Origin of the sequence: Candidatus Chloroploca sp. Khr17 (assembly GCF_004138165.1) — a bacterium.
GTDB lineage: Bacteria > Chloroflexota > Chloroflexia > Chloroflexales > Chloroflexaceae > Chloroploca.
The window spans coordinates 1-115343 of the sequence record NZ_RYFF01000004.1; the positions used below are offsets into that span (position 1 = coordinate 1).

At 57.1% G+C, this 115343-nt stretch carries 77 protein-coding genes and 1 pseudogene (1 of these 78 running past the window's edge); 47 read left to right on the forward strand and 31 right to left on the reverse strand.

Translation table 11 applies throughout. The features are described 5' to 3' along the window. The first annotated feature begins 346 nt into the window (after positions 1-346). Together EKD05_RS03555 and EKD05_RS03560 are read left to right on the forward strand one after the other, a co-directional pair. Positions 347-1108 (forward strand): SpoIIE family protein phosphatase, encoded by a 762-nt coding sequence (locus EKD05_RS03555; RefSeq protein WP_165360572.1) that lies wholly within the window; start codon positions 347-349, stop codon positions 1106-1108. A 3-nt stretch (positions 1109-1111) separates the two neighbouring features. Then, entirely contained in the window at positions 1112-2521 is a 1410-nt protein-coding gene (locus tag EKD05_RS03560; RefSeq protein ID WP_129670985.1) for an LCP family protein, read from the forward strand. Positions 2522-2801: 280 nt separating this feature from the next. Here EKD05_RS03560 and treZ read toward each other — a convergent pair whose 3' ends face one another. The 6 genes from treZ to EKD05_RS03590 all read right to left on the reverse strand — a co-directional run bounded on the left by treZ (position 2802) and on the right by EKD05_RS03590 (position 15153). Next, complete coding sequence (gene treZ / locus EKD05_RS03565) at positions 2802-4628, reverse strand: malto-oligosyltrehalose trehalohydrolase (protein WP_129670986.1); 1827 nt, start codon at positions 4626-4628, stop codon at positions 2802-2804. A 95-nt stretch (positions 4629-4723) separates the two neighbouring features. Further along, positions 4724-5794 carry a GNAT family N-acetyltransferase gene (locus tag EKD05_RS03570; protein WP_165360573.1) on the reverse strand — a complete coding sequence of 357 codons (1071 nt, stop codon included), beginning with the start codon at positions 5792-5794 and terminating at the stop codon, positions 4724-4726. Between the two features lie 162 nt (positions 5795-5956). Beyond that, positions 5957-7201: a phosphoribosylamine--glycine ligase gene (gene purD / locus EKD05_RS03575; protein ID WP_129670989.1), complete on the reverse strand. Its 1245-nt coding sequence runs from the start codon at positions 7199-7201 to the stop codon at positions 5957-5959. A 15-nt stretch (positions 7202-7216) separates the two neighbouring features. Beyond that, on the reverse strand, positions 7217-10936 hold the full coding sequence (locus EKD05_RS03580; RefSeq protein ID WP_129670991.1) for a CHAT domain-containing protein: 3720 nt from the start codon (positions 10934-10936) through the stop codon (positions 7217-7219). Further along, complete coding sequence (locus tag EKD05_RS03585) at positions 10926-12164, reverse strand: diguanylate cyclase domain-containing protein (protein ID WP_129670993.1); 1239 nt, start codon at positions 12162-12164, stop codon at positions 10926-10928. Before EKD05_RS03585 ends, EKD05_RS03580 begins: the two co-directional genes overlap by 11 nt. Before the next feature lie 235 nt (positions 12165-12399). Beyond that, positions 12400-15153, reverse strand: a complete 2754-nt coding sequence (locus EKD05_RS03590; protein ID WP_129670995.1) for a LuxR C-terminal-related transcriptional regulator — start codon at positions 15151-15153, stop codon at positions 12400-12402. A 335-nt stretch (positions 15154-15488) separates the two neighbouring features. Here EKD05_RS03590 and EKD05_RS03595 point away from each other — a divergent pair, with 335 nt between their 5' ends. From EKD05_RS03595 to EKD05_RS25650, 7 genes are all read left to right on the forward strand, one after another. Further along, entirely contained in the window at positions 15489-17102 is a 1614-nt protein-coding gene (locus EKD05_RS03595; RefSeq protein ID WP_370374874.1) for an MFS transporter, read from the forward strand. A gap of 18 nt (positions 17103-17120) precedes the next feature. Continuing rightward, positions 17121-18503, forward strand: coding sequence for a dipeptidase (locus tag EKD05_RS03600; RefSeq protein ID WP_129670999.1), 1383 nt, complete (start codon positions 17121-17123; stop codon positions 18501-18503). A 12-nt stretch (positions 18504-18515) separates the two neighbouring features. Then, positions 18516-19760: a peptidase T gene (gene pepT / locus EKD05_RS03605; RefSeq protein ID WP_129671001.1), complete on the forward strand. Its 1245-nt coding sequence runs from the start codon at positions 18516-18518 to the stop codon at positions 19758-19760. Between the two features lie 6 nt (positions 19761-19766). Continuing rightward, complete coding sequence (locus EKD05_RS03610) at positions 19767-21233, forward strand: leucyl aminopeptidase (protein ID WP_129671003.1); 1467 nt, start codon at positions 19767-19769, stop codon at positions 21231-21233. Positions 21234-21535: 302 nt separating this feature from the next. Continuing rightward, positions 21536-23200 carry an AbgT family transporter gene (locus EKD05_RS03615; RefSeq protein ID WP_129671005.1) on the forward strand — a complete coding sequence of 555 codons (1665 nt, stop codon included), beginning with the start codon at positions 21536-21538 and terminating at the stop codon, positions 23198-23200. Positions 23201-23257: 57 nt separating this feature from the next. Beyond that, positions 23258-23989, forward strand: a complete 732-nt coding sequence (locus tag EKD05_RS03620; protein WP_129671007.1) for a ZIP family metal transporter — start codon at positions 23258-23260, stop codon at positions 23987-23989. 9 nt (positions 23990-23998) lie between these two features. After that, complete coding sequence (locus EKD05_RS25650; RefSeq protein ID WP_165360574.1) at positions 23999-24163, forward strand: hypothetical protein; 165 nt, start codon at positions 23999-24001, stop codon at positions 24161-24163. 188 nt (positions 24164-24351) lie between these two features. Here the strand turns inward: EKD05_RS25650 and EKD05_RS03625 are convergent, their stop codons facing one another. The 7 genes from EKD05_RS03625 to EKD05_RS03655 form a co-directional block, all read right to left on the reverse strand. After that, positions 24352-25212 (reverse strand): hypothetical protein, encoded by an 861-nt coding sequence (locus EKD05_RS03625; protein WP_129671009.1) that lies wholly within the window; start codon positions 25210-25212, stop codon positions 24352-24354. Positions 25213-25241: 29 nt separating this feature from the next. Next, positions 25242-26036: an HAD-IIA family hydrolase gene (locus EKD05_RS03630; RefSeq protein ID WP_129671011.1), complete on the reverse strand. Its 795-nt coding sequence runs from the start codon at positions 26034-26036 to the stop codon at positions 25242-25244. A 1-nt stretch (position 26037) separates the two neighbouring features. Then, on the reverse strand, positions 26038-27765 hold the full coding sequence (argS, locus tag EKD05_RS03635; protein WP_129671013.1) for an arginine--tRNA ligase: 1728 nt from the start codon (positions 27763-27765) through the stop codon (positions 26038-26040). A gap of 572 nt (positions 27766-28337) precedes the next feature. Next, positions 28338-31301, reverse strand: a complete 2964-nt coding sequence (locus tag EKD05_RS03640) for an ATP-binding protein (protein ID WP_129671015.1) — start codon at positions 31299-31301, stop codon at positions 28338-28340. A gap of 222 nt (positions 31302-31523) precedes the next feature. Further along, a complete protein-coding gene (gene carB / locus EKD05_RS03645; protein WP_129671017.1) occupies positions 31524-34805 on the reverse strand; it encodes a carbamoyl-phosphate synthase large subunit in 3282 nt (1093 codons plus the stop codon). A gap of 183 nt (positions 34806-34988) precedes the next feature. Then, the gene (locus tag EKD05_RS03650; protein ID WP_165360575.1) at positions 34989-37154 is read right to left on the reverse strand and encodes a Gmad2 immunoglobulin-like domain-containing protein; all 2166 of its coding nucleotides are present in this window, start codon (positions 37152-37154) and stop codon (positions 34989-34991) included. A gap of 135 nt (positions 37155-37289) precedes the next feature. Then, a complete protein-coding gene (locus EKD05_RS03655) occupies positions 37290-39635 on the reverse strand; it encodes a prolyl oligopeptidase family serine peptidase (RefSeq protein WP_129671021.1) in 2346 nt (781 codons plus the stop codon). A 139-nt stretch (positions 39636-39774) separates the two neighbouring features. Between EKD05_RS03655 and EKD05_RS03660 the strand changes: the two genes are divergently transcribed. Next, positions 39775-41562: an LCP family protein gene (locus tag EKD05_RS03660; protein ID WP_129671023.1), complete on the forward strand. Its 1788-nt coding sequence runs from the start codon at positions 39775-39777 to the stop codon at positions 41560-41562. 99 nt (positions 41563-41661) lie between these two features. Here EKD05_RS03660 and EKD05_RS03665 read toward each other — a convergent pair whose 3' ends face one another. Further along, positions 41662-42699 (reverse strand): phosphodiester glycosidase family protein, encoded by a 1038-nt coding sequence (locus EKD05_RS03665; RefSeq protein WP_129671025.1) that lies wholly within the window; start codon positions 42697-42699, stop codon positions 41662-41664. Between the two features lie 66 nt (positions 42700-42765). Here EKD05_RS03665 and EKD05_RS03670 point away from each other — a divergent pair, with 66 nt between their 5' ends. The 4 genes from EKD05_RS03670 (at position 42766) to proS (ending at position 49012) form a co-directional block, all read left to right on the forward strand. After that, positions 42766-45006, forward strand: a complete 2241-nt coding sequence (locus EKD05_RS03670; RefSeq protein ID WP_129671027.1) for a CapA family protein — start codon at positions 42766-42768, stop codon at positions 45004-45006. 117 nt (positions 45007-45123) lie between these two features. Further along, entirely contained in the window at positions 45124-46902 is a 1779-nt protein-coding gene (accC, locus tag EKD05_RS03675) for an acetyl-CoA carboxylase biotin carboxylase subunit (protein ID WP_129671029.1), read from the forward strand. 20 nt (positions 46903-46922) lie between these two features. Then, positions 46923-47555: a GNAT family N-acetyltransferase gene (locus EKD05_RS03680; protein ID WP_129671031.1), complete on the forward strand. Its 633-nt coding sequence runs from the start codon at positions 46923-46925 to the stop codon at positions 47553-47555. Between the two features lie 14 nt (positions 47556-47569). Continuing rightward, entirely contained in the window at positions 47570-49012 is a 1443-nt protein-coding gene (proS, locus tag EKD05_RS03685) for a proline--tRNA ligase (protein ID WP_129671033.1), read from the forward strand. A gap of 53 nt (positions 49013-49065) precedes the next feature. Here proS and EKD05_RS03690 read toward each other — a convergent pair whose 3' ends face one another. The 3 genes and pseudogenes from EKD05_RS03690 to EKD05_RS03700 form a co-directional block, all read right to left on the reverse strand. Further along, a complete protein-coding gene (locus EKD05_RS03690; protein WP_165360577.1) occupies positions 49066-50244 on the reverse strand; it encodes a methyltransferase in 1179 nt (392 codons plus the stop codon). After that, positions 50234-50428: pseudogene (locus tag EKD05_RS03695) on the reverse strand (fructosamine kinase family protein); the annotation flags it as partial. The pseudogene EKD05_RS03695 and the gene EKD05_RS03690, both read right to left, overlap by 11 nt. After that, positions 50425-50916 (reverse strand): low molecular weight protein-tyrosine-phosphatase, encoded by a 492-nt coding sequence (locus EKD05_RS03700; RefSeq protein WP_129671037.1) that lies wholly within the window; start codon positions 50914-50916, stop codon positions 50425-50427. The pseudogene EKD05_RS03695 and the gene EKD05_RS03700, both read right to left, overlap by 4 nt. Before the next feature lie 336 nt (positions 50917-51252). On the opposite strand from EKD05_RS03700, the gene EKD05_RS03705 reads away from it, so the two are divergent. From EKD05_RS03705 to treY, 10 genes are all read left to right on the forward strand, one after another. Beyond that, positions 51253-52485, forward strand: a complete 1233-nt coding sequence (locus EKD05_RS03705; protein ID WP_129671039.1) for a 30S ribosomal protein S1 — start codon at positions 51253-51255, stop codon at positions 52483-52485. A 110-nt stretch (positions 52486-52595) separates the two neighbouring features. Continuing rightward, positions 52596-53588 (forward strand): ornithine cyclodeaminase family protein, encoded by a 993-nt coding sequence (locus EKD05_RS03710; protein WP_129671041.1) that lies wholly within the window; start codon positions 52596-52598, stop codon positions 53586-53588. 11 nt (positions 53589-53599) lie between these two features. Beyond that, complete coding sequence (locus EKD05_RS03715; RefSeq protein ID WP_129671043.1) at positions 53600-54946, forward strand: UDP-glucose/GDP-mannose dehydrogenase family protein; 1347 nt, start codon at positions 53600-53602, stop codon at positions 54944-54946. 440 nt (positions 54947-55386) lie between these two features. Beyond that, positions 55387-56235 (forward strand): carboxylating nicotinate-nucleotide diphosphorylase, encoded by an 849-nt coding sequence (gene nadC, locus EKD05_RS03720; protein ID WP_129671045.1) that lies wholly within the window; start codon positions 55387-55389, stop codon positions 56233-56235. Positions 56236-56866: 631 nt separating this feature from the next. After that, positions 56867-57646 (forward strand): hypothetical protein, encoded by a 780-nt coding sequence (locus EKD05_RS03725; protein WP_129671047.1) that lies wholly within the window; start codon positions 56867-56869, stop codon positions 57644-57646. 183 nt (positions 57647-57829) lie between these two features. Further along, positions 57830-59863: an alpha-1,4-glucan--maltose-1-phosphate maltosyltransferase gene (locus EKD05_RS03730; RefSeq protein WP_129671049.1), complete on the forward strand. Its 2034-nt coding sequence runs from the start codon at positions 57830-57832 to the stop codon at positions 59861-59863. Positions 59864-59897: 34 nt separating this feature from the next. Continuing rightward, positions 59898-63278 (forward strand): maltose alpha-D-glucosyltransferase, encoded by a 3381-nt coding sequence (gene treS / locus EKD05_RS03735; RefSeq protein ID WP_129671051.1) that lies wholly within the window; start codon positions 59898-59900, stop codon positions 63276-63278. 254 nt (positions 63279-63532) lie between these two features. Continuing rightward, complete coding sequence (gene glgB / locus EKD05_RS03740) at positions 63533-65470, forward strand: 1,4-alpha-glucan branching protein GlgB (RefSeq protein ID WP_370374875.1); 1938 nt, start codon at positions 63533-63535, stop codon at positions 65468-65470. Positions 65471-65686: 216 nt separating this feature from the next. Further along, the gene (locus EKD05_RS03745; protein WP_129671053.1) at positions 65687-68125 is read left to right on the forward strand and encodes a DUF3536 domain-containing protein; all 2439 of its coding nucleotides are present in this window, start codon (positions 65687-65689) and stop codon (positions 68123-68125) included. Positions 68126-68188: 63 nt separating this feature from the next. Then, the gene (gene treY / locus EKD05_RS03750) at positions 68189-71260 is read left to right on the forward strand and encodes a malto-oligosyltrehalose synthase (protein WP_129671055.1); all 3072 of its coding nucleotides are present in this window, start codon (positions 68189-68191) and stop codon (positions 71258-71260) included. 82 nt (positions 71261-71342) lie between these two features. On the opposite strand, the gene EKD05_RS03755 is transcribed toward treY, so the two are convergent. Further along, on the reverse strand, positions 71343-72791 hold the full coding sequence (locus EKD05_RS03755) for a cyclic nucleotide-binding domain-containing protein (protein WP_129671057.1): 1449 nt from the start codon (positions 72789-72791) through the stop codon (positions 71343-71345). A gap of 238 nt (positions 72792-73029) precedes the next feature. On the opposite strand from EKD05_RS03755, the gene EKD05_RS03760 reads away from it, so the two are divergent. The 7 genes from EKD05_RS03760 (at position 73030) to EKD05_RS03790 (ending at position 90355) form a co-directional block, all read left to right on the forward strand. Next, positions 73030-74838 (forward strand): aldehyde ferredoxin oxidoreductase family protein, encoded by a 1809-nt coding sequence (locus tag EKD05_RS03760; RefSeq protein WP_129671059.1) that lies wholly within the window; start codon positions 73030-73032, stop codon positions 74836-74838. Position 74839: 1 nt separating this feature from the next. Next, positions 74840-75958: a glutamate 5-kinase gene (gene proB / locus EKD05_RS03765; RefSeq protein ID WP_129671061.1), complete on the forward strand. Its 1119-nt coding sequence runs from the start codon at positions 74840-74842 to the stop codon at positions 75956-75958. Next, positions 75955-78696 carry an excinuclease ABC subunit UvrA gene (uvrA, locus tag EKD05_RS03770; RefSeq protein WP_240695617.1) on the forward strand — a complete coding sequence of 914 codons (2742 nt, stop codon included), beginning with the start codon at positions 75955-75957 and terminating at the stop codon, positions 78694-78696. The genes proB and uvrA overlap by 4 nt, the downstream gene beginning before the upstream one ends. A gap of 208 nt (positions 78697-78904) precedes the next feature. Continuing rightward, positions 78905-80545, forward strand: a complete 1641-nt coding sequence (locus EKD05_RS03775; protein WP_129671063.1) for a DapH/DapD/GlmU-related protein — start codon at positions 78905-78907, stop codon at positions 80543-80545. Then, positions 80542-81498 carry a response regulator gene (locus EKD05_RS03780; protein ID WP_129671065.1) on the forward strand — a complete coding sequence of 319 codons (957 nt, stop codon included), beginning with the start codon at positions 80542-80544 and terminating at the stop codon, positions 81496-81498. The genes EKD05_RS03775 and EKD05_RS03780 overlap by 4 nt, the downstream gene beginning before the upstream one ends. Before the next feature lie 92 nt (positions 81499-81590). Beyond that, entirely contained in the window at positions 81591-89522 is a 7932-nt protein-coding gene (locus tag EKD05_RS03785) for a GAF domain-containing protein (RefSeq protein WP_129671067.1), read from the forward strand. After that, the gene (locus EKD05_RS03790) at positions 89519-90355 is read left to right on the forward strand and encodes an alpha/beta fold hydrolase (RefSeq protein ID WP_129671069.1); all 837 of its coding nucleotides are present in this window, start codon (positions 89519-89521) and stop codon (positions 90353-90355) included. Before EKD05_RS03785 ends, EKD05_RS03790 begins: the two co-directional genes overlap by 4 nt. 1 nt (position 90356) lies before the next feature. Here EKD05_RS03790 and EKD05_RS03795 read toward each other — a convergent pair whose 3' ends face one another. From EKD05_RS03795 to tig, 6 genes are all read right to left on the reverse strand, one after another. After that, positions 90357-91469, reverse strand: a complete 1113-nt coding sequence (locus EKD05_RS03795; protein ID WP_129671071.1) for a glycosyltransferase family 4 protein — start codon at positions 91467-91469, stop codon at positions 90357-90359. 14 nt (positions 91470-91483) lie between these two features. Then, positions 91484-92113, reverse strand: coding sequence for a uracil phosphoribosyltransferase (upp, locus tag EKD05_RS03800; protein ID WP_129671073.1), 630 nt, complete (start codon positions 92111-92113; stop codon positions 91484-91486). A gap of 12 nt (positions 92114-92125) precedes the next feature. Further along, on the reverse strand, positions 92126-92860 hold the full coding sequence (locus EKD05_RS03805; protein ID WP_129671075.1) for a response regulator transcription factor: 735 nt from the start codon (positions 92858-92860) through the stop codon (positions 92126-92128). A 15-nt stretch (positions 92861-92875) separates the two neighbouring features. After that, on the reverse strand, positions 92876-94189 hold the full coding sequence (gene clpX, locus EKD05_RS03810; RefSeq protein ID WP_129671077.1) for an ATP-dependent Clp protease ATP-binding subunit ClpX: 1314 nt from the start codon (positions 94187-94189) through the stop codon (positions 92876-92878). 108 nt (positions 94190-94297) lie between these two features. Next, the gene (locus tag EKD05_RS03815; protein WP_129671079.1) at positions 94298-94945 is read right to left on the reverse strand and encodes an ATP-dependent Clp protease proteolytic subunit; all 648 of its coding nucleotides are present in this window, start codon (positions 94943-94945) and stop codon (positions 94298-94300) included. After that, on the reverse strand, positions 94942-96387 hold the full coding sequence (tig, locus tag EKD05_RS03820; RefSeq protein ID WP_129671081.1) for a trigger factor: 1446 nt from the start codon (positions 96385-96387) through the stop codon (positions 94942-94944). The genes EKD05_RS03815 and tig overlap by 4 nt, the downstream gene beginning before the upstream one ends. A gap of 243 nt (positions 96388-96630) precedes the next feature. Here tig and EKD05_RS03825 point away from each other — a divergent pair, with 243 nt between their 5' ends. Next, on the forward strand, positions 96631-97602 hold the full coding sequence (locus EKD05_RS03825) for a hypothetical protein (RefSeq protein WP_240695619.1): 972 nt from the start codon (positions 96631-96633) through the stop codon (positions 97600-97602). A 68-nt stretch (positions 97603-97670) separates the two neighbouring features. Here the strand turns inward: EKD05_RS03825 and EKD05_RS03830 are convergent, their stop codons facing one another. Genes EKD05_RS03830 through EKD05_RS03840 form a run of 3 tightly spaced genes read right to left on the reverse strand, consistent with a single transcriptional unit; the run spans position 97671 to position 101021 of the window. Then, positions 97671-98987: a dihydrolipoamide acetyltransferase family protein gene (locus EKD05_RS03830; RefSeq protein ID WP_129671083.1), complete on the reverse strand. Its 1317-nt coding sequence runs from the start codon at positions 98985-98987 to the stop codon at positions 97671-97673. 24 nt (positions 98988-99011) lie between these two features. After that, on the reverse strand, positions 99012-99995 hold the full coding sequence (locus tag EKD05_RS03835) for an alpha-ketoacid dehydrogenase subunit beta (protein ID WP_129671085.1): 984 nt from the start codon (positions 99993-99995) through the stop codon (positions 99012-99014). 9 nt (positions 99996-100004) lie between these two features. Further along, positions 100005-101021, reverse strand: coding sequence for a thiamine pyrophosphate-dependent dehydrogenase E1 component subunit alpha (locus tag EKD05_RS03840; RefSeq protein WP_129671087.1), 1017 nt, complete (start codon positions 101019-101021; stop codon positions 100005-100007). Positions 101022-101305: 284 nt separating this feature from the next. On the opposite strand from EKD05_RS03840, the gene EKD05_RS03845 reads away from it, so the two are divergent. From EKD05_RS03845 to EKD05_RS03905, 14 genes are all read left to right on the forward strand, one after another. Continuing rightward, a complete protein-coding gene (locus EKD05_RS03845) occupies positions 101306-101509 on the forward strand; it encodes a hypothetical protein (protein WP_129671089.1) in 204 nt (67 codons plus the stop codon). Between the two features lie 27 nt (positions 101510-101536). After that, positions 101537-102244, forward strand: a complete 708-nt coding sequence (locus EKD05_RS03850) for a zinc metallopeptidase (protein WP_129671091.1) — start codon at positions 101537-101539, stop codon at positions 102242-102244. A gap of 3 nt (positions 102245-102247) precedes the next feature. Then, a complete protein-coding gene (locus EKD05_RS27000) occupies positions 102248-102373 on the forward strand; it encodes a hypothetical protein (protein ID WP_255427039.1) in 126 nt (41 codons plus the stop codon). A gap of 30 nt (positions 102374-102403) precedes the next feature. After that, positions 102404-102853, forward strand: coding sequence for a CoA-binding protein (locus EKD05_RS03855; RefSeq protein WP_129671093.1), 450 nt, complete (start codon positions 102404-102406; stop codon positions 102851-102853). 318 nt (positions 102854-103171) lie between these two features. Further along, positions 103172-104119 carry a F0F1 ATP synthase subunit A gene (gene atpB / locus EKD05_RS03860; RefSeq protein WP_129671094.1) on the forward strand — a complete coding sequence of 316 codons (948 nt, stop codon included), beginning with the start codon at positions 103172-103174 and terminating at the stop codon, positions 104117-104119. Between the two features lie 79 nt (positions 104120-104198). Next, positions 104199-104432, forward strand: a complete 234-nt coding sequence (gene atpE, locus EKD05_RS03865; RefSeq protein ID WP_129671096.1) for an ATP synthase F0 subunit C — start codon at positions 104199-104201, stop codon at positions 104430-104432. A 24-nt stretch (positions 104433-104456) separates the two neighbouring features. Continuing rightward, positions 104457-104951, forward strand: coding sequence for a F0F1 ATP synthase subunit B (locus tag EKD05_RS03870; protein ID WP_129671098.1), 495 nt, complete (start codon positions 104457-104459; stop codon positions 104949-104951). Between the two features lie 103 nt (positions 104952-105054). Beyond that, positions 105055-105546, forward strand: a complete 492-nt coding sequence (gene atpH / locus EKD05_RS03875) for an ATP synthase F1 subunit delta (RefSeq protein ID WP_129671100.1) — start codon at positions 105055-105057, stop codon at positions 105544-105546. Positions 105547-105637: 91 nt separating this feature from the next. Continuing rightward, positions 105638-107206: a F0F1 ATP synthase subunit alpha gene (atpA, locus tag EKD05_RS03880; RefSeq protein ID WP_129671102.1), complete on the forward strand. Its 1569-nt coding sequence runs from the start codon at positions 105638-105640 to the stop codon at positions 107204-107206. Between the two features lie 67 nt (positions 107207-107273). Beyond that, the gene (locus EKD05_RS03885; protein WP_129671104.1) at positions 107274-108149 is read left to right on the forward strand and encodes a F0F1 ATP synthase subunit gamma; all 876 of its coding nucleotides are present in this window, start codon (positions 107274-107276) and stop codon (positions 108147-108149) included. 82 nt (positions 108150-108231) lie between these two features. Beyond that, complete coding sequence (gene atpD / locus EKD05_RS03890) at positions 108232-109662, forward strand: F0F1 ATP synthase subunit beta (protein ID WP_129671106.1); 1431 nt, start codon at positions 108232-108234, stop codon at positions 109660-109662. 3 nt (positions 109663-109665) lie between these two features. Continuing rightward, the gene (locus EKD05_RS03895) at positions 109666-110082 is read left to right on the forward strand and encodes a F0F1 ATP synthase subunit epsilon (protein ID WP_129671108.1); all 417 of its coding nucleotides are present in this window, start codon (positions 109666-109668) and stop codon (positions 110080-110082) included. Positions 110083-110299: 217 nt separating this feature from the next. After that, a complete protein-coding gene (locus EKD05_RS03900; protein WP_129671110.1) occupies positions 110300-111310 on the forward strand; it encodes a rod shape-determining protein in 1011 nt (336 codons plus the stop codon). A gap of 54 nt (positions 111311-111364) precedes the next feature. Further along, on the forward strand, positions 111365-112063 hold the full coding sequence (locus EKD05_RS03905) for a methyltransferase domain-containing protein (protein ID WP_129671112.1): 699 nt from the start codon (positions 111365-111367) through the stop codon (positions 112061-112063). Here the strand turns inward: EKD05_RS03905 and EKD05_RS03910 are convergent. Then, a complete protein-coding gene (locus EKD05_RS03910) occupies positions 112054-113136 on the reverse strand; it encodes a cell wall metabolism sensor histidine kinase WalK (RefSeq protein WP_129671114.1) in 1083 nt (360 codons plus the stop codon). The genes EKD05_RS03905 and EKD05_RS03910 overlap by 10 nt on opposite strands. Positions 113137-113144: 8 nt before the next feature. Beyond that, entirely contained in the window at positions 113145-113852 is a 708-nt protein-coding gene (locus EKD05_RS03915; protein ID WP_370374872.1) for a response regulator transcription factor, read from the reverse strand. A gap of 43 nt (positions 113853-113895) precedes the next feature. Here EKD05_RS03915 and EKD05_RS27115 point away from each other — a divergent pair, with 43 nt between their 5' ends. Further along, entirely contained in the window at positions 113896-114066 is a 171-nt protein-coding gene (locus tag EKD05_RS27115; RefSeq protein ID WP_370374876.1) for a hypothetical protein, read from the forward strand. Between the two features lie 162 nt (positions 114067-114228). Here EKD05_RS27115 and EKD05_RS03925 read toward each other — a convergent pair whose 3' ends face one another. After that, a complete protein-coding gene (locus EKD05_RS03925) occupies positions 114229-115215 on the reverse strand; it encodes a DinB family protein (RefSeq protein ID WP_129671118.1) in 987 nt (328 codons plus the stop codon). A 12-nt stretch (positions 115216-115227) separates the two neighbouring features. Then, on the reverse strand, positions 115228-115343 hold the 3' portion of the coding sequence (locus EKD05_RS03930; protein WP_129671120.1) for a VOC family protein. 292 nt of this gene lie beyond the right edge of the window; only the last 116 of its 408 coding nucleotides appear in the window; its start codon lies off the right edge, out of view; its stop codon occupies positions 115228-115230.

The window sequence follows — 115343 nt, forward strand, 5'->3', positions numbered from 1 at the left end:
GCGCACCTTCGATCGTCCGCTGCCGGTATTCTGGTTTGTGTACGTTTGACACCATAAAAAAGTGACACCTGGTGAGGGGCTATACCCCTAGAAGCCCAGGGCTGTTGCAACGTCCGCCGGTAGCGGTGGGGTATGGAGCGGCTTCGCCGCTCCATGAGAGTTTTTGGTTCGTTGTGGCGGCTTCGCCGCCACAACGAACCAAAAACTGAGGTTTGGGGCGCAACCCCAACGACTTTACATCAGCCCTACACAAAGCCCGTATACGCATCAACCCAACGGAAGATGCGGTATACTATGATACATATCTGTGTGTTGCATAACCACAGGCCATGAGTTGAGGATGGTTATGTTTGAGATTGAAGTTGCTGTTGCCAAAGTTGCCCATCACGGCAGTGGTGAGAGTGGCGATACACTAGAGATGATCGAGCGCCCTGGCGGGGGGTTCTCGTTTGTGCTGGTTGATGGTCAAGGGACTGGCCGAGGGGCCAAAACGCTGAGCAATTTGCTCGCGACACGGGCAATCTCCCTCTTGAAAGATGGTGCCCGTGATGGGGCCGCTGCCCGCGCTGTCCACGATTACCTCTATACCTACCGGATGGGGCAAGTCGCCGCAACCTTGAATATTCTTTCGGTCGATTTTCAAAGTGGCAAGATTTTGATGTCCCGCAATAATCCTGCCCCTTTCTTTGTGATTGACCGGCGCGGCTTGCATTCGTATAGTGAACCTTCAACGCCGATTGGCTTGCAGCCAATGACCAAGCCGATTATCTCTGAGTTGCCCGTTGCACCATATACCTACGTCGTTGTCTTTACCGATGGCTTGCTGCGGGCGGGTGAACGCTCGGGCGAAGATGTCGAGATTGGCAATTTCCTCTCGGGGTGGCCGGCTGAACTCGGGCGGAGTGCGCAAGAATTGACTGATACGCTGCTGCGCCGGGCGCTTGAGCTCGATGTCGGTGAGCCGAGTGATGATATGAGCATTGTCACGCTCGCGGTGTTGCCTGCTGCCACAACTCATAGTGTGCGGCGCCTCCGCACGGTCGTTCCCTTTGAGGCACCAACGTGGCCGACCCCCGATCCACGTGGCCTCGACAGCGATGAGTTGTAAGGTATGCGTCCTCCTGTTCCACCACGACCAGCCTATCAAACAGCACGTGAGCGTGTTGCAGTCCGCCGTGGGGTGACCCAGCGCCCTCCACGCCGCCAGCGACACGGGTGTCTCTCGTTGCCAGTTCTTACGCTCGCCGTGCTCGTGGTTGTCAGTGGCCTGCTGGTGCTGGGTGTTGGCCGCTGGGTTACGGGGGCGTTGGGCGGGCTCGAAGGCGATGATCCACGGCGTGCCCAGACAGCCCTGGCCGGCGATGTGCTTCAGTTACCCGCTGACCTGCGCCAACCGTTCAATGTGCTGCTCATTGGCGTTGATCGCCGTGATGATCCCGAAGATGGGGTGCGCTCGGATACGCTGATCCTGACCCACGTCAATCCGGTCGATGGGTGGGCCGGCATGCTCGCGATCCCCCGCGATTCGATGGTGACGATCCCGAACCTTGGTGTGCAAAAGGTCAATACGGCCTATACCTATGGCTTCAACAATGCCACAACGCTCTATGGTGAGGGCACTCGGCCTGAGGATGGGGGCGGGGCGCTCGCGGCGGAAACGGTGGAGGCGTTTCTCAATCTGAGCGTTGACTATATTGCGCAGATCGATTTTCAGGGCTTTGAGTATCTGGTCAAAACGCTTGGTGGCGTGACGATTGATGTCGAGCGGCCACTCCTCGATCCGGCCTATCCAACTGAGGATTATGGCTACGAACGGCTCTTCATTCCTGCCGGGTTACAGATAATGGATGGGCCGACGGCGCTCAAGTATGCCCGTTCACGCCACAGTTCAAGCGATTTCGACCGTTCGGCCCGCCAGCAACAGGTCTTGCGTGCGTTCCTCGCCGAGCTGCGTGGTCGCAATCTGCTTGCCCAGGCCGCCCTGTTGCCCGATCTCGTCCGTGACCTCGAAGCGAGTGTCACGACGACGCTGCCCATCAGCGATCCGGCCACCATCCGCGGTCTGGCTGCCTTCGCACAGGGGCTCGATGGCGGGCGGATCATCAGTTTGAGTATCAACCCGAGTGATGTTACGGTCGTCGCTGAGGATGGCTCGAATATTTACTGGGACCCGGCAGGCGTTGCAACCCAGGTCGCCCGCCTGCTCGCCGGGCCAACCGGTGGCGATGAACTCGCCCGTATCCAGGTGCTCAATGGGGCAGGCGTTCGCGGGCTAGCTGGACGGGTCACGGCGCGTCTGACAAGCCAGGGCTTTGATCTCAACCAGCCGACTGATGCGCCTGCCCCAAGTGCGCAGACAATGCTGATCGATTATACCGGTCGTCCCGAGTCGCTGCGGCGCCTTGCCGAAACCCTCGGGCTTGGGCCTGATCAGGTCTATGCAACACCCCCTGCCAGTGCGCCACCACCGCTCTTTCAAACCGATATTGTGCTGATCCTCGGGGAAGATTTTGTGGAATAGGTTGTCCCCGAGTTGACGCAAAGGCGCAAAGACGCAAAGGTTGGATGCAGCTCTGTCTAACGAGTGTGTAACGTACGTTTTCTGCTCTGCTGCCAAAGGGAGTGCCGGCTTCAGCCGGCTAATGGTCTTCCAGAAATTAATCCGATAGAGCCCACGAAGGTGGGCTTCGCTTCCCATAGCCGAGGGCTTCAGCCCCACGGCATCGGGTTCATAGCGGATCATTTACTGAAAGACCATAAGCCGGCACTCCAGCATACCAGGAAATGTACGTTACACACCCCTAACGCTGAGGCGCATGCAGGATCATCGCCCGCGGCCCGTTGAGGGTGAGGCTCGCGCCAGTGGTGATGGTCACACCGTTACCTCCATAACGGGGGTCTTCGCTGTCCAACAAGAGTTCCCAATTGCCGCGCGGCAGGGCTTCCAGCGTCTGTGGCTTGTCACCGAGGCAGATAATGATCAAGAGATCAGTGCCGTTGGGAGCCCAGCGATGCATAATCAGTGTTGTCAAACCAAAGGGCGTGACGCTATAGGCGTCGCGCCGACGCAAACGGAGTGCCGGATGGCTGTGGCGCAGCGCCAGCAGATCCTGATAGAGGGTCAGGACTTCAGTATGAGGCGACACTGCACGTTCATGCCAGCGGAGCTGTGAGGCCGCAAAGGTTGTCGGATCTTGCGGATCGGGAATCGTTGTGCCACTAAAGGCGGTAAAGGCGGCAAACTCCTTGCGGCGACCTTCCGTCACCATGTGACCCAACTCGGGATGATGATCGGTAAAAAAGAGAAACGGCGTCGAGGCTGCCCACTCCTGGCCCATCCAGAGCAACGGCGTTTGGGGGGCCACCAGCAGCAGCGTCGAAGCAGCCCGATAGGCGGCCAGGCTCACCGTATGGTTGAGCCGCTCACCCAGGGCGCGGTTGCCCACCTGGTCGTGATTCTGGATGCAGTAGACAAAGCTCGGTGGGGTCAGATCACGGGCCGGTGCCCCCCGTGGATGCCCCAGATGGGGCGAGACCTGGCCCTGGTAAAACCAACCCTGCGCCATCGTCGCGGCTAGATCGGTCGCGTTCCCCGTATAATCGCCGTAGTAACCATCCTGCTCACCAGTCAAGGCCACCCGCACTTGATGATGAAAATCATCCGACCAGACCGCATCAAGGTTCCAGCCAGTCGACCGGATCAACGCAGGATCGTTGCCCTCATGCTCGGCAATGAGCAAAAAGTGGCGCTCAGCAGGCAATGATGCACGAACCCGCGCCGACATCTCGGCCATCAAGTGGGTCGGGCTATCATCAATGATCGCGTGGGTTGCATCAAGACGCAGGCCATCAAGGTGAAACTCGTGCGCCCAGTAGAGCACATTGTTCACAAAAAAATCACGCACCGGCTGCGTTCCCGGGCCATCAACATTCACCGCATCCCCCCACGGGGTCTGGTGGCGATCAGTGAAATAGTCACGGCTAAACTCGCGCAGATAGTTGCCATCTGGCCCAAAATGGTTATAGACCACATCAAGCAAGACAGCCAACCCCCGACGGTGCGCCGCATCAACAAGCCGCCGCAGGCCCTCGGGACCGCCATACGCCCGTGACGGCGCATAGAGATTGACGCCATCGTAGCCCCAGTTGTGGGTGCCGGGGAAATCGGCCACGGGCATCAACTCAAGCGCCGTAACCCCGAGCGCTTTGAGCACATCGAGTTTGTCAATCAAGGCGTCAAAGGTACCCTGGGGCGTGGCCGTACCAACGTGCAACTCGTAGATCACCAGATCTTCGAGCGGCAAGCCGCGCCAGTCCGCATCACTCCAAACAAACGCAGCGGGATCAACCACCTCTGACCAACCATGAACCCCCTCGGGCTGGAAGCGCGAGGCCGGATCAGGCCGTGGATCGCCGCCATCAACCCGATAGGCATAACGCATCCCCGGACGGACGTCGGCGACATGGGCCGCAAAATAGCCGTCAGCCTCACGGGTGAGCCTGAACGTCTGCTTGCCCTCGGGGAACGCATCGATCATCACCGCAACCTCGCGTGCCGCTGGTGCCCAGACGCGAAACAGCGTACCCTCTGGATCGGGTGATGCTCCTATCGAAAGTTGCCAATGCATACAAACTCCTTTATCACAACAGAGGCACCAGGAGTACTGGTGCCTCTGCTATGAATTGCAGACATGGAAGAGATCCTGGTGCCGGTGGCGTAATATTACACCACTGGATTGAGAATGTGCGCCTGCACGGATGGGTCAAGCAGAGCACCAGAGGTAGCTGGCGTCAACGGAATGGCGGGGACAACCGAGCGCTCAAGGAGGACAAGGCCAGGCTGTCGTTCGAAGCCATGGCTGAGGTTGATCCTGAGCATCCCGGCATTCGTATTTTCGACCCAGGTAACAATGCGGCGAAAGCCCTGCCGCTGGGCATAGTCAATCGTCAACAACTTCATCACGCGGGCCAGACCCTTGCCACGATACGCAGGCAATGTCCCGGTCAATTCCTGATAGAGCGTATCGGGGGTATCGGCGCGACCTTGGAGAAAACTGAGGCCAACATACTGGTCGCCATCGCGAATGACAAAGAAGGCATCAAAGAGTGCCTGGGGTGCTTCAATCGCAAAGGCCGCGAACTCCTCACGCGTCGTAAAGATTTTTTCAGGGATTGGCACCTCGCGGGTTAAAGCAGCGTGGAGCGCATAGATCTTATCGAGCCAGTCGGGATCTTCGGCCCGACACTCGTCTAGGGTCATAATCCGCAGGCCATGATCGGCCTTCATCCGTTCAAGACGCCGGGCGAGATCGACCGGTGCGGTGTGTGCAACCTCAAGCACAAAGGGGTTGCTGCGCATCTGCTCGGTGAAGCCATGCCGCTCAAAAGCTGCGCTCAATTCAGAGGCTTGTTCAGGTACAAAAATCCAGAGCGCACGCCCGCCAAGTTCCGCCAGGTCTGCCTCCATCTGACGAAGGAGGGCTGTGCCGATACCACGGCGACGCAGGGCGTGATGCACCCGAATCACAAGCCAGTAGGTCCCAGGGTTTTGCAGCCAGGTCACGGGGAAGAAGTGGCCGACGCCGATGGTGGCGCCGCTTGCATCCTGGGCGAGGTAGCGCCACGAATGGGCACCGCTGCGCTCACAGGCGCGGTCGAAGGCGTGCAGATCATCAAGGCTCGGGGCCTCGTTGTCAAAGGGCTGTTCAACACCTGCCAGCCGATAGAGATCGGCAAACGCTTCATAGTCGGCAGGGGTCATCGTTGCACGCCGAATGGTCAAGCCAGGTAACATAGAAGGCCTTTCTCGCTTTGACTGGGCGCGCCAACCGGCAAGCGGGTGAGGGTCGCACTCCCTTCCGCACATCAGTTGACACATCACGGCGACCAGTTCACAGGATAGGTGTGATGTCCACCAATACAGTAGCATGCATACGCACGTCTGGCAAGAGGGTTTTCATCCTGCACCAATATCAGTGCGATAGTATTTGCCGTCAAACTTGATTCGTTCAGCATACTCATACGCACGGTTGCGCGCTCGGGCCAGGGTGGTGCCTACACCGGTGACGCCAAGCACGCGCCCGCCATTGGTGCAAAGCCCGCGCCCACCCAGGGTCGTGCCGGCGTGAAAGATGATGACTTGGTCGTCGTCGATTGCTTCGACCCCGCTGATCTGGTCACCCTTGCGTGGTTTGCCAGGGTAGCCCTGAGCACAGAGCACAACACAGACAGCGTAGCCCCGTCGGCGCTTCAGTTTCTCGGGGTTGAGCCCGCCCACGGCACAATCGTAGAGTACCTCAAGAAAATCGCCTTCAAGCAGCGGCAGGATCGCCTGGGCTTCGGGATCACCAAAACGTGCGTTGAACTCAAGCACCTTTGGACCGGCATCGGTCAGGATCAGGCCACCATAGAGCACGCCGCGGAAGGGGGTTTCACGGGCAGCCAGTTCGTTCACCACCGGCTGCAAGCATTGCTGCACGATCTGATCGAGCAGCGCTGGTGGCACATCATCAACGGGGGCCACCACACCCATCCCCCCCGTATTTGGGCCTGTGTCGCCCTCACCAAAACGCTTGTAGTCACGGGCTGACGGCAGGGGCAAGAGCCGCTGCCCATCACAGAGGGCCATTACCGATACTTCCCGCCCAAACAGGCGCTCTTCGAGCAATAAATGGCTGCCCGCCGGTGTTGCGGCGAGGTGATGGATCGCATCAATTGTTTCGCCAATCGTTTCAGGCACGACGACACCCTTGCCCAGGGCAAGCCCATCAGCCTTGACAACCCAACTTCGCCCGCTCGCGAAGACAAAAGCCTCGGCATCAACAGGGTTGGTAAAGACGTGCGCCGCCGCCGTTGGCACACCGGCTGCCGCCATAATCTCTTTGGCAAACGCCTTGCTACTCTCGATGCGTGCCGCTGCAGCCGTTGGCCCAAAGGCCGGAATGCCCGCAGCAAGGAAACGATCAACAATACCATCGGCAAGCGGATTATCTGGGCCGACAACGAGCAGATCAATGCCTTCGCGTTCGGCAAGATCAACGAGTGCCCCAATGTCGGTCAGTGGAAAGGGGACATTTTTGCCATAGACGCCTGTGCCAGCATTGCCAGGAACACACAGCAGCGTGCGCAGATGTGGTGACTGGGCAATCTTCCAGGCCAGAGCATGTTCGCGCCCCCCCGAACCAATGAGCAAAACCTTCATAGCACAACCTGAGCCCTATAGACGTGAGCCTGACCCAAGTATAACATACTGGCGCTGTTGGATCGTGGCAACGGTCTGATACCAATGTTCGCGTAGTTCGGGCGGCCAGCCAGGTACGCGATGGCCCAGGTCGCGAATGGTCGTCGCATCACCGATCCACGCAAGCGCCTCGATGGCTTTGCGTCGTAAGTAGAGGTCATGGTCGGCACGGTCGGGTCGCCGCGCTGCCACGGTAAAGTTGCCTAGCGCCAGTGGCGGAACAGGCTCGGCAGCAGCAAGGGTCTGGATCAGTTGTTTGAGCGTAGGCCCCTGGCTGCCATCAACCAGCGGCACATGGCGTTCGGCAATGCCAACCCCGATCCAGGCCAGCGATTGCAAGGCTTTCGCTTTGATCACCTCCCCCGGATTGGTGACAAGCAACCGAATCAACCAGTCAACAACCTCGCTGTCGGTTGCCCGTAGACGCCCCGCAAGATAGGCCAGTTGCTGTGCGGCACTGTCGGCAACTGTCGGGTTGTACCGGATCAAGACCCTGAGCAGTCTGATCACATCCTGTGGGTGAAAGAGGGTTAGCGCATCAGCCGCAGCCCACATCGTATCCTGCCAATCTTCGCTGATGACCTGCTCGGCGGTGTCGTCAGGGCTCAGAATAACCCGCAGCAAATGTCGCGCATCAAGCATCCGATACAGGCGGGTATCAATCATGTCGCCCAGCGCAAAGGCCGCCAGCGCCCGTTCCGGGGCCGAGGGCGATGTATGCAGCAAGGTGTGCAATTCTGTGCGACCGGCACTCCCCCGCCGCCAGATCGCCATAAAACGGAGCAAGGTCTGGTCGTCGCGCAACTCGCGCAACGTCGGGGGGCTGACGCCTGCCCCAGGCAAGGCATTGTTGAGCGATCCTGCTACGATTGGCAACCCGGCTGAACGTGGCGCCGCCGGTGCGCCCGCCACGTCGGGCGTTGCCTCGGCCTCATCAGCGAGCGCAGCAAGATAGATGGTGCGCAAGGCGCGTGCGGCGGCAATGCGCACATTCGTGTACTCGTAGCGCGGCCCCGAGGCACTCGGGCGGACCCGTTCAATCACAAGACGATGCAACTCGTGACGTACCTGGGGGTACTGCAAGCGTCCCAGCGCCACCACCAGTTGCTCGCGTCGCTCGGCTGACGGCTCACGCGTGCTGCGTAACCTGAGCACACACGCATCCAGCAACTCAGCGCGCAAGGTCGGATCAAGCCGCGCCTCTTGCTGCGGCACGAGCGCTTCGAGGCAACGTGCCGCCATAAGCGCATGGCCGTCACTGCCCTCACGAATGGCCGAGGCAAGCAACCTGAAGAGTGACGTCGGATCGTTGAGCATCCCGACTAGGGCGTAGATGACCTCTTCCCACCAGAGCATAAGCTCTTGGTTGGCACACATCGCGATGATATCAGCCAGGCGTTCCTGGCGATCCGCACGGCTCGCCAGGGCGACAGCGGCACAGTAGGCTTGCAGGTGACTATTGACAAAGCGGGCAGCACTGTTGCCGACGCCGGTCAACAGACGTGCCGCCCGCAACAGGTCGTACAATTCTTCGAGGCTATAGTCGCGCTGATGGCGCACCTGTGCCAGCGTGCGAAAGATTGTTGCCAGACTCAGGTGCTCGCGATGCTCCCAGCAACTCTGCCAGGCCAGGGCGATCAGGCTCGTGCGGGCAGCGGCCCCCAGGCTAAACCGCCGATCAAGGGTGCCAAGCATGCGATCGAGATAGCTCTGTACCAGTTGATTGCGGGTAAAGCCATCGGGTGTGGCACTCGTCAGTTGCTCGATCAGCAAGGTCAAGAGACTCGGATCACTGGCGAGATTGAGGAGCCGTTTCTCGCGGATCTGGCGATAGAGGAGGTCGGCGGTCGGCGCATCACGCCCCTGCAGGTAGCCAAGGATCTGGCGTTCGCCAAGCGGCTGGATCACCAGCACAGACGCCCTGCTGAGATGGGGGCCAGGATAGCTGTCTTGCGCCGAGGTAACGATAAAGTGTTCGTTGGGCAGCCGTTGGGCCAGGCGCGTCAGTTCGCGGGCGGCTTCGCTGCGCGCTCGTTCGGGGAGCGTATCAAGGTCGTCGAGCAGCAGGACAAACCGTGGTGGGCCTTCGGGTTCGCGGGCCGTGTGAGCGTGACGCATCGTTGTCCCGAGAAACTCGCCGAGGGCAGGCGCGATCACACTCGCCTGCTCGACAATCTGTCGTTCCAGCCGCTGCTGACCGCGCTGCTGATCATAGCCAATCAGCGAAATGAAGATGCCGGGGGGCCGCGTGACATCCTGGGTCACCGCCTCGGCCAGTTGGTAGGCCAGACGGCGCAAGACCGTCGTTTGCCCAGAGTGAGGCGGCCCAATCAACGCGACGAGATTTGTGCCTTGTGACCGGATGGGCCGCCGTTGTGAGCTCAGATGCAAGCCCAGGGCCTGATCAAGTGTCTCGATCGCCCCAATTGCTGCTGGCGCATCTTCGGGTCGCACACGCAACAAATGCCAATCTTGCCCAGCAGCAACCTGCATCACCGCAACGTCAATATAGGCTTCGCCACGCCAACGCGCAAACTCAGGCTCACGCAAAATAGCCGCCACATACTCCAATTGCGCATTGGGCAGAAAGATCTGTCCGGTGGCATAGCGCATATAGAGCACCGGCGTGCTCCACCCGGTTGCCTCGGGGTTGAAGATACGGCGGCGGGCACTATTGACGGCAAGATCAACGATGCCATCACGCAGCAAGGCGTCACTCAGGTGATGGGTAAAACTCCGGGCCAGCACCACCTCGATCAAGCGTTGCATCGCAAGCACAGCAGGAACCCCGCTCTCGATCAACAGACGGGTTGCCAGGCTATGCAATGCCCCCGCAACGGCACTATTGCAGGCGACCATCAAGACCAGTGAAAGCCGATGGCTCACGGGCAAGGCGCGGAGCAGGCTCACCAGCGCATTGCTATCATAAAGCAAGGCACGGCGGTTCTGAGGATCTTCAAGCACGAGCCGGGTGCCCAGTTCAGGATGAAACAGACCGTGCCCATAATAGAGCAGCACATCGTACCCCGTCTCAGCAGCGGGAGCCTCGGCATCGAGGGTTCCACGGAGCAACGCCGTGCGCAGCGCTTCAGGCGTCGCCAAGGGCAAGACATCGCAACGCAACTGACCAGCGGCCATCGCGGCACTAAAGCGCGTCTCAAAATCACGCTGCTCGGCCTCACGATCAAGCTCGGCGAGCTGCCAGCGGGCGAGATCGACGGGTGACGCAAGTACCATCAGCATCCGAATGGGGCGACGGGCCAGGGGGCGACCTTCGTCCAGTTCCGCACTTTCGACATACCGCGAAAAGAGAATGCGTGGATCAACCGCCAGCGGACGTGGAGGTTCCAGGCCGCTGCTATCATCAAAATGCATCAACTCCCAGGGGAGTGCGTGCAACGCGGGGGCTGCCGGATCGAGGGCCAGACGGAGCCGAAGCTGGTCGTTCCGCGCATTGATGGCCGCCCAGGTCTGTTGAAACATCAGCGCCAGCGGCCCACTGAAAAGTTGATGAAAAAGGCGCAGACCGGTCGCAACGAGGGTTTGTGGATCGGATGCATCAGCCACCGTCGCGGGTTCAAGCGTCAGCGTTGTACGCTCACGCCGACCACTAGCAAGCCAGAGATCGATGGAATAGCGTTGCGGCACACCATCGGGATGGCGTTGCACACGGATAAACATATCCTCAATTGCCATGGGCAACTGTCCTTGTGACTAGCATATGTTCGACATGGTTCTTCCCACCTGCTTTGGCCTTGTAGAGCGCGAGATCGGCCAGTTTGACCACATTCGCCAGGGTCTTTTCATCGCCAGTATAAGTTGCAATGCCGATACTAATCGTCACATACGCACTGGCCTCGCTCGCCTTATGGGGAATGCGCAGGGCCTCGACATTTGCGCAGAGCAAGGCACCGATTTGGAGGGCACCTTCGACGCCAGTGTAGGGCAAGAGAATGCCAAACTCCTCACCGCCATACCGGGCCACCAGATCACCAGGGCGTTTCAAGACCTGCTTGAGCACCTGGGCCACCTGTTTCAGACACTCATCGCCTGCGGGATGACCATAGGTATCATTATACGCCTTAAAATTGTCGATATCACAGATCGCAATCGAGAGAGGCACCTTATTGCGTTTGCTATGCAAATATTCGCGCTTGACCTGCTCATCGAAATACCGGCGGTTATGGATACGCGTCAACCCATCGAGATCCGAGAGTTCTTCCAGGATCTTGATACTATGGCCTAATTTTGAGCCAAAGACCATAATCAGGCTGCTTCCTACGACACCAAAAAAGAGATGACTGAGGAGCAGCGCCCACGGCATCGTGAAGGCCACCGGAAACGAGACACTGATCCCGCCACGGATATCACCAACCTGGTAGCCCTGTTTTTCGTGGCACTGCAAACAACTCTCCTGCGTGATCAGGGGGGCCATATACTGAAAGAAGAGCGTGTCGCCATTTTGCGCATAGCCTGTATACTCGGTCTTGACACGCTCTTCAAAGATTCGCAGCGCTTCGGCTTCCCAGGCTTCGGGGGCATTCGCCGGACGAATCGGGTTCAAACTGGTAATATGCAGATTGATATTGTCTTGTTGATTCGCAAGTTCGGCAATCAAGCGGGTCATATAGGCTGGATTGATCAGGGTCAACATCATGCCATCAGTCGTCATCAGATCACGATGGGCAACCTCAAGGTAAGGGTTCGGTTCTACCTGATCTGAGACCGGCATATAGACCCCGCCATGCTGTGAATTCCACGCTCGGGTAGTGACAATCAAGTCAAAGATAACCCGGCCATTTTGTAGATAAATGTCGTGCTGCTTTTGGCGTACCTGGACAATATTCCAGGCAGCCGAGAGGCTGATGAGAACGAGCCACCCGATGACTCCGGCAATGATGTACGGTCTGGCTTTGCTTGTCATAGCGCTGCTCCGTGTGTGCGTGAACGTATGGCTCTGTCCCTGCTACGCAGGGAGGGGAGTTGGAGGCCCTGAGGCCTCAGGAATCTTTCATTCGCTGGAAAAAAGCCAGCGTAGCTGGCTTTTTTCCAGCGAATGAAGCCGGGGTTGAGTGAACCTATTTGTTGGTATCTAGTTAAAATAAGGATAACAACAACGGATTACCACGCTATTACCAGCGCAGGGTGGGTGAAGGAGGTTAGCGCGTGGCAGGCGCCTCCGGCGCAAGCAGGCCCAGTGCGTGGGCCGTCATCACAGCTTCACGGCGACTATGCACGCCAAGTTTGTCGTAGATGGTCGTGGTATGCTTCCGTACAGTATTGGGCGCAATCACAAGGTGCCGGGCAATTTCTTTATCAGACCAGCGCAAGGCGAGCAGACCGAGGATTTCGGCTTCGCGGGTTGTGAGCAACTCGGGGAGACTGCCCCGGGCCAGCACCGGGCTTGCAGGTCTCGTTTCGTCTGGATGGGAGCCATTGGTGGTAAGGAGTTGCTGCAGATAGGGCCGCGCAAGGCTCTGCTCGCGCAGGGCATCGAGGAGAGGCCTGAGGCATGAGCCAAGATCGAGCAGCGTGCGGACAAAGCCAGCGGCGGATGCACGCTGCAGAGCTTGATCGAGCAGGGTCAGGGCCTGCTCGGTCTGGCCCTGGGCATGGCGCACGACGGCTTGCATCGCAAGACCACTGATCTGCAAGCGCGTCTGGGGCACCTGGGCAACCTGAGCCAACCATGACGCCAGGAGCAGATCGGCCTGCCTCAGGTTCACCAGATCACCCGCAGCCACCAATGCCTGAACCTTGCTCAGGCAGGGAATGCTGATCGAAAGCATAAATCCGGGATGCAAATGATCGACATCGATCCCTGCGGCACTGCACAGCGCAGAAGGCACATCACCCCGCGCCAGTGCCACCTGAACCGCACAACTCAGCGCCTGATGGCGCAAAAAGACCCCACCGACTTCATTGGCAAAGACGAGGGCTTCCTGCGCAAAGACTTCAGCTTCGGCGAGCGAGCCACGGGCCAGCGCAATCAGGGCCAACCCGATCACCCCATTGCTATACCCAGGGTAAGACACTTTGTATTTGCGCCTGGCGAGCATCTGAAACTGAGCCTGTGCCGCGGCAAGATCGTTCCGTTCGTAGGCCACCATGCCCAGGCTATACGCCGCATAGCCGAGCCAGAAATCACTTGACTGGTTGGTGACCACAAAATCATATAACTGTTGCGCATAGTCCTGCTGCGCAGCTAGATCGCCGATCAGATGGGCCATCCAGCAGAGCCCGGTCGCACGACAGAGAGGCTGTTGCGGGCGCAAAGCGGCGAGCGTAGCGGGCAGATCGGCCTCCAGCAACGCGACCCCCTCAGCAAAGCGGTCGGCACCTGCATAGGCAAGACCGAGTGCGAGCAGCACCTGTGTACCAAGGGCAGGTGTTGGGCCAAGCTTGAGCGCTACCTCGAACGAACGGATGGCCTCGGTAGCGTCACCCTCCCACAGGGCAAGGATCCCACGTAAGGCAGCAAGATCAGCCTGAAATCGCTCCGTCGAAGACAACGGATCGTGCGTGCCAGGTGGGGCAAGCAATTGATCAATCTGCGCCAGATGCCGCTGGAGTTGCCACATATCGCGTTTAAAGACCGCGAGGCGAGCCGCGATCAGGATCAAGCCTGGACGACGATCGATCACGTGTGATGGCAGGCGTTGCAACCAGTAGTCTGGAGAGGTTGGCAACACATCCTGGCCCATCGTCGGCATCAACAACTGTTCAATCAGCCTGGCGGCCCCATCCTCATTGCCAGCAGCGAGCAAATGACGCAGAGCCTCTTCATTCAACCCGTGGGCATAAAACCAATCGGCAGCACGCTGGTTCAGCAGTGCAAGCTGTGTCTCATCAAACTCAGACTGCGCATAGCGCACGAGGAGATCGCGAAAGAGATGATGAAACCGGTACCACTGGTGGGCCTCATCAAGCGGGATCACAAAGAGATTGGTGCACAGCAACGTCTGAAGACGACCTTCGGCAGCATAGATCGCCTCAGGTTTCCCAAGCAAGGCCGCACACAAACTGGCACAAAAACGCTCAGGGATAGCCAGAACCAGCAAGGTTTGCTGGATCTCGGCAGGTTGCCGCACCAGCACCTCATCGGCCAGATATTCGGCGATCTGGCGTGTGGCAAGGGCAAAAGACTGTGCCGGTGCCATCGAGTCGCGCCAGGCCAGGGCTGCCATCTGTACCGCAAGCGCCCAGCCTTCGGTCTGTTCTTGTAACGCATCAACATAGGTTGATGGTGGTGGCGAACCCTGCAGGTTGGTCAGCAACGCCCTCGTCTCGGCAGGCGTAAAGCGCAACGCATCGGCGCGAAGCTCAACAAGTTGCTGCTCAGCACGCAGACGTGCCAGTGACAGCGGCGGATCAGTGCGCGAGATCACCACCAGACGGCACAAGGCGGGCAGATGGCGCACAAAATAGGCCACGGCCTGATGGATTGGCTCAGACGTAAGCATGTGGTAATCATCAAGCACCAGGGTTACTTGGTCGGTGAGCGCATTCAGATCGACCAGCAGTGCCTGCAAGAGCACATAGGGCGGCGGGAGTTTTGGTGCGGTAAAGAGATCGCGTATGGTCGTAAGGGGTTGCTCGATGGCCTCTTCGATCGCACCGGCAACCAGGGCCAGGAAACGCTCACTCGCTTGATCATATTCATCGAGGGTTACCCAGGCAAACCGTGAACGAGCATGTCCATCCCGTTTTGCCTGCGCTTCCTGGTGGGCAAGCCACTGGGCCACCAGGGTTGACTTGCCAAAACCCGTCGGAGCCACGACCAGCACCAACTTTGCATCAGGTAGGGCTTCCACAGATGGAAACAATCGTGTACGCTCAACCCACACCTCAAGTTTCTGCGGAGGGCGCAGTTTTGTGGGCACGACAAGCCCGAATGGATTGACAGCCAGCATTTTCGCTCCTCTGGCAGAGCATCATAGCCTACAATCTATTCTATTATACCTGAGTTTATGCTGGAACGGTCTATCCGTTAGCAGGTGAGACACCGAGAAAATACTGCACTTTGAGTGATGCAACTGAGGATCTGAGGTACTATAATAGGTATCGTCTCTAAGAATGCTGTATGTTGATGTTAGGTAACAAGCGATCTGCATGTAACTTCATGGCTCATCGTTTTTTGCCGTGCGTGCCGTAGACCTGTTCAAGAGAGAAACAAACGTGTATGACTAGTTCTTTAGGCGCAACCACATCAGGTGCCGAGGCAACAGGAAAAGCCTCGTGGTTTCCGATGTTGATCATCAGTCTGGCCCAGATCCAACTGGCCTTCAATGTGAGTGCCCTCCAGGTTTCAATTGGTGGTATTGTTGAGGATTTCAATACCTCGCCTAGCAGTGTCAGTACCGCCCTGGTGGTCTACTCACTCGCCGTAGCTGCCTTTGTGATGCTTGGGGCCAAGCTCGACAAGATGATTGGTTCGCGGTTGATGTTCCAGGGTGGCATCCTGGTGCATGGCGTGGCGATGGGCATGATGGCACTGAGTACGACGCCGGATCGGATGATCCAGATCCAGGGCCTAGCCGGACTGGTGGCGGCACTGATGGTGCCGTCGCTCGTCGTATTGATCGCGACCCACTATCAAGGCAAGCAGCAAGCCCAGGCGCTCGGGTTGCTCGGGGCCGCCCAGGCTTCGGCAGGTGTGCTCGCCTTTCTGATTGCCGGTGCGCTCGGCACATTCCTTAGCTGGAGGTACGCCTTCGGGCTGCTTGTCTTTGTGGCCGTGGCGATCTTTTTCCTCAGTTTTCGCCTCAAGCAGGTGCCACGGCAAACAGGCATGAAGATTGATTGGAATGGCGTGATCTTGATTGCCTCGGCAGTTACGCTGCTCAGCCTCGGTTTCAATTACCTCAATGCCTGGGGCATCCTTGTTGCTACTTCCAATGCGCCTTTCAATATCCTCGGTCTTTCGCCCGCCCCGATCATGATTGTGTTTGGCATTATACTCGGGCAACTCTTCTTTTCCTGGTCGTATCTGCGTGGCAAAAAGGGCAAGCCAACCCTGATTGCCCTGGAAGTACTCGATACCTCCGAAGAACGGTATACTACCTATGTGCTCTTGATCATTGGGGCGCTCGGACCGGCGATCAACTTCCTGATTCCGCTCTACATCCAGATTGTGCAGGGGCGAAGTAGCTTGCAAACGGCCGTCGCGGTGATTCCCTATTCGCTGGCAATCTTCTTTGGGACGGCGATGATCGTTCGCCTCTTTGATCGCCTGACCCCGCGCATGATCGCTCGCTATGCCTTCGTCACGATTGTGCTTGGCCTGATCATGCTTGCCTTTACGGTCTCGAATGATTGGGGCACGCCGATGGTCATTCTCAGCCTCGTCATTGTTGGTGTGGCCGAAGGTTCGCTGCTCACCCTGGTCTTCAATGTGCTCGTTTCCGCTTCGCCCAAAGAACTGGCTGGTGATGTTGGGGCCTTGCGCGGTACCGTCAATAATCTCTCGACGGCCCTGGGTACGGCGATGGTTGGTGCGCTTGCCGTCGGCATTCTCGGGGTGCTCATCGCCGGTCTCGCGGCGAATCATCCCTCCATTCCACCTGAGTTGCTCGATAAGGTGAATCTCGACAATGTTGATTTTGTCAGCAACGATCAACTTGAAGAGCTTCTGGCCGCAACCAGTGCGACCCCCGAAGAGGTTGCCGCAGCCGTTGCGATCAATGAGGATGCCCGTCTCCGTGCGCTCAAAGCGTCCTTCTTGGCCCTGGCAGGGGTTGCAATGCTCGCCATTGTACCCGCTGGCGGGTTGCCGAATGTCTTGCCTGGTGAAATGCCGGTTGATCAGCCGCAGAAAGGTGCCGCGAGCCGGAAGAAGAAGAAGACTGGTGCCGCTGCATAACAACAAAGGAGAGGTGTGATGACGATATCAAGTCAAGAGGCCCGTGCTTTTTCACGCGCACAAGGTGCCAGGTTTGTCGAGGAGTTGTTTGCCTTTTTGCGCATCCCTAGCCTTAGTGGCGATCCGGCCTATGCGCCTGATGTCCGCCGTGCTGCCGAGTGGCTGGCCGAGCATATGCAGGGCCTCGGTCTCGCCAATGTCCAGGTGATGGAGACAGCCGGGCATCCGGTGGTCTATGGCGAGTGGCTCGGAGCTGGCCCCGATAAGCCGACGGTGCTGGTCTATGGGCATTACGATGTGGTGCCTGCCGAGATGAGTGATGGCTGGCAGACGCCGCCCTTCGAGCCCGTCGAGCGCGATGGCCGCATCTATGCCCGTGGCGCAACCGACGATAAGGGCCAGCTCTTCATTCACGTCAAAGCACTCGAGGCGTATCTGAAGACGAGCGGGGCTGCCCCCATCAATGTGAAATTTTTGATCGAAGGCGAAGAAGAGGTCTCGTCACCGAATTTGCGACCCTTTATCGAGGCGCATCTCGATCTTCTCAAGGCTGATGTCTGTGTGATTAGTGACTCATCGATGCGCACCATTGATGAGCCAGCGATTACCCATAGCCTCCGCGGCATGACCTATCTGGAGATCGAGGTCTCTGGGCCGACCGACGATCTGCATAGTGGCTTCTGGGGCGGCGCAACCCATAATCCGGCGCTCGCCCTCGTCGAGATCCTTGGCAAACTCTACCATCCCGACAATACGATTGCGGTGCCTGGCTTTTATGATGATGTGGTGCCCATCACCGACGAAGAACGGGCGATGATCGCCAAAACCGATCTCTCTGAAGCGCAGTTCAAGCAATCAACCGGGGTTCCGGCGGTCTGGGGCGATCGCACCTATACCATCCGCGAGCGCGTCTCGGCGCGTCCAACCCTCGATATCAATGGGCTCTGGAGTGGCTGGAGCGGCCCTGGCCCCAAGACGATCATTCCGGCGAAAGCGTCGGCCAAGCTCAGTTCACGCCTGGTCGCCAATCAGAATCCACACAAGATCTATGCACAGATCAAAGCCTATATCGAGTCAATCACCCCGCCAACGGTCAAGGTGGCAGTCAAACTCTTGACCACGGGCGAGCCAGCGCTGATTGATTTCAATCTGCCTGCGATGCAGGCGGCTGCGCGTGCCTACGAAAAGGGGTGGGGCGCAACCCCGGTCTTTACCCGCGGCGGTGGCAGCATTCCCGTGGTAGCCGATTTTGTTACGCTCATGGGGATCCCGGTCGTGATGATGGGCTATGGTCTCGATGACGACGGCTTGCACGCTCCCAACGAAAGTTATAGTATTGAGATGTTCCAGCGTGGCATTGAAACAGCGCTTGTCTACCTGGAAGAATTGGCCGCACTCTAAAGGAGAAAGACCGTGCATACCGCATTTGCTGCCGAACTCGAAGAACGTCTTGTCCGCTATGCTCGCCTTGATACGCAGGCCGACGAAAGCTCGTCAACCACACCGAGTACCGCGAAACAGTACGACCTGCTCAACCTGCTCGTCGAAGAATTGCAGGCGATCGGGGCCGAAGAGGTCACGCTGACCCCATATGGGGCGGTGCTGGCAACCATCCCTGCAACGGTCGCTGATTCGGTACCAACAATTGCCTTTCTTGCGCACGTTGATACGGCCCCTGCCTTCAATGGCACCGGCGTCAAGCCGCTTATCCATCGCAACTACGATGGCAATCCGATCGTGTTGCCTGATGATCCCCACCAGGTGCTCGCGACTGATCATTTTCCCTATCTCGAAACGAAGATCGGGGACGATATTATTACGGCGAGTGGCACGACGCTGCTCGGTGCCGATGACAAGGCCGGCATCGCGATCATTATGACGATGGCGCATCATCTGCTTCAGGAACGAACCGTTCCACATGGGAAAATCCGGATCTGCTTTACGCCTGACGAAGAGATCGGGCGTGGCGTGCATCCCGATCTGCCCAAGGATCTACAGGCCGACGTGGCCTATACGCTTGATGGTGGCCCACTCGGCGAAGTGGTCTACGAGACCTTTTCAGCCGATAAGGCGACCGTTCACATTACCGGGGTCTCGATTCACCCCGGCAATGCCAAAGATGAACTGGTCAATGCGTTGCATCTGGCCGCGAAGGTTATTGATACGTTGCCCCAGGTGACGCTGACGCCCGAAACGACTGAGGGCCGCCAGGGTTTTATTCATGTCTATCAGATGACTGGCACGGCTGCCGCCGCCGAACTGCATTTCATTCTGCGCGACTTCGAGCGCGAAGGCTTGCAGGCCCACGGCGACCTGTTGCAACAGGTCTGCGCGACGATCCAGGCGACCGAGCCGCGCGCACAGATTACCTGTACCATTACGCCCCAGTATCGCAATATGCGCTATTGGCTCGAACACGATATGCGTCCGGTTGAGCTGGCGCTCGAAGCCTGCCAGCAACTTGGCATCGAGCCCTTCTCGCCCCCGACCCGCGGTGGTACCGATGGCTCGCGCCTCACTGAAATGGGTGTGCCGACGCCGAATCTCTTTACCGGGATGCAGAATATCCACGGCCCACTCGAGTGGATCAGTATCCAAGACATGGTTCACGCAACCGCTGTGTGTGTCAAACTCGCCCAACTCTGGAGCAAAGGCTAAACCGGTATGAAGATAACGCTTACAACTGGTACGGTGCTCAACGAAGCGGCTGAGCTGGCCATCCTGGCCTGCCTCGAAGCTGCACCCCTCCCCGAAGCAGTGGCCGATCTGCTCGAGGTGGCTGATTTCAGTGGCAAAACGAGTCAAACCAGGCTCCTCTATCCACGTGGGGCGGTTCTTCCCAAACGCCTGCTCTTACTCGGGCTTGGTCCGGCTGATAAACTCACCACCGAGACGCTGCGCCGGGCGGCGGCGACTGCGGTGCGTCAGGCCCGGGACTTGCAGGTTGCCAACGTAGCCTTTGGGCTCAATGATCAACTAGAGCTCGCGCCCGCCCTGATCGGTCAGGCCCTTGCCGAAGGGGCCGAGCTTGGGGCGTACCGGTATCTGCGCTACAAGACTGGCCTCAAGCCCGAGCAGACCTTTGCGGTCGAGGCGATGACGCTGGTGACGCCAGAGGCCACCGATGCGATGCAAGCCGGGGTTGCCGTCGGTCAAACCATTGCGGGTGGCGTTATGTTGGCCCGAAATCTTGTCAATACACCACCAGGTGTCTTGACTCCCGCCGCACTCGCCGACCAGGCTGTCGCCCTCGGAGAGCGCACCGGGGTCGCGGTCACCATCTTTGACAAAGCCCGTCTGACGGAAGAAGGCTTTGGCGGCCTGCTCGCCGTCGGTCAGGGTTCGGCCAATGAGCCACGGTTGATCGTGATGGAGTATGGCAAAGCAGCCGAAGGGCGGCCAACCATCTGTCTGGTTGGCAAAGGCCTCACCTTTGACAGTGGTGGCCTCTCGCTCAAACCGGCAGATGCTATGACCACCATGAAGTCTGATATGGGTGGCAGTGCGGCTGTCCTGGGGGCCATGCAGGTCATTGCAGAACTGCAACTCCCATTGCATGTCGTGGGTCTCGTGCCCTCGGCTGAGAATATGCCAAGCAGCACCTCGTACCGACCTGATGATGTGCTTACCACCTTGAGTGGAAAAACGATCGAGGTACTCAATACCGATGCCGAAGGACGGATCGTGCTGGCCGACGCGCTCTTCTATGCCCAGCGCTACAACCCCGCCGCGATCATCGAACTTTCGACGCTCACCGGGGCGATTGTGGTTGCCCTTGGTTCGCATGCAACGGGGATGATGGGAACAAATCAGGAACTTGCCGACGCGATCAAGCAAGCAGGGGAAACAACCGGCGAACGCGTCTGGCAATTGCCGCTCTGGGAAGAGTATCACGAGATGATCAAGAGCGAGATCGCCGATCTCAAAAACATCGGTGGTCGGCAGGCTGGCTCGATCACGGCCGGGGCCTTTCTTGCGGCCTTTGTTGGTGACTATCCGTTTGTTCACCTCGACATTGCTGGCACCGCCTATGCCGAAAAACCGGCACAACCTTATAATGTCGCAGGTGGCACAGGGGTAGGGGTACGCTTGCTCACCGAGTTCTTACGCCAGTATACCGATGGGGTTTAGCAGGGTGTAGCCTAAGTTTTCCGGTAGCGCCGCCGACCAGGAATTGGGGCCACGAATAAACGAATAGCGCATGGAGCAGCCCATATTCGTTTATTCGTTATCAGCATTCGTGGTCGGCTGAGGTCGACTAAAGTCGGCACTACCACTACGTAGGGCGCAAACTGTCAAGTGCCTACGAACCTTGTCTTAGGAGCAGAGCGCAACAGAGTGAAGGGTTTCTCGCGCTCCCACGGCAGCAAGGCTTCGTTCTACTCAGCATGACACGGCAAGTTTACGGATCAGATCATCGTTAGGAGGCATCAATGGCTGCAGAAACGGCCAAGTCAAAAGAACCAGGTGAGGGTGGATTTGTGCAGAAATTGCTGGATGGCATTGAAAAGGTGGGCAATAAAGTCCCCCATCCAGTCATTATGTTCCTCTATCTGATCGCGATTATTGCGGTCCTCTCGCAGATCCTCTATATGTTCGGGGTCAGCGTGACCGAAGAGATTGCGGTACCGGTGCCAATTGAGGTCTTGCGCGATGTGCGTGATGCGCTCGGTGGTTCGATCGTTGCCTATGATGTGTATACGGGGCAACCTGCCTACATTCCCGAATTCATTATTGAAGAGCAGACGATTCCTATCCAGAGCCTTCTGACGGTTCCTGGGTTACGTTTTGTCTTCTCGTCGTTTGTCGCCAACTTTGCCGGGTTTGGGGTCGTTGCGGTCACCCTGGTCGCGATGGCCGGCGTCGGTGTTGCCGAACAGGCTGGCATGATGGCGGCCCTGATCCGCAAGCTGGTCAAGGTGGCCCCACGCAATCTCATCGCCTTCATTCTGATCCTCGTCGGCGTGCTCTCGAGTGTCGCTTCTGATGCTGGGTACTTGATCCTCATCCCGCTTGGGGCAACGGCCTTCCTCACCCTGGGGCGTCACCCGCTAGCCGGGATGGCGGCAGCTTTCGCTGGCGTCAGCGCGATCTTCGCGGTCAATCTGCTCATTACGCCCGTTGATAGCATGATCACCGAGATTACCAATGAGGCCATTGGGCTTGCCGGCGGCACGCCGATTACGGTGACGGCCAACTACTTCTTCAGTGTGGCCTCAACCCTGATCTTGAGCGTTGTCGCGGTCATTGTCACCGAGCGCATCATCGAGCCGCGACTCGGCAAGTACGAGGGCGAAGGCTTGATCGGTGATAATGACCTTGATCCCGAGGCTGCCAAAGCTGAGGCACGGGGCTTGCAATATGCGCTCTATGGCTTTCTGATTGTTTTTGGTGGTGTGCTGTTGCTCTCGCTGCCACCCGGTGCCCCGCTGCGTCACCCCGTGACCGGCAATCTGATCGGTACTACGCCCTTTATGGATAGCCTCATTTTCATTATCTCGCTCATCTTTCTTATTTCAGGCATTGGCTATGGGCTCGGAGCGAAGACAATCAAGAGCAGCAATGATGTGATTAGTGCCGTTACCAAGACCTTTGCCGGTCTTTCGGGGCTAATCTTTATGCTGCTGATGATCAGTCAGTTCATCGCCTTCTTCAACTATACCAATCTGCCCCGCGTGATTGCGGTCGTGCTGGCCAATGCACTTGAACAAGCCAATATTGGGGCATTGCCCTTGCTTGTTGGCATGATTCTCGTCATTATCATGCTCAACTTTATCATCCCGGGTGTGGTGCCAAAGTGGGCCATCTTTGCCCCGATCTTTATTCCACTCTTTATTCGTCTTGAAGTAGCCCCACAGACCGTGCTGGCAGCCTATCGCATTGGTGACTCGCCGACCAATGTGCTCACCCCTTTGATGGTCTATCTGCCCTTCATTGTCACCGTGGCCCAGAAGTATCAGAAAGACGCCGGCCTTGGCACCGTAATCGCGTTGATGATCCCCTATACACTGGTCATCGCCATCACCTGGATCCTGCTCTTTATCATCTGGTTCTTGCTTGGCATTCCCCTTGGCCCAGGCTACCCTGTCAATGTGTAAGAGTTTTTGTCCGCGGGGCGCAGTCGTCAGTTTCGCTGGCTGCTGCGCCAGAGGATCATGACTGAATTTCAACTTGTCCTCATCATTGCCAGTCTTGCCGCTTTCTTCACCTATCTTGGTGCCCCGCTTGCCGAGGCGCTTGATGTTCCCCATCTGGTCATTAGTGCAACCCTTCAGTTTGCGGCAGGCGTGATTATGGCGCTCGTCGCCTTTAGTCTGATGCCGCCTGCAATTCGTCTCGGCCCACTGACATGGGTGCTCGGGGCGTTTTTTGTGGGCGGCCTGCTCTACGTTATGCTTGAATATGTCTCGGCCTGGGCGCTTAGCAAACCTGATCTTGCCCAGGATCATTCTGCTTCGCTCGGTCTCTATATTGGCATTCTCGTTGATCTGCTGATTGATGGCATTGTCATTGGCATCGGCTCAACGTTGACCATCAAGACTGGTCTGTTGCTCGCCCTCGGTATGTCAATCAGCACGGCACCGCTTGCGTTTGTCATTACGGCGACGGCCAAACGCGAGGGCGTTCCTCGTCAGCGCCGCCGGTTCCTCTCGTTTCTCTTTATTGCCGCCATCATTGGTGGGGCCATGATTGGCTATCTGGTCTTGCGCAATCAATCCCTCGAGGTACGACTGATCCTGGTGGCCCTCGCTTCCGGTTTTTTGATCACGACGATTACCCAGGGGATGATCCCCGAAGCGAATAAAGAGGGCGAACCAGGTTTTGCTGGGGTCTTATTTGTCGGTGGTATTTCGCTCTATGCGTTGATGACGCTCGGTTTGCAATAAGGAAAAGATATGCGTCTCTATGTGCTCTATGTCCTCTTGCTGGCTTCGGTGGTGATCGCTGCAATTGAGGCGACCCCGGGTCTTTCCGATCGCCTACGCCGGTTTCTCGTCATTGCGGTGGCTTTGCTGGTGATGTTGCCGTCGGTGATCTATTTGATCTTTGGTGGCGGGTAAAGCTATCACCCAGGCCAGCTACGCTGGCCTGGGTGATACCAGAAGGCTAGGGCTGGCACCCATTATGCGCTAAAGTGACAGCAGGGGATGTCGATGCGGGCCTGGTTGATACCAGAAGGGGAGGGTTGGCACCCTAACAACCCTTGCTTGTTGTCGCAAAATTCCTGGAGGCTGCGCCCCCAGATCTGTTATGAGCGCGAAGCACCAAATTGCTGCTGTACCAAGCGCCACATACCCCGTACCCGGCGATCAAGCCCAAGCAAGAATAAGCCCAACAACATCAAAGGAAGCGCCGGCCAAAGCAATTCGAAGATCGGCGCATCATGATGAAAATTGGGTAAATTTGCGACCAGCCAGATGCAGACGCCACCGGCAAAGCCCGCGATGCCGGCACGAATGCCAACCAGCAGACCCAGGGTCAATAGCGCGAGTGGCACACCCGCTGGATGCTCGGGAATGCGCCCCAGCAGCAGGGGTAGGCTCAAAAGCGCAACCCCAGCCACAACCAACAAGAGGGCAATGCGGCGCCGCCAACCCGTTGGTTGCTCAAAGAGCGGTGCCGCATACGGGTCGGCAGGTGGCGGAGGAACCAGTTGTTCGAGTTGATCAGGGTATGGATAGCCATCGGTTGCCTTGATCAGAGCGAGGGCCAGTCCCTGTGTGCGAGCCTCTTCCACAATTGCTTGCATGGCGGGAAGCCCAGCTACTTGATCTGGCAGGGCCGTCAGTTCACCCGAGGTGGCAGGCAAACACGAGGCGTAGGCAACAGGCACAGATTCGTACGCAACCGTCAGGCCAATGCATATCAACGTATGCACCCGATGACTACGTTGCGCATCAACCATCAATGCATCACGCAACGGCATCGCGCCAAGCGCACGCTGCATCCAATCGGTCAGCAGCCGATCAAGCTCACGGGCCTCAATGGCCGAGAGTGAACTGCCAAAGGTTCCCGACCGCAACGCATCACGTAGCTGCTGGGGCGTCCAATCGCGCAGCATCGTCAAGACCGTCGCACGATCATACGCGACGAGGAACATTGACGCCATCAACGAAGATCGTGGTCGCAACCTGCTTCTCACAATGCACACCAACTTGACAATAACGCAGGAAGATCGGCGATGATCACATCAGGCTTGATCGGGCCTGTTGTGGCTTCTTCGCGTCCACTGACCCCGGTCAACACCAGCACCGAGGGCATGCCTGCGGCGAGCGCACCGGCAATATCCGTATCAAGGCGATCACCAACGACCAGCGTCTGCTCAACCGCACTTCCAAGCATGGCAGCCCCGATTGCAAACATCGTCGGCTGCGGTTTACCGATCACCACCGGTGCCACGTCAGTCGCCGCAACAAGCGCCGCAGTCACCGCCCCTGCCCCCGGAATCAAGCCCTCTTCCGACGGAAATGTCTTATCCGGGTTGGTGGCGATATAGGTCGCCCCGCCCCGAATAAAGAGGGTCGCCTGACGCAGGGTCTCATAGGTGAGGGCGAAATCGGCCCCCTGCACCACGAGTTCAGGCAAGACGGTATCTTCCACAAAATAGCCGTCACCAAAAACCGCCTCGCGCAAACCCTCCATGCCCACCACAAACACCCGCGTCCCCAGAGGATAGGTCATACGCAAATAACGACCTGTCGCCACCGCCGAGGTAATGACGCGGTCGGGCGGCATAGTGATGCCCATCGCCGCAAGTTTATTGGCATACTGCGCCGGGGTCAGCGAGGCATTATTGGTAATGCAGCCATAGCTAAACGAGCGCTGATCGAGCCAATTCAGCAGTTCGTGTACCCCGGGCAGCACCTGCTTGCCCCGGTAGAGCACGCCGTCCATATCGAAGAGAACCGCACGGATCGAACGTAGGATATCCATATCACATCCGCTCTGGGGCTTGAATGCCAAGCAAGCTCAGACCATTGTGCAACGCCTGCGCAGTGGCGGCGACGAGGCTTAAACGGGCACCCCGCAACAGCGGTGTTTCCGCCTTGAGGACAGGGCACTGTTCAAAAAAGACGCCAAACTCACGCGCCGTGGTATAACACCAATCGGCTACGACAAACGGCGCATAGCGCGCCCCTGCCTCGCGTACAGCCTCGGGGAGCCGGGCCAGATGTTTAATCAGACGTACCTCAGAGGGATGTACCAGCAAGGCAAGCTCGCCGCTCGGCCCTTCACCGCCATCCTCACGTGCTCGCCGCAAGAGCGAACGACAACGGGCATAGCTATACTGCAAATACGTGGCGCTATTGCCCTCGGTTGCCAGCATCCGCTCCCAATCGAGCGTAATATTGCGCTTGGGATCTTGATAGAGATCATTATAGACCACAGCCCCGACGCCGACAGCTTCAGCCACAGCATCCTTTTCGGCCTCTGGCAGATCGGGGCTCTTGTGCTCAACCACCGCCCGTGCCCGGCGCACTGCATCATCGAGCAGCGCTTCGAGATAGACCATATTGCCCCGGCGCGTCGAGAGCGGCTGCCCTTGGGCATCAAAGACCGTGCCAAAGGCGATGTGAGTCAATTCCACTCCTGCCGCGTACCCCATCGCCCGGATCAACGCAAAGAGCTGACGCAAATGTAGGGCCTGCGGTTCACCAACGACATAGACAATCTTCTGGGGGCTAAACTCGCGCATACGAAAGACGATGGTCGCCACATCGCGCGTCATATAGAGAGTGCCGCTATCACTGCGCTGCAGCAAAAAGGTGGGCAGGTTCTGCAGGTTCTCGATCACCACCGCCCCACCTGCGTCACGATAAGCCACCCCGCAAGCAAGGGCTTCCTGGATCACCCCGGCCAGCATTGGCTCATAGAAACTCTCGCCATAGGCATGATCGATCTTGACGCCAAGCCGATCATAGTTGCGCTGGGCTGCTTCCATCGTGAGATCAACGCTCCACTGCCAGAGCTCACGGGCCTGCGGGTCGCCCTGTTCAAGGCGCAGTGACCATTGACGGGCAAGCTCGTCGAGAGTGAGATCATCTTTAGCGGCAGCGGCAAAACGGGCGTACTGGGCCTCGAGCGCCTCCAACGCGGCTTCGCCAACACCCTCGGGCTTACCTTCATGCTCAACCGATGCCAACACAACCCCAAACTGTTTGCCCCAATCCCCCAGATGATTATCGCCAATGACCTCGTACCCCAGGGCACGATAAAGATTGACAATCGCCTGCCCAATGATGGTCGAGCGGATATGCCCAACATGCATGCGTTTCGCAATATTCGGGGCCGAATAATCAACCACAACCCGCTGAGCGTGCCCATCGCGATGGGTGCCATAACACGTTCCTGTCGCAAGAATCTCGCTTACCACCGCAACAGCCAGGCGTTCAGGGTGCATGCTAAAGTTCAAAAATGGCCCGACAGCCTCCACCTTGCCAATGAGACTATTGTCGCCCACCCGGATCGCTGCCGCAAGATCGGCGGCTAATTGTGGAGCGACCAGACCCCGTTCTTTCGCCAGGCGAAAGGTCGGAAAGGCCAGATCCGCCGGAATATTGGGCCTAGGCGTCGTCAACTCGATCTGGCCCACTTCAGCCTGACCGGTTGCCGCAATCGCCTCGCGAACCTCAGTTGTAAAGCGTTCTAACGCATAATTCATGCTTGTCTCTCCAGTTGTACACACGGTGTCAGTATAAAGCCGCTCGCCATTTGGCGCAACCATTGCCGAGGCCGGGGGCGCAGCCGCAGACAGGGGCGTTCGGCCAACGGGCGGGCTATGGGCTGCTGCGCCCCTACGCCCGGCAACGCATCCATCCCAGCGTCGTGATCCACCACCGCGTTACGCACCCGTAGGGGCGCAGCAGCCCATGCGCCCCGCGTCAATCGCCACGCATCCTGTTTGCGGCTGCGCCCCCCGTCAACCACAACGACCTCTGTTTGCTGCTGCGCCCTGCCGTGGGTGCGGGATCGGCCCCGTCGCGATGATCCCCCCGTGCCCGTCCTGCCGTGGGCGTGGATCGGCTCCGTCGCCGCAATCGGCTGTCATCAGGCGCGGGTAACATCACCGGAGGGCCGGGGGCGCAGCAGCGATGGCAGGGGCGTTTGGGCAACGGGCGGGCTATGGACTGCCCCGCCGCGCCGTGCCCCCGCCGCCGCCGTACGGGCACGGCTTGCCCGTGCCCCCACCGCCCCGTACGGGCACGGCTTGCCCGTGCCCCCACCGCCCGGCACTTACTCATTGGTGGCAAATGGCAGGCAAATCCGAAAGCGACTCCCCTGCGCAGGCTCGCTCTCCACGCTTAACGCCCCGTGGTGCGCCTGCACGATGCCCTGCACCGCAGCCAGACCAAGGCCTCTGCCGGTGAACTTGGTACTAAAAAAGGGGTCAAAAATACGACGAAGGGCTCCTGCTTCGATCCCGCACCCGGTGTCGTGAACCTCTAGGTAGGCATAGCGGCCCGGCTCGGCGGCATTGATACTGGCTTGCCTTAGGATCGCTTCGGTTACATCCCACTGGCCTGTGCTTACGGTAATCACCCCATGCTGCACTACCTCAAGCGCTTCAATCGCGTTGGTCAGCAGACTCCGCAGCATCTGGCGTAGCTGGGTTTCATCGGCGTAGATCATGGGGAGATCAGGTTCGAGGCGGTAGTGGATCGCAATGGTATGTGGGAGCGTGAGGCTGATTAGTTCGCTCTGTTCGCGCACAATGAGGTTGAGGTCAACCGGGACAAGATGAAATGCCCCACGCCCTGCATACGCAAGCATCTGTGCGGTCAGTTCGGCGGCACGGCGTGCCCCCAACATAATTGCATTCAGGCTGTCGTGAACCTCACTCCCCGGCGGTGTGTCGAAACGGGCAAGCTCGGCGTAGCCCAGGATGGTCGAGAGGATATTGTTAAAATCGTGGGCAATGCCGCCCGCCAGGATGGCGAGACTCTCGAGCCGTTGCGCTTCCAGCAGCTTGCGCTGGATGAGTTCGCGTTGGGCTTCACTCTCCTTGCGTGCGCTGATGTCGAGCGTGACAATGGCCGCCCCCATTCCCGCAACGGGCAACGGTGCGGCGCTGATGCTTGTCCAGCGCAGCTTGCCATCCGTCCGGATGATGCCAATTTCGGCGTCACGCACGATCTCACCGTTGGCCGCACGGATCGTTGGAAAAGCGTCGAAGGGTATCGGAGTGCCATCCGGGTAAATATATTGAATCTGCCGGTAGCCCCCGGCCAGTATTTCGCTCACCTCCATCCCCAGAATCTGTCCAACGGTACGATTAAGCTGAATGGGCCGTCGTCTCGGGTCAACAATCGAGACGCCAACGGGCAAGATGTCAAAGAGTGTCCGCAACAGACTTTCGCGCTCGCGGAGTTCCTCTTCGTTCTTCCAGCGTCGCAAGGTACTGCCGATCAGCCCGGTTGCCAGTTGCAACAAGATGTGATCCTGTTCCTGCCAACGCTGGGCGGTCGTGCAATGGTAAAAGCCAAGGGCACCGGCAAGCTCTTCCCCGGTCTGCATCGCCAAAAAGAGAAACGAGGTGATGCCAAGCGGCTCCATCAACGTCGCTAACTCTGGTGCCTGGGTGCGTAGGCTCTCGATCGTGCCACTGACCGCTCTGCCCTGACGCGGATCAATCCGGAACTGCGCGGGGATTTTGTTCCAGGGCAGGCGGGGCAACGCTTGATGCGGGGGCAGCAAAAAGGCAGGGCGCGCTATCGTGATCGTTTGATCAAGGCAAAGGCCTAACGCGGGATCGCGCACGCCCCGTAGCAAGACAATGCGATCAACCTCAATGCCGTCAAGCAAGCATCCCAGGGCTTCACGCAGCACCTGCTCGCGCTCTGCCGACGTATTGACCAGTCGAATCAAGATCTGCGAGCATGCAAAGAGCGCAGCTTGATAGCGCCGATCCTGTTCGACCTTGAGCTGCGCCTGCTTCTGGCTCGTAATATCCATCTCGATGCCATCCCACAGCACATGGTGTGCATCAAGCCGCCGCGGTCGTTGGCGGATCCGACTCCACCGCTCGCCCCACGGGGTCATTTTCCACACCTCGATATCCACCGGGGCAAAGGCGGCGCGGGCCTGTTGCTCGGCCTCATACAGCCGCTGGCGATCTTCGGGAACCAGTAACTCGTAGAGAAGTTCTGGCTTGTTGAGCGCCTGCGCTGGCGTAGAGCCCGACAGTTGCGCAACACCGGCACTGACATAGGTGAAACGTCCGGGTCCATTGTCAACGACCAGTTTTTGATAGAGCATCACGCCCGGCAGGTTGTCGCCAATCGCCCCAAGCTGCGCTTCGCGCTCCTCCAGGTCATCGGTACGCTCGCTCACGAGGTACTCCAGGTCGCGATTCAGCACCTCGAGTCGCTTTTCAGCCTGTGTTCGTTCCTGATCGGCTCGATCAAAGGCGTGCGCCACCTGGTAAAAGAGGATCAGGTTGCCCATGATCACGATGATCAAGCCCAGGATCGCTCCGCTAAAACCTGTCCGCCAGGTGATCCAGGCCACGACCCACGCAATTAGCAAGAGGATAAAGCTCCCAGCCACAAGTCGTCGCAGGATCTGTCCACCCTGACTCTCACTGAAGCCCAAAGCCATAAACCCACGGTCAGGGGCCATCGTCAGCCCGGCGAGCGCCAGCAACAAGACAGCCACTGAACCATGCAACGACGTGCCACGCGCAAGTGGCCGCATGCTCATCCCATCGATGACGGGCAGAAAGCTCATAATGGCAATCAGCCCATACGCGGCTAGACCCAGGGCACAGAGTTGCGCCAGCCGAAGGTTGCGCTCGGTTGCGTTTTCGCGTAAAAACAGTGCTAACCCGACAAGCAGGATCGTCAAGATGACCATCGGCACAAACGCAAGCGGTGAGCCAGTCGAGCCCACCTCAAACACTGGCACTAGACCATCCCACAAGAAGGTGCTGAGATAGAGCACGCCAAGGACAACGGCACTGCCAATCATCACACCTGCCAGGAGGCGCGTCAGACGTCCTGGCACGACCAGCATCAAGGTTGCGATCAGCAACATCCCAGCATTCAACGGTCTCAGTGGGGGTAAGGCCGGGTGCAATTGTGCCAGCAGAGGAAGATCGGCGATCCAGCCTACTAGCGCGAGTAGGCTGATGCTGATCGCAAAGGCAACGGCGCCGATCTGGAGGTACCGAAGATACCGAAGGATGGGAGACATCATCATCGGGCTTATCTATAAGGGTAGTCTGCGCAATGCTTTCAGTGGTGTGTAACAAAAGTTTTCTGATAGTTCGCGCCCTGGGTACGCGGGCGTCCCGCCCACTTTTGCTCGCGAAGCTGGCGGGACGCCCGCGCACCCAGGAAGGTCAGCAAACGTACGTCACAAACCCTTCCGTTCAGCACCAAGCACTGCGCAGAGATCCAGTAATGTTTAGGCATCGTCAGCCTACATGCGCTCCTGCAAGCTATGAACAGTCCAGACATCGTCGGCCAGGGCACGGATAGCCTGCACAGCGGCAGCAGCCCCCGACAGGGTCGTTAGCATTGGTACCCCATAGGTGATCGCGGCACGCCTGATCGCAACTTCGTCAAAGAAACTCGCTTTGCCGAGGGGCGTATTGACAATCAGCGCAATCTCGTTGTTTTTGACATAGTCAACTGCGTTCGGTCGCCCTTCGTTCACCTTGTAAATCGAAGTTACCGTCAGGCCGTGCTCGCGCAGAGCCGCCGCCGTGCCTCCAGTCGCCAGGAGTTCAAAGCCCATCGCCGCAAGGTCGCGGGCAATCGGCAGCAACGAGGCTTTGTCGCGATCATTGACACTCAAAAAGGCCTTGCCACTGAGCGGAAGATCCTGACCACACCCCAGTTGCGCCTTGGCAAAAGCCTCGCCAAACGTGGCTCCGCTGCCCATAGCTTCCCCCGTCGAGCGCATCTCGGGGCCAAGCAGGGTGTCTACCCCAGGGAACCGTGCCCACGGCAAGACAACTTCTTTGACGTGGTATTTCTGGTTGTGTTCACCCGTGTCAAGCTTGTGACTGATCACCGGCTCGATCTCACCCGGTACCATGACGTGCAGGTGCTGATCATCAAGCCGCAGTTGCGCCCCGCCCGCACATTGCGCCGCAATCTGCGCCCACGGTGTCCCCGTCGCTTTGGCCACAAAGGGGATCGTGCGTGATGCCCGCGGATTCACTTCCAGCACATAGACAATGCCGTCTTTCATGGCATACTGGACATTCATTAAACCGACGACCCCAAGTGCCCGGGCTAGTTGAACCGTATAGGATTGCATCATGGCAACATGTTCCGGGGCCACCATATAGGTCGGGATGACACACGCACTGTCGCCACTATGCACCCCGGCAAGCTCGATCTGCTCCATAATGCCTGCAATCACAACTTCACTACCATCGGCGACACAATCTACATCCATTTCGAAGGCGTCTTCGAGGAAACGGTCGATCAGGACGGGATGCTCAGGTGAAGCGTCAACCGCTTCGCGCATGTAGCGTTCGAGCGTTGCATCGTCATAGACAATCGCCATTGCCCGCCCTCCCAGCACATACGAGGGCCGCACAACCACCGGGTAGCTGATGGTGCGGGCAACTTCCAAGGCTTCTTCGCCCGAGGTGGCACTGCCATGCGCAGGCGCCGGTATGTCGAGCCGCCCAAGCAGCGCCCCAAACCGATCGCGATCCTCGGCAAGGTCAATCGAGTCGGGCGCGGTTCCCCAAATGGGCACACCAGCAGCCTCGAGGGCCCGAGCCAGTTTCAATGGTGTTTGCCCACCAAATTGTACCAGCACACCATCTGGTTCTTCCAGATCAACAATGTTCAGCACATCTTCCAGCGTTAATGGCTCAAAATAGAGCCGATCAGCTGTATCATAATCGGTCGAGACTGTCTCCGGGTTACAGTTGACCATAATCGTCTCGTAGCCGATGCTCCGCAAGCCAAAGACGGCGTGGACACAGCAATAGTCAAATTCGATGCCTTGCCCAATGCGATTCGGCCCCGACCCGAGGATGATCACCTTTTTGCGTGTGCTTGGTTCAGCCTCGTCTTCGCTTTCATAGCTTGAATAGAGATAGGGCGTGAATGCGGGAAACTCGGCGGCACATGTGTCAACCCGGTGAAACGTAGGAAAAATCCCCACCTCCTTGCGTCGCGCTCGTACGGCAAGTTCAGCGTCCCAGAGATGCCGCAGCCTCGGCGCACGCAGCAAATAGGCAAGTTGTGCGTCACCGAAGCCCATCCGTTTCGCCTGACGCAGCAGGTCAGCCGGGACATTGCCGAGATCAAAGGCGCGCAGACGCCCTTCGAGGTTGACGATCTGCTCGAACTGTTCCAGGAACCAGGGGTCGATATGGGTCAGGGCATTGATTTGCGCGACATTCATGCCACTCTGCAGGGCGTAGCGCAGATAAAAGTAGCGCTCAGGATTGGGCGTGATCAGCCGCTCGCGCAAGCGCTCGGGGTTGATCTGGTCTTTGCCATCGGCCCCCCAACCCAGGCGTCCCTGCTCGAGCGAGCGCCAGGCTTTCTGAAAAGCCTCGGCAAAGGTGCGCCCGATCGCCATCACTTCCCCAACCGATTTCATACTTGTCGTCAGGGTCTGATCAGCCTGCGGGAATTTCTCAAAGGTCCAGCGCGGGATCTTCACCACCACATAGTCAAGCGTTGGTTCAAAACTCGCCGGGGTTTCCCGCGTAATATCATTCGGGAGTTCGTCGAGCGTATAGCCAATCGCGAGCTTGGCGGCAATTTTGGCAATCGGGAAGCCGGTCGCTTTCGAGGCAAGGGCCGATGAACGCGATACCCGCGGATTCATCTCGATCACATAGATGCGCCCGTCAGTCGGGCTCACCGCAAATTGCACATTCGAGCCACCCGTCTCGACGCCAACCGCACGCAACACCGCCAGCGCCTGATCACGCAGTTGCTGGTATTCACGGTCGGTCAGGGTCATCGCCGGGGCAACCGTCACCGAGTCACCCGTATGCACACCCATCGGGTCAATGTTCTCAATCGAGCAGATGATCACCCCGTTGTCCATCCGATCGCGCATCACCTCAAGCTCGAATTCCTTCCAACCGAGCACGCTCTCTTCGATCAAGACTTGATTGACAGGTGAAGCATCGAGGCCACGTTCAACAATCTCTTTGAACTCTTCGAGGTTGTAGGCAATGCCACCACCAGCCCCACCAAGGGTAAACGAAGGGCGAATGATCGCCGGAAAGCCCACCTGACCGATCAGCGCCATGGCTTCATCAACGCTATGCGCGGTGCCCGAGCGAGGCACCTGTAACCCGATCTCGATCATCTTGTCTTTGAAGCGCTGACGATCTTCGGCAATGCGTACCGCCTCGACCGAGGCCCCGATTAACTCAACGCCATAGCGCTCAAGCACGCCGGCCTCGTGCAGATCGACCGCCAGGTTGAGCGCCGTCTGACCACCAACCGTTGGCAAGAGCGCATCAGGACGCTCGCGGGCAATAATGCGTTCAACACTCGCCACGGTCAGCGGCTCAATATAGGTCGCATCGGCCAGCCCCGGATCGGTCATAATCGTCGCGGGATTTGAGTTGACCAGCACAACCCGATAGCCCTCTTCCCGCAAGGCTTTGCACGCCTGAGCACCCGAATAGTCGAACTCACAGGCCTGACCGATCACAATCGGCCCCGACCCGATAATCAAAATAGTGGTAAGATCGTTACGCTTGGGCATTCTCTGGTCTCGCTCCTCTCGCTGATCATAGGCACCCGCTCGTAAGCCCTGTCGAGGCCGATTATACCATTGCGTCTGCCTCGCTTGGCGCAAGCAGAACCAGGGCCGCGGCCCTGGTTCTGCTTGCAAACGCTCCTCATCGCAAAAAATGCCAGCAAAGCTGGCATTTTTTGCGCCCATCCATCAAGGTGCCCGTGGCTGTGGTGGCGGGGCCACCACTAATCTGATGCTCGTTTCAGCAAGCGGCACCAGCATCCGGTCATTTTGGTCAGCCAGCCGTACCGTGATCTCGCCTCCCGCTGGTGGCTCCGTAAAGAGCACCGGCCCACTAAAGACAAACCCGCTCCCCGGTACCTCGCGGACACTCAACTCGCCTTTGCCAAGTTCGTTGCCCGCCGCATCAGTGACCGTGTAGACCAGTCGACTCTGGAAGGGTGCCAGTGCTGTCGTGCCATCAAAAATGGCCGGGCTACCCACAACCGTATCGGTCACCGGTGAGGTGACCTTGATCACTTGCTGATCCCCCGCTGGCCCGATGCTCGTTGGCGTCGGCGGTTGCGCTCGTGGGTTGACCTGCAACTGCACAATCGCACTCGCGATGATCTGCCCGGCCCCGTCGCGATCATAGATCTCGACCGCAATCGCCCCGCCCTGCACCGGCTCGGTAAAGTTCAACGAGGCCGCAAAGGGGACATTGAACTGCCCCGCCTGCCCCGCGACCGGGAAACTCCCCTGCCCAAGCGTCTCACGGGTCAGGGTGCGTACCACATAGTAGAGCTCGCGGAATTGCGGATAGAGCGCCGCTCGCCCGGTAATGACGACTGGACTGCCAACAGTTGTCCCGGTTGGCGGGGTCTCAATCGTGATCGCCTGGCGCGTCGGCGGTGGAACGGGCGTCGCTGTGGGGGCTGGCGTCGCTGTAGGGGCTGGCGTCGCCGTTGGTGTCGGTGGGCCGGCCACATTGAGCGGCAGCGTCACACTCGTCATCACCTGACCGTTGTTGGGGTCAAGCTCAAGCACTTCGAGGTTGATCGCCCCACCGCCCGGCGGCAGGTTGAAGAAGATCTGGCTATTAAAACGACCACCACCCTCTTGCGAGCCGCTGACGCCAAACTGCCCGGTACCAAGTTGCTGTCCATTGACGTCACGTACCCGGAAGGTCAACTGACTGTTGGGTGGCAACTGAACCGTACGTCCAGCAATCGTCATCGGGCTGCCCACCGTTGTTCCCGCAGGCGGTGACTCGATAATGATCGCCTGCGCCTGCGGTGCGACATTCAGGTCGAGCCGTGCCGAAGCAATAATTTCGTTGGTGCTTGCATTCTGATCGGCAATTTCAACCGTGATCCGTCCGCCAGTCACTGGCAAATTAAACGTGACTGACGCATTGAAAATCGCTGGCCCACCCTCGGCCCCGAGCACCGGGAAGAAGCCATTGCCCAGATCGCGGCCAGCCGCATCAAAGACCCGGTAGAGCAGGTTGCCCTGGAAGGGGAAACGTGCCGTGCGCCCGGTTAAGGTGACAGGGCTGCCCACAGTTGTTCCAGGCGGTGGTGACTCGATCACGATCGCCTGAGGCGGCGCAACCACCATCGTCAGTTGCGTGCTTGCCACGGCCGGTGCCCCCGGTGCGCCTGGCTCAAGCACTTCGAGCGTCACTGCCCCACCCGCCAGGGGAGGATTGAAGCCAATGGAAGCGGTAAAATTGCCCTGTCCCTCGGCGGTAATACTCACCGGGAACACCCCATTGCCAATGATGGTGCCTGCGGCATCACGCATCACAAACGTCAGACTGTTGCCCGCCGGTGGCACCGTCGTGCGTCCCGCAATTGTTACCGGGCTGCCAACAGTTGTCCCTGGTGGCGGTGAGTCAATCATAATCGCCTGGGCCTGTGGCTCAGGGGTCGGTTCACCTTCCCCCGTCGAACCATTTGACGGACTCAGATTCACCGAAACCGAGGCAATCGCCATGGTCGAACCATCGGCCATACTAAATTCAAGCACCTCGATCCGCCCCGGCCCACCCTGCTCAAGGGTGTAGGGGATTTCACCAGCAAAGACCCCTGGCCCCCCCAGATCTTCTCCACGTGCCTGCGCCGTAAAGAAGCCCTCGGCCAGCAAACCTCCGCCCGGCCCAAAGAGGCGGTAGTTCAGATTGGCCTCAAAGGGCATGATCGTCACTTCACCAGTGACCACAATCGGGCTGGTCACCGTAGCATCTGTTGTCGGGCTCAGAATCGTGATCGTTCGTCGTGGCGGCGCGGGCGTCGTCTGCTCAGGGGTTGGTGTCGGTGTGCCTCCCCCAAACCCACAACCACTCAGCACCAACACAAGCCCCAGCATCACCATCGTCCATCGCCATTGCCACCAGTTCGCGCATCTGTTCACCTGGCACATCGTGGTACCTCACAATTGACAGGTCAACTGTGGCACACTGCGCACAGTTGACCTGTCCTTCAACGGTTGCCTTTACCAACGACCGACTTAACGCAAGTACTGCCGGAACCAACTTACTTGCTCCTGCGCCGCATACAGCTGATTCGCCTCATCACTGAGGCCATGACCCTCACCAATGAACTTGACCATCCGTGCCGGCACCTTGCGGTTGACCAGTTGCAGATGCAAATTCTCGTTCTGCACAATCGGCAGGAAATCATTTGTACCGTGGAAGGTCAGGACAGGTGTGCGGATACGGTTGACATTGTACGATGGCGAGTCGTTCTGATACTCTTGCGGGATATTAAAGGGTGGCAACCCCATCAGATGCGGCATCAGCGAGGCATACCCACGATTCCACTCGGTGATCGTATCAATCAGCGCACACTGTGGATTGGCCGCACTATAGAGCGTCGGGTAGCGGACAATGCTCTGCAAGGTAAAGTAGCCGCCGTACGAACAACCCGTAATGCCCACCTTGCCCTGGCTCGTCCAGCCGCGGCTGATCATCTCGCGCACAATCGCAGCTTGTTCGTCAATATCGGTCGCGCCAAAGTTGCTACCATCAACGAGACTATTAAAGACGGCAGGTGTATACCCAGGCCGCCCCGCCACTGGGGTCACCAGCAAGGCAAAGCCCATACTCGGTAGCAATGCATACGGATCTTCCACATTCGTCAACCACCGGTTGACCATCGCCACCCCAGGGCCGCCCTGTTGCCACACGATAATTGGCACATTGCGCGGCGGGAAGGCTGCTCCAGCCGGCTGAATCAGCACCCCAACCCGCGTCTGCCCACTCGCAAGCCGGAAACTGACCGGATCCTGGCGCAGATTCGCAAACTCGCGCAACTCTTCGCCCGTCCAGGTCAGGCGGGCCAGACCGCGGCCATCCCAACCCATCCGATAGATATCGGGCGGCTCGGTAAACGAGGTGTGCGTAAAGACGATCTGTCGGCTACGGTTCGTGGTAAAGACATTGTAATAAGCCCCCGCACGATTCGACAGGTTTCGTAGCTCGCCACTGCGCCGATTGTAGTAATAGACATGGCGATCCGTCCCACGGGCGGCACGGAAGAGAAGTTCGTCCTGCGAAACCATTTCACCGACGACACTCGCAAAGGCCGCGCTGCTAAAGAGGTTATTTTCAAACCGCCCCAGTTCACTGAGTTGGCGATCATAGAAGCGGTACGAAAGTCGCTCACTGAACTGCAATGCATAGATAGGGTGCGTGCGCCCACGGATCCGTGCCGGGTGCCAGGCCTCGACCAGCAATACCTGACCATCAGGCGACCAGTCGCTCGCAAAGAGCACCGGTGGCGCGGCAGCCCCTTTGTCGGGCTGCAAAAGCTGCACGGCACCACTCACCGTATCCATTACATACGTATTGTTATGCTGCAACACCGGATTGATCGACGGGGGCAAATTGCCGGTCACGTCACGGTAGACCTCTTCTGAGAGCAGAGCACCATCAAAGATAAAACGCTGATCCTCAAAATCGCCCAACCCGTAAATCGAAAACGCCAACTGGTTGCCATCGGGTGTCCAGACGGCACTTGCCAGCGCCGAGGCAATATCAATGGTCGTCACATACCGCGAACCCTCATCAACGGTATAGAGCAGCAGATCAAGCGAGGTTGGCGTGACCGCCACCGTCTCGGTTTCATCACCCTCTTGCATCATCCACATACGCTGCAACGCGACCGCATGCTGGCGCTGCGCCTGAGCAATGCGCCCCTGCATCGCCGCAGGTGCAACCGGACGATCCGTCACCATCGTACTTGCGGGTCGCGGGTGTCCAATGCGCACCCGTACTGGCTTGGAAAAATTCTCCTCGCCCTCTTCTTGCTCAGGAAAGAGTACCAGCAAGAAGCGGTTCAGGTCTGGTGAAATTGAGACAAGCCCCGTATTAACAGGCAAACTCAGCGGCATCACACTCAACTCAAGCGTAGACCGATTGATCCCCAGTTTCACAAACGCATCTTCAGGCTCAAAGGCACGCATGTCCAGCGCAACTGAACCCAGCGTCTCGTTGTCAAGCCAGGCAAAATCAGAAAACCCAAGCAAGGGGAGGGGGATAAATGGCCCGAAGATCTCTGGATCAATGACGATGGTCGATCCATCCTGAATGTTCAAAAAGCCGATCGTCTCATTCGATGTAAAGAGAATGGTCTGATCATCAGGGCTCACTGGACTTGACGGCAAGGTGTAGACAGTCTCACCCTGAAGTCGTGCGATACGTTCAACCTCTTCTTCACTCAACAGATCCGGCGGCCGTTTCTCATCGAAACGAACTGACACAACATTGTTGGGGCCTGTCTGGGCCTGGACAGGCCCCACACTGGCAGCCATTGCCACCATCAGCAGCACAAACACCCATGTCTGGAGACGCATATGCACTCCTTCTTGCACATCAGTCGGCATTGAAATGTGGTTATCATACCAGATTTTGTCGGAAAATGATATACTGAACAGACTCTAAGGTACCTTGCAACCTTGTCTAATCCATCCACAAGCAGCAGGATTGTCAGTTATGGAGTGTCGTGAGGCGCAGAGCTTGATCGATTCAGGTGTTCGACCTGGATCGACAAACCAACAGCGAAAACAACTTGGTTTTCATATCGCCCAGTGTCCTGAGTGTCGTGCCTATCTTGCACGTATCACGCCCCTAGTGCGCCCACGGGTCATGACCCCGCCCGCGCCCACCACCTTGGGTACATCAGTGGCTCACCGCGAAGCGCCGACAGTTCGCCCACTCGAAACCCCGACACCAACCGCATCACCCCTCAGCCCCGACGGATCGACAACCTACACAGACGTACCCGCCCCTCACACGAATGCGCCGACGACCCGCCCGCTCGAAAATCCCGTGCCGACACCCGACGTAAACCCAAACGAGCACGATGCCTCCGATCTCCTCACTGCGCTTCTCATGGATAGCCCTGAATCACCGCCACCGCTCAGGCGCCGTCGGGCAGGGTTGCCGCCAAACCGGCGCCCGCCACCCTGGCTTACCTATGTCGTCATAAGTCTTCTTGGTGCCTTCGCCTTGAGCATGGGCTTCCTGGCCGGACGAGTGACCCGTGCCGCCTATACGATTCGTGAGAATGTAACAGCCATGCAAGTGGACCCTGCGGCACCTCGTGCAGTCACGCCTCCCCTCGTTGTTCCTCCCGAGTCCTCGGGCTTCACAGCTCCAACGACCCTTGCCACCACAAACGCGGGTGCCACTGAACCGTTTTTTTCTTCACCAACGCCGACCCCTGCGGTTGACATTGCGGCAACCGAAATGGCGATTGCGACCGCCCTGGCACTGATGACCCCTTCGAGCCTCCCCATGCAAGCGACCGCAGTTCCCTATCTTGTGCCTTCGCTGGAACCTGATGCCGGGATTGTGATAGTGCCTTCACCAACAACTGATCCGTCACCGCCAGACTTGAGCCCGACCCCCATCAGGCTTCCAACCATTGATGGCACGGTGCCACTGCCTACCCTGATCCCAACAATCAATGTCGTGCCGGCCAGCACGCAGCCACAGCATATTTTGCTGCTTGGCAGCGACCGGCGTCCCGGTGAAGGGTGGCAGAATCGTTCTGATGCGATTATGATCGTACGGGTTGAGCCTGATACCCAGCGGATCGCCCTGCTCTCGCTCCCCCGCGATCTTATTGTGGAAATCCCGGGCTATGGCTGGGCACGCATCAATGCGATGACGGCCTACAGCGATCTTGAACCTGGGGCTGGTTCGGGTATCGAGCTTGCCCGCAAAACGGTCAGCAACCTCCTCGATCTCCCCATCGACTATGTCGTGCGCGCCGATTTCCAGGCTTTTATGACCGCGATTGATGCAATTGGCGGCATTGAGATCAATGTCGAAACGGAACTCTACGATCCAATGTACCCAACCATTGATTATGGTTATATGGTTGCCCATTTCTTGCCAGGGCCACAATGGATGGACGGGTATTCGGCTCTAATCTATAGCCGTATTCGGCATTCCGACAGTGACTATGCTCGCTCACGCCGCCAGCAAGAAGTTATTCGGGCGACCATGAGCCGGGTGCGCGACCAAAATATTATTGTCCAGGCCGAGATGCTTTCTGATTTGAGTACCGCTTTACGTGATCATCTTGTGACCGATTTTTCTCTTGAAGAGATGATCGGTCTGGCCTGGGCTTTTCGTAATTTTTCGCCTGAAGATGTTGAGCGCTATACCCTCGACGAAAACCTGACCACCGTCGGGCTTCCCGGCGATCAGTATGCCATCACTACCTCATCCTGGGCGCTGCAACTTGTCCGCAGCCAACTCGTTGGGCAGTGATGCTAGCGCCAGTATCTTGCAAAAAAGGCGCGAAGATGCAAAGCTTTGGGTGTTGATGTGTCAAAACTTAGAGCCTCTGCGCCTTTGCATCAATACGGGTCAACGCACGTACACCCCGAGCGCATCAGGGACGGCGCGTGGTGAACCGGGCCAGATCGGTTGCCCGCGCCAGGTCGCCTGCGTCGAGGTGTCGTCGTCACCACCAAGGGCATCTCGGCATCCCATCGCCCGCAGTGCCTGCGCTAGCTCGACCCCGGTGATTCCCCGACTGTTCGCCAAGACCACAAACGAGTGCCCGTTGGGCAGATCACCGACACAGACAGCCGTTTTCGGATAGGTGCCCTGATAGATCATGATCCGCCAGTCGAGTTGCACAAAATCTTCGTTCAACGGGTTAAACGGAAGCTCGCCGTCACCAGGTTCAATGCGCTCAGGATTGGCAATCTTGCCCTCCCAGAGGATCACCGGCCCCCCACCGACAGCCTGCCAACACGTGGCAAGTGCCTTCGCATCAAACAAACCAATCAGCGCCCGCTGGTCATAGGTGACGCACAGCACCCCTCGCCCTGCGTTGACCCGGTGGATCACCCCGTTGATCACGACACTCCCTTCATTGGACGTGCGGGCAGCCCCGTGAAAGCCAAAGGCCATCGCGGCGAGCAGTTCCAGCCCTTCGCGCTGCGCATACGGGGCATTGGCCATCGTCGCCACCGTGGCAAGGTGGTGTTGCCGATCCAACCAGATGGTGTCACCATGCTCATCACTGCCAGGTACCGCACCATCGGCCGTAATCAGTTCGAGATGCACCATCTCGTCAAGCCGCACAACAATGTAGGCCAGTTCGCCACCACCCACTGGTCGCCGGTACCATTCCACCCGCCCCTCAGCGACCTGCTCTTGCAGGCTGCTGTCACGGTTGAAGGCTTCAAGTTGCTCGTGCGCTGTCGGTTGCATTATCCCAACCACCGCGTCGGCGCGGCCCACCAGCGCGTCGGCCACGCGCGAACCCTGTTCGGTTGACGCAACCCCCCACCGTGAGAGGGTCGCTCGGCTGCCTGAAAAAGCTTGCACAACCATGACCAGCACGGCAAGTGGGACAAGCATCAGCGCAAGGTACTGTACACGACGAAGACTCATGGGTGTATTATAGAACAGACACGGATAAGCGGCCTTCCAGTTGAGCCTTGTGGTATTATAGCATGTATGTGCAATAAACACCCTCTCACCAGCCAAAGCCTTATCTTACTCGTCCTGCTGCTGCTGGTCGCGCCGTATCCTGTGGCGGCCCAGCGCAGCGACGGGCTAGATCGGCCCCTCACGACGGTCAATCAGTGTGGCCGTGGTGACGAGATCCATTTCACCCTCGCCGCCACCGGTGATACCTTCCCCCACGAGAATATTCAGGCCGTCGGTGAGATGCTAGGGTACGATGTGCTCTTTGATGCGGTGCGTCCCTTTTTACAGGCCGCCGATCTCGCCTACACCAATTTTGATGGTGCCATGTTGGCTGGCGCTGGCTATACCGGCTATCCCGCCTTTAACTATAATCCGGCCCTCGCTACAGCCCTCCGCAATGCCGGGATCGATCTCGTCTCGACTGCCAATAATCATATCCTCGATCGCGGACCCCAAGGCCTCGACGCGACCCTCGATGTGCTCGATGCCAATGGTCTTGCCCATCACGGGGCGGTACAGAGTACGGCGACTGAACGCCCGCCCTATCTGCCGCTGACCTTGACCCGTGATGGGGTGAGCATAACTATTGGTTTTATCGCGGCGACCTGGGGTACCAATGGTATTCCCGACCCGTTTCAACAGGTCAATTTACTCTATCAGGGCAATGCGTATGGTGAGCAAGGCGGGGTGCGCCAGAGTGTCCTTGATGCAGTGGCGCAGGCGGCCCGCGAAACAGATCTGGTGATCGTCGCTCCCCACTGGGGCTTCGAGTATCAGTTCTATCCCCACGAGAGCCAGATCGAAGCCGCCCGAAGTCTCGCTGCGGCTGGGGCCGATGTGATCCTCGGGGCCCAGCCCCATACGTTGCAACCAGTCGATCTGTTGGTCAATGGCGACCGTGCGACCCTGGTAATCTATTCGCTCGCCAATTTCCTGGCGTCACAGGGGGCCTTTCAAGCAGAGGCGTTTGCCGCTACGTCGGTCATCTTCTATGTCGGCCTCGCCCGCGCTAGCGATGGATCCGTCCGGGTTACCGGGTATCGGTATTTGCCAACGATCCATATCGAAGCCGATACGCGGCCGGCCCCTCTGCGCCCCGGTGAGGACGAGCGGGTGATGGACCATGTGCGCACCATTATGCGCGATCCCACCGGCACACGCCAGGTTCCTGCCTCGCCACCTGAACCAGGCATGCGCATTGAGGTCTGCCCAGAGGTGCGCCTGGCCGAAGCTCCCATGCATCCCATCGTCGGCGATTTCGCGCAGCATTATCAGACGCTTGGGGGCCTCGCACCCCGCTCACTGACCGATGCCATTGCCGTTCTGGGCTTGCCTATTGGTGACGTCACGCTTGAGCCAGGAGGTGATTGCGCCACAACTGTGCCCGTGTTCTACACCGAGCGCCAACGCCTCGAATGGCACGCCCAACAGCCCTGGCCCTATCGGGTCGTCGGTACGCAGCTTGGTACCGCAATCTTCCAGCGGCGCTATCCTGGTTTGCCGGTCGAGCGTCGCACTGATCTTGAGGCTCGTGATGCGTTTGCTGATCCCCGTTTTCGTGCTTTTTATCTGGAGTATGGCGGATTGAATATCTTTGGCTATCCAATTAGTGGTTCGCTCAATGAAGACCATCCGACGACCGGGGTTCCGACGACGGTTCAGTATTTTGAACGTGCCCGCTTTGAATTGGCAACCGGTGTCTCTCCCGATGCCCCACTCTCTGATCAAGTGCGCGCAGGGCTGCTTGGGGCTGAACTTCGTGCCCTCGGTGGCGCTGCGCTGCTCTGCCCAAAGCTCGGTGAACTGTCCACCCCAGGAGCATTGAGTCAACCTGCCGCCTCTGCTTCACCGTTACCAGAGACGGCTGTGGTTCAACCAGGCTCTGATGGGCTTGTTGAAACCCTCGCTCAAGCAACCGCAGGTTCACCCGGTTGGTTTGCCTTTGTGGTGATTGCAGGACTCGTGATTGCGCTCATCGCCTTGATCGTCATGGCTATCAACGATTGGCAGAACTATCGTCGCCGCCTGAGTCGGCAGGGCTATCGCCATCGCCGCACAGCCCACGAACGGTTTGCCGCTTCAACACCACCGCCTGATCCAGCCCAACCTCTGGCTCAAGATGGCTCGCCAACCGTTGAAACTGGGACGACACGCCGTGTTCCTGTACGCCCATCTTCCTCGAAAGGCACGTCACCGCCCGCGCCGCCGCCTCACTCCAGGGCAGATGATGATGATGATCTCTTGAAGGAGTTGCTTGGACGGCAATAGTTTCTGGTAACATGACGAGCGTCTTTTGTAACACCATCTGGTATGCTAGAATTGGCCTGGCGTTGTGGCCTTGCCGTAGCGCCGGGGTAGTCGCATTGAATGCAACGGTCTAATCCTATGTTTGACACAGTACTGATTGCGAACCGCGGTGAAATTGCCATTCGTGTCATGCGTGCCTGCCGTGAACTTGGCATGCGCGCTGTTGCCGTCTATTCCGAGGCCGACCGTGATGCACCCCACGTGGCCTATGCCGATGCCGCCTATTTGCTTGGGCCTGCTCCTTCTTCTGAAAGCTATTTGAATATTCCACGCCTGATCGAGGTTGCACGCGAAGCCGGGGCCGGGGCCATCCATCCTGGTTATGGTTTTCTCGCCGAAAACCCCGATTTCGCCCGCGCTGTCGCCGAGGCGGGGATGGTTTTTGTTGGCCCACCCCCCGAGGCAATGGAACGCATGGGCGGCAAGACGGCCGCCCGCAGTGAGGCGACCGCCGCCGGGGTGCCCGTGGTGCCCGGTACGCTTGAACCCCTCGATGACCTCGCCGAGATTAGTCGCCTCGCCGATGAGTTCGGCTATCCCATCGCGATCAAGGCGGTTGGCGGTGGTGGTGGCCGTGGCCTGCGCGTTGTCCGCGCCGCGAGCGAGATTAGCGATGCCTTCGCGAGCGCGCGCCGTGAGGCGGAAACGTCGTTCAAGAATAGCGCACTCTATGTCGAAAAATATCTGCCTTCGCCCCGCCATATCGAAATCCAGATCCTCGCTGATACCCACGGCAATGTGGTACACCTCGGCGAACGTGATTGCTCGATCCAGCGCCGCCACCAAAAGCTGATCGAAGAGTCGCCCTCGCCCGCCCTCACCCCCGAGCTGCGCCTCGAGATGGGCCAGGCCGCTGTGCGCCTCGCCAAAGCCGTCAATTATTTCAGCGCTGGCACGCTCGAGTTTCTCTTCCAGGACGGCGAGTACTATTTCCTTGAAATGAATACCCGCATCCAGGTCGAACATACCGTCACTGAGATGGTCTATGGCGTCGATCTCGTCAAAGCTCAACTCCGCATTGCCCGCGGCGAGTCACTCTGGATGCGCCAGGAAGATCTGACGCCCCGTGGACACGCGATCGAGTGCCGCATCAATGCCGAAGATCCTCTCCATAATTTCCGCCCTGCCCTCGGTACTATCACGACGTATCACGAACCGTCAGGCCTCGGTGTGCGCGTGGATAGCGGCGTCCGTCCCAACTATACGATCCCTGAGTACTACGACTCGCTCCTGGCAAAACTCGTTGTCTGGGCTGAAACCCGCCCCGAGGCGATTAGCCGTGGTCTGCGTGCCCTCGCTGAGTATGAGCTTGGTGGCGTCGCGACAACCATCCCGTTCCATCGCGCTGCCCTTGGGCATCCGGTATTTGCTAGCGGTACCGATATCAGTGTCAATTTCATTGCCCAAAATCCTGAACTTGTTGAAACCGCCCGTGCCTTCAGTGCCTCACTTGAACCCGTTGAAGCCGAGGCTGCGGCTGAGCCACGTACCTTTACGGTTGAGGTTAATCATCGCCGCTTTGGGGTCAAGGTCTTTGGGGTCGGCGCACTCGCCGCTGCCCCGGCCCCCGGTGCGGCACCGACCCGCACTGGCAAACCCGTCGGCAAAGCCAAGAAGGCCACCGGAGGGCCAAAGGTTGATGGCGTGATCAGCCCAATCCAGGGCCGTGTCGCTGCGGTGCGCGCTGAGCCCGGTCAACAGGTCGAGGCTGGTCAGGTGCTCTTCATTATTGAAGCTATGAAGATGGAAAATGAGATCACGGCCCCTCACGCCGGGACAATCGCAGAAGTACGAGTGCAGGTCGGTGCGACGATTGAAACGAGTGGGGTGCTCGCAACCTACGGTGCCCACGCATAATCTGGCAGGTTCCTGAACGTATGTTTCACGAGCCTGTAACACTTCAGGTTGCGACCATTGACGATCTTCAGCCGCTGGCCGAACTGGTCGCCCAACTTCATCAGCATGAACTTCCCGGTTACCTGCACAGCCCTCTGGCTGTGCAGGTGCCGTTGTTTCGTTATCTGCTCGCCCACGAGTTTCAAGATGGGACGCGGGGGCGTTTTCTCTTTCGTGATGAACACGGTACCCCGGTAAGCACAGCCAGTATCCGGCTGCCTGACGATCCGATCTTTTCGCCGCTGCCCTCGAAGCTCTTTTCGACGGCCCTGCAGACGTTGGGCGTCGCTGATACGCTGCGTTTCTTCTGGACGATGGTGCGTGGTTCGCTCTTTGCTGATGCACCTTTGCAACAGGGTGAGAGCTTTATGTATAGTGTGGTGGTAAGCCAGACGATGCGCAACCGTGGCATTGGTACCGCAATGATGCACCAGATGGAAGCCTATGCCCGCGCTGAAGGCGCAACGTCAACGATGCTCCGTGTTATTATTGGCAATACGCAGGCGCGCCATTTTTACCTCAAGCTTGGCTATGAGGTCGTGAGCCGTACGCCCGCATGGGCCGACCATGTGATCTTGCCAAGTGAGTTGCTGCGCAAAGACGTAGCCAGTTGAAGGAACCTAACCCTATGCCCAAAGAGACGATTACAACCCGTGCCCTCGATTATAACCAGTGGTACCTTGATATTGTCCGTGAAGCCGATCTCGCTGAAGTGGCCGAAGTCGTGCGTGGCTGTATCGTCTTTAAGGCGACGGGGTACGCGATCTGGGAAATGATGCAACGTGAACTCGATAACCGGATCAAGGCTACCGGTCACGAGAATATCTATTTTCCATTGCTGATTCCCAAGAGTTTTATTATGAAGGAGGCCGAGCACGTTGATGGCTTTGCCCCCGAGGTCGCGGAAGTGACCCGCGCCGGCGGTGAAGAATTGGCCGAACCCTATGTGATTCGCCCGACGAGCGAGACGATCATTGGCTATTTCTATAGCAAATGGGTGCGCTCGTACCGCGATCTGCCGCTGCTCTATAATCAGTGGTGCAATGTGATGCGCTGGGAAATGCGCACCCGCCCTTTTTTACGTACCGCCGAGTTCCTCTGGCAAGAAGGCCATACCGCCCACGTTGATGAGGCCGAGGCCGAGGCCGAGACGCTCCGTATTCTCTTCGATGTCTATGCCGATTTCGCCGAACAGGTGATGGCGGTGCCCGTCATCCGTGGCCTCAAAACCGAAAAAGAGAAGTTCCCCGGGGCCCTGCGTTCGTATTGCATCGAGGCTATGATGCAGGATGGCCGCGCCCTGCAGTCCGGTACTTCCCATAACCTCGGCCAGAACTTTGCACGGGCCTTTGAGATTACCTTCACCGATCAGCATAATACGATCCAGCATTGCTGGACAACAAGCTGGGGCGTTTCGACCCGCCTCATCGGGGCGCTCATTATGACCCACTCCGACGACGAGGGCCTGGTCTTGCCGCCTCGCCTCGCCCCAATCCAGGTCGTGCTGGTGCCAATCTATAAGAATGAGGACGAACGGGCCAAGGTGATGGAAGCCGTTGACCGCCTGACCGCCGACTGGCAAGGTCGCCTCCGCTTTAAGGTTGACGACCGCAATAATTTCACCCCTGGCTATAAGTTCAATGAGTGGGAACTCAAGGGCGTACCGATCCGGGTTGAGGTTGGCCCAAAAGATGTCGAGAAGGGGAGTGTCGCGGTCGCACGACGCGATATGCCCGGCAAAGCCGGCAAGCAATTTGTGCCCCAGGCTGGTCTGACCGACTATCTGCTCACGCTGCTCGAAGCAATTCAGGTGGCGCTCTTCGAGCGAGCCCTCGCCTTCCGCAGTGACCGTACCGCAACGGTTACAACCTATGACGAGCTCAAAGCCCAGATTGAACGTGGGTTTGCCCTCGCCTACTGGGATGGCACCACCGAAGACGAGAAACGCATCCAGGACGAAACGCGGGCCACGATTCGCTGCATCCCTCTCGACCAGTCTGAAGCCCCAGGGATCTGTGTCTATACCGGGCGACCAACGTCACGTCAAGTCATCTTTGCTCGGGCATATTAAATTAACCCGTCGGGGCACGGCACCGCCGGTGGGGGCACGGCACCGCCGTGTCCCTACGATCCTGCCAAAACCCGATACCCCTCGCACGTTGCCACAACCGTTACCGTGCCAAAATGGGCCTGCATCACGCGCTCGTAGGGTAAAAAACGATTGGCAACAATCAGCAGTGTACCCCCTGGAACCAGCACGCTCCGTGCCTCACGCAGAAACGCCTCGGCCATCGCGGTGTCAATCGTTTTGCCCGTGTGAAAGGGTGGGTTGCTCAACACGAGATCGTAGCGTTGCCCCAACACCGCTTCGAGACCGTCGCTTGGATGTACCTGGATAACCCTCGATAGCCCGAGGCGTTCCACATTCTCACGGGCTGCCGCTAACGCCAGCAGATTCACGTCAGCGAGATCGACCTGTTTCGCCCCGAGTTGGGCCGCCGCAAGCCCGATCACTCCATAGCCGCAACCGACGTCAAGCACGCGCTTGCCATGACACCGCTGCCCAAGCTGGCTCAGCAAAAAGGCCGTCCCAGGGTCAAGGTGTTCTGCACTGAAGACCCCTGGCAAACTGACCAGTTCGCTGGCACCCCCTGGGAGATCGACCGTGAGCGGGATCCAACTCCCCGGCCTAATCCCTGGCAACGTCGTCCAGGCCGGTGGCGCGGCAAGAGGTTGGATACAACGTGTCTCAGCGACACGACACCCTTTCCCATAACCAAGGATGTGCATCTTCCCGGTCAAGGCCTGCGCATCGGCGATCAGCGAGCGCACCCCGCTCGCCTGCGCTCCGACGATATTCAGGATGCCCTCGCGCCGCAGGTAGGCTTGCGCTTCGAGCAGCCAGCGCCGCCCCAGGGCGCGACTCTTTGGGCTGAATAGAATGACCCGGTCGAACGCCTCAGTCACACCGGGGAGCGCATTGTTCGCACCACGTAGCTCACCCCCGCTGATCTGATTAGCTGCGAAGGTCAGCTGCGTCATCCGTAGCGCGATCAGATCGCTCTCGATGAGTACCAGGTGCCCTCGGGTGAGGTGACGGGCCAGCCCAACGCCAAGCGCACCATGACCTGCCCCTAGCAGCAAGACGCGTTCCGTCGCGGCTGGGCGAATCAGATTTGCCGCAAGGTTCGAGGCCTCAAGTAGCAAATGGGCCGCAGCAAGCCCTGGCTTGCTTACCACCTCGACCGTGAGGCCTGCCAGATCCGCCTGGAAGGAAAAAGTCGCATGGTAGTTAGCCGACATAACGGTATATAATCTGATCAACCTGAGCCGCATACCCCAACCCAAACAGGTTCAAGTGGTTGAGCAAATGATAGAGATTGTAGAGATCACGGCGTTCGGCATAGCCTGGTTCGAGCGGCCACGCCGCCTGATAGGCCGCATAAAAGCGCGGCCCAAAACCACCAAATAACATAGACACCCTCAAAACCCTCGCTCAGCACGAATATGGGCGAGCAGGGCGCGACAGCCTTTCTCCACAAGTTCATAAACATGCTCAAACGCACCACTATAGTATGGATCAGGCACTTCACCCCCAGAAATATCAGGGCTATCGGTAACATAGTCGAGCAATAGACGGGTTCGTTCGCGCGCTGCAGGGTGATTTTGTGTGATCGTGGCGATATTTTCACGATCCATCGCGACAATATAATCAAAGGTCGTGCTATCTTCCTTCTTCAGACGACGTGCGCGCTGATCGCCAACGTCAATGCCGTGCCGCTTCAAGACCGCACTCGTTGCATAATGCGGGGCTTCACCAGCATGCCATCCACCTGTTCCCGCCGAGTCAACCACAAAAGCCTCCTCTAACCCTGCTTCAACAACAAGGTGGCGAAAGAGCGCTTCAGCCATTGGCGAACGACAGATATTGCCCATACAAACAAATAACACACGCACAGGCTGCCCTGAACTCATCGCTGACTCCTGCAAGATATTTGACAACCGGGAATATCTCCCCTATAATTGTCCGTATTGTAAAACATAGTTGTGACATCCGCTCTGGTTTGACCCTCCAGTATAATACATCATCTTTCTACATGATGAGGACGGAGAGCCAGTCACCTGGTAGAGCCTGCATAAAGGCACTGGCGTGGAGCGTGCAAAGCTGTTAGCGACAGCTTCCTAGCGTATCCAGGCTCATCTCACGCGATATATATTTCGCGCCTGCCTACATCAGGATGGCGTTTTTTTTTGGTCATGGCGTGCGGAATGCACACAGCTGTGTAAATCTCTTCGAGGAGGCTTTGAAGCATGTCGGTGCAATCGGATCAGATTACATTGGAGGATCAGGAGGATCTTGACTGGACGTTGTTATTAGATGAGTATGATTATGCCCGTCCGCAGCGCGGTGAGTTGCGTGAGGGCATGGTAATGCAAATTGAAGATAACGGCGTGCTTGTTTCGATCGGGACGAAGCGTGAAGGTGTGATCCCTTCGCAAGACCTGCGCCAGATGGGCGATGAATTCCTGAGTACACTTCAGGTAGGCGAAACAATTCAGGTCTATGTCCAGGAACCTGAAAACCGAGATGGTGATCTTATCCTCTCCCTGACGATGGTTCAGGTGGCAAAAGACTGGGAATATGCCGAGCAACTCTTTAAAGACGGCGGCATTACCCGTTGCAAGGTGATCGGGTTTAATAAGGGTGGCCTTCTGGTGCAGTTTAATCGCATCCGTGGTTTTGTGCCTGCCTCGCAGGTTGCACAGTTGCACGGACGTACTGCTGCCGAGGAACGCCAGCAGGCGCTGCAAAAGATGGTCAATCAAGAGATTCCGCTCAAGGTGATTGAGGTTGACCGCGAGCGCAATCGTCTCGTGCTCTCCGAGCGTAGCGCAACGCAAGAGTGGCGCAAGGCGCAGAAGATCCGGCTCTTGACTGAACTCCAGCCAGGTGATGTGTTGAGCGGGCGCGTCAATCAGTTGACCAACTTCGGGGCCTTTATTGACCTCGGGGGGGCCGATGGGCTGGCTCATATTTCTGAGTTGAGCTGGCAGCGCGTCAACCATCCCCGCGAGGTGCTCCAGCCCGGCCAGGAAGTCAAGGTGGTTGTGGTCGAAATTGACCGTGACCGCGAGCGCATCGGGCTCTCGATCCGTCAACTCCAGGCCAATCCCTGGGATACGATTGATCAGCGCTATACGCTCGGTCAACTGGTCACTGGCCCCGTCACGAATGTTACCCCCTTTGGAGCGTTTGTGCAGGTCGAAGAGGCCGTCGAGGGGCTTATTCACGCGAGTGAACTCGATGTTGACCCCCAGACCCAGCCACGTGATGTGTTGCAGCCCGGCCAGGAAGTGACGGCAAAGGTGATTAGCCTTGATCGTCAGCGCCAGCGGATGGGTCTGTCACTCCGCCGCATCGCTGAAAATGATAAAGAAGGCGAAGAAGCCACTGAGCCTGAGCCAGTTGAGGCCCAACCTGCGGCAGACACCGAGGCTCCGACTGAGGTCAATGCGACCGCCGAAGCGGCGGCAACTGAATAGCTCTATGCGAGCCAGAACAGAAACGGGTGAGAAGCGATGAATTGATCGCTCCTCACCCGTTTCTGTTGTATCATAGAGTGCGGTTGTCTGTGTTGAGCAAAGGTACTACGATGCGCATCCTTTCTGCTGCTGATGTCCAGGCCGCTGTCTCGATGCCCGAGGCGATCAATGCCGTCGAGTCAGCTTTTGTGCGGCTTTCAGCTGGGCACGCCGAGGTGCCCATCCGTACCCATGTTGATGCGCCGGCATATCAGGCAACCAGCCTCTTTATGCCCGCACGACTTGATGATGCTACCTACGCTGCCCTCGGGATGAAAGTGGTCTCGATTTTCCCCCAGAATGCCGCTCGTGGCGAGCCGACAATTTATGCGCTGGTAACGTTGCTTGATCCCGCGACCGGGCGTCCGGTGGCCCTGCTTGATGGTACGTACCTCACAGCCCTGCGCACCGGGGCGGCGTCAGGCGTGGCAACCCGGCATCTGGCCCGTGCTGATGCGCACGTGCTCGCCCTCTTTGGGGCCGGTGCGCAGGCTCTCCCCCAGGCACTCGCCGTCTGGAATGAACGCCCCCTTGAGCGGATCTGGCTCGTCAATCGCCGTCGTGAACGCGGCGAAGAACTGGCAAGACGGATGCGTGAGGCTGGCATCACCTGTGAGCTCCAGCTTGCCTCAACTGTTGATGCGGCCCTTGCCGAGGCCGAGCTTGTGTGTACCGCGACCTCGGCGACCGATCCACTCTTTGCTGATACGGCCCTAGGCAAAGGCGTGCATATCAATGCCATAGGGGCCTATCGCCCGACAATGGCCGAAATTCCCCTCGCCACGGTGGCCCGCGCCCGGGTTGTGGTTGATCAGCATCAGGCCGCATGGGCCGAGGCCGGTGAACTGGTGCGTGCCCGTGATGCGGGTCTGATCACGTCTGAACATATTGTTGGTGAACTCGGCGCCGTGGCCGCCGGGATCGTGGTTGGACGTACGACTGACGAGGAGGTGACGCTCTTTAAGTCGGTTGGCAATGCCGTTCAGGATCTTGCGGTTGCTCACCTTGCTTGGCAGCGTGCCTGTGAATTGAACCTTGGCGTTGAAGTTGCGTTGATGGAATAAGGAGGAGTCTCTTGAGCAATATTTGTGTGGTGGGCACGGGCTATGTCGGGTTGACGACGGGAGTCTGTTTCGCTGACCTCGGCAATACTGTGAACTGTATCGAGATCGATCCCGCCAAGCTGGAATTGTTGCGGAGCGGGAAATCGCCGATTTATGAGCCGGGCCTTGAAGAATTGCAAGAACGCAATATGCGTGCCGGACGGCTCCGCTTTACCGATAATTACGCGCTTGGCCTCGCTGATGCCCGGTTGATCTTTATTACGGTTGGGACACCAATGGGCGACGATGGCGCAGCCGATCTCTCTTATGTCAAAGCGGCAGCCCTAGGCATTGGGCAGCATCTGACCCGCGATGCTATTATCATTGATAAAAGTACGGTGCCCGTTGGTACCGGTGATATGGTCTTTTCGATTATTGCTGAACATGCCGCCCCGGGCATTCACTTCTCGGTTGTCTCGAATCCCGAGTTTCTGCGCGAGGGCAGCGCCCTGACCGATTTCTTCAAGCCCGACCGGATTGTCCTTGGCTCAATGGATCAGAAGGCCGCCGAAGAGGTCGCCGAGTTGCATGCACCCCTTGGCGCACCGATCATTATCACTGATCTCCGTACCGCTGAGATGATTAAGTATGCGTCAAATGCATTTCTCGCAACCCGGATCTCGTTTATCAATGAAATCGCCCAGATCTGTGAACGTCTCGGGGCCGATGTCCGCGAAGTGGCCCGTGGCATGGGTGCCGATAAACGCATTGGGCCCCATTTCCTCGATGCCGGGATTGGCTATGGCGGTTCCTGTTTCCCGAAAGATGTTCTCGCACTGCACCATATGGCCGCTTCCGCTGGCTGCCATCCGCAGTTACTTCAGGCCGTGATGGAGATTAATCAGTCGGCGCGAGAACGGTTTGTCCAGAAGGTCGAGACGTTGCTTGGTGATCTCGACGGCAAGTATATCGGGGTGCTCGGCCTGTCGTTCAAGCCGAATACCGATGATATCCGCGAAGCTCCGAGCCTTGATATCATTCGGGCGCTCCAGGCGAAAGGTGCCCGCGTCAAGGCCTATGATCCGGTCGCGATGGAAAATGCTGGCGAAGTCATGCCCGAAGTCACCTTTTGCGCAACGGCCTATGATGTCGCCAAAGAGGCCGATGCGCTCCTGCTCGTGACCGAGTGGAATGAGTTCAAGCAGATCAACTGGGATAAGATCCGTAGTTTTATGCGCCAACCTATTGTCGTTGATGGGCGCAATCTCTATGATCCTCAGGAGATGGCAAGTCGCGGCTTTACGTACTGGGGCGTCGGTCGTGGTAGTCGTGATGATCTCGATCTGAATCCGAAAGATCACGGCCTGCTCACAACATAATGAGTAGTTTGTAAACGATGTTTCCTGGGGTTTGTCACCCTGAGAGGCTGCCTGGAAAGGGTGGCAGCATCGTTCTACATCACGTGGTATGCCCTTGGAGTGCTGGCTTTAGCCGGCTAAAGCCAGCACTCCAGAGCAACCCGTCGACTTTTCAGACAGCCTCTGAGCAGAACGAAGGGTTGCAGGCGTCCCGATAGTTTGTCACCCAGAGCGGAGCGAACGGTCTCGGGCGTCCCAACAGCAACGATGCTGAGCAAAGCATGACAAGGCTGCACGCAGATCAAGAAACTTAGGTTACACACTTGGCACAACCATGCGTCGCACGCCTGGCATCTAGATGGGCGCTAAACGCTCTTTGCGCCTTTGCGTCAAATCATCGAACGCCTGCCGATTGGGGGTGTGGGGCGCAGCCCCAGGCCTCTCGCTTGTGGAGCCTCTCTATGGAACTGCCCACCACCCTGGTACGCGAATTGCTTACGCGTGCGCTGGCCGAGGATCTTGGAAGTGGTGATCTGACGACGCAGGCCGTGATTCCTGCGACGGCACACGTGCAAGCAGCCTTTGTCTTCCGCGAGGCTGGCCTTGTCTGTGGCCTCGATATCGTTGCCACCACCTTTGCGCTCGTTGATCCCACACTCGTTGTTATGCCCCTAGTGAAAGACGGCGCACAGGTTGCCCCCGGTACGGTGGTGGCAACGGTGAGTGGATCAGCCCGCGGGGTACTGATCGGCGAGCGCGTCGCCCTCAATCTTTTTCAACGCATGAGTGGTATTGCAACCCTCGCAGCACGCTATGTCGCTGCAGTCGCTGGAACGAAAGCCCGGATTCTCGATACACGCAAGACAACACCCGGACTGCGCCTCCTCGAAAAGTACGCCGTGCGGCTTGGTGGCGCGATAAATCACCGCTTCGGACTGTATGATGGCGTGATGCTCAAAGATAATCACCTCGCCATCCTCGCCACTCAGGGCATTGGCATGGGGGCAGCGGTGCAGCAAGCGCGTGCAGCGGTTGGGCCAATGGTGCGCGTTGAGGTCGAAGTTGAAACTGTGGCTCAGGCTGGTGAAGCCGCCGAGGCGGGGGCGGATCTCATCATGCTTGATAATATGCCCCCCGAGGCGATGCGTGCCGCCGTCAGCCTCGTGCAAGGACGTGCCTTGCTTGAAGCTAGTGGAGGTGTTACGCTGGAACGAGTACGGGCAATTGCTGAGAGCGGGGTAGACTATATTAGTGTCGGTGCCCTAACCCACGCAGCGCGCGCCCTCGATATTGGGCTTGATATTGCTTGATACGTTTGACACACAGAGAGCGCTCCTGTAGAATAGCAGTATTACATAGACCTGAAAGTGATCCTGATCATAACTTGAGAGGTACGCTGAGGAATGTGCTCAGCGTAAGACTATTCCACAGTTTGTTCAGAGGCATGAGCGCCTATTCGATCATGATCTTGCATCAAAGCTGTGCCCGAGCAAAGTGCTTTCGGTGCGGTAGCACATAGCCCGCAAGATAGTGACGTTCGCGTTGTTGCATCATCAGGCTGAGCCCGTATGCGTGCAAAAGCCTGCATCGCCAGGCGTCTGCCAGCATTGCCTGATGCACAACCCGATCCTAACGCTCTATGAGAAGGCGAGGCAAGGATCATAGGGGGGCTGATGTCTCAAGATGCGGTACATCAGTGGACACATCGCGGCACCGCATTTTTCCCCAATGGTGATGTTCAACGCTGGTTTGCTCTATGTCACTTGCTGCATCATCAGTTGATGCACAGAGTCACGCAACCACGAGGACCGCCCTGATGGTCTGTTTGATCGGAAACAACTGTTGAAGCCGATAGATCGGGTAGCTCGTCAGGCCACTGGTGGTTGTTCTATTGTTGACACTACCAACGCCTCGTTTTCGCTGCAGGAGGAAGAAAAGTTCATGGATCGTAACAACAACACAGAAACAGCCGTACACGGAACTTCGACCAACCGCTTGGCCCTGCTGGGTTTTGCGCTGATTAGCGCGGTAGCCGCGTTGCTCTTCTGGGTGCTGGTCACGACGGCCAGTGCTCAGAGTCTTGCGAATGTCACGTTGAACTGGGTTTCGCCGGGGGCAAGTGCCACGGTGAGCACACCAGTGCCGTTTGAGGTCGGAGCGACCGGCCTTGCCGATGGTACCTTTACGTACGCCTGGACGATTGACGGAACAACGACCTTTACGGATAGCGCGACCGCAGCGGCTGGGGCGGCAACGTTTACCCAGACCTACACGTTCGGCGAGATTGGTCGGTTTGGCGTTGCGTCGCAACTGACCGATGGGACGTCCACGCTGGCTGCTGACTTCCGGCAGGTGCTGGTGACCGGTACCCTCGATATCAGCAGCACGGCTGTTTCGACAGGTATCCCGACGACGTTCGTCGTGACGATGCCCGAACTGCGCACCGCTGGTGCCAGCGAGGGTGCGGTCTACAATCTCGTGATTGCGTATGGCGACGCCATCAATAGCTTCGAGCGGCTTACGGTCGCCCCAGGCACCACCACGGTGACCACGACCCATCAGTATCTGATCGGTGGAACCTTCGCGGTTACCGCACGGGTTGAATTGATCGACACCTACAACAACTATGTCTACGAAGATGCCGATGTGTTGGCAACGGGCAGTGTCCAGACCGTTGTGACGCAGAAGATCTACCTGCCGATCATTGGCAAGAACGAGTAATAACGGTGCAGGTATCACGGTACCTGGTAACAGGCTAGGCACGTCACGCTGATTGGTTTACGGTAAACTGGTCAGATCTGTTTTGAGTGAGCCGGGCGCATGGCGCCAGCCATGCGCCCGACTCATTACGTTGTTTTCGCCCCTACCCAACGCAGGGAAGAGGCGTAATGAGGGGAGCTGGAGATGCCAGCGAAGCTGAAAACGCCCACGAAGGGCACAACGGTGGCCGAAGCCGCCACATCGAATGGGCTCACCGCCTTTGGTGAGGGACGGCGGCGCGTCTTGATCGAACACGTTACCCCCCAGGTTGATGCAGGGCATTATCCGATCAAACGGGTTGTCGGTGATCTCGTGACGGTCGAAGCCGATATCTTTGCCGATGGTCACGATGTGCTCGCCGCTGTGCTGCGCGTGCGCGGCCCCGCTGATCAGTCCTGGCACGAGATGCCGATGACGCTTCTCGGCAATGACCACTGGCGCGGTGTCTTTAGTGTCGAGACGATGGGAACCTATACCTATACCCTGGTTGCCTGGATTGATCGTTTTGCAACCTGGGAACATCAGTTACACAAACGCGTTGAGGCTGGGCAAGAGGTACAGGTCGATCTGTTGATCGGCGCTGCGCTGGTCGAAGAGGCAGCCACAGCTGCGCCTGATCCAGTCGCCGCAACGCTGCACAGTTTCGCCGCAGCCTTACGTGTAGGTGACGCCGAGGCTGCCTTTACCCCTGAACTGGCCCGCCTGATGAGCGTCCACCTGCCGCGCCAGTTTGCGACAACCTTTGAGCGCGAATTGCATGTCACGGTTGATCGCCCTCTGGCACGCTTTTCGGCATGGTATGAACTCTTTCCCCGTTCGGCTGCGCTTGAGCCAGGGAAGCATGGGACATTTATGGATGTGATTGCTCGCTTGCCCTATGTGGCCGAGCTGGGCTTTGATATCCTCTATCTGCCCCCGATTCACCCGATTGGACGCCAGTTCCGTAAGGGCAAAAATAATAGTGTCACGGCGCTGCCTAGTGAACCCGGTAGCCCCTGGGCGATCGGCGGCCCTGAAGGCGGCCATAAGGCGATCCATCCCGAATTGGGTACCCTTGAGGATTTTCACGAACTTGTCGCTGCAGCACGAAGCTATGGCCTCGAGCTCGCCCTCGATATTGCCTTTCAGTGCTCGCCTGACCATCCCTATGTGCGTGAACATCCCGAGTGGTTCCGCGCCCGCCCCGATGGTACCATCCAGTATGCTGAAAATCCACCGAAAAAGTATCAGGATATCTATCCCTTCGACTTTGAAACGAGCGATTGGCAGGGTCTCTGGTATGAACTCAAGAGCGTTTTTGAATACTGGATTGTGCAGGGCGTAACGGTCTTTCGCGTCGATAACCCCCACACCAAGAGTTTTCGCTTCTGGGAGTGGTGCATTGGCAGTCTGAAGCATGACCATCCTGAGTTGATTTTTCTCTCTGAGGCGTTTACCCGCCCCAGGGTGACGTATAATCTTGCCAAGCTCGGTTTTACGCAAAGTTATACCTATTTTACGTGGCGCACCGAGCGCTGGGAACTGGCCGAGTATCTGCTCGAGTTGACCCAGACCGAAATCAAGGATTATTTTGGCCCCAATTTCTGGCCTAACACGCCTGATATCCTGACCCCTCAGTTCTATCCCGGGCACCGCTCGGTCTTCCTGACCCGTGCTGCCATGGCAGCGACGATGATGGCAAGCTGGGGCATGTATGGACCCGTCTATGAGTTGATGCAACACGTACCAGCCCAAGGCCGGGAAGAGTATCTCAATAATGAGAAATATGAGATCCACCATTGGGATCTAGACGACCCGACCAGCCTGCGCACCTTCATTGCACGCCTGAACCAGATCCGTAAAACGAATCCGCCGCTTCAGCGCAATGCGAACGTGCGCGTGCATCCAGTCGATCGCAACTTTGCGCTGAACGAGCACCTCTTTGCCTATAGCAAAACAACCGATAATGCCACTCATATCATTCTTGTGGTGGTCAATCTTGACCCCGAGCAGGTGCAGACTGGCTGGGTGCATGTGCCAGTCGATGAGTGGCACCTCGGGGCAACCTATCTTGCACACGATCTGTTGAGCAACGAGCGGTATGTGTGGCAGGGCGAATATAATTATGTCTCACTTGATCCTGCGACGATGCCCGTCCATATCTTGCGGCTGGAACGCCAGGAGGAGCTGCCTGGGTAGCGTGCGGAACATTTTTGATGCCTTCTAGGAGAACATGGCGATAGTAAAGCAGACCCGACCGAGCCGGACGCCGCAGGTTTTTGCGCATGATCCGCTCTGGTATAAAGACGCGATTATTTACGAGGTACACGTTCGGGCCTTCGCTGATAGTGATGGCGACGGGATTGGTGATTTCAAGGGGCTGACGAGCAAGCTCGATTATCTGCAGGAACTTGGGGTGACCGCCATCTGGTTATTACCCTTTTATCCTTCGCCCCTCAAAGATGATGGCTATGACATCGCCGATTACACCGATGTTCACCCATCATATGGCGATATCGCCGACGTGCGCCTCTTTATTCGTGAGGCGCATCGGCGTGGGTTGCGGGTGATCACCGAACTGGTGTGCAATCACACCTCTGATCAACATCCCTGGTTCCAGCGTGCGCGCCTTGCCCGTCCCGGTACCTCCCAGCGCGATTTCTATGTCTGGAGTGATAATCCCCAGAAGTATAGCGATGCGCGCATTATTTTCAAAGATTTCGAGACTTCAAACTGGACCTGGGATCCGGTTGCCGGGGCCTACTATTGGCATCGCTTCTACAGCCACCAGCCTGACCTGAACTTCGAGAATCCTGCCGTGCATCGGGCAATCTTTAAGGCCATGGAGTTCTGGCTTGATATGGGCGTGGACGGTCTTCGCCTTGATGCCATCCCCTATCTCTATGAAGAAGAGGGGACAAATTGCGAGAATCTGCCCCAGACGCATGTCTTTCTGAAAAAGTTGCGCCAGCAACTCGATGCCAAATATCCGGGACGCATGTTCCTCGCCGAGGCGAACCAGTGGCCGGAGGATCTGATTTCCTATTTCGGGGATGGCGATGAGTGCCATATGGCTTTCCATTTCTCGGTGATGCCCCGCCTCTATATGGCGGTACATCAAGAGAATCGCTTCCCGATCATTGATATTATGCATCAGACGCCGACGATTCCTGATACATGCCAGTGGGCGATCTTCCTCCGTAACCACGATGAGTTGACCCTCGAGATGGTGACCGATGAAGAACGCGACTATATGTATCGTTTCTATGCCAAAGATCCGCAGGCTCGGATTAATCTGGGCATTCGTCGCCGCCTCGCCCCATTGCTCGGCAATCATCGGCGCAAGATTGAACTGATGAATGGCTTGCTCTTTTCGTTGCCCGGCACGCCAGTGCTCTATTATGGTGACGAGATTGGCATGGGTGACAATATCTATCTCGGTGATCGCAATGGGGTGCGTACCCCGATGCAGTGGGCTGGGGATCGCAATGCTGGCTTTTCACGCACGAATCCACAACGCCTCTTTCTGCCGGTTATTACCGACCCCGAGTATCACTACGAGATGGTCAATGTTGAAAACCAACTTGCCAATCAGCACTCGTTGCTCTGGTGGACGCGACGGCTGATCGCGCTGCGGAAACGCTATAAGGCGTTTGGCCGAGGCACTCTCGAGTTTCTCCATCCCGAAAACCGCAAGGTGCTCTGCTTTATTCGGCGCTATGAAGAAGAGACGATCCTCGTCATTGCCAATCTGTCGCGGTTTGTGCAAGGTGTCGAACTTGACCTGTCGGCCTTCCGGGGTATGATGCTGGTCGAGATGTTTGGTCAAGTCGAATTCCCTTCAGTGGGCGATCATCCCTACTTTATTACTGTTGGCCCACACAGTTTCTACTGGTTTAGCCTGGTTGCCCAGCGGGCCGAAGGTTTGCGCAGCGATGGGGGCGGGCTTGTTGATAGTGTAGATGTGCCGCTGCTCACCATTGAAGCCGGCGGATGGGATGCGATCTTTTATGATGGCCGCCAGGCGCAACTAGAACAGGTTTTGCCTAATTATTTGCGCCCACGTCGCTGGTTTGGGGCCAAGGCACGCCGGATTAAAAATGTGCAGATCGCCGATGTGGTGATGGTTCCTCATGACGATACGCTTTCGTACCTTGTTCTGGCAACGGTTCAGTATACCGAAGGAAGCGCCGAAACTTATCTCTTGCCAATGGCCTATGCCGAAGGCGAACGGGGTCGCAATATTCTCGCCGACTCACGTCACGCCGTCATTGCTCGGCTGCGCGTCAACGATCAGCAAGAAGAACCTGGCATGCTCTATGAGCCCCTCATTGACCGTGGGTTCTGTGCGATGCTGCTCGATCTTGTCGTTGGGCGACGCCGTCTGCGCAGTGAACATGGGGCCGAGTTGACGGCAGTAACAACACGGGCGCTACGGGGCATGGTCGGTGATGGGGCGGGCCTTGAAGCTTCGGTGATGCGTGGCGAGCAGAGCAATACCTCGATCAATTTTGGCGGGCGCATGATCATGAAACTCTTCCGCAAAGTTGATACCGGGGTCAATCCCGATCTTGAAATTGGACGCTACCTCACCGATGAGGCTGGCTATGCCCATACCCCGCCGCTGGCCGGGGCGATCGAGTATACAAGGCCTGGCGAAGAAGCGATCACGCTGGCCTTGTTGCAAGGCTTTGTACCCAATGAGGGCGATGCCTTCGATTTTGCGATTGATGTGCTCAATAGCTATTTTGATCGCGTGCTGGTCGAGCCTGAGTTGGTCGCACCTGCAACCGAGGTGACCATTGCTGCGCTGCTTGATGCCGACGTTGAACCGCCAACTCCCGGGGGTGAGTTGATCAGTGCCTATCTCGACTCGGCTCAGTTGCTGGGCAAACGTACCGCCGAATTGCATCTAGCCCTTGCACGCGGCAAGTCAACGGCATTTGCGCCTGAACCCTTCTCGCTGCTCTATCAACGCTCGCTCTACCAGTCGGTGCGCAGTTTGACCGCTGAAACTATTCAGGGCTTGCGTAAGGTGCTGCCAGGTTTGCCCGAAAACGTCCGCGAGGATGCTAGTCAGTTGCTGGCCCTTGAGTCAGAGTTGATGGCTCGCTTCCGACGGGTTAGTGCGACGAAGATCGAGGCCTCGCGAACGCGGATTCACGGTGATTACCACCTCGAGCAGGTGCTCTATACCGGCCTTGACTTCATGATTATTGACTTTGAAGGCGAGCCGATCCGGCCGATTAGCGAGCGTCGCATTAAACGTTCACCGTTACGTGATATCGCCGGTATGCTGCGCTCGTATCAGTATGCAGCCTATTCAAGTTATTTTGAACGCCTCCAATCGACTACGCTGTCGCCCGAAGAGACGGCACGTCTGCGTCAGTGGGCCGATTTTTGGGCCTTCTGGGTTGGTGCCGCATTCCTGCGCAGCTATCGTGAACATACTGAAGGGGCTTCGTTTGTGCCCGCTGCACGTGGTGATCTTGAGACCCTCCTCGAGGTCTTTTACCTCGAGAAGGCGGTCTATGAGGTTGCCTATGAGATGAATAATCGCCCCACCTGGCTCAGCATTCCGCTTAGTGGAATTTTGCGCCAGATTACAGGGTAAACTTCTCTGGATAGAAGTTTTTCCCATTTGATGAGGAGTATATGTCAGAAGAGCTTAAAAAACCACGTCGTAGTCGTACAAAACAAACGACAACGTCACCCGAATCAGTGACAGAAACAACGGCTACGCCTGAAGTGAACACGCCCGTGGTGCCTGAACCAATTGAGGTAGCCAGCCAGACTGATGAAGCCGTTGTTGCGACGACTGAAGATCACGATTCGTCCGATGCTGTGGCTGAACCAATGCCGTCAGGGATGCCCTCAATCGCGATCCCTGTGCCGACAGATCCCTATCCCGGATCACCGATTTTGACTGACGATGATATCTATATCTTCAACGAAGGCAATCACTTTCGCTTGTACGAGAAACTGGGGGCGCATGTTACCACAGTAGATGGACAGGAAGGCACCTATTTTGCGGTCTGGGCGCCAAATGCCGAGTATGTTGCGGTGATAGGTGCCTGGAATAACTGGCATTCGGGTCACAATCCGCTCAAGGCTCGGGGTGACTCGGGGATCTGGGAAGCCTTTGTGCCTGGGGTTGTCAAAGGGGCGAGTTATAAGTTCCACGTCTCGTCGCGCTTTCACGCCTACAAAGAAGATAAGACCGATCCCCTAGGTATTATGTATGAGGTTTCCCCTGGTACCGCCTCGATTGTCTGGGATCGCGCGTATACCTGGAATGATGAGGCCTGGATCGAGAGCCGCATGCAGCGTCAGAGCTTGCATACGCCAATGTCGATCTATGAGGTTCACCTTGGATCATGGATGCGCGTCCCCGAAGAAGGGGGACGCTCACTCTCGTACCGCGAGATTGCGCCCAGGCTTGCCGAACACGTCAAGCGCTGCGGCTTTACCCATATCGAGTTGCTCCCCATCACCGAGCATCCCTTCTTTGGCTCGTGGGGCTATCAGACGACGGGCTTTTTTGCTCCGACTAGCCGCTATGGGACACCTCAGGATTTCATGTACTTTGTCGATCATCTCCATCAGCAGGGGATCGGGATTATCCTCGACTGGGTGCCTTCGCACTTCCCAACTGATGGCTTTGGCCTGAGTTACTTTGATGGTACCCATCTGTATGAACATGCCGACCCCCGCAAAGGCTTTCATCCCGATTGGGGGAGCTACATCTTCAACTATGGACGCAATGAGGTGCGGAGTTTCTTGATCAGTTCAGCGCTCTGCTGGCTCGATACGTTCCACCTTGATGGCCTGCGCGTTGATGCCGTCGCCAGCATGCTCTACCTCGATTATTCGCGGCAGCCGGGTGAGTGGATCCCCAACCAGTATGGCGGGAACGAGAATATCGACGCGATCATGTTCTTGCGCCAGTTCAATACCGAAGTCTACAAGAACTTCCCCGGGGTTCAGACCATCGCTGAAGAGAGCACGGCATGGCCGATGGTGTCGCGCCCGACGTATGTGGGCGGGCTCGGCTTTGGGTTTAAATGGGATATGGGCTGGATGCACGATACGCTCTCGTATTTCCGTCGTGACCCAATCTTCCGCCGGTTCCATCACAACGAGTTGACCTTCCGCGGGCTCTATATGTTCACCGAGAACTATGTGCTCGCGCTGTCACACGACGAAGTGGTGCATGGCAAGGGTTCGTTGCTCGACAAGATGTCGGGTGATGTCTGGCAAAAGTTTGCCAACCTGCGCCTCCTCTATAGCTATATGTATGGTCAGCCAGGCAAGAAGCTTATTTTTATGGGTAGTGAGTTTGGCCAGTGGCGCGAGTGGAAACACGACGAGAGCCTTGATTGGCATCTGATGATGTTCCCGTCGCATCGCGGTATCGCTGATACACTCGCTGATCTCAATCGCCTCTATGTGAGTGAACCAGCCCTAGCTGAACTGGAGACCGATCCCGATGGCTACGAATGGATCGATGCGAATGATGCCGATAATAGTACCTACAGCTTCTTGCGCAAGGCACGTTCGAATGGCGATCAGATCCTGGTCGTGATGAATGCAACCCCGATCATCCGTGAAAACTACCGCGTCGGGGTGCCTCGTGGTGGCTGGTGGGAAGAGCTCTTTAATAGCGATGCCAAAGAGTACTGGGGCAGTGGCATTGGCAATGCTGGCGGTGTTATGGCCGATGACCAGCCGAGCCATAATCGCCCCTTCTCGCTTACCATCGACCTGCCCCCACTCGGTGCACTCTTCTTCAAGAGTCGCGGGTAGTCGAGGGTTGAGGCCAGGGTGCCCGCGGCACCCTGGCCTCAACTTACGTGCTTTTCGGCGGGGACAGCGGGCCTGTGACCCCAAGAAGCTCTCTTCATTCTTCTGGCGCACGATGCCCGCAAAGCTGGCATCGTGCGCCAGAAAAACCGCAGGTTTTGCGGGCAACAACCCTAAATGTAATGTATATAGGGCCATCGGCCCACACACCACAAGCTTATGCCTGAGCGATACATCTGTATACACGGCCACTTCTACCAACCACCACGCGAAAATCCCTGGATCGAGTCGATTGAGCAGCAAGACTCGGCCTACCCCTACCACGACTGGAACGAACGCATTACGGCTGAGTGCTATGAAGAGAATGCTGCCTCGCGGATCCTTGATGCCCAGGATCAGATTGTTCGCATTGTCAACAACTACAGCCGCATTAGTTTCAATGTCGGCCCTACCCTGCTAAGTTGGCTTGCCGAAAAATCCCCCCGTGTCTATCAGGCGATCCTCGATGGCGATGCCGAGAGCATCCGCTCTTTCGGGCGTGGCTCGGCGATGGCCCAGTGTTACAACCATATCATTATGCCGCTTGCCTCGCGCCGCGATAAGCTAACACAGGTACGTTGGGGGATTGCTGATTTTATCTATCGCTTTGGGCGCCATCCCGAGGGGATGTGGCTACCCGAGACGGCCGTCGATCTTGAAACCCTCGATATGATGGCTGAACACGGGATTGTCTTTACGATCCTTGAACCGCATCAGGTCAGCCATTTCCGGAAGCTTGGCGATCTCGTCTGGAATGATGTGCGTGGCGGGCGCGTTGATCCGACCCGCCCCTATCTGGTGCAACTCCCCAGTGGTCGTTCCATCACGGTCTTCTTTTATGATGGCCCGGTCTCCCGCGCCGTTGCGTTTGAACGCCTCTTGGTCAATGGCTCAACCTTCGCCGCCCGTATTGCCGGCACTTTCAGCGAGTATCGCCCCTGGCCCCAGATCGCGAATATCGCAACTGATGGCGAAACCTATGGGCACCATCATCGCCACGGTGATATGGCCCTTGCCTATGCGCTGCAGTATATCGAAGAACGTGGCCTCGCACGTCTGACCAACTATGCCGCCTACCTCGCGGCCTATCCGCCGACCCATGAGGTGCAGATTGTCGAGCAGACCGCCTGGAGTTGCGTGCATGGCGTTGGTCGGTGGAGCACCGATTGTGGCTGCAATAGCGGTGGCAATCCGGGTTGGCGTCAGACGTGGCGTGCACCACTACGCGCTGCGCTTGATTGGGTGCGCGATACGCTGTCGCCACGCTTCGAAGGGCTCGGGCGTCATTTGTTGCATGATCCCTGGGCCGCCCGTGATGACTATATCCAGGTGGTTCTTGAACGTACCCCCGAACGCATCGAGGCCTTCCTGCAACGCCACGCTCGCCCGTCACTCGATGAGAGCCAGCGCATCGCTGTCCTGAAATTGATGGAACTCCAGCGCCATCTGATGTTGATGTACACCTCGTGCGGCTGGTTCTTTGATGACCTCGCGGGGATCGAGACGGTGCAGGTGATCATGTATGCAGGACGGGCCATTCAACTTGCGCATGAACTGTTTGGCGAAGATTATGAGCCCAGTTTTCTTGTGCGGCTCGCCCAGGCCCAGAGCAATGATCCCGCCCAGGGCGATGGCCGTCAGATCTATGAGCGCAAGGTTCGCCCAGCAATCGTTGATTTGCGCAAAGTCGGTGCCCACTATGCGATGTCTTCACTCTTTGCCGGGTACGAAGAGCGCGCGCAGGTCTATAGCTATCTCGTTGAATACGAAGATTATCACCTGCTCCCCTCGGGCAAGACACGTCTCGCGATGGGCCGGATGCACATCCGTTCGGTGATTACTGGTGAGTCGGCCCGCCTGAGTTTTGGGGTGTTGCATATGGGCGACCATAATATCTCGGGGGGGGTGCGCGAGTATCAGGACGAGACGGCGTATCACCTGATGATCGAAGAGTTGAGCGAGCTCTTTCTGCGCGCTGATCTTCCTGGTGTGATTCGCATGATTGATCATACGTTTGGTCGCGATGCGTCGTCACTCAAGTTGCTCTTTGGTGATGAACAGCGCAAGATCCTCAAGATCGTGCTTGATTCGAGCCTCGCCGATGCGACTGCTTCGTATCGGCGGATCTATGAGCAACATGCCCCCTTGATGCGCTTTCTGGCGAGCCTCGGGACGCCAGTGCCCCACGAGTTTCAGATTGCCGCCGAGTTTGCGCTCAATACCGAGTTCCGCCAACTGCTCGAAGCTGACTCGCTCGATCTTGACCGCATTCATGCCTTGCGCCGCGAAGCCTCACGTGCCGGGGTGACGCTTGATAGCGCTGGCATCGGTTATAGCCTCTCGCAGACGATCGAACTGATCACCGACGCATTTCAGGCGCAACCCCGCGATCTCGCGTTGCTGCAGCAACTCGATGATGCCGTCGGTCTGGCCCGCGGGCTACCGTTTGAAGTGGATGTCTGGCAAACGCAGAATGTCTATTATCAGTTGCTTCAGAGTACCTACCTTGATGTACGGGCCGAGGCGGCCCAGGGTTATAGCGAGGCACGGCAGTGGATCGTTGCCTTTACGTCGTTAGGTCAACGTCTTGGTTTTCAAGTCCGCACGGGCAGTGGGTAACAACGCTGTTTGCGTTGTGCGACTGCACGGTCTTTGTATCGCTTTGTAGAGTGAAAGAAATCCATGAAAGCATCACTTCGCCCCCAGGATAAAGAGGGCATCGAGCAACTGTTGCATCAACTGCCACGCCGCCTCCCCCGGGCAACGTACCGACTTCAGTTTCATGGTGCTTTCAACCTTGATCACGGGGCGCAGCTTGCCGGGTATCTGCAACGCCTTGGCATCAGTGATGTCTATGCTTCACCAATCTTGACGGCCCGTGTGGGGAGTCTCCATGGCTATGATATTACTGACCATGGCCAGATCAACCCCGATCTCGGTGGCGACGAAGCCTTCAAGCACTTCAGTGACACGCTGTTGCAGCATCATCTTGGCCTGATCCTTGATGTGGTGCCCAACCATATGGGCATTGGTGATCTACGCAACACATGGTGGTCGGATGTGCTCGAGAATGGGCCATCTTCAATCTATGCGCACTATTTTGATATTGATTGGGATCCTGTGCGCCCTCAGTTGCGCGCTAAAGTGTTGCTCCCCATTCTGGGGGCGCAGTATGGCGATGTGCTCGATGCCGGTGAACTGCAACTCCGCTATACGGGCGGTGCGTTCTTCCTTGCCTACTACGAGCATCTTTTCCCGCTTGATCCATGTAGTTATGCCGAAGTGCTTGGCTATAAACTTGATGCTTTGATCAGCGAGCTTGGCAGCGATCATGTGGATGTGGTCGAGTTGCAGAGTATCCTGACCGCTCTCTCGTATCTGCCCGCTCATACCGAGGTAGCCCCGGAAAAGGTGTTGGAACGCAATCGCGAAAAAGAGGTGATTAAACGACGGCTGGCCAATCTCTATGAGCAGAGCGAGCCAGTGCAGGCGGCCATCGAAGCGACCCTGGCCTTCTACAATGGCACGCCAGGTCAAACCGAGAGTTTTGATCGCCTCGAGGAGTTGATCGCACGACAGCCATATCGCCTCGCGTTCTGGCGGGTTGCCACCGAAGAGATCAATTATCGCCGTTTTTTTGATATTAACGATCTCGCCGCGATCCGCGTCGAGTTGCCCGAGGTTTTGCAGGCAACCCATCAACTGGTTTTTCGTCTGCTTGCTGAAGGACGTGCGACTGGCCTGCGGATCGATCATCCCGATGGCCTCTGGCGCCCGCCCGCCTATTTCCGCCAGTTGCAGGCGAGCTATCTTGAAAACTGGGCCGCCGCAACCCTCAAAGCTGCTGGTCTTGAACCCGGTGAGGAGGCCACCGACTCGGCCATCGTTGACCACGTCGCCGCTTGGATCACTCAGACGCTTGCCCAGAGTGAACGCGAGGGTGCTTCATGGCCGCTCTATGTGGTCGCCGAGAAGATTCTGTCGGCTGGTGAGGATTTGCCCGCTGATTGGGCCGTGGCTGGTACAACTGGCTACGATTTCTTGAATGAGGTCAATGGTATTTTTGTTGATCAAGCGGCACGCAAACAACTTGATCGCCTCTATACCGATGTGGCTGGCGTGCAACCGCGCTTTGCTAATCTCGTCAATAGCAAAAAGAAGGAGATCATGCTCGTCTCGCTGGCGAGTGAGATCAATACCCTGAGCCATATGCTCGACCGGCTCACCGAGCGCAATCGCCACTATCGTGACTTTACCCTCAATAGCCTCACCTTCATTATCCGTGAAGTGATTGCCTGTCTGCCCGTCTACCGCACCTATATCAGTGGTCTTGACACTGTCACGCCCTGGGACGAGCGCTATGTTGAAGCTGCGGTGCGTGAGGCCAAGCGCCGTAATCCTCGTACCGCCGAGACGATCTTCAATTTCCTCTGCGATACGCTCTTGCTCCGCAATCTCGCTAGTTTCGCCGAAGATGCTCGCCCCGAGGTGATCCGCTTTGTGATGAAGTTCCAGCAGATCAGCGGGCCGGTGATGGCCAAGGGCGTTGAAGATACGACGTTCTATGTCTATAACCGTTTAGTCTCGCTCAATGAGGTCGGTGGGCATCCCGAGAACTACGGGCATAGCGTTGAGTACATGCATAAGCATGCCGGTCATCGCAGTACACGCTGGCCCTCTTCGATGCTCGGCAGTTCGACCCACGATACCAAACGGGGCGAAGATGTGCGCGCTCGGATCAATGTGCTCTCAGAGCTTCCTCAAGAATGGCGTCAGATCGTCAGCCGCTGGACACGCCTCAATCTGCGCAAAAAGAAGACGCGTGATGACACGACAATGCCCTCGCGCAACGATGAGTACCTGCTCTATCAGACCCTGGTCGGGGCATGGCCTTTTGCCAATGGCGCAACCCCTGATCCCGAAGTCTATCGAGGTGAGGCACTTGAAGGGTTCCGCGAACGCATTGTCCAGTATATGGAAAAGGCAACCCGTGAGGCCAAGGTGCATACGAGTTGGGTCAATCCCAATGCCGACTATGATGCCGCTGTCCGCCGCTTTGTCGAGGGTGTCCTTGACCCACGCCGCAGCGGGCGCTTTCTCGATAGCCTCGCGATCTTTGCCGAGCGCATCGCTTTCTTTGGCTTTTTCAATAGCCTGGCCCAGACCCTGATTAAACTGACGGCACCAGGGGTGCCCGATATCTACCAGGGCTGCGAGCTCTGGAATTTGAGCCTCGTTGACCCCGATAACCGCCGTCCGGTTGATTATGCCGTGCGCGAACGTCTGCTCGATGAGATTGTCACGCGGTGCGAAGCTGGCGAGCAGGCTGGCTTTGCGCAGGAGTTGTTCGAACAAATGACCGATGGTCGCATCAAGCTCTATCTAACCTACACCGTCTTGCAGGTGCGGCGGGCGAAGCCAGAGCTCTTTGTCGGCGCCGGTTATCTGCCGCTTGCCGGCGCCGGCGACCACGCCGACCACGTGGTCGCCTTTGCCCGCCAGAGCGATGCGGGCGAGTTGCTCACCGTTGTCCCACGGTTGCCGTTGCGCCTCGCCAATGGCGAACGTCTGCCCCCAACTGGTGAGCGCTGGGGCGAAACGCGTCTGATTGTTCCCCACGCCGCCGATGGCACCCGCTATCGCGACCTGTTTACCGGGGCTAGCCTGGCCGTCGATACCCACGATAACCACACCGGCTTCTGGATGCGCGACGTGCTTGCCCAGTTCCCGGTTGCGTTGTTGGAACAGATCTGAGCGGTGGGGCGGCCCCACTACCTCGTTGTAGCCAAAGCCCGGGCCTCAGCTTTGTTGTAACCAGCCGCACTTGCGCGGCTGGTTACAACGGAAAAACTTCTTCCACCGGAACCAGTCGTAACGACCCCGTCGGGCACCTGCTGACACACGTCAGGTCGTTGTACCCATGGCACAAGTCGCATTTGTCGGCGCGATGCGTCGGCCGCGCTGGCTCCAACGGGATCATCGGGCTCCGCCGCAGGCGATCACTCGCGGCCCGTAGCATTGTCACCAGCGGCCCACGCTGAGGACGCTGGTGGGGCAGCGGGACACTCGCAACGGCATCGTAGGGGCACGCTTCAAGGCATTTGCCACACCCCGTGCAGGCGTCGGTGATGATCAACACACCGTTTTCGGTGCGCTCAAAGGCGTCATCAGGGCAGACTTCCACACATTCAGCGCCGACACTGCATTGCCGACAGGTATCCACAACATCAAACTGATCAATCATGGCCCCGTTCAGACTCAAACGGGCACGCCCATGGCGATCGGCACACGCCTGCTCGCAGATGCGACACTCTGGTGGGCAGAGTTCCGGGGTGCGCACGAGTAGATGAGTGCCCCGCAACAGGCCCTTCGTCACCGCCAGTTCAACCTGGTGCTTCCGCTCTTCATCATTGCTCACCTTCTCCGAGTTGCTGAGACGGGCTTCGATGACCTGGCGGAGTTGCGCTTCAAGCTCCGGACGCTCTTCAATCAGGCGGTAAAATTCAGCACCTGGCAGGGCAAGCACATCGGTAGGGGTCAGAGCGCGCACATTCGCCCGATGGGGCTTGCTGGTCAACAACGACATCTCACCAAAGAAATCGCCTTCACCCAGCGTAGCAATGGTCACGCCATCTTGTTCAACTATCACCTGACCATTCTCAAGCAAATAGAGCGCACTCGCCGGTTCGCCCTGACAGATAATGAGGTTACCCCGCGCAACATGCATTGGTTCAAGTAACCCCGCCAAGGCCAGACGCTCCATCGGGAAGAGTTGACTCAACAAGGGGACCCGCGCCAGGGTACAGTCAACCATTCGCTGCTTGTAGACACGGCGCAAAGCCGCAGCGAGCATGGGCATGCTACTCATTGCGTCGCGGAGTTCGGCCATCGGTATCTGCAAAAGGTGGCAGTCGGTTTGTGTCAGTGCGCTCATCCGCCGAAAGAAATCACCAAACAGCGGCCCTTCGCCAAAACAATCGCCACGTGACAATGCTCCCATCAACACATCGCGGCTATCTTTGTCACGCAAGCGCAAAAACAGGCTCCCCTGCAATATAATGAAGAGGAAGCGATCCTGTTTCTGTTGTCCTAAGAGCGTCGCCCCGGCAGGGAAAGCGCGAAACGTGCTCATCGCCAGCAGACGGTTCAATTCACCCGGCGGCACATCTTGGAAGCAATCAAGGCACGCCAGCACTGCCAGCGCTTCTTTACGCCGCATACTCTCACGATCAGCCCGCGCCTGTGCGACAGGCGAACGGGCTGGTGAAGGTTTTTTTGCCGCCATTGCTACCTACCTTAGGTCTCATATGCATGAACTTTAGGGCGCTAGCCCTAAAAACCCATATGTATGCTGGTGCAAACCGCCAGTGACGCTGGCTGTTTGCACCAGCATACGTATGACGCTTGGGTCCGCAGGCCCCAAACTACTCACAAGCCTGAACCCTACTATACCATACCAGATTGCGCGAGCAAGGTATAATGGAGGAAAAGAAGATGATGTAGCATCGTGAGCAATGTACCTTATGGCTCTCCGTACTCTGACCATTGACCTGGCACGCGGTCACGCTCGCCAGTTTTTGCCGGCTACGGTCGAACGCGATTATCTTGGTGGTCGTGGCGCAATTGCATGGCTGCTCTGGCATCACCTGCCGCCCGCTACGGCTCCGATGGCTCCCGAAAATGTGCTGGTCTTTGCCGCAGGTCCGCTCGCTGGCACCTCTGCGTTTGCCTCGGGCGGCTTTGTGGTTGGAACCCGTTCGCCCCTGACTGGCGCAATTGCTTATAGCTGGGCCCAGGGTCACTGGGGGGCACAGTTGCGCCGCGCTGGCTATGATGTGCTCGTGATCCGTGGTCAGGCCACCGATTGGGTCTACCTCGCGATCGAGGATAATCAGGTGCAACTGCACTCGGCAACGCATTTGCTCGGTGCTGATACGGTGGCAACCGCCGCGATGCTTCAAGCTCGCCACGGCTATGAGGCCACTGTGCTCGCACTTGGCCCCGCCGGTGAGGCCGAGGTTGCCTATGCCAGCATTGTTGCCGAGGGTCGCTACCCCGCTGAACCCGCCGGCACCGGCGTTGTGATGGGGGCGAAACGCCTCAAGGCGATCGTCATTCGCGGTGGCCCGCCGTTGACGGCCCACGACCCGCAGCGTATGCAGGCCGCCCTCGATGTCATCCGCCGCCGCGTTGAAAGCAGCCACGTTGCCGCCGGCCTCAGTGAGGTTGGCAGTAGCCATCTCCTCACGCGTGCCGTTGAGCAAGGCGCGTTCACTGAACACAATGGGCAACGTGGATACGGCAGTGAGCACATGCTCACCCTTCGGTCTAGCCTCACTGCCCATCCCCGTGAGTCGCGTGGCTGCCAGGATTGTCCGATGCCCTGTTATTTCGATCTCTTCCAGAACCCCGAGGTGCGCCGCCCTGTGCCCGAACTTGAATGTGTCGCTGGGTTTGGCGCTTGGTGTGGCATTACTGACCTTGATTGCCTCACCCTGCTCGCTGACCGCTGCCTCCGCCTCGGGCTTGATCCCGTTGCGACGAGCGCTGCCGTCAGTTTTCTGATGGAATGCCAAGAGCAGGGGCTGACTCAGCAGAAGTCGCTCGTCTGGGGCGATGGCAAGGCGATCCTCACTGCCGTCGAGAACCTCGGTCGCAAGCACGAGAAACGTGACCTGCTCTCGCTTGGTGTTGGTGAGATGCAAGGTGTCTTCTGGGGTAGTGAGGCTTTTGCGCCGCAGGTCAAGGGCCAGGCGATGCCCGCCCTCGATGTGCGTGCGTCCTATCTGCTGGCCCTCGCGACCGCGACCGCCCCTATTGGCGGCGATTATCGCTATGCGATGGCCTACGAACCCTTCCATCCCACGCCGCCGCCCTGGATTCCTGAACAGTCCGGAATGCCCCACGACGCTTATGGCAAGGTTGCCCGCCTCATTTGGCACGAGCGCTTCGCCGCCATCCTCGATGCCGCCGGAATCTGCCGCCGCCTCGGGTTGATGGGCTATCAGATTTCACCACGTGAATTGCTCGCGTTGATCGCCGGGGCAACCGGGGTGGTCTTGACCGGCGCCGATATGTCCCGTCTCGGTGAACGTATTCTGACGGTCGAACGCCTCTTTGCTCGTCGGTATGCCGATAATGGTGGCCTTGATACGCTCCCCTCTCGCTGGCTGCGTGAGCCGCTTGAAGATGGATCCGCCGCCGATCAACTGCCTCCCCTTGCTTCGATGCTCGCCGCATATTATCAGCGCCACGGGTGGTCGCCTGCGGGCGATCCAACCCCCGAACGCCTGGATGAGCTTGGCATTAAACGTCCAACGAGTAGTGCTTAGTATGACGAATCTTCCTTCACGCCTTGTGATCAAGCTCGGTACCAGCGTTCTGACCGCCGGTACCGATCGCCTCAATCGCCCGTACCTCGTTAGCCTCGCGCGCCAGGTCGCCGACCTACGCGCTCAGGGGGTTCAGGTACTCCTTGTCTCGTCTGGGGCCGTCGCTGCTGGCCGCGAACGCCTCAATGATGCGCCCGATCACCGCTTTCGCGCCAATGTGCCCCTCAAACAGGTCTATGCCGCCGTTGGGCAGAGCCGCCTGATGCACCTCTACGAGCAACTCTTTGAGTTGTATGGCCTTCAGGTCGCTCAGGCCCTCTTGACCCGCGATGATCTCCGTGACCGTCGACGTTACCTCAATGCCCGCAATACCCTGTTGCTCTGCATCGAGCGCGGCATTGTGCCGATTATTAATGAAAATGATGCCGTGGTCACCGCCGAGATTCGTGTCGGTGATAACGATAATCTCTCGGCTATGGTCGCTGGCCTCGTTGATGCCGATCTTTTGCTGATCCTCACCGATATCACCGGTCTCTATACCGCCGACCCACGCAATGATCCCAGCGCTGAATTGATCAATGAAGTCGAGGTGATCGATGAGCGGATCTGGAGCATTGCTGGCGCCGCTGGAACCCATCGTGGTACCGGTGGTATGCAGACCAAGATCCAGGCCGCTGAATTGGCGACCCGCGCCGGTACCACCGTCGTGATTACCTCGGGCATGCAGCCCGATGTGGTGCTCCGTGTTGCCCACGGTGAACGCCTCGGGACCCGCTTCCCGGCAGCCGCGAGCCACCTCGACTCGCGTAAGCGCTGGATCATCGCCGAAACAGCCCGGCAGAGCCGCCTCGTCGTTGATGCAGGTGCCGTCCAGGCGCTCCGCTATCAGGGCCGTAGTCTCTTGCCCGCTGGCATTGTGGCCGTCGAGGGTGAATTTGACCGCGGCCAGACGGTGCGTATCTTTGACCAGGAAGGCCACGAGATCGCCCGCGGCCTGACCCAGTATCGCGCTGCCGATGTCCGGACAATCAAGGGCCTCCGTTCAACGCAGATCGCCGAGACCCTTGGGTATGAGTATGGCCCCGCCGTCGTTCATCGTGATGACATGGTGCTGATGTGAGCTGGATTATTGTCCGTGGTGCCCGTGAGCACAATCTTAAAAATATTGATGTGCGCTTGCCCCGTAATCAGTTGGTGGTCATCACCGGTCTCTCGGGGTCGGGCAAGAGTACGCTGGCGTTCGATACGATCTTTGCCGAAGGCCAGCGGCGTTATGTCGAAAGTCTTTCGGTGGCCGCTCGTCAGTTTCTCGGCCAACTCGCCAAACCAGATGTTGATGCCATCGAGGGTCTTTCGCCAGCGATTGCGATTGATCAGCACAGCGGGAGCCGTCATCCGCGCTCAACGGTCGGAACCGTCACCGAGATCTATGATTTTCTGCGCCTCCTCTTTGCCCGCACCGGTCAACCACACTGTCCGCAGTGCGGCCTGCCCCTCATCCGCCACTCGGTGCAAGAAATGGTTGATGCGATCCTTACCCTCCCCGAGGCGAGCCGCCTGCTCTTGCTTGCTCCGCTGATTGCCCAGCGTACCGGCGATCACGTGCTGGTCTTTGATGAAATGCGCCGCCGTGGCTTTGTCCGCGTGCGCGTCAATGGCGATGTCCGTGACCTTGATGAGGTCATCACCCTCGATCCTCAACTCAGCCATACGATCGAGGTGGTGGTCGATCGCTTGATTGTGCGCCATCCCCCAACCAACGTTGCTCGCCCCCGCGCTGATCAACTCGCCGAACACCCCGATCGCGTGCGCATTACCGACTCGGTCGAGACGGCCCTCAAGCTTACCGCAGGGCGGTTGCTTGTGCATACGCTCAATGGCGCAACCCTGAGCTTTTCACAGGCCTATGCCTGCCCCGATCACGGGTCGATCAACCTCTTCAACCTCGAACCACGTCATTTTTCGTTCAATAGCCCGCACGGTGCCTGCCCAACCTGTGATGGTCTGGGCCAAATCGCTGAACGCGATCTCGGTGCGCATCGTGACCATGCGTTGCCTGCATCTACGCTCCCTGATGAACTTCCCGCTGATCAAGAAGAAGCCGACGAGGCTGCCCTGCTCAACGGGGCTTTCCAGATCTGCCCTTCGTGCCACGGCGATCGCCTGCGGGCTGAAGTGCGGGCCGTCACTTTTGCCGACCAAACCTTGCCCAACATCAATCGGATGCCGATCACCGAGGCGTTGGCCTGGACCCAGAGGATCTTGATGCTGGTGGAGGAAAAACCGCCCACGTCACCAGCAGACCATCCCTCAACCGACGCCGACCCTGCCCCCACAGAAGCAGGCACGGCACCCACAACCCTCACCACCCGCCAACGCTTGATCGCCGCCCCGCTACTCAAAGACGTCGTCGAACGCCTTGCCTTCCTTGTCGATGTTGGTCTTGGCTACCTCACCCTCGACCGGGCGGCCACGACCCTCAGCGGCGGCGAGAGTCAACGCATCCGTCTGGCAACCCAGGTTGGCGCGGGGCTCTCGGGGGTGATCTATGTGCTTGACGAACCAAGCACCGGTCTCCATCCCCGTGACCACGAGCGTCTGTTGCGGACGCTCATCCGCCTCCGCGACCTCGGCAATAGTGTGCTGGTCGTTGAACACGATGAGGCGACGATCCGCGCCGCCGATTGGATTGTTGATATTGGGCCCGGTGCTGGCCCACAAGGCGGCGAATTGATCGTCAGTGGCACCCTCGAAACCGTGCTCGCCGAGCCGCGCTCACTCACCGGGCAGTACCTCAGTGGCAAGCGCCAAGTCCCACGCCCAACGCAGCGACGCCCCGGCAACGGTCGCTTCCTGACCATCCGTGGCTGCCGTGAAAACAATCTACACGATCTCGACGTGACGGTTCCGCTCGGATGCCTCGTGGTCGTCACCGGTGTGTCAGGCAGTGGCAAAAGCAGCCTCGTCATGGATACGCTCTATCCTCGCCTCGCCCAAGAATTGCATGGCGCCCAGGGTCGCGTCGGGCTCCATACGAGCCTCGAAGGGCTCGCAGCTATTGACAAAGTTGTCGCGATTGATCAGCACCCCATCGGGCGCACGCCACGCTCAAATCCAGCCACCTACAGTCGCGTCTTTGACCCAATGCGCAACCTCTTTGCCGCCACCACCGAGGCCCGCGCCCGCGGGTACGATGCCTCACGCTTTAGCTTCAATGCCCGGGGTGGCCGCTGTGAAGCCTGTAGTGGCGAGGGTCTGATCCGCGTCGAAATGCAGTTCCTTCCCGATCTCTTTGTGCCCTGCGACCGCTGTGGTGGCGCCCGCTACAACCGTGAAACCCTCGATATACGCTATCGCGACCAGACCATTGCCGATGTGCTCGCCATGACCGTCGCCGAGGGTGCCGAGTTTTTTGCCCGCGTCCCCGCGATTGCCGAACGGCTGCAAACGCTGCTTGATGTTGGCGTCGGCTATATCCGCCTCGGCCAACCGGCCAATACTCTCTCGGGCGGCGAAGCACAACGGATCAAACTGGCAACCGAACTGGCCCGTCGCGCCACTGGACGCACCCTCTATATCCTTGATGAGCCAACCAGCGGCCTGCACATTGCCGATATCGAACGCCTCTTGAGCATCCTGCATCGCCTCGTTGATGCAGGCAATACCGTCATGGTCATCGAGCATAACCTCGATGTCATCCTGCACGCCGACTGGGTGCTTGACCTAGGACCCGAGGGCGGCAGCGGCGGTGGGCAACTCGTCGCCGCTGGCCCCCCTGAAACAGTGATGCAGGTCACCACCTCACCCACGGGAACATACCTTGCCAGACATCACGCGTCACTGATCAACCAAGGTTAACATAATTAATTGACGATACGGTAAGCCATCGTGTACAATACCAATACTCACCCCTACTGCGAAACCACGCATGGTTCTCGTAATGCGACTGTAACCTCGCCTACTTGTGATCCCGGTCGCTACATCCTATAGTACTTCGTAGGGGATGTATGCCGTCAAGGTGGGTAGTCACCATCTCTCATGTTGCCGTGCAAGAAAGGGGATCTCGATGGAGCGCATCATCATCCGCGATCATCAACCGATCGCTCCGTTTGCTGAACCCGCACGCGAATTACGTATTCTGAATAAGCCTCTTTGGTTGCTCCAACGCGATCTGCTCAAACATCATTGCAAAGGCAGTCTTGAAATAAATTCAATTGAAGATCTTTTCACTCAACAAAACAGCAACTCAGATGAGTTATTAGTTTATCGTGATAATCTCTATTTTAATGGCAACCTTATCGAGGCGTTCATCAGTGCCGCGCGCACTTCGGGGCGTGCCTGCCAGATCGCGTTTCGTGCCAGCAATCCTGCCACCGGCGTACGGGGTGACCCCACTATCGAACGCCATGCGTTGCAGTTGACCCGTGGTTTTGTTGCGCGCACCGCGCAACCCTGCCTCGATGAAGGTCGCGAAGTGTGCGCCGATGTCTATCTTGCCGAACTCTACTATTTCCCTCACGGCCCCGTTCAAGAACCTATCCCGCTTATTATCGAAACCCAGAGCCACGAGATGGGCTATTATCATATCCCAAGTTATATGGCGCATAAGGGCGATCTCACCTATCAGATTCCGTTGCGCGCTTTTCTTTCCCTTGAAAGCTGGGTGCATGTCTTTATCGCCAATATCTTGATGGGTGTCTTCACCGATGCGGCAGCGCAAGATGTCAAAATGAGCCGCGCTCGCCTCAAAGATGTGCTGCACTGGAAACGCGAAGACTGGCGTATCTTTGTTGATAAGGCCGGCTTCTCGGCAGCGGCAATCTGGCAACGCCTCAATCCCTTTGAAGAGATGTGGCGCAACCATTTCCTCGCCTCCCACGCCCTCGTCAAAGTAGGTAAAAATTGCTCGATTGATCCTTCGGCAACCATCCACGGGCCAACCGTGATCGGGGATAATGTCTATATCGGACCAGGCGTTGTGATTGCCAATAGCATCATCGGCAATAATGTCAATGTGATGCAGGGAAGTCAGGTGATGCTCAGTGTGGTCAGTGATCGCTGTTTCCTCCCCTTCAATGCGGGTCTCTTTATGACCACCTTGATGGAAAATAGTATGGTCGCTCAGAATTCCACCCTGCAGTTGACCGTCGTTGGGCGCAATACGTTTATCGGGGCCAATAATTGTTTTACCGATTTCAATCTGCAAAATGAACCAATCAAAGTAATGCATCAGGGCGAGGCTGTTGAAGTGCATCTCCCCGTCCTGGGCTCAGCTGTGGGTCATAATGTGAAAATCGGCAGTGGCTTTGTCGTCTACCCTGGACGAATGATCGAGTCGAATACCGTTATAATCTTTGATCATGATCAGGGCTTGATTAGCAAGACGGTCAGGGGGCACGATGTCGACGATGTCGACGTTGGTACCGGTGAACCACGCCGGATTATCTATCACTGGCCCAATGTCTACCACGATCCAGCCCAACCAGACCATCCTGAACCACCTGGGGCATCTCTTGAACAGATCCAACCAGCCTATCCCAACGGAAGCTGCCGTTCTAATGGCGATCACCACGATGCGTCCGCTTTGCATGAGCATCAGTCGTTGCCAGCCCCAGCCCGCTCAATCAGTCAACCGACTGGCTCTGTCAGCCAGCAGCACCAGCGCGTCGGTGTTTCTCCCACCAGTGCGAGGAGGTCAATCCGGTGAGCAAAGAACGTATTCTAGTCGTTGAAGACCAGCCTGATATTTCCAACTTGCTCAAGATCTATTTCACCTCACGCGGTTACGAGGTCTTCACCGCGATGCGTGGTTCCCATGCACTGGAGATCTGTAGCAAAACACCACCCAATCTCGCCCTCCTCGATGTCAATCTTCCCGATATGGAAGGCTATGAAATTGGGCGGGCGTTGCGGGCCAACCCCCGCACACGCCATATTCCGATCATCTTTTTGACGGCACGCGGTGAACGCCGCGACCGTCTGATCGGCCTCGGTGAAGTGCAGGCTCAGTACTATATCGTCAAACCCTTTGATATCGAAGAAGTTCATACGATTGTCAAGAACCAACTTGATGAGGCCCGGCGCAAAAATCAGTTGCACCCCGTCACCAATCTCCCTACCGCCGAGTTGATCAATGAGCAACTCCGCAATCTCTTGACGACCCAGGGTTGGGCGATGGCCCAGATCCATATCAATGGCTTCGAGACCTTTACCCAGAGTTATGGCTCGGTTGTGGGTGAGGATGTGCTCAAGTTTACCGCATTGCTCCTCAACGAGGGTGTCACCGAAGTTGGCGTAGGGAACTCTGATGAGTTTGTCGGCCAAATGGTGGTCGGACCTGATTTTGTCGTGACCTCAACCCCTGAACGGATCAAGCTGATCTGTGAACATTTACTAAATCGTTTTGACGAAGAAATTGGGTTACACTACAATTTTCGCCATCGTAAACAGGGCTTCCTGGAGGTCACTGATGAGAACGGAACGATGCGTCAGGTGCCGTTGATGTCGCTCGCTATCGGTGTCCTGACTAGTCAGGACGGCCCGTTTTACGATATCCGTGAACTCAGCGAGACTGCTGCCGAAACACGCCAGCGCGCCACCCATCAGGCGCGTGAGCAGGGCCGTAAGAGTTGGGTTGCCTATGGTCGGGGGCATGCCTAGACAGGAGCTGTCCGTTCAGGCTCTTCAGAAAGCTGCTTCATCTCCGTTTATATGAGCAGAACGTCGCTGTGGAGGAGCACCACGACTGAACTATGGATACCACACTTGCCCTGACCTCTGCAACAGGCTGGGAGTTGCTCGCACAGCTTGCCCAGAGCATGCAACTTCAAACACCAGTACCTTCAGCCGACTATGCCGGTCGACTCGTTGTGTTACTGGCTCGCTATCTTCCTTGCTCGGCCGGTCGCCTTGAACTCTGTGAGCAAGGATATGTCGTGGCTACCGCAGCCTGGGGTGCCGAGTTTGCCCCGTCTGAAGCCTCGACCCTCCTCGAGTGTCGTGCAGATGCTGAGTTGGTCGGGCAAGTGTTCCTCTATGAACACTACGGCGTTCTCGTCGAACCTGCGTTTCGTACCGCCCTCGCGGCGCAACTTGCCTTCTTGATCGCCTCCCAACAGCGCTTGCTTACTTCAAATCAGATCGAGCAGATCTATGAAATCGCCGCCGCCAGGCTCAAACTGGTCGGTGATCGCGATCTCGTGACCCTGCTTCAGACGTTTTTGACCAGTGTTGCCTCCCTTCTGCAGGTTGAGGCGGGCGCGATCTATACCGTTGACGCCGATGAAGGCCGCCTCAACTTGCTCGCCCTCGGTGCGCATGAGCTGCGACTCACGACGAGTTTGCCCCTGTCAAGTGAAAATCTGATTGTTCAGGCCCTTCAGGGCATGCAAGTTGGCGCACTGACGCTTGACCTGTGTCGCACGACCCAGGCCTCGCCACAAGACCTTGCCCGGCCCGCGCTGGCGGTGCCGCTCAAGCATCAAGACGAGTCTGTCGGTACCCTCGTCTTCCTCTTGAAGCATGCTCATGTTGCTCCCCGGCTCTTGCAGGCCGCCGACGTATGTGCCTCCCAGGTGATGCTCTTGGTGCGCAATGCACGCCTCTTGAGCCATCAACAACAGCGTGCCCGTGAACTCTTCGTCCTCTATGAAAATAGTCAACAGATTACCGGCACTGGTCAACTTGATGGTATGCTCGCCCGCGCAACCGAGAATATTGCCCTTACCCTCAAAGCTGATATCTGTGCCGTGCATCTGGTCGAACAATCACCGCCCGATACCCTGCATACCATCAGTGTCTACAACGACGACTCGAACCACCATGCCGAGCGCAATGGACGGTTTCCTACGACCCTCAAAGGGGCCAGGTTTATCCTCGCTCAAGTGGGTCGCGACGAAACGATGCTGATCGAAGATACCCAGGCGATCGCCGGGCATAATGATTTCGCCGCAATCCTCGCTACCGCAGGCTGCCAGAGTGCGCTCGTCTTGACGCTGCGAGGCCAGGATCAGATCCTCGGGTTGATGACCCTTGGCTTCAAGCGCCCCCGCCACCCGGTCTCGCCAACCGACCGCAACCTCGCGCAGGTGCTTGCCGCTCAGGTTGCAACAGCTATTCTCAATCGCCGCCTCTATCTCGCTGCCCAGCAACGCGCCACCGAGCTTGAGTTGCTGCAAAGCATTAGTCAAAAGTTGGCGGCAGAACTCTCGCTTGAAGAGACGATCGAGGCAATCCTCGCCGGGGCCAAGGAACTCGCTCGTTTTAACGGTGCCCGGATTACGCTTGTCGATCAACGTGCGCAAGCGTTACGCATCAGTGCCCAGTGGGGTCTCGACGAGGCACTCGCTGCGGCTGAGTTGACCACCTGGCTTTCACGTCATCAGCGTGCCCTGCGCATTAGTGACCTCGCGCTCCTTCCTCCCCAACTCCGCGATCTGCATCTTTCAGGTGCTGTCAAACTCGCTGACCAGGTGCCTGCGCGATCATACCTGGGGGTTCCGTTGCGCCTCCGCGAAGAATTGCTTGGAACCTGTGAGTTGTTTGCGGTGCAACCTGGCGCTTTTACTGAAGATGATGCCCGTTTGCTCACGATTGTCGCTGGCTATGCCGCTCAGGCCATCGCCAATGCCAGTCGCTATGAACACGCTGACACTAGTCTCCAGGCTCGTATTGAACAGTTACGCGCACTCCAGCGAGTCTCGAGTCAGCTTGCCTCCACGCTCGACCAAAAAGAGATCCTGCAGTATGTGCTCGATCAGGCCCTCAAGGTGACCAGGGCAAGCCATGGCTTGATCGCTCTCCGTAACACCGCTGATGATGAGACGGCTGAACACGCACTGCTGCTCGATACGCTTGGGTTGGGTGACCAGCAAACCCCCACCATTGATCGCGATGTCCTCGATATTACCGCACCAGAGGTTCGGTCGATCTATTTTATTGCTGAGGCCGTTGGGTTTGATACGGCACGCCATGATCAATTGATCGGCGCCCCTTTGCCCTTCACCGCAACTACGGCCTGGCGCGCCCTCGAACGACGTGAGCCCGAGTTCAACGATCGGTTGTCTGCTGATGAGTGGGTTCCTGAACACCTTGCCGACAAGCAGTCAGCCCTCGCAGCCCCTATCTTCTATCAGGCTGGTGTCTACGGGGTCTTGATCCTTTTTGCACCCCGTTTGCGTGCGTTTGATTATGATGCCGTTGAGTTTTTGCGTGCCCTGACCCACCAGACCGCTGTCGGGATTGGCAATGCCCAGCGGTACGCCGAGTTAGAACACCTCTACCGTACCCAGGAGACAAAAGCCGAGATCCTGAACAATGTGCTCGAAATTGGGCAGGCCCTGCGCGCTGATCGTTCGCTTGAGAATTTGCTCGAACAAGTTGCGTATAGTGCCGTCGAGTCGGCCAATTATCGTAAGGCGCTCTTCTGTCTGACTGACCCTCACCAACCTCGTCTGCTCACGCCATTCGCCGCTGCTGGCATTCCACGCGATGTGCTTGCCTCAATGAAACAACTGGCGCTTGATGATCGCCTCGTGACCCTTTACCTCGAACCCCGTTTTCGTCTCGGACGCTGCTATTTCATTCCCGCTCAAGAAGCGCGTGCGATCGAGAGCGCGTTTGAGACAAATATTTTCGCGTATCTGCAAGGTGATGATGAGCACCTGCCCTCCGAGTGGCAAACAAGCGACCGCCTCTGCGTGCCCCTCTATGCAACTGACGGCGATCTGCTCGGGGTCATGCTGGTCGCCGATCCGCTCGATCATCGCCGCCCAACCGAACGTACCGTTGAACCACTCGCAATCTTTGCTGACCAGGCCGCTATTGCGATCGAGAATGCCTGGCTTTTGCGTGATGCCGATGCCCGCGCCGATGAGATGACCGCCCTCTTTCAGGTTGGTACGGCCGCAACCTCAACCACTGATCTCGATACCCTGCTCAACCGTGTCTATACCGAGCTTACCTCCTTCCTTGGGGTGCCAAGTTTCTTCTTTGTGGCAAGCTATCACCACGAGACCGATGATATCTATTTCAATCTGTTTATGCAAGGCAACCAATTGGCCTATGCCATGCATAAGACCGTGGTGCCAAGATCGGGTCTGATTGAATTGGTGCTCCGCAATGGCGAACCACTGTTGATCGCGGATCTCTGGGCTGAACCAGCCTATCAGGCTCAGGCCGTGCATTATGCCGATGAAGCAGCGTCTATTCGTTCCTGGCTGGGGATCCCGCTCATCAGTCAGGGCCGTGCCGTCGGTCTGCTCTGTCTGCAAGATGTGCAACCCCATGCCTTTGCCCAACCTGAGGTTCAGTTCCTTTCAACGGTCGCCAACCAGCTTGCCATTGCAATCGAACGGGCAAGTCTCTTCGATGAGCGCGAACGCCGCCTCGCCGAGCTTGATGTGATCAATCAGATTGGCCACGTGACGAGTTCGACGCTTGACCTCCGGACGATGCTTGAACAGGTCTATGATCACCTTAGGAGTTTCCTGTCCCTCGATTCTTTCTTTGTCTTTATCTACTATGAAGAAGAGAATCGTATCACCCTCTCGATTGAGGTTGATAATGAGATCTTGACGTTCGATGATCATTGGCGTTCCCCCAGCCCAACGAGCTTGACCGCACGGATTATTCAAACACGCAACCCCCTGCTCTTCCACGATCTCCGCCAGGAAGAGATGGACACGAACCTTAACCCGATTACTTTCGGTACCGACCGCCTCTCGGCTTCATGGCTCGGTGTGCCGTTGCTCGTTGGCGAGAGCAGTGTCGTCGGTGTCATTGCCGTCATGAGTTATAGCCCTGGGTTGTATGGCCCCCGTGAACAATCCTTCTTGACAACGGTAGCCAATCAACTGGCCCTTGGTGTCCAGAATGCACGCTTGCTCGAACAAGCCGAGGCCCAGGTTGACCAGTTGCAACTCGTCAATCAGGTGTCGTTCATGGCGAGTGCCGAAACTGATGTCCAGGCGATCTATCAACTCGTGGTTGATGCAATGGCGCAGGCCACGCGCGTCGATCAGGCCCGACTGGTCATCTATGACCGCGAGGCTGGAGTGGCCTATGCTGTCGCTGAACATCGGGCCAGTGGCATTCTTGATCAGATCCGCATTCCGCTGCGCCATAGCCCTTCCGTTGATTGGCTCGATCAACACCGCGAACCTCTGGTTGCCCTCGATGCGCAGCATGATCCGCTCTTTGTCCTGTCCCATGCGACCTTCCGTGAGCTTGATATTCGCTCGATTACCCTCGTGCCGCTTGTTGTCGCTGAACAGGTGATCGGTGCCGTTGGCCTCGATTTTGTTGGCCGGATCGGTGAATTTACGCCTCAGGCGATCAAGTTGTGCCATACAATTGCGAATCAAACCTCAACTGCGATTAGCCGCGCACAGGCGTTTGCCGCCGCAAGTGCGAGTGCCGAGGCCCTTGAACAAAAGGTGAAAGACCTCTCCACGGTGCTTGATGCCGCCGGCATCCTCTCCTCCCTCTTGCGCCCCGATGAGGTGCTGAATAAACTGATGGATCTGGTGAGCCGAAGCCTCGGTGTGGCTACGGTTGCCCTCTGGATTATCAATGGTGAGGATGTCCTGGTACCCATCGCTATCGCGGGTATTCCTAGTGACCAGCGCCAGAGTATGCGCGTTCCCGTCGGTGAAGGTATGACTGGACGTGTCGCCTCCACCCGCAAGCCGCTCATTATTGATAATGTGGAACTCTCTGGCACGTCACTCTATCCAAACTACCAGCGCGAAAATCACCTCGTCTCCTATATGGGGGTGCCCGTCATCTATCAGGGCCAGACGATCGGTGTCCTCAGTGTGATGACGAACGCTGAACGTCATTTTAGTCAGGACGAACAGGCGCTTCTGTCAGGTCTCGCCGACCAGGCGGCAACGGCGCTTCAGACCGCCCGCCTCTTTCAGGAACGCGAGCAGAACATTCATGAGCTCTCGACAATCAATACGATTAGCGCTGATGTCAATGCAACCCTTCAGCTTGACGACCTCATTTCGCATCTCCACGAGGGTATTGGCAAGGTTCTTGATGTCCGTACTTCAATGGTGGCTCTGTACGATGTTACTAATGCGACGCTTACCTGCCCCCTCGCCTATCATCAGGGCCTTCGTGTGCAACCTACCTCCCAGATGCTTCGCGATGCGGTGAATGCCAGGGTTGTCCAGTCCCATCAGTCGCTCCTGTTCACGAGCCGCGATGACATCCTTGCCGCTGGCTTGCTCCCTGAACCATTTGACCCCGCTCTGGTTGCGTATCCGGTCGAATCGCTGCTGGTTGTGCCCATCCTCTTTGGCAATCAACCCCTCGGTGTGATCAATCTGCAGAGCGATGAACCACGTGCGTTTACCGAGGGCGATGAGCGTTTCTTGATGACCGTGGCGAATCAGGCCGCAGCCGCTATCAATAATGCCCGTCTCTTCAGCGAAATGACGCACAATGCCGAAGAGATGCAGACGCTCCTCGGTGTGACCCGTAGCCTCGCAGGCTCCCTTGATCTCGATGAGACCCAGCGCCTCATTGCGTCCGGTACGCTCGGGTTGCTCAATGCCGAGTTGTGCGCCGTGCTGCGCCTCGATGCCCACGGAACCATCGAACAGCAGGTCCTTGTTGATGCCTCTGGCCTTCGTGACGATCTCCATATCGACTTTCGCTTCCATGGCATGACCCAAATGCTGCTCGAACGGAATGCACCACTCGCCATCGCCGATCTCCAGGTACTCGAAGATTCAAATCCCGATGCGCTGCGTCTCGGTATTCGGAGTGTCGTCGGCACAGCGATTGGGCTGCACGATCAACGCCTCGGTGTGATCTGGATTGGGTTGTATCAACCGCACGAATGGTCGGCTCAACAAATTTCCCTGCTTGGCATTCTCGCGAATCAGGCCGGTCAGGCCCTCAAGAGTGCCCGCCTCTTCGAAGAGATCTCGAATCTCGCCGCCGATCTTGAGCATCGCGTGAAAGAACGGACGGCTGAGGTCGAACTCGCGAATCAGCAACTCTCTGAGGAAAAAGAACGCCTCGAAGCTGTCCATACCATTACGCTTGAATTGACAACCCAGCTTGATACGTCGATCATTCTGCGCGAATCCCTCGAGTCGATCTCGCTGAATCTTGGCGTTACACGCGGGTCAATTATGCTCCGCGATCCCGAAACCCAGGTGCTTATCTGCCGTGCGGTGCTCTTTGGCCTTGGTGATGCCCGTACCGCGAATATCCCCCTCAGCCTGGGCGGCGGTGAGGGCCTCGCCGGCTGGGTGATGCAATCCCACGAGTCGGTCAATATCCCTGATGTCCTCCAAGATCCGCGCTGGCAACAAGAACTCGGACGCGCTGATGATGCCCGCTCAGCCGCTGCGGTTCCCTTGCAAACTAGCGATCAGGCCCTTGGCGTGATCGTGCTCTCGAGTACCCAGGTGAACTATTTTACCGACTCGCAGATGAATCTCCTCGGTACGATTGCGAGCGTCGTCGCTGCGGCTATCTCGAATGCCCAACTCTATGGCTATATTAATGAACTCGCCAATCGCAATGGTCTGCTCCTCGAGGCCCAACGCGAAGAGAGTTCCAAACGCGCCGCTGTCTTTAGCTCGGTCAGTGAGGGCATTATCGTGCTCGATCCCGACCAGCGCATTACCCTCTTCAATCCCGCAGCTGAACAGGTTGTCGAGGTTGCTTCGGATATGGTGCTTGGTCAGCCGCTGAGTATCCTCGAACACCTCAATACCAATGATATGGCCGTGCAACGACGTGCACGGGCGATCTTCCAGGCGCTCGCCAATGGCCTCAAACAGGTGGAGTTGCATCAGCAGATCTATTCAACCTCGATTGATCTCACCGATCCGACCCAGTTTATTGCGGCTAATCTGGCCCCAGTCATTGCTCCTAGTGGCGACCATTATGGCAATGTCGCTGTGTTGCGTGATGTAACCGGTGAAATCGAGGCCGATCAGGCGAAACGCCAGTTTATCTCGGATGTGAGCCACGAACTGCGGACACCCCTCACGGCAGTCAAAGGCTATGTCGATGTCCTGCTGTTGACCGCTACGGATAGCCTGAATGAAGACCAGATTGGGTTTCTCCAGATTATCAAAAATAATACGAATCGTCTCCGAGCACTGATTGACGATATTCTGGAATTCTCGCGCCCCGACTCCAAGCGTAAACTCCAGATTAGTGACATTGATATTCCATCATTGATTAAAGAGGCCGTGCAGTCGTTACTGCTCGAGGCCGAACATAAGCAAATGCAGGTCTCACTTGATGTGCCCGACGATCTGCCGCTCGTGATGGGCGATCAACGCCGCATTAGCCAGGTCTTCTTCAATCTCTTCTCGAATGCTGTCAAGTATACCTTTGAAGGTGGTCGTATCCACGTCCGCGCGTTCCTTAATCCAGGCGGTATGCTCCAGATCGAAGTCGAAGATACTGGCGTCGGCATGACCCCCGCCCAACTCAAGAAACTCTTCCGTCCGTTCTACCGTGCGGATAATCCCCTCCGTGATATCACCGGAGGCACCGGTCTCGGCCTGGCGATTGCCAAACAGATTGTGGAACAACACGGGGGCGAAATGTGGGTACCCTATAGCGAACCGGGACGCGGCAGTGTCTTTAGTTTTATTCTGCCCCTTGAACAGCCTGAAGCTGAGCAGACTGACGAGGACGCCACGTGAGTGCCATTCATCTTGACAATCGTCTGGTTCACTACGAGGTCGTAGGACGCGGCCAGCCAATTATTTTCCTCCATAGCTGGCTCGGCTCGTGGCGTTACTGGGTCTCAACGATGGATCTTGTCTCCGAGCGCTACCGTGCCTATGCCCTCGATTTCTGGGGCTTCGGTGAGAGCGATCGGCACGGTAGTCATTTCACGATTACCGATTATGTCCATATGCTCGGCCAGTTTATGGATCAGATGGGCATTGCCAAAGCGAATCTGGTCGGTCACGGACTCGGTGGCATGGTGGCAATACGCGCTGCACGCGAGCAACCCGATCGTTTTTTACGCCTGATGACGGTCTCGACCCCGATGCAAGGCCATACCCTCGCCGATCTGGTCAAACCAGGTACTTTTTCGCGCCTCCTCGGCAAATCCAATCCAAGCAATATCTGGTCGAAGTTGCTCCGCAGCATCCCTATCACTGATCCTGAGGTGCAACACGAACTGCTCGAAGATACCGAGGGCCTCAGTGAAACAGTGCTCGCCAGTGTGCAAGAATCCCTCTTTGATACCGATCTCCGCTCAACCGTCAATGTGCTTGAGCGCCCCCTCCTGGCTGTCTATGGTGCCCAAGATAAGATTATCAATCTTGACCATATCATGTTTCTCAATCAACTCCATGATCGACCGGTGCAGTTACTGATTCTGCCGAAAGCCAACCACTTCCCCTTCCTTGAGCAAACGACAACTTTTTCACGCCTGCTGCTCGATTTTCTCATCGCTGAACAACAACCCGTGGAGATCAAGGAGGAGTGGAAACGACGGGTCAATCAGCGCGAGTATCTCTAAGCTAGGCCTCTACCGCGCTCCGCCGAATCGCATAGTGCATCATGCCCAGGACAATCAGGCCGAGACAGAGCAGTGCCACCAGTTTTGCACTCGCGGGGATGGCAAGCAGGGCAATAACTCCAAAAACGGTGCTGAGCGTGTAATAGATCATGACGACCTGACGCTGCGAGAGGCCCAGATCAAGCAGGCGATGGTGCAGGTGATCGCGTCCCGCACGTGCAGCCGAGTCGCCCCGCACCGTGCGACTCAAAATCAGCCAGGCCATGTCAATCAAGGGCAGCCCCATCACGAGTAACGCGGTGGCTAGTTTGGCCCCACCAATGATAGCACTGACCCCCAGAATGTACCCCAGCGACATCGCGCCTACATCACCCATAAACGTGCGTGCCGGGTGCAGGTTAAAGGGTAAAAAGCCCGCACATGCCCCCGCCAGAGCAAGCGGCAGAAACGCAACCGTGTATTGTGGCGGCTCAAGACTTAGGGTGTGCAAGGCGAGAATAACCCCGGCAATCAGCGTGATGCCCCCCGCCAATCCATCCAATCCATCCGTCCAGTTGACCATGTTCTGCATCCCGACAATCCAGAAGACCGTGGCCCCAATAGCAAGCCACGGACTCAGGTTATGCAGATGAATCTGTTGGAGAAAGGGGAAATTAAAGGCCGTCAGAATAATGCCCCGTGCCTCGGTGGCTTGCCCCATCGCATCAGGATAGAGCGTCTGATCCCAGAGGTAGGGGCCAACCGCGATCAAAGCCGCCACGATATGCAGCACGAGGCGCCGTCCGGCAGGCAAATTGCGCAGGTCGTCAATGAGGCTGACACACGCCACAACGCTCAATCCCGCAAGCAAAAGCCCTAGCCGTATGCGTTCGGCTGAGGTGCGTTGTAACACAGGATCAAGCTGCTCAAAGGCAAAACTCGCGAGCAAGGCGATGGCAAAACCAGCAATCATCGCTAGGCCACCGACTGTTGGCGTCGCGATCCGATGCACATGGCGCGGCCCTGGCTGCGCTACCCATCCCTCGCGCTTGCTCAACCGGATCAGCGGTGGCGTGAGCAAGGCGGTGAGCACCAGAGCAACCCCAAAGGTGAGCGCCAAGGCAAGGGTTACCATATGACGTTGCCCGATCAACCCGTCCCAAACTGACGATCGCCAGCATCACCCAGGCCTGGCACAATGTAGCCGCGCTCATTGAGAAAACGGTCAATCGCGGCCAGATGAATATCAACATCGGGATGCGCAGCCGTCAATGCCTGCACACCCTCGGGGGAAGCAATCAACCCGAGGAATTTGATCCGCCGTGCCCCCCACTGCTTGAGAATATCTACTGCAGCCACGGCTGAACCACCCGTTGCTAGCATTGGATCAACGATCAACGACAGATCAATATTCGGTTCTGAAGGTAGTTTATTATAATACGTGACCGGCTGAAGCGTCTCGTGATCACGGTAGAGACCCAGATGCCACACATGCACGGTCGGCAAAATATCAATAATGGCCTCAGACATTCCCAGGCCTGCCCGCAGAATCGGAATGACTCCGATGCGATCAGCGACTTCAAAGCCTTCACACGGGGCCAACGGCGTCTGCACCGTCAGCGGGGCAAGACTGAGATCTTCCGTCGCTTCATAAAAGATCAACTGGGCAATCTCGCGCACTAGTTCACGGAATTTCTTCGGTTCAGTCAGATTGCTCCTGAGCAAGGCCAGTTTATGTTGAACAAGCGGATGGGTGGAAACAAAGACCTGATCGCCCATAGCAAGGCACCTCTACGCTTCAGTGAGTTTATACCCTACACCTCGAACCGTCACGATCAACACCGGGCGTGAGGGCACTTCCTCCACCTTCTCGCGCAGGCGTCGTATACAGACATCTACCAGATTCGTCTCGCCCGCATACTCGTAGCCCCATACCTCACGAAACAGTGTCTCACGGTCAAAGACCTGACCGGGATTCGCCGCCAGAAAATAGAGCAATTCAAACTCCATTGGCGTCAGATTGACACTCTGCTCGCGGACGGTCACGTAATGGCGTGGACCATCAATAAAGAGCGGTCCGATCCGCAGTGTGGGTGGGGCTCGTCGCGACTTATAGCCCTCGACCCGACGCAGGATCGACTCGACACGGGCAATCAACTCCACCGTCTTGAATGGTTTGCGAATATAATCGTCAGCCCCGAGTTCAAAGCCTTGAATGACATCATCAGTCCCATCTCGGCTCGTCAGGATCACAATAGGGACGTCGCTTTCAGCCCGGATGTGCCGACACACTTCAAAGCCATCAGCAAAAGGCATCATCACGTCAAGAATGACCACATCAAACGGTTGCTTACGAAACGCCTCGACCGCGTCAAGCCCATTACTAACCGCCGTCAGTTCATAGCGCGGATCACTGAGGGTGACTTTGATCAAATGGGCGATGGACGGGTCATCATCGGCGATCAAAATACGCCGGGGGGGGCGTGGATCTTCAACGGCCCGGTCATTTGTACGAAGGAAAGGCATCCGTATAGAACCTGATCAGACGGCTTCATCAAGACGCCGCCGGTACTCACTGCGTTCGGTGCGGGGCATCAAGATCGGCAAGCCGCGCCCGTAAACAACTTCGGCATTGATAATGCATCGTCCAATATGTTCCTGAGCCGGCACCTCATACATTACATCAAGCAGCACTTCTTCGACAATGCTCCGCAAGGCACGCGCCCCGGTACGAGCCTGCATGGCCCGCTCAACAATTGCCTCGATCCCATCCGCAGTGAATTCTAACTCACAATGATCAAGCGCCAGCAACTTCTGATACTGCTTGATCACAGCATTGCGCGGTTCGGTCAGAATCCGTGACATCGCGCTATGTGACAGCGGCTCAAGGGCCACAACCACCGGCAGACGCCCAATGAATTCAGGGATGAAGCCGTAGTGCATCAGATCATCAGGACTGATCTGCGCCACCAGGGCCGCGTGATCATCGACTGTATGCTCTGTCGCCTGGCCGCCAAACCCGATCATTTGCCGACCCCGCAAGCGCTGTGTCACCACCGTTTCGATGCCTTCGAAGGCACCACCACAGATAAAGAGCACGTTCGTCGTGTCAAACGAAATATACTCTTGCTGTGGATGTTTACGCCCTGGCAAAGGTGGTACATGCGCCACGCCGCCCTCAAGAATCTTCAAAAGAGCCTGCTGCACCCCTTCTCCCGAGACGTCGCGCGTAATCGAAGGATTATCAGCCTTACGGGCAATCTTATCAATCTCATCAAGATAGATGATGCCGGTCTGCGCACGCTCAACATCACCATCGGCAGCCTGGATCAGACGCAAGAGGATATTTTCCACATCCTCGCCAACATACCCGGCCTCTGTCAGTGCTGTTGCGTCGGCGATCGCAAAGGGGACATCAAGAATACGAGCCAGCGTCTGTGCAAGCAAGGTCTTGCCACTGCCCGTTGGCCCAAGCAAGAGGATGTTGCTCTTGCTAATCTCAACATCATCAATTTTTGCCCCGGCGCGAACTCGCTTGTAGTGGTTGTAGACGGCAACTGAAAGCACGATCTTCGCTCGATCCTGCCCAATCACATACTGGTCAAGTTTCTCACGCAACTTGCGCGGGGCAGGCAAGCGTGCCGGACCGGGCGGTGTATTGCGCCGCGGGGCCGCCATCTGCTGCTCGGTCTCTTCGGCAATGATCGCGCTACAGAGCGCCACACACTCATCACAGATAAAGACCGTACCTGGCCCGGCAATCAGGCGTTGCACCTCGTCCTGACCCCGACCACAAAACGAGCAGACATACGCTCCACGATTGTTACTACCACTATTATTACGAGAACGGGACATGAATTTCTCCGCTAATCCCCAGGTCAAGGTCGATCATCGAACCCCGAGTGCCATGGCAAGCCCTGATCTACCCCTTTCAGGCCCGTTGATCGACCTCACCCGGTCATGTCACTTCTTGTCAGTCAAATCTTCGCGACTCAGAATTTCATCAATAATGCCGTACTCTTTGGCCTGTTCAGGCGTCATAAAGAGATCACGGTCAAAATCTTTGGCAATGCGCTCAACTGTCTGACCCGTATCCTTTGAAAGCAATTCTCGCACCACCTGCTGCATGCGCAGCAGCTCACGCGCCATAATCTCGACATCAGGCGCATAGCCCCGCGCCCCACCACCAGCAGGATGCATATGGATCGTCGAGTGCGGCAGACTATAGCGTTTGCCGCGCGCCCCACCCGCAAGGATCGGTGTGGCCATACTTCCTGCCATCCCTACACAGACGGTGGCAACATCCGGGCGAATGTGGCGCATCGTATCATAGATCCCCAACCCGGCGGTAACCGAACCGCCTGGGCTATTGATATAAAGCCAGATATCGCGATCGGGATCTTCACTTTCAAGAAAGAGCAACTGGGCGACGATCAGATTAGCAATCTGATCTTCAACCGGCGTCCCAAGGATGATGATCCGTTCCTTGAGCAGCCGTGAATAAATATCAAAGGCCCGCTCACCACGACTCGTACTCTCAACAACCATTGGAATCAGAGCTTCGGGGCCTTGTGATGACCATTCCATGCTCTTGGGCGAAAGCCATTTCATAGGGTTCGTTCCTCACTTGTCACAGGCTCATCACGTGTCACCGGTGCTGTTTCGCTCACGCTGGTTGCCTCAGCGTCCTGAGCCTCACCCTCAAGCGCTTCTACCGCAGACCCTGCCTCATCGACTGGTTCTTCTGCCACGCTAGGTTCAATCCCGGCCGCAAGCTTGAGTACCCGCTCACGCAATTTACGGTCAATCAACGCATTGAAAATCATGCCACGCATCTCACCCTGAAAGGCATGCATGACCTGAGCGCGCTGCTCTTCACTGTAATCAGCGACCGCACGGATAATCTCGGCCTCGATCTCTTCTTCCGCGACATTCAATTCTTCACGTTCCACGACCTCGGCCAAAGCGAGCGTCACTCTCGTGCGCTTCTCGGCCTCGGGCAAGAGGGCCGCAATCGCCTGCTCTCTGGTTTCACCACGAAACTGGAGCATCTGCTCGAGCGTAATGCCGTAGCGAGCAAATTCGCGGCCCTGATCTTTCAGCATATCATCCGCCATGTTCTCGATCATGACGTCAGGGATATCAAACTCGGTTATCTCGAGCACATGATCGATGAACGTATCAAGCACTTTGCGCTCGGCAACATGACGCGCCGTTGTTTCAAGATCATTGCGTGTCTTGGTGCGGAGTTCTTCGAGGGTTCCCTCAAATTCTTGCAACTGGGGCAACTCTTCCCACGGCGGCAAGACCCGCTCTTGCATGCCCAGTACTTCAACTTTGAACGTGACTTCCTTGCCACGCACACGCTCATCTTCATGATCCTCAGCCATCTGCGAAACAACGTCAACGTTATCACCAACGTTGACCCCGATGAGTGCAGTGTAAAGTTCGTCTAGCAGACGACCTTTGACTAGATCGAGGGTATGTTCAGGGCGCTCCTCGCCTTCTTCGCGCTCATCAAGTGTTTCACCATTGACAAAGGTCTCAAGGTGGACTTTGAGGCTATCACCCTCCTGGGTTGGCCGTGGCTCGTCCAGTTCCTTGAGCACCACATGACGATCACGCATTGCCTCCATCATGCCTTCAAGCTGTTCGTCAGTGATTTCATCAGGCTCGAACGGTACCTGGATCGTCTGGTAATCACCAACCTTGACGGTGGGGGGCAAGGGCACCGTAATGGTGAAAACAAAGGGATCAACCGAGGTAATGACATCAAGTTCGGCAGGGCCAATTGGTTCGATCTCTTCTTGGATGATTGCATCCTGAAAGGCTTTTGAGATCAGATCATTCTGAGCATCTTGAATCAGTGCTTCGCGCCCAAAGGTACGCTCAATGATGACACGCGGTGCTTTGCCTCGGCGAAAACCATGAATCTGATACTTCTGAGAAAAACGACGAGCAGCCTGGTCAAGCCCGCGCTCGAAGCGTGCTGCATCAAGCTCAATCTGCAAAGACATCCGGCTCTTGGGTAATTTTTCGGTGGTAACCTTCACGCTGACATCTCTCCGTACTCAAAGCTACACTGCACGAGCACTAGCTGTACCACAAGGCACAACAGCACGCGCCGCTGCGAGACGCTATCCTGTGCCATTATAGCACGTTGATGCGGTCGTGGAAAGTCTCAGGTCGTTTGCGCTGGTTGACAGCGCTTCTTCTTCATGGTACATGTTACCCCAACTTCATCTGCGTCGTAACCTTTTTCCGGCACCCTGTTAGTGCTGGAGGAGTAAACTATCTTGTCGCCTATTCAACGCGCAATGACAGCGCTTGCATCGGTTGTCGGCTTGCTCACCCTTTTTGTGCTGTTAGGAGCTGGTGTGCCTGAGCCTTCACCTTCGATGTACTCTGCTGCTGTTGTTGTCGCCCCTCAGCAACTGACGCCTTCAGCAGTGGCCGTTTTGCCAACTGCGACGGTAACACCAATCCCGTTGCATCCAACCGCAACCCTTGCACGCCGCGATTTTAATGAAACGACGGCAATCAAGGTTGCCCCCACGAGTTTCCTCCCCGGACGCGGGCCTGCGCTCCCCGGTGAGTTTGTCTATGCTAGTCGCCGAGTCGATTTTTATGTGGGGCGGGGAACCTTTGCTCCTGAACAGGTCATTGAACTTGCCCTCAAGTCCGACCACGCCCTCTCGTACATGCAACGCCGTTTTGCGGTAACCCTGAATGAGCGCATTTCAGCTGGTGTCTACCATACAAGCCTCGCGCCTGGTCAAGGGACACGTGGCATTGCGTACACCCACGGCAATACGAATGTTCGTATTTATTACCGTGCCGACGAAGACATGCATAATGCGCTCGTCATCCTGGCGCACGAGTTTGCGCATGCACTTCAGGCCGAAGCTTATGGCAAAGACGCGCAGTCCCGTTCCGATCTGGTTTTACTCGAGGGCCTCGCGAGTTGGATCGCTGGCGAATACTGGTTGAGCCTGTCAGGCGCCGTATCATTTCAAGAGCTCGCCCAAAATCACTATCAGGCTGGCTATACGAGCAGTCTTGCGACCATGGATCGCCGCAATCAGAATGTTGCCTACGATATGTGGGTCGGCTTTGTTGATTATCTGACCCGTACCTATGGCTGGGATAAGTTCAATACGCTCTATGCCAATGGTCGTGGGCGTGCCGCAGGCTCAGCCAATTATGCCGAGATCTATGGCAAGTCGTTTCAGGAGTTGCAAAACGAATGGTATGCGACTCTCCGGTAGGCCTCTGGAGCTATACCGCATAGGGTGGGTAGGGCGTTTGCCCTACCCACCCTAGCGGCATCCCCCACCTACACAGCTTCAAGCGCACGCTTGATAGCTAGCAAAAACGCATCTGCCGTCGCCCCGTCAGCAATGCGGTGATCAAAGGTGAGTGAGAGATACGCCATCGGCTTGATCGCAATCGCATCTACCCCCTGCTGGGTGATGACGATCGGTCGTTTGACGATCGCCCCAACGCCAAGAATCGCAGCCTGGGGCTGATTGATGATCGGGGTGGCAAAGAGGCTGCCTCCAACCCCATGATTGGTGATGGTAAAGGTGCCGCCCTGCGTCTCGTCTGGTTGGAGCCGCCGTGTGCGTGCGCGACTTGCCAGATCACCTACCACCCGCGCCAGACCAAGCAGGTTCTTTTCGTCGGCATCGCGAACCACCGGTACCAGCAGGCCTTCATCGAGCGCAACGGCCACCCCAATGTGGATGCGCCGATGCATCAGAATGCCTTCGGCGGTGAAACTGCCATTAAAGACTGGTGTTTGGCCCAGCGCCGTCGCTACCGCCTGGACGACATACGGTGTCACCGTCAGGCGTACGCCCTGTTGCTCAAAGCTCGCCCGGTGCGCCTCACGGTGCGCCATAACGCTGCTCAGGTCAACTTCCATCACGGTGGTTACATGGGGCGAGATGCGCACCGAGCGCTCCATGTGTTCGGCGATCCTGCGACGCATCGGCGAAAGCGGTACCAATTCAGCGTCTTCTGGCAAGGCAAGCCGTTCCACCGGACGTGCGTGCGATACCGACATTGCTGGCACTGCCTGCGCAACCGGGGGCACCATCGGTGGCACCGGGGCCGAGACAGCTGTCGCCGGTTGGGCTGGAGCGTTCGTGGTCGCACCGTCACGCGACGCAACAAAGCGCAGAACATCTTGCTTGGTAATCCGGCCTCCCTGACCTGTTCCAGGAATACCCGCCGGATCAAGCCCATGTTCAGCTATCAGGCGAGCAACAACCGGCGAAAGAAACGTATTATGTGCCGGTGAAGAGGGTGTCGTCATTGCTGACCGAGCAGCCATAACCTCGGTACGAGGCATCGCCCCAGCCTCGGTGGGCGCTGGTGGCGCTGGGGCTGGCGCTATCGCTACCGCATCAGCCCGGCTACCCAATCGGGCAATGACCGTCCCTACCCGGACGGTTTCACCCTCTGGCACCAGAATCTCTAGCAATGTCCCAGCAACAGGTGCCGGTACCTCACTATCAACTTTATCGGTAATCACCTCAAGGAGAGGCTCATATTTCGCAACGGGCTCGCCCGGTTGTTTCAACCAACGCCCGATGGTTCCCTCAGTAACACTCTCGCCCAGTTGGGGCATCGTAAGCTCGGTAGTCATAGGTTGTTGCGTTCCATCTGTACACTAATAGGCCGCGAGGCGGCGCATTGCCTCGGCAATCTTCTGGGGATTCGGCATAAAGGCATCTTCGAGCGACCGCGCAAATGGCATCGCAGGCACATCAGGCCCACCAAGCCGTACAATCGGGGCATCCAGATGCTCGAAGGCATGCTCGGCGATCAGGGCCGCGATTTCACCCCCGAAACCTCCGGTCAGGTTATCCTCGTGGACAATCAACACCTTGCCAGTCCGTCGGCTACTCGCCAGGATCGTCGGTACATCTAGCGGCCGCAGCGTACGCAAATCAACGACTTCAACACTCACCCCACTGGCAGCAAGACTCTGCGCTGCCTCAAGACAATAATGGATCATCAAGCCGTAGGCAAAAACAGAGAGATCCTCGCCAGGGCGTTTGATCTCCGCAGGCCCGATCGGTACGCGATAATCATGCTCGGGAACCTGCCCTTTGATCAAGCGGTAGGTCTTTTTATGTTCAAGAAAGAGCACGGGGTTATTATCTTCAATCGCACTCTTCAACAGACCCTTGGCATCATAAGGAGTCGCAGGCGCAACCACCTTGAGCCCGGGCACGTGCGCAAAAAAAGCCTCGATACTCTGACTATGGTAGAGTGCGCCGTGAATCCCGCCGCCATAGGGGGCACGAATCACCATCGGTACCGACCAGTCACCATTCGAACGATAATGGATGCGGGCAGCCTCCTGGACAATCTGATTAAAAGCGGGGGCAATGAAATCGGCAAACTGAATCTCAGCAATTGGGCGCGTATCATTCATCGCGGCCCCAATGCAGGCTCCGACAATCACACTCTCGGCAAGGGGCGAGTCAAGCACCCGCAAAGACCCATATTTGTCAATCAAGCCCTCGGTCACGCGAAAGACCCCCCCACGGCGTCCGACATCCTCCCCAAAAATAAAAATACGCTCGTCCTGAGCCATCATCTCATCGAGGCCCTGACGGATAGCCTCCAGCAGGTTTATTTCTGGCATAATTGTTTCTCACAGTGCATAAACATAGTTATAGAGCGTCTCAGGATCGGGCATAGGAGCCTGTTCGGCCGCTTCGGTTGCCGCATCAACTTCAGCGGCGACTTCAGCACGCAGATCGCGTTCTTCGGCCTCACTTAGCATATCCTGGTCGTGCAGATAGGCCACAAAACGGGCCAGAGGATCGCTGAGGCGCATACTCTTCAGTTCACGCTGTGAGCGATAGGCACGATCATTATCATCAGAACTATGAGCAGTGAGACGAACGACCCGCGCCTCAATCAAGGTAGATCCATCGCCACGCCTGGCTCGTTCAACCGCACGACGGGTCACCTCATAGACCGAGAGCACATCAGTGCCATCAACACTGATGCCAGGAATGCCATAGGCTGGCCCACGGTCAGCCACACTCGTCACGGCCATCTGCTGCTTCTGAGGAACACTGATCGCGTACTCATTATTTTCACACTGGAAAATGACCGGTAACTGTTGCACCGCAGCCAAATTAATGCCCTCGTGAAAATCACCCTGACTGGCTGTCCCTTCACCAAAGCTTGTCCAGACCACGGCATCGCCACCTCTGATGCGTTCCGCAAGGCCAACACCAGCTGCGTGGGCAATCTGGGTTCCCACCGGTGACGACTGGGTAATAATCTTGAGACGGCGATGCGAATAGTGGGCTGGCATCTGTCGCCCACCTGAACTGGGGTCAGTGGCCCGGGCAAAGAGTCCAAGCATCACTTCGGTTGGGGTCATCCCCATCACCAGCACGGTTGCGAGCCCACGGTAATAGGGCAATGTAAAATCCTTGCCACGGGTCAGCGCAAAGGCCGCACCAACCTGTGCGGCCTCATGACCCTGGCACGAAATAACAAAGGGGGCTTTGCCAGCCCGGTTCAGCAACCACATCCGCTCATCGAGCACCCGTGCCAGCAACATAAACCGAAACATCTCGCGCAATGTCGCTGCCGATAGATCCCCTCCCGACTCGGAGGCACCAGGGACAAGATCAGCAATCGATACAGTCATCAGGCTCTCCTCAATCTGCGCCTACGCACAATACCTAGGCAGCAAAAAACCCCGTAACCGTGTGGCACGGGGTGCATTGAAAAGTGTGCGCCGGTTGGCACTCATGCGAAACAGAGTTGACACACAACGTCTTCTTTGACGGCCACCTGGATATATGTAGTGTAGCACAGAGCACGTCTCGCTGCAAAAGCGGCAAGGTTGCTATGGCGTAGCAGTGCCCCTCATGCTACAATATGCTCGTTCATAATCTATCGCTTCTGCATTGACGTAAGGTATACCGCCTCATGAGTAGTGAAACGATCACGAAGCCGAGCCTGAAGCGTGATATTGTTCGCCTCATTCCTGCCGAAGATGAACAACCGCTCCTACGCGGTCTCTTGATTGGTGTTGCCATCGGGGCGACAATCGTGACGGTCGTGCTGGTTGCACGGACAATCAAACAACGACGGGCAGCGGCCAACCGTACCCCGCCTGCATCGTCAGCCTGAGTATGAAGTATCTCGACGGAGTAAAAAATGTTTGTTTTTGATCCACTTTACTTTCTCTTTGCGCTCCCTGCGATGTTGTTCGCAATGTGGGCACAGTTCCGGGTCAAGTCTGCTTACAACAAATGGTCACAGGTGCGTGGTGCGCGCAGTCTGAATGGGTTCGACGTTGCCCGTACCTTGATGGAAAATGAAGGCCTGCAACATGTCAAGGTCGAACGCATCGATGGCATGTTGACTGATCATTACGATCCACGCGACAAAGTTATCCGTCTCTCGGAGGGTTCCATTCAGCCTTCGGTGGCAGCCATGGCGATCGTGGCCCACGAACTTGGGCATGCCGCGCAAGACAAAGAGGGCTATTTCTGGTTGCGTGCCCGTGCCAGCATTGTTGGCATTGCCAATCTTGGCTCGAACCTCGGGACGATTCTCTTTTTTGTTGGTCTGTTGCTAGCCTCCCTGGTTGGGCAGGGGGAGCTTGGCTATAATATCGCTATTGCTGGGGTTGTCCTCTTCTCAGCGGCAGTCGCCTTTACGCTGGTGACGTTGCCCGTCGAGTTCAATGCCAGCTCACGTGCCAAAGTTATGCTCGAGCGAAGTGGTCTTGTCTCAACGAGCGAAGCTGCAGGTGTCAATGCGGTCTTGCAGGCAGCGGCCCTGACCTATGTTGCTGCAGCAGCTCAAGCAATTGCGCAACTTCTCTACTTCATCACCATCCTTATGCGACGGAGGGACTAAACGATGGATCAGGATTTACGACGAAGAATGGTACATGGCCTCATTAATCTTGCCCTGGGCCTGGCTGCGGCATGGCTCGCAACGTATCTCACCAACAAAATCCTTGGATCACCTGAGAGCGAGGCCTAACGCGTCCGTTGACCAGAAAAGGTAAGGCCAATGGAGAACTGGCAAGCTAATTTGCTGCATACGTCCGATGCAATCAGGCAGTTATTGAGTCAGTTGCGTCGCGTAGCGGTGCTTGGTATTCGTCCCGAACGTATGGCACATAAACCAGCCCATTATGTCCCGGCGGCTCTGGTCGAGATGGGCCTCGAGATTGTCCCTGTCCCAGTGCTGGATCAGGATGTTCCGACCATCCTGGGCCGCCAGGTCTATCCAACGCTTGCCGCCATCCCTGGCCCGCTCGATCTGGTTGACGTCTTTCGTCGTTCGCAAGACCTGCCAGCTCATCTTGATGATATGCTGGCCGCTCGTCCGCAGGCTGTCTGGTTCCAATCAGGCATTTACAACCATGAAGTTGCGGAACAACTCGCTCGCGCCGGCATTCAGGTCGTACAAAGCCGCTGCCTGATGGTTGATTACCGCCACTTCCTCCACACACCGTAGGGTACGAGTTCAGCATCCCACGTTTCAGGTGGGGGTGGACGGCGATGCCGTCCACCCCCACCTGAAACAAATTCTCGCCTCATTTGCCGCACGAAAAAGGGTGTGGTATACTCGCCCTTGGCACCCTAAAAGCCCTGTCTCGTTAGCCACGTTGCAACTTGTGCTTTTTACCGTCCTGTGTTATTCTTGTTTGTGAAGGACGGAACGAATAGCCGGTGCAACTGTCAAGGCGGCTGGCTTAAGCGTTCTAACCATAACGCGTGACAGAGTCAGGTTGGCCGCCAGGGTGCGGTTTGGCAGTGTCGAGGAGGTAGTGCGTTGTCGTCACGTAATCGCAACATCCTGATCGTGGTTGGCGCGATCATTGCCGGAATTGCCGCACGGTTACTTTTCCCCATGGGTCAGCCTGCCATCTCGGTCAAGGCTGAAGAAATCTTCGGTATCCCCAATTTCACCAACTCCATGTTCGTTTTGCTTCTGGTCGACATCTTCTTGATTGTGATTGCCTTCCTGGCAACGCGCAATATGCAGATGGTGCCCAAAGGTCTCCAGAACTTTATGGAGTGGGTGCTCGAGATGATGTTCAACTTCTTCAGTTCGATTAACAAGAAGTGGACACCAGCAGCCTTTCCTCTGCTCGCCACCATCTTTTTGATGGTGCTGGTCTCGAACTGGACGGGGTTGCTCCCGGGTTTTGGGTCGATTGGCTTTTGCCACGCAGGCGAGAGTCACGCTTCGTTGGCCTTGAATATCCAGGATCCCTATGCTGGTCTTGTGCCGTCACCGTTTGCCGCTGCCGAGGGTGAAAGCAAGTACCTCGGATGTCAGCCCGGCGAGAGCATCGTGGAGTTGTTCCGTGCCCCTACAGCTGATCTGAATCTTACCCTGGCTCTGGCCCTCATAGCTGTCTTCGCCATCGAATACTTTGGCTTCCGCGCCCTGGGTGTGGGCTACCTCGGGAAATTCTTCAACGTAAAGGGTGGGGCCGTTGGGTTCATTGTTGGCATCTTTGAATTTATTTCCGAGATTGCCCGTATCCCCGCGTTTATGTTTCGTCTTTTTGGCAATATCTTCGCGGGCGAAGTACTGCTAATTGTGATGATCTTCCTGTTGCCCCTTGCCCTGCCTATTCCGTTTTACATCTTTGAAGTCTTCGTTGGCTTCATTCAGGCCTTTATCTTCTCGGTTCTGACCATTGCCTTCATTGGTCTGGCAACCGAGCACCACGGCGACGATCATAGTCACGCCGAGGGAGCCCATCACTAAGCGGTTCCGGGTCTTTCGGCCCTGTTCCATACAAGACTGTACGACAAGGTATAGAGGATAGCGTAGGAGTACACACACAATGGACGTAGAGGCTGCTCGCTTGCTCGCAACGGCACTTGCAATTGGTCTGGCCGCCATTGGCCCTGGCATCGGGATTGGCTTTCTCGTTTCGGGTGCGCTGCAGGCGATTGGGCGGAACCCTGAGGCACAAGGCACGATTGTTACCAATATGTTCATTGGCATCGTGTTTGCTGAAGCGCTCGCCATCTTTGGTCTGGTTATCGCGTTCCTAATCGGTTTTGGTGTTCTGTAACATCGCGTCACGTAGGGGGTCTTTATGGAAGAGCTGGGATTGAATCTGCCCAAGCTGATCTATCAGATCATCAACTTTGTGCTGTTGATGGTCATCCTCTACGCGCTGCTCTATCAGCGGGTGCTGGCGATGCTTGCAGAGCGCCGACAGCGAATTGAGCAGAGCTTGAAGGACGCCGAACAGGTGAAGTTGCAACTGGCTAACGCCAGACGGGATTATGATGCCGAGATTGCCAAGGCCCGTCAAGAGGCTGCGACAATTGTGGCTCAGGCCCAGGAACGTGCTCGGGCACAAGAGGCCGAGATTGTCGCACAGGCCCGCCGTGAGGCAGAGCGCGTGCGCGATGAGGCCCGAACCCAGGCAGTTCAAGAGCGTGAACAGTTGTTGCGTGAGGCGAAAGATCAGATTGCCGAGTTGGTCACGTTGACGGCTAGTCGGGTTCTCGATGCAGAATTGAAGGCGAGTGGGCACGATAAGCTGATCGCTGAGTCGTTGTCGGCCCTTGGTCGTCGTAACTAACGCACGTTCTGTCGCTGTGGCCTGAACGTTCTGTGAAGACTGTAGCGACATAACGTATTGCACAAGCTCGTGTGGCCTCAGGCCGCGCACGAATGAGAAGATTATGGCAACGACAGTTGACGCCAGGGCAATCGCAAGTACCCTCTATGATGCACTGATCGGCACAGCCGTTGAGCAGTTGCAGTTGGCTGCACCCAAACTCGCCAAAGTTTCCGGTGGTGAGTTGGCCAAACAGATCGATGCAGCGTTGCCACCCCAGGCTCTGCCTCAGGTGCGTAATTTCTTGCTCGGTCTCGCCCGCGAAGGCTTGCTCGGCCAGTTGGATGACATTGTAGCCGCTTTCACCGCGTTTGCGAGTGGGGCACCCGAAGCGGCCCTCGATGCTGTGGTGACAAGCGCCGTAGAGTTGTCGTCGGCCCAGCAAGCGAAAATTCTTGCTGAACTGAAAGAACGCTATGGCACAGGCGTGGTGGTGAGTTTTGCCGTCGATCCGACCTTGATTGGTGGCCTGATTATTCGTGTCGGTGATCAGGTGCTTGATAATAGTCTGCGTACGCGCCTCAGCGTGTTGCAGCGCAATATGCTTGCAGGGTAGTTTCCAATATCCAGGGGCGACAAGGCCGGCGGCTTCAGGACGTGTATGCGCCCGCAGGCTCCGGCTTTTCATCTGCTGATGGAGCGTCTAGATGACCACGATGACTGATGAATTGCTTGCCCGCTTGAAGCAAGGCATTGCGAGCGGGGTTGAATTTGAGCCGCGTCAGGTTAATGTTGGCACTGTTACCTCAATTGGTGATGGTGTGGCCCGCATTAGCGGCCTTGACCAGGTGCGGGCTTCCGAGTTGATCGAGTTTCCGCCGAAGGCAGGACGTGTCGAGTCGATCTTTGCCTATGCCCTCAACCTTGAAGAAAATAGCGTTGGTGCGATCATCCTCGGCGATTATCAGTCCATCGAGGAGGGCGATATCGTCACGTCGACAGGACGGGTGATCTCGGTGCCTGTTGGCCAGAGTTTGCTTGGACGGGTAGTTAATCCGCTCGGCCAGCCGATGGACGGCAAAGGCCCTGTGGAGGTTAAGGCCTATCGCGAGGTCGAGCGCATTGCCCCTGGTGTGATTACCCGCCAGTCGGTTGATACGCCAGTGCAAACAGGAATCGTGGCGATTGATGCCCTTATTCCAGTTGGCCGCGGCCAGCGTGAGTTGATTATCGGTGACCGGCAGACTGGCAAGACGGCCGTTGCTGTTGATACCATCCTGAACCAGAAGGGTCAGGGGATGGTCTGTATCTATGTCGCAATTGGCCAGCGCCGTGCCCAGGTTGCTCAGGTCGTGGGTATTCTCGAAAAGTACGGTGCGCTTGATTACACTATTGTTGTGTCGGCAACCGCATCTGAGTCAGCAGCGCTGCAGTATATTGCACCCTATGCTGGCTGTTCAATGGCCGAAGAGGTCATGGAAAACGGGGTCATGCTGGATGGGCAACTCGTCAAGGATGCCCTGATTGTGTATGACGATCTGAGCAAGCACGCGGTGGCGTATCGCCAGGTGTCGTTGCTGCTCCGTCGGCCCCCTGGCCGCGAAGCCTATCCCGGCGATGTCTTCTACCTCCATTCGCGTTTGCTTGAACGCGCTGCACGTCTCAATGACGATTATGGTGGTGGCTCGATTACGGCCCTGCCGGTGATTGAGACGCAGGCCAATGACGTGTCGGCCTATATCCCGACCAATGTCATCTCGATTACCGATGGACAAATCTATCTCGAGACCGACCTCTTCAATGCAGGCCAGCGCCCCGCCTTGAATGTTGGTATCTCGGTGAGCCGTGTCGGTTCTTCAGCGCAAACCCGGGCAATGCGCTCGGTTGCCGGTAAGCTCAAGGGTGAACTGGCACAGTTCCGCGATCTGGCAGCGTTTGCTCAGTTTGCCTCGGATCTTGATGCAACGACCCGCGCCCAGATCGAGCGAGGCCAGCGGATGCAGGAGTTGCTCAAACAACCCCAGTATAATCCACTGCCCATTGAAGATCAGGTCGCCATCCTGTATGCAGCCAACAATGGCTTCCTCGAGGGAATTCCCGTTGCCTTTATTACAACGTGGCGCGACGATTTCTTGAACTTCCTCAAGACAGCCCATCCCGAGGTGCGCACCCTGATCCGCGATAATCGTCTGGATCGCAAGTTCCCCTCGGATGCGGTCAAGAATGCGCTTACGTCGGCGATTAAAGAGTTTAACGCCACGAGTAACTATGCTTGATGTTTGTGCATGGACGTTGCCCCTGACAGGGCAATGTCCATGAGCAAACTGCAATTCGGAGTATCCCATGGCGAGTAGCCGTGAAATCAAGCGGCGGATCCGCTCAGTCAAGAATGTTGCCCAGATCACTCGCGCAATGGAGATGGTCTCGGCTTCGAAGATGCGCCGTGCGCAGCGGAATGTGGTCGCGACACGTCCCTACGCTGAGAGTATGCGTCAATTGATTGCTGAGTTGACCGGCCGTATTGTTGGTACCGGGCGTAAAGGCACGTTGCTGGAAGTCCAACCTAATAGCGGGAAAGTGGGGTTGATTGTCGTGACCCCTGACCGTGGTCTGTGTGGTAGCCTTATCTCGAATGTGCAGCGCCAAGCCGGGCGCTTTATTCTTGAGCAGAATAACACAGGCAATCAGGTCGAGACCTTTACATATGGCAAAAAAGGGCGCGATTTTCTTGTGCGCAGCGGTCAGAAGGTGATCGCTGAGACCATGAAACTCGGTGATGCTCCGTCCCTCGAACAGGTGCTTGGGGTGGCCCAGGCCGCGCTGTCCCGCGTGCAGACAGGCGAGTATAGCGAAGTGCATATTGTCTATAGTGAGTTTGTCAATACGCTTGTCCAGCGCCCTGCCCTGAAACGCCTGGTTCCAGTGGAAACACCTGAAGCAAGCGGGGCACCACGCCTCGACTTCACCTATGAGCCAAGCCAGGAAGAGTTGCTCGAAGAATTGCTGCCGCGTTATGTCGAAACCCAGATCTATCAGGCCGTGCTCGAAAGCATTGCCAGCGAACATTCGGCACGCATGGTGGCAATGCGCAATGCAACGAAGAGTGCCAAGGATCTCGCACGTGAATTAACCCTAACCTTTAATAAGGCTCGCCAGGCGGCAATTACCAAAGAGGTGAGTGAGATCTCTTCGGGTGCCAATGCCCTGGCCGATGGATAGTGCTGTCAGCACTGGCTGGCAGGCCCCTGAGCAATCGCGGTGGATGCCGCTGTAACTGCAACACTGAGATGGAGTGAATGTTATGACCAACGCGACCGGCGAGCAAGGCACTGTGGTTGCGATCCTTGGCGTGGTGGTGACTTGCCGCTTTGAGAATCACGTTCCTGAAATTTATAACGCACTGTTGATCCCCCTTGAGGATGGAACGAGCCTGGCCTGTGAGGTTCAACAACAGCTTGGCAATGGTCTGGTCAAGGCAGTTGCTATGGGTTCGACTGATGGCTTGCAGCGTGGTGTGCCAGTGTATAATACAGGCGCAGCCATTGCTGTGCCGGTTGGTCCGGCGACCCTCGGACGGGTGATGAATGTGCTCGGTGATCCGATTGATGGGGGTGAGCCGATCCCTGCTTCAGTTGAGCGTCGCCCGATCCATCGCCCTCCACCTTCGTTTGAAGAGCAGAGCACCGAGGCCCAGGTCTTCGAGACAGGGATCAAGGTTATTGATTTGATGGCTCCGTTTACCCGCGGTGGCAAGACGGCCATTTTTGGTGGTGCCGGGGTGGGCAAGACCGTCGTCATTCAGGAATTGATTGCGAATATCGCCAAAGAGCAGTCTGGCTATTCGGTCTTTGCCGGTGTGGGTGAACGCTCCCGTGAAGGCAATGACCTCATGCACGAAATGAAAGAAGCACGGATTGATGAGAACTCGACCGTGTTTGACAAGACGGTGATGGTCTTTGGGCAGATGAATGAGCCCCCTGGGGCGCGTCTGCGCGTTGGCTTGACGGCGCTGACGATGGCAGAGTATTTCCGCGATGAGGGCCGTGATATTCTGCTCTTTGTAGATAATATCTTCCGCTTTGTACAGGCTGGCTCTGAGGTCTCGTCACTGCTCGGGCGCATGCCTTCACAGGTGGGCTACCAACCAACCCTCAGCACCGAGATGGGTGAACTGCAAGAGCGTATTACGTCAACCCGTCGCGGCTCAGTCACCTCAATGCAGGCCGTCTATGTGCCTGCCGACGACTACACTGATCCGGCCCCTGCAACCGTCTTTGCGCACCTCGACGCGACAATTTCACTTGAGCGTAGCATTGCCGAACGTGCAATCTTCCCGGCGGTTGATCCGCTGGCCTCAACGAGCCGCATCCTTGATCCAAATGTGGTTGGCGATGAGCACTACCGTATAGCCCAGGATGTCAAGCGGGTATTGCAGCGCTATAAAGACCTCAAAGACATCATTGCCATCCTTGGAATGGAAGAACTCGGCGATGATGATAAGTTGACGGTTTCACGCGCACGTAAAATCGAGCTCTTTTTCTCACAGCCCTTCACGGTGGCCCAGCAATTTACCGGTCTGGCAGGCAAGTATGTGCCCGTCAAGAAGACGGTTGAAAGCTTCCGTCGGGTAATGAATGGCGATGGCGACCATATTCCTGAACAATTCTTCTATATGAAGGGTGATTTCGAGGAGGTTGTGGCTGCCTATGAAGCGAGTAACAAGAAGGGATAGGCCATGCCAGTCCATCTTGAGATTGTCACTGCCGAGCGCCAAATCTATTCCGATGAGGTAGATCTGATCAGTGCCCCAACACGTGATGGGCGCGTCGGGATCCTGCCCCGCCATGCACCATTGCTGACCATCTTGCAGCCTGGTGAGTTGACGATTGTCAAGGATGGCACCCGCACCCCGTTTGCCGTCTCGGGTGGCTTTATGCAGGTTTTACCCGATCGCGTCACGATCCTGGCTGATACGGTGGAACGCGCTGATGATATTGATGCCGCTCGGGTTGAAGCAGCAATTAAACGGGCCGAAGAACTGCGTCAGTCGGCTCAGACCGAGCAAGAGATGGCGCTCGCCGAAGCCAAATTGCGCAAAGAGATGGTACGCCTCCAGGTGATGCGTATGCGCGAAATCGGACGGCGCCAGTAAGATTCGCCTTCGACAGTGTTGCGAAAGGGTCAGGGTGAGCATTTGGCACGCCCTGACCTTCGCTTTTGCCCATCCCAAGTCTCGGCACATCAGCTTTTTGTCAGCTACAGACACACTAAAGAGGTTCTTGGACAGCTATAGATACGTTATAATAGAGGATGTTTTGGCTCTCTTTTTGTACCTACTGGGTGTATGTTGGTAGATACCAGGGGAAATTATGGCCCGCAAAATTGGCATTGATCTCGGAACCGCAAATGTCCTCGTGTATGTCAAAGGCAAAGGCATTGTGCTCTCTGAACCTTCGGTGGTAGCGTTGAGCACCCGCGATGGCCGTGTGCGCGCTGTTGGGGCCGAGGCCTTGGCGATGCTTGGGCGTGAACCCGAGAGCATTGAAGTGGTGCGCCCGATGCGCAATGGTGTCATTGCCGACTATGTTGTCACCGAAGCGATGCTGAAATATTTCATCATGCGGGCGGCAGGGCGCTTTCGGGTAGCCAAGCCAGAGGTAATGATCTGTATTCCAGCCGGGGTGACCAGCGTCGAGATGCGTGCGGTTCGTGATGCTGCCCTCGAGGCTGGGGCTGGGCGCGCTTTTCTGATCCGTGAACCACTTGCCGCCGCCATCGGTGCAAATATTCCGGTTGCCCAACCCTCGGGCAATTTGATTATTGATATCGGTGGAGGGACAACCGAGGTGGCTGTTATTTCCCTCAATGATATTGTGGTCAGTACTTCGGTGCGGGTCGGCGGCAATAAGTTCGACGAGGCGATCGCAGCTTATGTCAAACGCAAATATAATGTCCTCATTGGCGAACGTACTGCCGAGAGTATCAAGATCGAGATCGGGTCGGCGCTCCCCCTCGAACGACCTTTGACCGCCCAGGTGCGCGGGCGTGACCAGGTCGCTGGGTTGCCGCGAACCATCGAAATTGACTCGAATGAGATCACCGAAGCGATCCAGGAACCCCTCGAGGCGATTGTCAATGCGGTGCGGGCGGTGCTGGTCGAAACTCCGCCGGAACTGTCGTCGGATATCATTGATAAAGGCATGGTGATGACCGGCGGCGGTTCGATGCTGCGCCGCATCAATGAGTTGCTCACCGAGGTCACTGGTGTGCCATGCTATGTCGCTGATCAGCCGGCTTCCTGTGTGGCAATTGGCACAGGTCTGGCCCTCGAAAACCTCGATATTCTGCGTGATAGTCTCAGTGGGGATGATTTGAATTGATGAGCCAGGGCCCCTGACCCTGGCCCGTCAATGCGGACTTTTGGCGGTAGCATTATGAAACAATCGTGTAACCCGCCCAGCAATGGGCTTGTGCTTGAGATTGGGAGTGGGGATAATCCGAATCCACGGTCGAATGTCCTGGTGGATCGGTTTCTGGGATCAGATAATCGTGAGCGAGGCGGCGATCTGGTGGTCGATCGCCCGTTTGTGGTAGCTGATGCGCACTTTTTGCCCTTCAAGGATGGGGCTTTTGCCTATGCGATCTGTTCGCATATCCTTGAACATATGGACGATCCCGAGCAGTTTGCGCGTGAGTTGCAACGTACCAGTGCCGCCGGTTATATCCAGAGTCCGTCAGAAATTGCCGAGCGCCTCTTTCACTGGTCTTTTCACCGCTGGTATGTCAATCTCGTTGGCGACACGCTTGTCTTGCATCCCAAAGAACCTGCCGAGCCCTTTGGCGAGTTGTTTGACTACCTCTATGAGTATAATCCAGCCTACTATTTTTTTCAGCGCAGCATGCCCGACCTCTTCTGGGTTGAGCGTGAGTGGCACGGTGACAATTTGCAGGTAGAGGTACACGAAACGTCACCGTTACCACTCCGCGATCCGGTTGCCCTACGTGAACTGGTTCGCCCGCGTCGTACCCCCCTGGCGCTGATCGGCCTCTTTTTTGCCGCCCTTGGGGCGCGGAGCCTGCGTACGCACGCACGCCGCCTCTTGCGTAAGGCTGTTGGGCGAAGCTACGTCTGATTCTGGTGTGCCGATATCTGGATGGGTTGCGCAGGATCATTGATGGGCAGGGTTACGGTACATGTAGTGCCGTGGCCTTTGCCCTCACTCGAGGCGCTCACGTTGCCACCATGCATTTCACTGATGGCTTTCACGATTGCCAGGCCGAGACCTGTTCCTCCCGTTCCTCGACTCCGGGAGCTATCGGTGCGGTAAAAGCGTTCAAAGATCGTCTCGATCTGTTCTGGCGTTAACCCTTCACCGGTATCACGTATTTCAAGACGGATCCATAGCTCATCAACGCTCGTCACCACCGTAACGCTTCCCCCGCAAGGTGTGTGTCGTAGTGCGTTCGTGAGCAGATTAAAGAGCACTTGCCGTATGCGGAGTGGGTCGATCCACAAGCGAGGCACGTTCGCAAGCTGACTAGTCAGGCGCACACCTGCTTCGTCGGCAAGTGGCGTGAGAGCTTGGAGACTCTCGGTTACAAGATCGCTCAGGTCAGTCCATTGGCGTGTAAGTGGCAGTTGATGGCTTTCAGCGAGCGCGAGTTCACCAAGATCAGTGACAAGGCGGGTCAGGTGGCGTGTCTGACCATAGAGGTGCGCGATGGCAGCTCCATCGAGCGGGGTGAGCTCGTCTAACGCAATGCGAAGATTGCCTTCGAGAACGGCCAATGGTGTACGTAACTCGTGCGAAATATCATTCATCAGATTGCGGCGCAAGATCTCGCCTTGATGCAATCCATCTGCCATCTTATTAAACGTCCGGGCCAGATCTTGCAATTCCTCACTGCCACAGACAGGGACAGTCACCGTCAAGTTGCCTGAGCCAATTTGCCGAGCAGCCTGGGCGATGGCACTCACCGGAGCACTCACCACGCGGGCAATGACGATACCACTAGCGAGACCTACCAACGCAGAGAGTGCCATAAACTCGAGTAGACGGCTGGCAATCTCTGCATCAGGCGGATCGCCACGGGGGTCTTCCCAACCAGCGGTATGTGGGATGATGATGGAGAGGAACTGGAGAAAAAAGACCGCAAAAAGCACCCCTCCGATCAGCACGCTAAAGCGCACCCAGAGGCGATTCATAGCTCTTCCTACTGTTTAGCGAGGCGGTAACCGACGCCATAGACCGTACAGATATAACGCGGATTATTGGGATCGGGTTCGATTTTACGGCGCAGATTGCGAATGTGCGTATCAAGAACGCGGCCCAAACCTTCGTAGGCATAACCCATTGCTCGTTCGAGCAGATCGTCACGGGTGAGGGTGTAGCCAGGATGTTCGAGCAGTGCCTCAAGCAGTTTGAATTCGGTACGAGTGAGTTCAACAGGCTGCCCCTGAATGGTCAGGCTATGCTGATCCAGATTGAGACAAAGTTCCCCGGCGATGAGCGTACGGGGCGTGACAGAGCCGTGCAGATCAAGGGATCGGCGGCGAAGGAGCGCGCCAACACGAGCAACCACCTCACGCCCGTTGAATGGTTTGGTAATGTAGTCATCGGCACCAAGTTCGAGGCCTAGGATCTTATCTCCTTCATCAATACGTGCGGTCACCAGAATGATTGGTAGGGCACCAAGGATCGCATCAGAACGTGCGACACGAATGAGTGACCAGCCATCGCGGCCTGGCAGCATGAGATCAAGGATAACAAGATCAACCTGCTCGTAGCGCATTGCTTGCAGGGCTGCGTTGCCATCATGTGCCGTCAGTACATGATAGCCAGCCTGCTCGAGATAGCTCCGCAAGATATGGGCGATTGATTGGTCATCGTCAACGACCAGAATGCGCTGCTTCATAGGCATATCGTAGCACACCATGCTGAAGAAACTCTGAAGAAATGGCCCCATTTCTGGTGAAGGCCCGTTGCCCGTCATCGTGACTATTCACGGCGGTGGCTTTATGCTCGGTGACAAAGCGGATGCGATGGCTACGACGGGCATTGATCAATTGCTTGAAGCGGGGTATGCTGTTGCAAGCATCAACTACCGTTTGAGCACAGAGCGCCTTACTCTATGATGCGCTTGTGGCGGCACAGGGTGACGAGAACGTGACCTTTATGTTGATTGAAGGTGCTGGTCACGGCGGCGAACAGTTTTTTGATGCTGCCAACCTCCAAGTGGGCCTCGACTTCTTTGCGAAGCATCTGGGAAGGTCGTGAAAAGGACACATGCAGGGTGCTTACTCGCCCTCCAGAATCTCAAAGACCAGACTGTGAGGAAGTGAGAGAGGACGTTGATCAAGCAGGTCGTGGCGGATCTGGGCCATCTCGATGAGGTGGCCTTTTTCGTGCTCGACGATCCAGTTGCCTTGATGGGTCAGTGGGATCGTGCCAAAGATCGTGTGGTGCCCGGTACGACGCCAGGCAGCCACGGTCAAACCACGGAGCAAATCGATCGTCTGCATACGACTCGTATGGAAGGCCTCCATAAGATCAACCATCAGGTGGGTGCGATAGCGTCCAGCCTGCACCAGGGTTGGCGGATGGGCATTGGGCAACTGAGGGTTATCTGTTTCAAGGATCAACCAGGCCCGTTCGCGAAAAACCACATCCATATCAGCCAGATGACCAACCTGCTCTTTGATCGAAGCGGCACCCACAGCCGGGGTAGCCAGTTGCTCTTCGCTGAGATCAGCCACCAGAGCCTGGAGGGTTCCCCATGTCTGTTCGAGTTGCCGGACAATTGTGTGCGGGCCAAGCGTCCCCATTGACTCGGTGGCACGGAAGCTAAGAAAGCCCTCGCGCACCGTACCACAGACATCACAGGTGGCCGGTGCTCCTTCCATGAGCTCGCCACAACTGCCACAGACAAAGAGATCGCCCATCTCTTCGGCAACAAGATCGCGGCCTTCGCCAAGGGCCTGAGCCGCCCGTTCAAGCAATGCCCGCGGGAGGGTGCTGATACCGGTCACTGGCCCAGATGCGATCATATCAGGCTCAAACCCTGCCAGTGCGTGAGCGACATTAAGGCGCGTTTTGCCAACGACCCCGAGGGCACGCAGTGCTTGTTCAGCCCGCACCCGCTTCATACTGCTGAGGGCGGCGAGTAAGCGGGAGACATTGTATTTGCGCTCACGGCGAGCCTGGAGTGACCAGACATAATAGGCTGTGTAGCCCATGCTGGTACTGCAGAGCAACTTCCGATAATCGTCTTGATCAGGTTTCATGGCTTGCTTGCTCTAATGCTGATGTTGTACCAGTTCAGTGAGGACACCCTGGGCACCGGCTTTGGGATGCACGAAGGCGACTAGTGTATTGTGGATACCCGGACGCGCCTGTTTGTCGATCAGAGGAA

Coding starts and splice junctions, on each gene's coding strand:
- EKD05_RS03650 (WP_165360575.1), bottom strand. CDS start 37,154: ATGGTGATGCTGGGGCTTGTGTTGGTGCTGAGTGGTTGTGGGTTTGGG.
- EKD05_RS03615 (WP_129671005.1), top strand. CDS start 21,536: ATGGCTGCAGAAACGGCCAAGTCAAAAGAACCAGGTGAGGGTGGATTT.
- EKD05_RS03660 (WP_129671023.1), top strand. CDS start 39,775: ATGGAGTGTCGTGAGGCGCAGAGCTTGATCGATTCAGGTGTTCGACCT.
- EKD05_RS03910 (WP_129671114.1), bottom strand. CDS start 113,136: ATGAATCGCCTCTGGGTGCGCTTTAGCGTGCTGATCGGAGGGGTGCTT.
- EKD05_RS03870 (WP_129671098.1), top strand. CDS start 104,457: ATGGAAGAGCTGGGATTGAATCTGCCCAAGCTGATCTATCAGATCATC.
- EKD05_RS03730 (WP_129671049.1), top strand. CDS start 57,830: ATGCCAGCGAAGCTGAAAACGCCCACGAAGGGCACAACGGTGGCCGAA.
- EKD05_RS03625 (WP_129671009.1), bottom strand. CDS start 25,212: ATGGCGTCAATGTTCCTCGTCGCGTATGATCGTGCGACGGTCTTGACG.
- EKD05_RS03905 (WP_129671112.1), top strand. CDS start 111,365: ATGAAACAATCGTGTAACCCGCCCAGCAATGGGCTTGTGCTTGAGATT.
- EKD05_RS03925 (WP_129671118.1), bottom strand. CDS start 115,215: ATGAAACCTGATCAAGACGATTATCGGAAGTTGCTCTGCAGTACCAGC.
- EKD05_RS03845 (WP_129671089.1), top strand. CDS start 101,306: ATGAGTAGTGAAACGATCACGAAGCCGAGCCTGAAGCGTGATATTGTT.
- EKD05_RS03700 (WP_129671037.1), bottom strand. CDS start 50,916: ATGAGTTCAGGGCAGCCTGTGCGTGTGTTATTTGTTTGTATGGGCAAT.
- accC (WP_129671029.1), top strand. CDS start 45,124: ATGTTTGACACAGTACTGATTGCGAACCGCGGTGAAATTGCCATTCGT.
- EKD05_RS03680 (WP_129671031.1), top strand. CDS start 46,923: ATGTTTCACGAGCCTGTAACACTTCAGGTTGCGACCATTGACGATCTT.
- EKD05_RS03560 (WP_129670985.1), top strand. CDS start 1,112: ATGCGTCCTCCTGTTCCACCACGACCAGCCTATCAAACAGCACGTGAG.
- EKD05_RS03830 (WP_129671083.1), bottom strand. CDS start 98,987: ATGACTACCGAGCTTACGATGCCCCAACTGGGCGAGAGTGTTACTGAG.
- treZ (WP_129670986.1), bottom strand. CDS start 4,628: ATGCATTGGCAACTTTCGATAGGAGCATCACCCGATCCAGAGGGTACG.
- EKD05_RS03670 (WP_129671027.1), top strand. CDS start 42,766: ATGTGCAATAAACACCCTCTCACCAGCCAAAGCCTTATCTTACTCGTC.
- nadC (WP_129671045.1), top strand. CDS start 55,387: ATGGAACTGCCCACCACCCTGGTACGCGAATTGCTTACGCGTGCGCTG.
- atpD (WP_129671106.1), top strand. CDS start 108,232: ATGACCAACGCGACCGGCGAGCAAGGCACTGTGGTTGCGATCCTTGGC.
- EKD05_RS03595 (WP_370374874.1), top strand. CDS start 15,489: ATGTTGATCATCAGTCTGGCCCAGATCCAACTGGCCTTCAATGTGAGT.
- clpX (WP_129671077.1), bottom strand. CDS start 94,189: ATGTCCCGTTCTCGTAATAATAGTGGTAGTAACAATCGTGGAGCGTAT.
- EKD05_RS03745 (WP_129671053.1), top strand. CDS start 65,687: ATGCCTGAGCGATACATCTGTATACACGGCCACTTCTACCAACCACCA.
- EKD05_RS03570 (WP_165360573.1), bottom strand. CDS start 5,794: ATGTTACCTGGCTTGACCATTCGGCGTGCAACGATGACCCCTGCCGAC.
- EKD05_RS03620 (WP_129671007.1), top strand. CDS start 23,258: ATGACTGAATTTCAACTTGTCCTCATCATTGCCAGTCTTGCCGCTTTC.
- EKD05_RS03840 (WP_129671087.1), bottom strand. CDS start 101,021: ATGACTGTATCGATTGCTGATCTTGTCCCTGGTGCCTCCGAGTCGGGA.
- EKD05_RS03705 (WP_129671039.1), top strand. CDS start 51,253: ATGTCGGTGCAATCGGATCAGATTACATTGGAGGATCAGGAGGATCTT.
- carB (WP_129671017.1), bottom strand. CDS start 34,805: ATGCCCAAGCGTAACGATCTTACCACTATTTTGATTATCGGGTCGGGG.
- EKD05_RS03580 (WP_129670991.1), bottom strand. CDS start 10,936: ATGGCAATTGAGGATATGTTTATCCGTGTGCAACGCCATCCCGATGGT.
- atpA (WP_129671102.1), top strand. CDS start 105,638: ATGACCACGATGACTGATGAATTGCTTGCCCGCTTGAAGCAAGGCATT.
- EKD05_RS03655 (WP_129671021.1), bottom strand. CDS start 39,635: ATGCGTCTCCAGACATGGGTGTTTGTGCTGCTGATGGTGGCAATGGCT.
- EKD05_RS03555 (WP_165360572.1), top strand. CDS start 347: ATGTTTGAGATTGAAGTTGCTGTTGCCAAAGTTGCCCATCACGGCAGT.
- EKD05_RS03850 (WP_129671091.1), top strand. CDS start 101,537: ATGTTTGTTTTTGATCCACTTTACTTTCTCTTTGCGCTCCCTGCGATG.
- treY (WP_129671055.1), top strand. CDS start 68,189: ATGAAAGCATCACTTCGCCCCCAGGATAAAGAGGGCATCGAGCAACTG.
- upp (WP_129671073.1), bottom strand. CDS start 92,113: ATGGGCGATCAGGTCTTTGTTTCCACCCATCCGCTTGTTCAACATAAA.
- EKD05_RS03585 (WP_129670993.1), bottom strand. CDS start 12,164: ATGACAAGCAAAGCCAGACCGTACATCATTGCCGGAGTCATCGGGTGG.
- treS (WP_129671051.1), top strand. CDS start 59,898: ATGGCGATAGTAAAGCAGACCCGACCGAGCCGGACGCCGCAGGTTTTT.
- EKD05_RS03805 (WP_129671075.1), bottom strand. CDS start 92,860: ATGCCTTTCCTTCGTACAAATGACCGGGCCGTTGAAGATCCACGCCCC.
- EKD05_RS27000 (WP_255427039.1), top strand. CDS start 102,248: ATGGATCAGGATTTACGACGAAGAATGGTACATGGCCTCATTAATCTT.
- EKD05_RS03775 (WP_129671063.1), top strand. CDS start 78,905: ATGGAGCGCATCATCATCCGCGATCATCAACCGATCGCTCCGTTTGCT.
- EKD05_RS25650 (WP_165360574.1), top strand. CDS start 23,999: ATGCGTCTCTATGTGCTCTATGTCCTCTTGCTGGCTTCGGTGGTGATC.
- EKD05_RS03610 (WP_129671003.1), top strand. CDS start 19,767: ATGAAGATAACGCTTACAACTGGTACGGTGCTCAACGAAGCGGCTGAG.
- EKD05_RS03835 (WP_129671085.1), bottom strand. CDS start 99,995: ATGCCAGAAATAAACCTGCTGGAGGCTATCCGTCAGGGCCTCGATGAG.
- EKD05_RS03785 (WP_129671067.1), top strand. CDS start 81,591: ATGGATACCACACTTGCCCTGACCTCTGCAACAGGCTGGGAGTTGCTC.
- EKD05_RS03900 (WP_129671110.1), top strand. CDS start 110,300: ATGGCCCGCAAAATTGGCATTGATCTCGGAACCGCAAATGTCCTCGTG.
- EKD05_RS03600 (WP_129670999.1), top strand. CDS start 17,121: ATGACGATATCAAGTCAAGAGGCCCGTGCTTTTTCACGCGCACAAGGT.
- EKD05_RS03795 (WP_129671071.1), bottom strand. CDS start 91,469: ATGGTAACCCTTGCCTTGGCGCTCACCTTTGGGGTTGCTCTGGTGCTC.
- EKD05_RS03760 (WP_129671059.1), top strand. CDS start 73,030: ATGGCTCTCCGTACTCTGACCATTGACCTGGCACGCGGTCACGCTCGC.
- argS (WP_129671013.1), bottom strand. CDS start 27,765: ATGAATTATGCGTTAGAACGCTTTACAACTGAGGTTCGCGAGGCGATT.
- EKD05_RS03665 (WP_129671025.1), bottom strand. CDS start 42,699: ATGAGTCTTCGTCGTGTACAGTACCTTGCGCTGATGCTTGTCCCACTT.
- EKD05_RS03640 (WP_129671015.1), bottom strand. CDS start 31,301: ATGATGATGTCTCCCATCCTTCGGTATCTTCGGTACCTCCAGATCGGC.
- EKD05_RS03815 (WP_129671079.1), bottom strand. CDS start 94,945: ATGAAATGGCTTTCGCCCAAGAGCATGGAATGGTCATCACAAGGCCCC.
- atpH (WP_129671100.1), top strand. CDS start 105,055: ATGGCAACGACAGTTGACGCCAGGGCAATCGCAAGTACCCTCTATGAT.
- EKD05_RS03885 (WP_129671104.1), top strand. CDS start 107,274: ATGGCGAGTAGCCGTGAAATCAAGCGGCGGATCCGCTCAGTCAAGAAT.
- proB (WP_129671061.1), top strand. CDS start 74,840: ATGACGAATCTTCCTTCACGCCTTGTGATCAAGCTCGGTACCAGCGTT.
- atpE (WP_129671096.1), top strand. CDS start 104,199: ATGGACGTAGAGGCTGCTCGCTTGCTCGCAACGGCACTTGCAATTGGT.
- EKD05_RS03725 (WP_129671047.1), top strand. CDS start 56,867: ATGGATCGTAACAACAACACAGAAACAGCCGTACACGGAACTTCGACC.
- EKD05_RS03755 (WP_129671057.1), bottom strand. CDS start 72,791: ATGGCGGCAAAAAAACCTTCACCAGCCCGTTCGCCTGTCGCACAGGCG.
- EKD05_RS03855 (WP_129671093.1), top strand. CDS start 102,404: ATGGAGAACTGGCAAGCTAATTTGCTGCATACGTCCGATGCAATCAGG.
- EKD05_RS03590 (WP_129670995.1), bottom strand. CDS start 15,153: ATGCTGGCTGTCAATCCATTCGGGCTTGTCGTGCCCACAAAACTGCGC.
- EKD05_RS03895 (WP_129671108.1), top strand. CDS start 109,666: ATGCCAGTCCATCTTGAGATTGTCACTGCCGAGCGCCAAATCTATTCC.
- EKD05_RS03690 (WP_165360577.1), bottom strand. CDS start 50,244: ATGTCGGCTAACTACCATGCGACTTTTTCCTTCCAGGCGGATCTGGCA.
- glgB (WP_370374875.1), top strand. CDS start 63,533: ATGCCCTCAATCGCGATCCCTGTGCCGACAGATCCCTATCCCGGATCA.
- purD (WP_129670989.1), bottom strand. CDS start 7,201: ATGAAGGTTTTGCTCATTGGTTCGGGGGGGCGCGAACATGCTCTGGCC.
- EKD05_RS03630 (WP_129671011.1), bottom strand. CDS start 26,036: ATGGATATCCTACGTTCGATCCGTGCGGTTCTCTTCGATATGGACGGC.
- EKD05_RS03710 (WP_129671041.1), top strand. CDS start 52,596: ATGCGCATCCTTTCTGCTGCTGATGTCCAGGCCGCTGTCTCGATGCCC.
- proS (WP_129671033.1), top strand. CDS start 47,570: ATGCCCAAAGAGACGATTACAACCCGTGCCCTCGATTATAACCAGTGG.
- EKD05_RS03915 (WP_370374872.1), bottom strand. CDS start 113,852: ATGCCTATGAAGCAGCGCATTCTGGTCGTTGACGATGACCAATCAATC.